Annotated in this window: 105 protein-coding genes, 1 tRNA gene and 2 pseudogenes (2 of these 108 running past the window's edge); 38 read left to right on the top strand and 70 right to left on the bottom strand. The window is 68.2% G+C overall.

Annotation, left to right across the window (positions count from 1 at the left end; all coding sequences use genetic code 11):
• Positions 1–107, bottom strand: the 5' end (the start) of a protein-coding gene (locus AACL56_RS09080; RefSeq protein WP_339089508.1) for a TetR/AcrR family transcriptional regulator. 478 nt of this gene lie to the left of the window's left edge; 107 of the gene's 585 nt are visible here — the first part of the coding sequence; it begins with the start codon at positions 105–107; its stop codon lies off the left edge, out of view.
• Between the two features lie 131 nt (positions 108–238).
• Between AACL56_RS09080 and AACL56_RS09075 the strand changes: the two genes are divergently transcribed.
• Complete coding sequence (locus AACL56_RS09075) at positions 239–1,042, top strand: SDR family NAD(P)-dependent oxidoreductase (protein ID WP_339089507.1); 804 nt, start codon at positions 239–241, stop codon at positions 1,040–1,042.
• Here AACL56_RS09075 and AACL56_RS09070 read toward each other — a convergent pair.
• Together AACL56_RS09070 and paaY are read right to left on the bottom strand one after the other, a co-directional pair.
• The gene (locus tag AACL56_RS09070) at positions 1,024–1,674 is read right to left on the bottom strand and encodes a TetR/AcrR family transcriptional regulator (RefSeq protein WP_339089506.1); all 651 of its coding nucleotides are present in this window, start codon (positions 1,672–1,674) and stop codon (positions 1,024–1,026) included. The two genes, AACL56_RS09075 and AACL56_RS09070, sit on opposite strands and share 19 nt — an antisense overlap.
• A gap of 64 nt (positions 1,675–1,738) precedes the next feature.
• Positions 1,739–2,353: a phenylacetic acid degradation protein PaaY gene (gene paaY, locus AACL56_RS09065; protein WP_339089505.1), complete on the bottom strand. Its 615-nt coding sequence runs from the start codon at positions 2,351–2,353 to the stop codon at positions 1,739–1,741.
• Between the two features lie 159 nt (positions 2,354–2,512).
• Between paaY and AACL56_RS09060 the strand changes: the two genes are divergently transcribed.
• From AACL56_RS09060 to AACL56_RS08990, 15 genes are all read left to right on the top strand, one after another.
• Complete coding sequence (locus AACL56_RS09060; RefSeq protein ID WP_339089504.1) at positions 2,513–3,316, top strand: enoyl-CoA hydratase-related protein; 804 nt, start codon at positions 2,513–2,515, stop codon at positions 3,314–3,316.
• A 3-nt stretch (positions 3,317–3,319) separates the two neighbouring features.
• Positions 3,320–3,757: a hydroxyphenylacetyl-CoA thioesterase PaaI gene (gene paaI, locus AACL56_RS09055; protein WP_339089503.1), complete on the top strand. Its 438-nt coding sequence runs from the start codon at positions 3,320–3,322 to the stop codon at positions 3,755–3,757.
• Between the two features lie 144 nt (positions 3,758–3,901).
• The gene (gene paaK, locus AACL56_RS09050) at positions 3,902–5,212 is read left to right on the top strand and encodes a phenylacetate--CoA ligase PaaK (RefSeq protein ID WP_339089502.1); all 1,311 of its coding nucleotides are present in this window, start codon (positions 3,902–3,904) and stop codon (positions 5,210–5,212) included.
• A 34-nt stretch (positions 5,213–5,246) separates the two neighbouring features.
• The gene (paaA, locus tag AACL56_RS09045) at positions 5,247–6,257 is read left to right on the top strand and encodes a 1,2-phenylacetyl-CoA epoxidase subunit PaaA (RefSeq protein WP_339089501.1); all 1,011 of its coding nucleotides are present in this window, start codon (positions 5,247–5,249) and stop codon (positions 6,255–6,257) included.
• Positions 6,254–6,550 (top strand): 1,2-phenylacetyl-CoA epoxidase subunit PaaB, encoded by a 297-nt coding sequence (paaB, locus tag AACL56_RS09040; RefSeq protein ID WP_093123531.1) that lies wholly within the window; start codon positions 6,254–6,256, stop codon positions 6,548–6,550. Before paaA ends, paaB begins: the two co-directional genes overlap by 4 nt.
• 21 nt (positions 6,551–6,571) lie before the next feature.
• Positions 6,572–7,351 (top strand): 1,2-phenylacetyl-CoA epoxidase subunit PaaC, encoded by a 780-nt coding sequence (gene paaC / locus AACL56_RS09035; RefSeq protein ID WP_339089498.1) that lies wholly within the window; start codon positions 6,572–6,574, stop codon positions 7,349–7,351.
• An 11-nt stretch (positions 7,352–7,362) separates the two neighbouring features.
• Positions 7,363–7,881 carry a 1,2-phenylacetyl-CoA epoxidase subunit PaaD gene (gene paaD / locus AACL56_RS09030; protein ID WP_339092836.1) on the top strand — a complete coding sequence of 173 codons (519 nt, stop codon included), beginning with the start codon at positions 7,363–7,365 and terminating at the stop codon, positions 7,879–7,881.
• 130 nt (positions 7,882–8,011) lie between these two features.
• Positions 8,012–9,097: a 1,2-phenylacetyl-CoA epoxidase subunit PaaE gene (gene paaE / locus AACL56_RS09025; protein ID WP_339089497.1), complete on the top strand. Its 1,086-nt coding sequence runs from the start codon at positions 8,012–8,014 to the stop codon at positions 9,095–9,097.
• A gap of 138 nt (positions 9,098–9,235) precedes the next feature.
• A complete protein-coding gene (locus AACL56_RS09020) occupies positions 9,236–10,381 on the top strand; it encodes an ABC transporter substrate-binding protein (RefSeq protein ID WP_339089496.1) in 1,146 nt (381 codons plus the stop codon).
• 131 nt (positions 10,382–10,512) lie between these two features.
• Positions 10,513–11,541: a branched-chain amino acid ABC transporter permease gene (locus AACL56_RS09015; protein ID WP_339089495.1), complete on the top strand. Its 1,029-nt coding sequence runs from the start codon at positions 10,513–10,515 to the stop codon at positions 11,539–11,541.
• Complete coding sequence (locus AACL56_RS09010; RefSeq protein WP_339089493.1) at positions 11,538–13,451, top strand: branched-chain amino acid ABC transporter ATP-binding protein/permease; 1,914 nt, start codon at positions 11,538–11,540, stop codon at positions 13,449–13,451. Before AACL56_RS09015 ends, AACL56_RS09010 begins: the two co-directional genes overlap by 4 nt.
• Positions 13,448–14,263: an ABC transporter ATP-binding protein gene (locus AACL56_RS09005; protein ID WP_339089492.1), complete on the top strand. Its 816-nt coding sequence runs from the start codon at positions 13,448–13,450 to the stop codon at positions 14,261–14,263. The genes AACL56_RS09010 and AACL56_RS09005 overlap by 4 nt, the downstream gene beginning before the upstream one ends.
• A 157-nt stretch (positions 14,264–14,420) precedes the next feature.
• Positions 14,421–16,481 (top strand): phenylacetic acid degradation bifunctional protein PaaZ, encoded by a 2,061-nt coding sequence (paaZ, locus tag AACL56_RS09000; RefSeq protein WP_339089490.1) that lies wholly within the window; start codon positions 14,421–14,423, stop codon positions 16,479–16,481.
• 42 nt (positions 16,482–16,523) lie between these two features.
• The gene (locus tag AACL56_RS08995) at positions 16,524–17,084 is read left to right on the top strand and encodes a methyltransferase family protein (RefSeq protein ID WP_339089489.1); all 561 of its coding nucleotides are present in this window, start codon (positions 16,524–16,526) and stop codon (positions 17,082–17,084) included.
• Between the two features lie 19 nt (positions 17,085–17,103).
• A complete protein-coding gene (locus AACL56_RS08990) occupies positions 17,104–17,913 on the top strand; it encodes a CPBP family intramembrane glutamic endopeptidase (RefSeq protein WP_339089487.1) in 810 nt (269 codons plus the stop codon).
• Positions 17,914–17,956: 43 nt separating this feature from the next.
• Here the strand turns inward: AACL56_RS08990 and AACL56_RS08985 are convergent, their stop codons facing one another.
• From AACL56_RS08985 to AACL56_RS08970, 4 genes are all read right to left on the bottom strand, one after another.
• Positions 17,957–18,565 (bottom strand): flavin reductase family protein, encoded by a 609-nt coding sequence (locus AACL56_RS08985; RefSeq protein WP_339089486.1) that lies wholly within the window; start codon positions 18,563–18,565, stop codon positions 17,957–17,959.
• Complete coding sequence (locus AACL56_RS08980; RefSeq protein WP_339092835.1) at positions 18,562–20,139, bottom strand: TerC family protein; 1,578 nt, start codon at positions 20,137–20,139, stop codon at positions 18,562–18,564. The genes AACL56_RS08985 and AACL56_RS08980 overlap by 4 nt, the downstream gene beginning before the upstream one ends.
• Positions 20,140–20,387: 248 nt before the next feature.
• Complete coding sequence (locus tag AACL56_RS08975; protein WP_339089485.1) at positions 20,388–20,861, bottom strand: hypothetical protein; 474 nt, start codon at positions 20,859–20,861, stop codon at positions 20,388–20,390.
• A gap of 71 nt (positions 20,862–20,932) precedes the next feature.
• Complete coding sequence (locus AACL56_RS08970) at positions 20,933–21,658, bottom strand: hypothetical protein (protein ID WP_339089484.1); 726 nt, start codon at positions 21,656–21,658, stop codon at positions 20,933–20,935.
• 372 nt (positions 21,659–22,030) lie between these two features.
• On the opposite strand from AACL56_RS08970, the gene AACL56_RS08965 reads away from it, so the two are divergent.
• Both AACL56_RS08965 and AACL56_RS08960 read left to right on the top strand, forming a co-directional pair.
• Entirely contained in the window at positions 22,031–23,671 is a 1,641-nt protein-coding gene (locus tag AACL56_RS08965) for a SulP family inorganic anion transporter (protein ID WP_339089483.1), read from the top strand.
• A gap of 37 nt (positions 23,672–23,708) precedes the next feature.
• The gene (locus AACL56_RS08960; RefSeq protein WP_339089482.1) at positions 23,709–24,071 is read left to right on the top strand and encodes a hypothetical protein; all 363 of its coding nucleotides are present in this window, start codon (positions 23,709–23,711) and stop codon (positions 24,069–24,071) included.
• 38 nt (positions 24,072–24,109) lie between these two features.
• Here the strand turns inward: AACL56_RS08960 and AACL56_RS08955 are convergent, their stop codons facing one another.
• Both AACL56_RS08955 and AACL56_RS08950 read right to left on the bottom strand, forming a co-directional pair.
• Positions 24,110–25,405, bottom strand: a complete 1,296-nt coding sequence (locus AACL56_RS08955; RefSeq protein ID WP_339089481.1) for an aminotransferase class V-fold PLP-dependent enzyme — start codon at positions 25,403–25,405, stop codon at positions 24,110–24,112.
• 3 nt (positions 25,406–25,408) lie between these two features.
• On the bottom strand, positions 25,409–26,317 hold the full coding sequence (locus AACL56_RS08950; protein WP_339089480.1) for an amino acid ABC transporter substrate-binding protein: 909 nt from the start codon (positions 26,315–26,317) through the stop codon (positions 25,409–25,411).
• Between the two features lie 151 nt (positions 26,318–26,468).
• Between AACL56_RS08950 and AACL56_RS08945 the strand changes: the two genes are divergently transcribed.
• The gene (locus AACL56_RS08945; RefSeq protein ID WP_339092834.1) at positions 26,469–27,398 is read left to right on the top strand and encodes a LysR family transcriptional regulator; all 930 of its coding nucleotides are present in this window, start codon (positions 26,469–26,471) and stop codon (positions 27,396–27,398) included.
• A gap of 3 nt (positions 27,399–27,401) precedes the next feature.
• On the opposite strand, the gene AACL56_RS08940 is transcribed toward AACL56_RS08945, so the two are convergent.
• From AACL56_RS08940 to AACL56_RS08890, 11 genes are all read right to left on the bottom strand, one after another.
• Complete coding sequence (locus AACL56_RS08940; RefSeq protein ID WP_339089479.1) at positions 27,402–28,472, bottom strand: serine hydrolase domain-containing protein; 1,071 nt, start codon at positions 28,470–28,472, stop codon at positions 27,402–27,404.
• Positions 28,473–28,837: 365 nt separating this feature from the next.
• Positions 28,838–29,023 (bottom strand): hypothetical protein, encoded by a 186-nt coding sequence (locus AACL56_RS08935; RefSeq protein WP_339089478.1) that lies wholly within the window; start codon positions 29,021–29,023, stop codon positions 28,838–28,840.
• A gap of 144 nt (positions 29,024–29,167) precedes the next feature.
• A complete protein-coding gene (locus AACL56_RS08930) occupies positions 29,168–30,643 on the bottom strand; it encodes an N-acyl-D-amino-acid deacylase family protein (protein WP_339089477.1) in 1,476 nt (491 codons plus the stop codon).
• On the bottom strand, positions 30,640–31,557 hold the full coding sequence (locus AACL56_RS08925) for a MurR/RpiR family transcriptional regulator (protein ID WP_339092833.1): 918 nt from the start codon (positions 31,555–31,557) through the stop codon (positions 30,640–30,642). Before AACL56_RS08925 ends, AACL56_RS08930 begins: the two co-directional genes overlap by 4 nt.
• Positions 31,558–31,729: 172 nt before the next feature.
• Complete coding sequence (locus tag AACL56_RS08920; RefSeq protein ID WP_339089476.1) at positions 31,730–33,037, bottom strand: amino acid deaminase; 1,308 nt, start codon at positions 33,035–33,037, stop codon at positions 31,730–31,732.
• Positions 33,034–34,011, bottom strand: coding sequence for an ABC transporter ATP-binding protein (locus AACL56_RS08915; RefSeq protein WP_339089475.1), 978 nt, complete (start codon positions 34,009–34,011; stop codon positions 33,034–33,036). Before AACL56_RS08915 ends, AACL56_RS08920 begins: the two co-directional genes overlap by 4 nt.
• Positions 34,012–34,165: 154 nt before the next feature.
• Positions 34,166–35,206, bottom strand: coding sequence for an ABC transporter ATP-binding protein (locus AACL56_RS08910; protein ID WP_339089474.1), 1,041 nt, complete (start codon positions 35,204–35,206; stop codon positions 34,166–34,168).
• On the bottom strand, positions 35,206–36,045 hold the full coding sequence (locus tag AACL56_RS08905; protein WP_339089473.1) for an ABC transporter permease: 840 nt from the start codon (positions 36,043–36,045) through the stop codon (positions 35,206–35,208). The genes AACL56_RS08910 and AACL56_RS08905 overlap by 1 nt, the downstream gene beginning before the upstream one ends.
• 5 nt (positions 36,046–36,050) lie before the next feature.
• Positions 36,051–37,004 carry an ABC transporter permease gene (locus AACL56_RS08900; RefSeq protein WP_339089472.1) on the bottom strand — a complete coding sequence of 318 codons (954 nt, stop codon included), beginning with the start codon at positions 37,002–37,004 and terminating at the stop codon, positions 36,051–36,053.
• Positions 37,004–38,272: a lactonase family protein gene (locus tag AACL56_RS08895; protein WP_339089471.1), complete on the bottom strand. Its 1,269-nt coding sequence runs from the start codon at positions 38,270–38,272 to the stop codon at positions 37,004–37,006. Before AACL56_RS08895 ends, AACL56_RS08900 begins: the two co-directional genes overlap by 1 nt.
• A gap of 16 nt (positions 38,273–38,288) precedes the next feature.
• Entirely contained in the window at positions 38,289–39,878 is a 1,590-nt protein-coding gene (locus tag AACL56_RS08890) for an ABC transporter substrate-binding protein (protein WP_339089470.1), read from the bottom strand.
• 204 nt (positions 39,879–40,082) lie between these two features.
• Here AACL56_RS08890 and AACL56_RS34315 point away from each other — a divergent pair, with 204 nt between their 5' ends.
• Both AACL56_RS34315 and AACL56_RS34310 read left to right on the top strand, forming a co-directional pair.
• Positions 40,083–40,247, top strand: a complete 165-nt coding sequence (locus AACL56_RS34315) for a RidA family protein (RefSeq protein ID WP_425337001.1) — start codon at positions 40,083–40,085, stop codon at positions 40,245–40,247.
• A complete protein-coding gene (locus tag AACL56_RS34310) occupies positions 40,247–40,468 on the top strand; it encodes a RidA family protein (protein ID WP_425337000.1) in 222 nt (73 codons plus the stop codon). The genes AACL56_RS34315 and AACL56_RS34310 overlap by 1 nt, the downstream gene beginning before the upstream one ends.
• A 111-nt stretch (positions 40,469–40,579) precedes the next feature.
• On the opposite strand, the pseudogene AACL56_RS08880 reads toward AACL56_RS34310, so the two are convergent.
• Positions 40,580–41,175: pseudogene (locus tag AACL56_RS08880) on the bottom strand (ATP-dependent Clp protease proteolytic subunit).
• Between the two features lie 102 nt (positions 41,176–41,277).
• Here AACL56_RS08880 and AACL56_RS08875 point away from each other — a divergent pair.
• Positions 41,278–41,436 (top strand): annotated as a pseudogene (locus tag AACL56_RS08875) (sigma factor); the annotation flags it as partial.
• Between the two features lie 65 nt (positions 41,437–41,501).
• Complete coding sequence (locus AACL56_RS08870) at positions 41,502–42,041, top strand: sigma factor-like helix-turn-helix DNA-binding protein (protein ID WP_339089469.1); 540 nt, start codon at positions 41,502–41,504, stop codon at positions 42,039–42,041.
• Between the two features lie 280 nt (positions 42,042–42,321).
• Here the strand turns inward: AACL56_RS08870 and lolD are convergent, their stop codons facing one another.
• Together lolD and AACL56_RS08860 are read right to left on the bottom strand one after the other, a co-directional pair.
• A complete protein-coding gene (gene lolD / locus AACL56_RS08865; protein ID WP_339089468.1) occupies positions 42,322–42,999 on the bottom strand; it encodes a lipoprotein-releasing ABC transporter ATP-binding protein LolD in 678 nt (225 codons plus the stop codon).
• Positions 42,992–44,248, bottom strand: coding sequence for a lipoprotein-releasing ABC transporter permease subunit (locus AACL56_RS08860; protein WP_339089467.1), 1,257 nt, complete (start codon positions 44,246–44,248; stop codon positions 42,992–42,994). Before AACL56_RS08860 ends, lolD begins: the two co-directional genes overlap by 8 nt.
• A 55-nt stretch (positions 44,249–44,303) precedes the next feature.
• Between AACL56_RS08860 and AACL56_RS08855 the strand changes: the two genes are divergently transcribed.
• Both AACL56_RS08855 and recJ read left to right on the top strand, forming a co-directional pair.
• Positions 44,304–45,269, top strand: coding sequence for a hypothetical protein (locus AACL56_RS08855; RefSeq protein ID WP_339089466.1), 966 nt, complete (start codon positions 44,304–44,306; stop codon positions 45,267–45,269).
• Entirely contained in the window at positions 45,266–47,083 is a 1,818-nt protein-coding gene (gene recJ, locus AACL56_RS08850; RefSeq protein WP_339089465.1) for a single-stranded-DNA-specific exonuclease RecJ, read from the top strand. Before AACL56_RS08855 ends, recJ begins: the two co-directional genes overlap by 4 nt.
• 17 nt (positions 47,084–47,100) lie before the next feature.
• Here recJ and AACL56_RS08845 read toward each other — a convergent pair whose 3' ends face one another.
• A complete protein-coding gene (locus AACL56_RS08845; RefSeq protein ID WP_339089464.1) occupies positions 47,101–47,649 on the bottom strand; it encodes a DUF1003 domain-containing protein in 549 nt (182 codons plus the stop codon).
• Between the two features lie 312 nt (positions 47,650–47,961).
• On the opposite strand from AACL56_RS08845, the gene AACL56_RS08840 reads away from it, so the two are divergent.
• From AACL56_RS08840 to AACL56_RS08810, 7 genes are all read left to right on the top strand, one after another.
• Positions 47,962–49,128, top strand: coding sequence for a GGDEF domain-containing protein (locus AACL56_RS08840; RefSeq protein ID WP_339089463.1), 1,167 nt, complete (start codon positions 47,962–47,964; stop codon positions 49,126–49,128).
• Positions 49,129–49,435: 307 nt separating this feature from the next.
• Positions 49,436–53,623: a DUF4132 domain-containing protein gene (locus AACL56_RS08835; RefSeq protein WP_339089462.1), complete on the top strand. Its 4,188-nt coding sequence runs from the start codon at positions 49,436–49,438 to the stop codon at positions 53,621–53,623.
• Positions 53,620–54,069 (top strand): hypothetical protein, encoded by a 450-nt coding sequence (locus tag AACL56_RS08830; protein ID WP_339089461.1) that lies wholly within the window; start codon positions 53,620–53,622, stop codon positions 54,067–54,069. The genes AACL56_RS08835 and AACL56_RS08830 overlap by 4 nt, the downstream gene beginning before the upstream one ends.
• A 17-nt stretch (positions 54,070–54,086) precedes the next feature.
• Complete coding sequence (locus AACL56_RS08825) at positions 54,087–55,226, top strand: ATP-binding protein (protein ID WP_339089460.1); 1,140 nt, start codon at positions 54,087–54,089, stop codon at positions 55,224–55,226.
• A 441-nt stretch (positions 55,227–55,667) separates the two neighbouring features.
• Complete coding sequence (locus AACL56_RS08820; RefSeq protein ID WP_339089459.1) at positions 55,668–58,127, top strand: DUF5682 family protein; 2,460 nt, start codon at positions 55,668–55,670, stop codon at positions 58,125–58,127.
• A complete protein-coding gene (locus AACL56_RS08815) occupies positions 58,124–59,248 on the top strand; it encodes a VWA domain-containing protein (RefSeq protein ID WP_339089458.1) in 1,125 nt (374 codons plus the stop codon). Before AACL56_RS08820 ends, AACL56_RS08815 begins: the two co-directional genes overlap by 4 nt.
• Positions 59,245–61,407: an SWIM zinc finger family protein gene (locus tag AACL56_RS08810; RefSeq protein WP_339089457.1), complete on the top strand. Its 2,163-nt coding sequence runs from the start codon at positions 59,245–59,247 to the stop codon at positions 61,405–61,407. The genes AACL56_RS08815 and AACL56_RS08810 overlap by 4 nt, the downstream gene beginning before the upstream one ends.
• Before the next feature lie 56 nt (positions 61,408–61,463).
• Here the strand turns inward: AACL56_RS08810 and AACL56_RS08805 are convergent.
• From AACL56_RS08805 to AACL56_RS08775, 7 genes are all read right to left on the bottom strand, one after another.
• Positions 61,464–61,539 (bottom strand) — tRNA-Thr (locus AACL56_RS08805).
• 70 nt (positions 61,540–61,609) lie between these two features.
• Complete coding sequence (locus tag AACL56_RS08800) at positions 61,610–62,179, bottom strand: ClpXP protease specificity-enhancing factor (RefSeq protein ID WP_339089456.1); 570 nt, start codon at positions 62,177–62,179, stop codon at positions 61,610–61,612.
• 157 nt (positions 62,180–62,336) lie between these two features.
• The gene (locus AACL56_RS08795; protein ID WP_007835362.1) at positions 62,337–62,948 is read right to left on the bottom strand and encodes a glutathione S-transferase N-terminal domain-containing protein; all 612 of its coding nucleotides are present in this window, start codon (positions 62,946–62,948) and stop codon (positions 62,337–62,339) included.
• A gap of 96 nt (positions 62,949–63,044) precedes the next feature.
• Positions 63,045–63,818, bottom strand: coding sequence for a cytochrome c1 (locus AACL56_RS08790; RefSeq protein ID WP_339089453.1), 774 nt, complete (start codon positions 63,816–63,818; stop codon positions 63,045–63,047).
• Positions 63,819–63,853: 35 nt separating this feature from the next.
• On the bottom strand, positions 63,854–65,290 hold the full coding sequence (locus AACL56_RS08785; RefSeq protein WP_339089452.1) for a cytochrome b: 1,437 nt from the start codon (positions 65,288–65,290) through the stop codon (positions 63,854–63,856).
• A 14-nt stretch (positions 65,291–65,304) separates the two neighbouring features.
• On the bottom strand, positions 65,305–65,922 hold the full coding sequence (petA, locus tag AACL56_RS08780) for a ubiquinol-cytochrome c reductase iron-sulfur subunit (protein WP_339089450.1): 618 nt from the start codon (positions 65,920–65,922) through the stop codon (positions 65,305–65,307).
• Between the two features lie 167 nt (positions 65,923–66,089).
• Complete coding sequence (locus AACL56_RS08775) at positions 66,090–66,866, bottom strand: response regulator transcription factor (protein WP_425336999.1); 777 nt, start codon at positions 66,864–66,866, stop codon at positions 66,090–66,092.
• 618 nt (positions 66,867–67,484) lie between these two features.
• On the opposite strand from AACL56_RS08775, the gene AACL56_RS08770 reads away from it, so the two are divergent.
• From AACL56_RS08770 to mscL, 3 genes are all read left to right on the top strand, one after another.
• A complete protein-coding gene (locus AACL56_RS08770; protein ID WP_339089448.1) occupies positions 67,485–68,852 on the top strand; it encodes a YadA family autotransporter adhesin in 1,368 nt (455 codons plus the stop codon).
• Between the two features lie 143 nt (positions 68,853–68,995).
• A complete protein-coding gene (locus AACL56_RS08765; RefSeq protein WP_339089446.1) occupies positions 68,996–71,473 on the top strand; it encodes a tetratricopeptide repeat protein in 2,478 nt (825 codons plus the stop codon).
• 59 nt (positions 71,474–71,532) lie between these two features.
• A complete protein-coding gene (gene mscL, locus AACL56_RS08760; protein ID WP_339089444.1) occupies positions 71,533–71,967 on the top strand; it encodes a large conductance mechanosensitive channel protein MscL in 435 nt (144 codons plus the stop codon).
• Positions 71,968–71,991: 24 nt separating this feature from the next.
• Here mscL and pdxA read toward each other — a convergent pair whose 3' ends face one another.
• The 3 genes from pdxA to AACL56_RS08745 are packed head-to-tail and all read right to left on the bottom strand — an operon-like array spanning position 71,992 to position 75,175.
• Positions 71,992–73,035 (bottom strand): 4-hydroxythreonine-4-phosphate dehydrogenase PdxA, encoded by a 1,044-nt coding sequence (gene pdxA / locus AACL56_RS08755; protein ID WP_339089442.1) that lies wholly within the window; start codon positions 73,033–73,035, stop codon positions 71,992–71,994.
• The gene (locus AACL56_RS08750; protein WP_339089440.1) at positions 73,032–73,805 is read right to left on the bottom strand and encodes a Nif3-like dinuclear metal center hexameric protein; all 774 of its coding nucleotides are present in this window, start codon (positions 73,803–73,805) and stop codon (positions 73,032–73,034) included. The genes pdxA and AACL56_RS08750 overlap by 4 nt, the downstream gene beginning before the upstream one ends.
• A complete protein-coding gene (locus tag AACL56_RS08745) occupies positions 73,802–75,175 on the bottom strand; it encodes an MFS transporter (protein ID WP_339089439.1) in 1,374 nt (457 codons plus the stop codon). The genes AACL56_RS08750 and AACL56_RS08745 overlap by 4 nt, the downstream gene beginning before the upstream one ends.
• A 292-nt stretch (positions 75,176–75,467) precedes the next feature.
• Here AACL56_RS08745 and AACL56_RS08740 point away from each other — a divergent pair, with 292 nt between their 5' ends.
• Entirely contained in the window at positions 75,468–76,628 is a 1,161-nt protein-coding gene (locus AACL56_RS08740; protein ID WP_339089437.1) for a trypsin-like peptidase domain-containing protein, read from the top strand.
• A 237-nt stretch (positions 76,629–76,865) separates the two neighbouring features.
• Here AACL56_RS08740 and tatC read toward each other — a convergent pair whose 3' ends face one another.
• The 9 genes from tatC to AACL56_RS08695 form a co-directional block, all read right to left on the bottom strand.
• On the bottom strand, positions 76,866–77,675 hold the full coding sequence (gene tatC, locus AACL56_RS08735; protein WP_339089435.1) for a twin-arginine translocase subunit TatC: 810 nt from the start codon (positions 77,673–77,675) through the stop codon (positions 76,866–76,868).
• Positions 77,676–77,742: 67 nt separating this feature from the next.
• Positions 77,743–78,213, bottom strand: coding sequence for a Sec-independent protein translocase protein TatB (gene tatB / locus AACL56_RS08730; protein ID WP_237678967.1), 471 nt, complete (start codon positions 78,211–78,213; stop codon positions 77,743–77,745).
• 13 nt (positions 78,214–78,226) lie between these two features.
• Positions 78,227–78,469: a Sec-independent protein translocase subunit TatA gene (gene tatA, locus AACL56_RS08725; RefSeq protein ID WP_339089433.1), complete on the bottom strand. Its 243-nt coding sequence runs from the start codon at positions 78,467–78,469 to the stop codon at positions 78,227–78,229.
• A 65-nt stretch (positions 78,470–78,534) separates the two neighbouring features.
• Positions 78,535–78,894 (bottom strand): histidine triad nucleotide-binding protein, encoded by a 360-nt coding sequence (locus AACL56_RS08720; protein WP_339089432.1) that lies wholly within the window; start codon positions 78,892–78,894, stop codon positions 78,535–78,537.
• Positions 78,884–79,273, bottom strand: a complete 390-nt coding sequence (locus AACL56_RS08715) for a DUF4870 family protein (protein WP_339089430.1) — start codon at positions 79,271–79,273, stop codon at positions 78,884–78,886. The genes AACL56_RS08720 and AACL56_RS08715 overlap by 11 nt, the downstream gene beginning before the upstream one ends.
• Before the next feature lie 32 nt (positions 79,274–79,305).
• A complete protein-coding gene (locus AACL56_RS08710; RefSeq protein ID WP_339089429.1) occupies positions 79,306–79,701 on the bottom strand; it encodes a phosphoribosyl-ATP diphosphatase in 396 nt (131 codons plus the stop codon).
• Positions 79,698–80,087, bottom strand: a complete 390-nt coding sequence (hisI, locus tag AACL56_RS08705) for a phosphoribosyl-AMP cyclohydrolase (protein ID WP_339089428.1) — start codon at positions 80,085–80,087, stop codon at positions 79,698–79,700. Before hisI ends, AACL56_RS08710 begins: the two co-directional genes overlap by 4 nt.
• A gap of 63 nt (positions 80,088–80,150) precedes the next feature.
• Positions 80,151–80,936 carry an imidazole glycerol phosphate synthase subunit HisF gene (gene hisF, locus AACL56_RS08700; protein ID WP_339089426.1) on the bottom strand — a complete coding sequence of 262 codons (786 nt, stop codon included), beginning with the start codon at positions 80,934–80,936 and terminating at the stop codon, positions 80,151–80,153.
• A 28-nt stretch (positions 80,937–80,964) separates the two neighbouring features.
• Entirely contained in the window at positions 80,965–81,798 is an 834-nt protein-coding gene (locus tag AACL56_RS08695) for a D-hexose-6-phosphate mutarotase (protein ID WP_339089424.1), read from the bottom strand.
• A gap of 168 nt (positions 81,799–81,966) precedes the next feature.
• Between AACL56_RS08695 and AACL56_RS08690 the strand changes: the two genes are divergently transcribed.
• Together AACL56_RS08690 and AACL56_RS08685 are read left to right on the top strand one after the other, a co-directional pair.
• Positions 81,967–83,274, top strand: a complete 1,308-nt coding sequence (locus AACL56_RS08690) for a dicarboxylate/amino acid:cation symporter (protein WP_339089423.1) — start codon at positions 81,967–81,969, stop codon at positions 83,272–83,274.
• Positions 83,275–83,285: 11 nt separating this feature from the next.
• On the top strand, positions 83,286–84,185 hold the full coding sequence (locus tag AACL56_RS08685; protein ID WP_339089422.1) for an amino acid ABC transporter substrate-binding protein: 900 nt from the start codon (positions 83,286–83,288) through the stop codon (positions 84,183–84,185).
• A 52-nt stretch (positions 84,186–84,237) separates the two neighbouring features.
• Here AACL56_RS08685 and AACL56_RS08680 read toward each other — a convergent pair whose 3' ends face one another.
• The 27 genes from AACL56_RS08680 to AACL56_RS08550 all read right to left on the bottom strand — a co-directional run.
• Complete coding sequence (locus AACL56_RS08680; protein WP_339089421.1) at positions 84,238–85,410, bottom strand: AAA family ATPase; 1,173 nt, start codon at positions 85,408–85,410, stop codon at positions 84,238–84,240.
• A 19-nt stretch (positions 85,411–85,429) separates the two neighbouring features.
• Entirely contained in the window at positions 85,430–86,170 is a 741-nt protein-coding gene (gene hisA, locus AACL56_RS08675) for a 1-(5-phosphoribosyl)-5-[(5-phosphoribosylamino)methylideneamino]imidazole-4-carboxamide isomerase (RefSeq protein WP_106935539.1), read from the bottom strand.
• A 62-nt stretch (positions 86,171–86,232) separates the two neighbouring features.
• On the bottom strand, positions 86,233–86,892 hold the full coding sequence (gene hisH, locus AACL56_RS08670; RefSeq protein WP_339089420.1) for an imidazole glycerol phosphate synthase subunit HisH: 660 nt from the start codon (positions 86,890–86,892) through the stop codon (positions 86,233–86,235).
• A gap of 19 nt (positions 86,893–86,911) precedes the next feature.
• A complete protein-coding gene (gene hisB / locus AACL56_RS08665) occupies positions 86,912–87,529 on the bottom strand; it encodes an imidazoleglycerol-phosphate dehydratase HisB (protein WP_339089419.1) in 618 nt (205 codons plus the stop codon).
• Positions 87,526–88,608 carry a histidinol-phosphate transaminase gene (gene hisC, locus AACL56_RS08660; RefSeq protein ID WP_339089418.1) on the bottom strand — a complete coding sequence of 361 codons (1,083 nt, stop codon included), beginning with the start codon at positions 88,606–88,608 and terminating at the stop codon, positions 87,526–87,528. Before hisC ends, hisB begins: the two co-directional genes overlap by 4 nt.
• Positions 88,601–89,296 (bottom strand): suppressor of fused domain protein, encoded by a 696-nt coding sequence (locus tag AACL56_RS08655; RefSeq protein ID WP_339089417.1) that lies wholly within the window; start codon positions 89,294–89,296, stop codon positions 88,601–88,603. The genes hisC and AACL56_RS08655 overlap by 8 nt, the downstream gene beginning before the upstream one ends.
• Positions 89,297–89,330: 34 nt before the next feature.
• Positions 89,331–89,708, bottom strand: a complete 378-nt coding sequence (locus AACL56_RS08650) for a hypothetical protein (protein WP_339089416.1) — start codon at positions 89,706–89,708, stop codon at positions 89,331–89,333.
• 5 nt (positions 89,709–89,713) lie between these two features.
• On the bottom strand, positions 89,714–90,547 hold the full coding sequence (locus AACL56_RS08645) for a hypothetical protein (protein WP_339089415.1): 834 nt from the start codon (positions 90,545–90,547) through the stop codon (positions 89,714–89,716).
• Between the two features lie 35 nt (positions 90,548–90,582).
• The gene (gene hisD / locus AACL56_RS08640; RefSeq protein WP_339089414.1) at positions 90,583–91,905 is read right to left on the bottom strand and encodes a histidinol dehydrogenase; all 1,323 of its coding nucleotides are present in this window, start codon (positions 91,903–91,905) and stop codon (positions 90,583–90,585) included.
• Between the two features lie 23 nt (positions 91,906–91,928).
• The gene (gene hisG / locus AACL56_RS08635; RefSeq protein ID WP_339089413.1) at positions 91,929–92,582 is read right to left on the bottom strand and encodes an ATP phosphoribosyltransferase; all 654 of its coding nucleotides are present in this window, start codon (positions 92,580–92,582) and stop codon (positions 91,929–91,931) included.
• Positions 92,579–93,868, bottom strand: coding sequence for a UDP-N-acetylglucosamine 1-carboxyvinyltransferase (murA, locus tag AACL56_RS08630; protein WP_339089412.1), 1,290 nt, complete (start codon positions 93,866–93,868; stop codon positions 92,579–92,581). The genes hisG and murA overlap by 4 nt, the downstream gene beginning before the upstream one ends.
• A 43-nt stretch (positions 93,869–93,911) precedes the next feature.
• Positions 93,912–94,154: a BolA family protein gene (locus AACL56_RS08625; RefSeq protein ID WP_339089411.1), complete on the bottom strand. Its 243-nt coding sequence runs from the start codon at positions 94,152–94,154 to the stop codon at positions 93,912–93,914.
• Between the two features lie 122 nt (positions 94,155–94,276).
• A complete protein-coding gene (locus AACL56_RS08620) occupies positions 94,277–95,032 on the bottom strand; it encodes an ABC transporter permease (protein WP_339092832.1) in 756 nt (251 codons plus the stop codon).
• 91 nt (positions 95,033–95,123) lie between these two features.
• Positions 95,124–96,071 (bottom strand): ABC transporter ATP-binding protein, encoded by a 948-nt coding sequence (locus tag AACL56_RS08615; protein ID WP_339089410.1) that lies wholly within the window; start codon positions 96,069–96,071, stop codon positions 95,124–95,126.
• A 146-nt stretch (positions 96,072–96,217) separates the two neighbouring features.
• Entirely contained in the window at positions 96,218–96,493 is a 276-nt protein-coding gene (locus AACL56_RS08610; protein ID WP_339089409.1) for an STAS domain-containing protein, read from the bottom strand.
• A gap of 3 nt (positions 96,494–96,496) precedes the next feature.
• A complete protein-coding gene (locus AACL56_RS08605) occupies positions 96,497–97,153 on the bottom strand; it encodes an MlaC/ttg2D family ABC transporter substrate-binding protein (protein WP_339089408.1) in 657 nt (218 codons plus the stop codon).
• A 184-nt stretch (positions 97,154–97,337) separates the two neighbouring features.
• Positions 97,338–98,051, bottom strand: a complete 714-nt coding sequence (locus tag AACL56_RS08600) for an MlaA family lipoprotein (protein WP_339089407.1) — start codon at positions 98,049–98,051, stop codon at positions 97,338–97,340.
• 26 nt (positions 98,052–98,077) lie between these two features.
• The gene (gene mlaD / locus AACL56_RS08595) at positions 98,078–98,569 is read right to left on the bottom strand and encodes an outer membrane lipid asymmetry maintenance protein MlaD (RefSeq protein ID WP_339089406.1); all 492 of its coding nucleotides are present in this window, start codon (positions 98,567–98,569) and stop codon (positions 98,078–98,080) included.
• A 138-nt stretch (positions 98,570–98,707) separates the two neighbouring features.
• Entirely contained in the window at positions 98,708–99,490 is a 783-nt protein-coding gene (gene mlaE / locus AACL56_RS08590; protein ID WP_339089405.1) for a lipid asymmetry maintenance ABC transporter permease subunit MlaE, read from the bottom strand.
• Between the two features lie 82 nt (positions 99,491–99,572).
• Positions 99,573–100,403, bottom strand: coding sequence for an ABC transporter ATP-binding protein (locus tag AACL56_RS08585; protein ID WP_339089404.1), 831 nt, complete (start codon positions 100,401–100,403; stop codon positions 99,573–99,575).
• Between the two features lie 100 nt (positions 100,404–100,503).
• The gene (locus tag AACL56_RS08580; RefSeq protein ID WP_339089403.1) at positions 100,504–101,982 is read right to left on the bottom strand and encodes a glutamate synthase subunit beta; all 1,479 of its coding nucleotides are present in this window, start codon (positions 101,980–101,982) and stop codon (positions 100,504–100,506) included.
• Positions 101,983–102,151: 169 nt separating this feature from the next.
• A complete protein-coding gene (locus AACL56_RS08575; protein ID WP_339089402.1) occupies positions 102,152–106,906 on the bottom strand; it encodes a glutamate synthase-related protein in 4,755 nt (1,584 codons plus the stop codon).
• Between the two features lie 184 nt (positions 106,907–107,090).
• Positions 107,091–107,786, bottom strand: coding sequence for a transposase (locus AACL56_RS08570; protein ID WP_339089401.1), 696 nt, complete (start codon positions 107,784–107,786; stop codon positions 107,091–107,093).
• Positions 107,787–107,834: 48 nt separating this feature from the next.
• Positions 107,835–108,722 carry a class I SAM-dependent methyltransferase gene (locus AACL56_RS08565; RefSeq protein ID WP_339089400.1) on the bottom strand — a complete coding sequence of 296 codons (888 nt, stop codon included), beginning with the start codon at positions 108,720–108,722 and terminating at the stop codon, positions 107,835–107,837.
• Positions 108,719–109,294, bottom strand: a complete 576-nt coding sequence (locus tag AACL56_RS08560; RefSeq protein WP_339089399.1) for a DUF1415 domain-containing protein — start codon at positions 109,292–109,294, stop codon at positions 108,719–108,721. Before AACL56_RS08560 ends, AACL56_RS08565 begins: the two co-directional genes overlap by 4 nt.
• Positions 109,291–110,562, bottom strand: coding sequence for a CynX/NimT family MFS transporter (locus tag AACL56_RS08555; protein WP_339089398.1), 1,272 nt, complete (start codon positions 110,560–110,562; stop codon positions 109,291–109,293). Before AACL56_RS08555 ends, AACL56_RS08560 begins: the two co-directional genes overlap by 4 nt.
• Positions 110,559–111,606, bottom strand: the 3' portion of a protein-coding gene (locus AACL56_RS08550; RefSeq protein WP_339089397.1) for a deoxyguanosinetriphosphate triphosphohydrolase. Its footprint extends 83 nt past the window's final position; only the last 1,048 of its 1,131 coding nucleotides appear in the window; the start codon falls outside the window, past its right edge; it ends in the stop codon at positions 110,559–110,561. Before AACL56_RS08550 ends, AACL56_RS08555 begins: the two co-directional genes overlap by 4 nt.

The raw sequence follows: 111,606 nt of genomic DNA, 5'->3' as shown, positions 1-111,606 counted from the left end.
ATGATCTCGCTCACGCTCACGCCGAAGCCGCGCTCCTTGAACAGGCGGGAGGCCTCGTCGAGGATCTTCTGGTGCTTTTCGGCGGTTTCTGCTGCGGGGTATCGCATGTGACCTCTTCCTGTTCCGGGGTACTTCTAAAGCTCACTTGACGCTAAGCATGATAGTCATCATGCTTCGATCCGCCAAGCATGATGGTCATCATGCTTTGAGCACCAACCCACACCTGAACGGATTCGAAATGAGCGAACAAGCAACCCCTGGCACCGCCGTGGTCACAGGCGCCTCCGCCGGTCTCGGCAAGATCTACGCGGACCGCCTGGCGCGGCGCGGCTACGACCTGCTGCTGGTGGCCCGGCGCGGCGACCTGCTGGAAGAAACGGCAAAAGCCTTGCGCAGCGCCTACGGCGTGAAGGTGCGCACACTGACAGCCGACCTGGGCGCCGCCGCGGACCTCGAGCGCGTGGCCGAGGCGGTCGCCACCGACCCGTCGATCACGCTGCTGGTCAACAACGCGGGCACCTCGACGCTGGCACCCGTGGCGCAGACCTCGGCCGCACAGCTGCAGTCGATGCTCGACGTGAACATCCATGCGCTCGCGCGGCTGAGCCATGCGGTGCTGCCGGCCTTCAAGGCGCGCAACCGCGGCACGCTGGTCAACATCGGCTCGGTGCTGGGATTCCACACGCTGCCGATCAGCAGCATCTACAGCGGCACCAAGGCCTTCGTGCTGGCGTTCACGCGCGGGCTGCAGGACGAAGTGGCCGGCACCGCCGTGAAGGTGCAGCTGGTGCTGCCGGCGGCCACGGCCACCGACATCTGGGAGCTGTCGGGCGTGCCGGTGTCGAACCTGGCCGAAGGCACGGTGATGGCGGCCGAACACTGCGTGGATGCCGCGCTCGCCGGGCTCGACCTGGGCGAGCCGATCACGATGCCGTCGATGAACGAGGCCGCCCTGCTCGCCAACTTCACCGATGCGGGCGCCCGGCTCTTCGGCGCGTCGCAGAACGGCAAGCCGGCGGCGCGTTACTCGGTGACGGCCTGAGCGGCCCGGGCGCTGGCCTCGATCGCCGCATAGTCCGGCGATTTCACGGCCGCAATGCCGCCCAGGAACAGGTCGGCCACGATCGGCGCGATGGCCGCGTGGTCGAGCTTTCCGTCGGGCTTCATCCAGGTGAACATCCAGTTGATCATGCCGAACAGCAGCATGGTCAGCGGTTTGGCGAGGTCGTCGCTGGGGGCGCCGGGGCGCAGCGCCGACACCGCGCGCGCAAAGCCGGCGACCACCTCGCGCTCCTTGTCGAGCACGCGTTCGCGGTCGGCCTCCTCGAGAAAGCGCACGTCGTCCGTCAGCACGCGGTGCGCGTCCTGGGCGCCGGCGTACTCCTCGACGATGCGGTAGATGAAGCGGCGCAGGCGCTCCTCGTCGGTCTGGGTCGACGCTTCTTCCTCGGCCACCAGCGCCGCCAGCTTGGACACGTGCGTCTCGGCGATGCTGATGAGCAGGCTGCTCTTGTCCTTGTAGTAGTGGTAGAGCGTGGCCTTCGAGAGGCCGCAGGCCTCGGCCACCTGGTTCATCGAGGTGGCCGGGTAGCCGCTGCGCGCGAACAGCTGGGCGGCCTGCGCGAGGATCAGTTCTCGCTGGTCGTCGTAGGTGGCGGATCTTCCACGCGGCATCGGGTCGGGTTCCTGGGTTGGTCGTTCGAAGGCAACGCGCGATCTTGCACGAAGCGGCAGCGGGTCAGCCGCCCTCGCTTCCCCGCTTGGTGGCGATGAGCGAGCGCACGTCGGTCTGCGGCAGGCGCGGCCGGCCAGCCTCCACCTGCGCGAGCGGCGCCACTTCATGCAGGCTTGCCAGGCTGCGCACCGTGAGCGCCTGGTAGGTCTGCGTGCCTTCGAGCTTCCAGGCGATCTCGTCGTCGCTCAGCTCGCGCTTCACCTTGGCGGGAATGCCCGCCACCAGCGAGCGCGGCGGCACCTTCATGCCGGCCGGAACGAACGCGCAGGCCGCGACGATCGACTTCTCGCCGATCTCGGCCTCGTCCATCACCACCGCGTTCATGCCCACCAGCGCATCGCGCCGCACGATGCAGCTGTGCAGGATCGCGCCGTGGCCGATGTGGCCGTTGACCTCGACCACCGTGTCGTTCTCGGGAAAGCCGTGGATGCAGCAGTGGTCCTGCACGTTGGAGCCCTCCTCCAGCACGATGCGGCCGAAGTCGCCGCGCAGGCTGGCGCAAGGGCCGACGTAGCAGCGCGGGCCGACGATCACGTCGCCGATCAGCACCGCCGTGGGGTGCACGTACGCGCTCGGGTCGACGACGGGAATCACGCCGTCGATGGAATAGCTGGGCATTCGGTCTCCTTGTTATGCATGCTTCTGGCGGGTCCTAGGGTTTGCCCTAAATGGTCCCCGCTTGTGCCGTGGTCGGGGTCGATCCTAAAATCAACCGAACGGTCGGTCAATAGTGTTTGCACGTTGGCCGGCGCCCACGAAGGAAGAAAGAGACATGCAATGACTGAGCCTTTGGTACTCATCAGCAATGCCGGCGCGGTGCGCACGCTGAGCCTCAACCGCCCTGCGGCGCTCAACAGCTTCACCACGGAACTGCATGCCGAGCTGCTGGACGCGCTCGAGTCGGCGGCCGCAGACGAAGGCGTGCGCTGCGTGGTGCTCACCGGCGCCGGCCGTGCCTTCTGCGCCGGCCAGGACCTGGCCGACCCGTCGGTCGCTCCCGATCCGACGCCCGGTGCGGCGCCCAAGGACCTGGGCCATGTCATCTCCACCTACTACGGGCCTCTGGTCGCCCGCCTGCGCTCGATGCCGGTGCCGGTTGTCGCGGCCGTGAACGGCGTGGCCGCGGGCGCGGGCGCCAACCTGGCGCTGTGCTGCGACCTCGTGGTGGCCGGCCGCTCGGCCAGCTTCATCCAGGCCTTCACCAAGATCGGACTCGTGCCCGACACCGGCGGCACCTGGCTGCTGCCGCGCCTGGTGGGTTCGGCGCGCGCGCTGGGCATCGCGATGCTGGGCGACAAGCTGCCCGCCGAGGAAGCCGCACGCATCGGCCTGATCTGGCAGTGCGTGGACGACGCAGCGCTGGCCGACACGGCCGCCGCCCTCGCCTCGAAGCTCGCCGGCATGCCGACCCGCGCGCTCGTCGCCACGCGCCAGGCCATGAACGACGCACAGGGCATGGACCTGCGGACCGCGCTCGACGAGGAAGCCCGCGTGCAGCGCGCCCTGGGCAATGCCGATGACTACCGCGAAGGCGTCGAGGCTTTCCGCGCCAAGCGCGCTCCCGTCTTCAAGGACCGCTGAGCAATGACCGACTCCACCCGCACCCCCCAGCAGACCGCCGAGTACGTGCGCGACGGCATGTTCGCGAACGACAACGCGAGCAAGGGCCTCGGCATGCGCATCGTCGAGGTCGGGCCGGGGCAGGCCACGATCGAGATGCGCGTGCGCCCCGACATGCTCAACGGCCACGCCATCTGCCATGGCGGCTTCATGGCCACGCTGGCCGACTCGACCTTCGCCTTCGCCTGCAACTCGTACAACGAGCTGACCGTGGCCTCGGGCTTCGCCATCGACTTCATCGCGCCGGCGCGCGAGGGCGACGTGCTCACCGCGCGTTGCCAGGAAGTGTCGAAGGCCGGCCGCACCGGCGTGTACGACACCGAAATCACCAACCAGCGCGGCGAGCGCATCGCGATCTTTCGTGGCCGCTCGTACACGGCCAAGGGCCGCCCAGCCGTATGAACACCACAAGGCTTGCCCACTGCGTGTGGCCTCCTACCCCCTTGCAGGGGGCGATACCAGCGGCCCGGCAAAGCCGGTTCCGCGGTATCCCGCAAAGGGAATCTTCTCTTTGATGAAGCTCGCTTCACCACAAGGCTCAACACCATGACCGTGAAACACCCCGCCCCCGGCGACCTGGACCCCATCGAGACCGCGAGCCGCGACGAGATCGCCGCGCTGCAGCTCACGCGTCTGCGCGCCACGCTGCGCAATGCCTACGACAACGTGCCGCACTACCGCAAGGCATTCGATGCCAAGGGCGTGCACCCCGACGACCTGAAGTCGCTCGCCGACCTGTCGAAGTTCCCGTTCACGGTGAAGAGCGACCTGCGCGACAACTATCCCTTCGGCATGTTCGCCGTGCCGCGCGAGAAGGTCGCGCGCATCCACGCTTCGTCGGGCACCACCGGCAAGCCGACGGTGGTGGGCTACACGCTGAAGGACATCGACACCTGGGCCGACCTGGTGGCCCGTTCCATCCGTGCGGCGGGCGGACGGCCCGGCGACATGATCCACGTGTCGTACGGCTACGGCCTGTTCACGGGCGGCCTGGGCGCGCACTACGGCGCCGAGCGCGCGGGCTGCACCGTCATCCCGATGTCGGGCGGCCAGACCGAGAAGCAGGTGCAGCTCATCCAGGACTTCAAGCCGAACATCATCATGGTCACGCCCAGCTACATGCAGGTGATCATCGAGCAGTTCGAGCGCCAGGGCCTCGACGCGAAGCACAGTTCGCTGCAGGTCGGCATCTTCGGCGCGGAGCCGTGGACCGAAGCCATGCGCCGCGACATCGAGGCCAAGGCCGGCCTGGACGCGGTCGACATCTACGGCCTGTCCGAAGTGATGGGCCCGGGCGTGGCCAGCGAATGCGTGGAGAGCAAGGACGGCCCCGTCATCTGGGAAGACCACTTCTACCCCGAGATCATCGACCCCGAAACGGGTGAGCTGAAGGCCGACGGCGAAGAGGGCGAGCTCGTCTTCACCTCGCTGAGCAAGGAGGCCATGCCCATCGTGCGCTACCGCACGCGCGACCTCACGCGCCTGCTGGCGCCCACCTCGCGCTCGTTCCGCCGCATGGGCAAGATCGTCGGGCGCAGCGACGACATGATGATCATCCGCGGCGTCAACGTGTTCCCCACGCAGGTCGAGGAGATCGTGCTCGCGCACCAGGCGCTCTCGGGCCTGTACCAAGTGCATGTGAGCCGCGCGGACAAGCTCGACCAGGTCGAGGTGCACTGCGAGCTCAATGCCTCCGACGCCGCATCGGCCGACCGCGCCGCCATCGGCGACTGGGTGCAGCACCGCGTGAAGACGCTCATCGGCATCTCCACCCGCGTGGTGGTGCATGCGCCCAACGAGATGGAACGCACCCAGACCGGCAAGGCACGCCGCGTGATCGACACGCGCCCGCGCTGAACCGCCCCCACACACCCACCGAAAGGAAACGCACATGTACACCCAGGCAATGGACACCATGGGCAAGGACGCAGGCGACGGCAAGCAGAAAGCCGTTCGCTCGGCCGAGGAAATGCAGCTCGAGGAACGCTTCGATGCCCACATCGACGCGGGCGACTTCATCGAGGCGAAAGACTGGATGCCCGAGCACTACCGCAAGACGCTGGTGCGCCAGATCAGCCAGCACGCGCATTCCGAGATCGTCGGCATGCTGCCCGAGGGCAACTGGATCAGCCGCGCGCCCACGCTCAAGCGCAAGGCCATCCTGCTGGCCAAGGTGCAGGACGAAGGCGGCCACGGCCTCTACCTGTATGCCGCCGCCGAAACGCTCGGCACCTCGCGCGACCAGATGTTCGACGCGCTGCACAGCGGCAAGGCCAAGTACAGCTCGATCTTCAACTACCCCACGCTGACCTGGGCCGACATGGGCACCATCGGCTGGCTGGTCGACGGCGCGGCCATCATGAACCAGGTGCCGATCTGCCGCTGCTCGTACGCGCCGTACGCGCGCGCCATGATCCGCATCTGCCGCGAGGAGAGCTTCCACCAGCGCCAGGGCTACGAAGCCCTGCTGACCATGATGACCCACGGCACCGACGCGCAGAAGGCCATGGTGCAGGACGCGGTCAACCGCTGGTGGTGGCCCTCGATCATGATGTTCGGCCCGCCGGACGACCAGTCACCCAACTCGGCGCAGTCGATGCGCTGGGGCATCAAGCGCTTCAGCAACGACGAGCTGCGCCAGAAGTTCATCGACGCCACTGTCGAGCAGGCGCGCATCCTCGGCGTGACCCTGCCCGACCCCGACCTCAAGTGGAACGAGGAGCGCCAGGCGCACGACTTCGGCACCATCGACTGGAGCGAGTTCTGGCGCGTCATCGGCGGCGACGGCCCCTGCAACCGCGAGCGACTGCAGGCCCGTGTGGACGCCTGGGAAGACGGCGCCTGGGTGCGCGAAGCCGCGCTGGCCCATGCCAACAAACAACCGATGAAGGAAGCAGCATGAGCACCGAAGCAAAACAAGAATGGCCCCTGTGGGAAGTGTTCGTGCGCAGCAAGGCCGGACTGGACCACAAGCATTGCGGCAGCCTGCACGCGGCCGACTCGAAGATGGCCATCCAGATGGCGCGCGACGTGTACACGCGCCGCCAGGAAGGCAGCAGCATCTGGGTCGTGCGTTCCGAGCAGATCGTGGCGAGCGACCCGGGTGACAAGGACATGTTCTTCGATCCGGCCGAGGACAAGGTGTACCGCCACCCCACGTTCTATGCCCTGCCCAAGTCCGTGGACCACATGTGATCGGCCATTGACGGGAACATCATGCAAGCATCGATCGAACTGAACCGCACGTCCGAAGTGCAGTACCTGCTGCGCATCGGCGACACCTGCCTGGTGCTCGCGCAGCGCCTGGGCGAATGGTGCGGGCACGCACCCGTGCTCGAGGAAGACATCGCGATGGCCAACATCGCGCTCGACCTCGTGGGCCAGGCGCGCGCGCTGCTCACGCATGCCGGCAAGCTCGAAGGCGCAGGCCGCGAACACGACGAAGACCAGCTGGCCTTCCTGCGCGAGGAGCGCGACTACTTCAACCTCACCATCGCCGAACTGCCGCGAGGCGACTTCGCCTTCGCCGTGGTGCGCAACACCATGGTGTCGACGCTGCTCAAGCTGCTGTGGCAGCGCCTGTACACATCGAACGACGCCGAGGTGGCGGCCATCGCCGGCAAGGCGCTGAAGGAAGCCCGCTACCACCAGGAGCATTCGGCCGACTGGGTGGTGCGCCTGGGCGACGGCACCGAGGAATCGCGCCGCCGCACCGAGCGCGCGCTGAAGCAGCTGTGGCTGTACGTGCCCGAGCTGTTCCACAGCGACGACGTGGATGCCGACGCCAGCGCCAGCGGCCTCGGCCCGGCATGGAGCGAACTGCGCGAGCCGTGGCTCGCCGAGATGCAGCACGTGCTCGACGCGGCCGGCCTCGCCATGCCCAGGGAAGCCGCCTTCCGCAGCACCGGCAAGCAGGGCGTGCACAGCGAGCACATGGGCTACATCCTGGCCGAGATGCAGCACCTGCAGCGCAGCTTCCCCGGGGGCGTGTGGTGACGTCCGACACCATGACGGCCGCGCGCGTCGACGCCGCCTGGGCCGTGCTGCACACCGTGCCCGACCCCGAGGTGCCGGCCGTGTCGGTCTGCGACCTGGGCATCGTGCGCGAGGTGATCGAGCACGACGACGGCCTGGAGGTGGTGCTCACGCCGACCTACTCCGGCTGCCCCGCGACCGAAGCCATCGAGCACGACGTGCTGGCCGCCATCGAGCAGGCCGGGCTCGGCCGGGCACGCGCCACGCTGCGCCGCGCGCCCGCCTGGAGCAGCGACTGGATCAGCGACGAAGGCCGCGCCAAGCTCAAGGCTTACGGCATCGCGCCGCCGGCGCACCTGAACGCCGAGCAGGCCGCGAACACCGCCATGCCGATCAAGCTGTTCGGCCGCATCGCGGGCGAGCGCATCGCCTGCCCGCGTTGCGCGAGCGAGCGCACCGAGCGCCTGTCGGCCTTCGGATCGACCGCCTGCAAGGCCCTCTATCGATGCATGGCCTGCCGCGAACCCTTCGAGCATTTCAAGCCCATATGAAGAACCACCCCCAGGCTTCGCGCACTGCGTGCCGCTTCTCCTTGCCCCTCGAGGGGGCGCTGCCCGTGGCCCGGCAAGGCCGATTCCACGGCAGCACTGGACAGACGCCTGGCAACCCCGAGCATTCAGCATGAGCACCCTTTTCCATCCTCTGCGCGTGAAGGCCATCGAGCCCGACACGTCCGAGGCCGTCATCGTCTCCTTCGACGTGCCCGGCAGCCTGCGGGAAGTCTTCGGCTTCACGCAGGGCCAGTACCTCACGCTGCGCAAGGACATCGACGGCCAGGACCTGCGCCGCTCCTATTCGATCTGCGCCGGCATCGACGACAACGAGCTGCGCGTCGGCGTGCGCAAGGTGCGCGGCGGCGTCTTCTCCAACTGGATCAACGCGCACCTGCAGCCCGGCGACGAGGTGCAGGTGATGGCGCCGCAGGGCCGCTTCTTCGTGCCGATCGAGCCGCAGTCCGCGCGCCACCATGTCGGCATCGCGGGCGGCAGCGGCATCACGCCCATCCTGTCGATCATGAAGACCGTGCTGGCGCGCGAGCCGCAAAGCCGCTTCACGCTCATCTACGGCAACCGGCAGCTGCAGTCCACGATGTTCAAGGAAGAGATCGAGGACCTGAAGAACCGCTACATGACGCGCCTGGTGCTGCAGCACGTGTTCTCCGACGAGCACACCGACTCGCCGCTGGGCTTCGGCGTGATGAACCGCGAGAAGATCGGCGAGTTCCTCAAGAGCGTGGTGCCCGCCGCACAGATCGACCACGTGTACGTGTGCGGCCCGTTCCAGATGAACGACGAGGCAGAGGCTGCGCTGCTCGCGGCCGGCGTGCCCGAGGAGCGCATCCACATCGAGCGCTTCGGCGTCGCGCTGCCCTCGGCCACGCAGGTGGGCGCGGTGGTGCACGAGCCCCAGCCGGGCGACGCCAAGCAGGCGCGCATCACCATCGTGCGCGACGGCCTGCAGCGCGACATCACCTACACCGAAGGCCAGCCGAGCATCCTCGACGCGGCATCGGCCGCCGGACTCGAAGTGCCGTTCTCGTGCACGTCAGGCGTGTGCGGAACCTGCCGCGCGAAATGCGTGGACGGGGAAGTCCGCATGGAAAGAAACTTCGCGCTCGACAAGAATGAAGTGGCCGCCGGTTTCGTACTGACCTGCCAGGCACACCCCCTCACGGAGCGCGTCACGCTCTCTTTCGACGAGCGCTGAAAAAAATGAGCATTCCCCAGGCCTGCCCGCGTTTTTCGCAGGCAACGCCATCGGCCCGGCAGCGCCGGACCCGCGGCATTTCTGGATAAGCTTCAGAGCTTTGCAACAACTGTTAACCAACCCGGAGACAAGCCAACCATGAAATTCTTCAAGCCCCTGCTGATTGCCGCCCTGTGCGCCACGGCCCTCTCGGCCTGGGCCGACGTCAACGTCGGCGTGACCATCTCGGCCACGGGCCCGGCAGCCTCGCTGGGCATCCCCGAGAAGAACACCATCTCGCTGATGCCCAAGACGATCGGCGGGCAGAAGATCAACTACATCGTGCTGGACGACGCGTCCGACACGACGGCCGCCGTCAACAACACGCGCAAGCTCATCGCCGAGAACAAGGTCGACGTGATCCTGGGCTCGACCACCACGCCGGCCTCGCTCGCCATGATCGACGTGGCCAGCGAAGCGCAGACGCCGATGATCTCGGTGGCCGCCTCGGCCCGCATCATCGAGCCGATGGACGCCAAGAAGAAGTGGGTCTTCAAGACGCCGCAGAACGACATCATGATGTCGCTCGCCATCGCCGAGCACATGGCCAGCAACGGCGTGAAGACCGTCGCCTTCATCGGCTTCTCCGACGCCTACGGCGAAGGCTGGTCGCAGGAGTTCGCCAAGGCGGCCGAGCTGAAGAAGATCAAGATCGTGGCCAACGAGCGCTATGCGCGCACCGACACCTCGGTGACCGGCCAGGCGCTGAAGATCATGTCCGCCAAGCCCGATGCGGTGCTGATCGCCGGTTCCGGCACGCCGGCCGCGCTGCCGCAGAAGACGCTGAAGGAACGCGGCTTCACCGGCAAGATGTACCAGACCCACGGCGTGGCCAACGCCGACTTCCTGCGCGTGGGCGGCAAGGACGTGGAAGGCACCTTCCTGCCCGCCGGCCCCGTGCTGGTGGCCGACCAGCTGCCCGCCGCCAACCCGGTGAAGAAGTCCGCGCTCGCCTATGTGGCTGCCTATGAAGCCGCCTACGGCAAGGGCTCGACCTCGACCTTCGGCGGCCACGCCTGGGACGCCGGCCTGCTGATGACCGCGGCCGTGCCCGTGGCGCTGAAGAAGGCCCAGCCGGGCACACCCGAGTTCCGTGCCGCGCTGCGCGACGCGCTCGAGCAGACCAAGGAAGTGGCCGGCGCGCACGGCGTGTTCAACATGACCGCGACCGACCACCTGGGCCTCGACCAGCGCGCACGCGTGATGGTGAAGATCGAAAACGGCGCCTGGAAATACCAACCATAAGCCCGCCCCCAGGCTTCGCGCACTTCGTGTCGCTTCGCCACCCCCCTGCCGGGGGCAACACCTGAGGGCCGGCAAAGCCGGTTCCTCGGTGTTCCTGAACTGAGTCACGGGCGACGCCCGAAGGTTGTTTTATGGATTTGCAGATCGCCCTGCTGCTCGGGCAGGACGGCATCGTGAACGGCGCGGTCTACGGACTGATGGCGCTCGCGCTGGTGCTGGTTTTTTCGGTCACACGCGTGATCTTCATCCCGCAGGGCGAGTTCGTCGCCTTCGGGGCGCTCTCGATGGCCGCACTGCAGGGCGGGCATGCGCCCTCCACGCTGTGGCTGCTGCTGGCCCTGGCGGTGGCGGTGCTGGTGGTCGAGGCCTGGCGCTGGAAGCGCGGCGCCACGGTCGACTGGCGCTCCGCGCTGACCTGGTGCGTGGCCTTCCCCGCTGTGGCCGCGGCACTGGTGCTGGTGCTCAAGCCCACCTCGCTGGCCGCGCAGTCGCTCACCGTGCTGGTGCTGATCGCGCCGCTCGGACCGTTGCTGTATCGCCTGGCCTACCGCCCGCTGGCCGACGCCAGTGTGCTGATGCTGCTGATCGTGTCGGTCGCGCTGCACGGCGTGCTGGTCGGCCTGGGACTGTTCTTCTTCGGCGCCGAGGGCTCGCGCACCAGCGCCTTCTCGGAGGCGCGCTTCGACCTCGGCGGCATTCCCGTCAACGGCCAGTCGCTGGTCGTGGTGGGCGTCACGCTGGTGCTGGTGATCGCGATGTTCTGGTTCTTCGGCCGCTCCATGATCGGCAAGGCGCTGCGCGCCACCGCCATCAACCGCGTCGGCGCACGGCTGTCGGGCATTCCCACCGAGCTGTCGGGCGACCTGAGCTTCGCGCTGGCCGCCCTGATCGGCGCGGTGTCGGGCCTGCTGATCGCACCGATCACCACCGTCTACTACGACACCGGCTTCCTGATCGGCCTGAAGGGCTTCGTGGCCGCCATCGTCGGCGGTCTCGCGAGCTATCCGCTGGCGCTCGCGGGCGCACTGCTGGTGGGCCTGCTCGAGGCCTTCTCCTCCTTCTGGGCCAGCGCATACAAGGAAGTGCTGGTCTTCACTTTGATCATCCCGGTGCTGTGGTGGCGTTCGCTGCGCAGCCATCACGTGGAGGACGAGGAATGAACCCGTCTTCATCGACCACTGCTTCGTCTTCCGCCGCCAACGCCGTGCCCGAGGGCCGTCCGCTGGTCACGCCGCGCGTGCTCACGCTGGTGTGCATCGTCGCGCTCGCGCTGGCCTGGGGCTGGCTGCCCCCGTTCACCGTCACCGTGCTCAGCAACATCGGCCTGTACGCGCTGGTGGCGGTGGGCCTGGTGCTGCTCACCGGCGTCGGCGGCATGACCTCCTTCGGCCAGGCCGCGTTCGTCGGCATGGGCGCCTATGCCACGGCCTGGATCTGCACCTCGCCCACCGCGGCCGGCTGGCTCGGCGGCCTCGCGGGTTCCGCGCTGGTGCCGTGGCTCGGACTGCTGCTGGGCCTGGTGCTGACCTTCGCGCTGGCCTGGGCGCTCGGCGCGGTCACGCTCAAGCTCTCTGGCCACTACCTGCCGCTGTGCACCATCGCATGGGGCCTGAGCCTGTACTTCCTGCTGGGCAACATGGAGTTCCTCGGCGGCCAGACCGGCATCACCGGCATTCCGCCGCTGGTGGTGGCGGGCTTCTCGTTCGCCACGCCGCGCATGCTGGGCGTGGTGATCTGGGCGGTGCTGCTGCTGGCGCTGTGGGCCATGCACAACCTGCTCGACTCGCGCGAAGGCCGCGCCATCCGCGCGCTGAAGGGCGGCCGGCTCATGGCCGAGTCGATGGGTGTCGACACCGCGCGCCACCGCATCAAGCTGTTCGTGCTGGCCGCGCTGCTGGCGGCCATCTCGGGCTGGCTCTACGCGCACATGCAGCGCTTCGTGAACCCCACGCCCTTCAACCTGAACATCGGCATCGAGATGCTGTTCATGGCGGTGGTCGGCGGCGCGGGCCACCTGTGGGGCGCGGTGCTCGGCGCTACGCTGATCACGCTGCTCAAGGAAAAGCTGCAGGACGTGCTGCCCGCGCTGCTGGGCACCAGCGGCAACTTCGAGGTGATCGTGTTCGGCCTGCTGATGCTGTTCGTGCTGCAGCGCTTCGCGGACGGCCTGTGGCCCACGCTGGCACGGCTCACGCGCCGATGGGTGCGCGAAATGCCGCGCGCCGCCACGGCCGGCCCGGCCGTCTCGAGCACCGAGCAGCTCGCGCAGCATGCGCTGCCGGCCACCGGCACGCTGCTGCTGCAGGCCGACGGCGTGACCAAGCGCTTCGGCGGCCTGGTCGCCAACAACGACATCTCGATGAGCCTGAAGGCCGGCGAGGTGCATGCGCTGATCGGCCCCAACGGCGCCGGCAAGAGCACCTTCTTCAACATGATCTCGGGCGTGGACGACCCCACCACCGGCGAGGTGCGGCTGGCCGGCCAGCCCATGACGGGCAAGCCTTCGCGCGCCTTCGCTTCGCTGGGCCTGGGCCGCACCTTCCAGCACGTGCGCCTGCTCGGCCAGCGCAGCGTGATCGAGAACGTGGCGCTCGGCGCCCACCTGCGCGCCAGGCGCGGCTGGCTCGCCGCGATGCTGCGGCTGGACCGCGCGGAAGAAGCCGCGCTGATGGCCGAGGCACGCAGGCAGATCGAGCGTTGCGGCCTCGGCGCGCATGCCGACACGCCGGCCGCGTCGCTCTCGCTGGGCCAGCAGCGCGTGGTCGAGATCGCGCGCGCGCTGGCGGGCCAGCCCTCGGTGCTGCTGCTCGACGAACCGGCCGCCGGCCTGCGCCACCTGGAGAAGCGCGCGCTGTCGGAACTGCTCGCGCAACTGCGCGCCGAAGGCCTGGGCATCCTCGTGGTGGAACATGACATGGAATTCGTGATGAACCTCGCCGACCGCATCACCGTGCTGGAGTTCGGCACCGTCATCGCCACCGGCACGCCCGCCGAAGTGCAGGCCAACCCGCGTGTGCTCGAGGCCTACCTCGGCGGCGCGGACGACGAGCTGCTGGAGGACGCGCAATGAGCATTGCAGGACCGCTCCAAGACGCGAAGGCCCCCTCGGGGCGCAGCGCATTGCACGAAGCGACAAGCGGGGGGACACATTCCGGCCATCCGCTGCTTCAGCTCGACGAATTCTGCGTCGCCTACCGCACCGTGGAAGCGGTGCACAGCGTGCACCTGCAGGTGAACGAGGGCGAGATCGTCACCGTCATCGGCCCCAACGGCGCCGGCAAGACCACGCTGCTGTGCGCGGCCATGGGCCTGCTGCCGTCCACCGGCCGGCTGTCGCTGGACGGCGAGCGCATCGCACGCCCCGGCGTGGAAGCCATGGTCGCGCGCGGCGTGGCCCTGGTGCCCGAGCGGCGCGAGCTGTTCGGCGAGATGTCGGTCGAGGACAACCTGCTGCTCGGCGGCTTCTACCAGTGGCGCAAGGGCAAGCGCGACCAGCGCGCACGCATGGACGAGGTCTTCGAGATCTTCCCGCGCCTGAAGGAGCGCCGCCCGCAGATGGCCTCCACGCTGTCGGGCGGCGAGCGCCAGATGCTGGCCATCGGCCGTGCGCTCATGGCACGCCCGCGCCTGCTGATGCTCGACGAACCCTCGCTGGGCCTGGCCCCGCTGGTGGTGCGCGAGGTGCTGCGCGTGGTGTCGCAGTTGCGCAGGCACGGCGTGTCGGTGCTGCTGGTCGAGCAGAACGCCCGCGCCGCGCTGCAGGTGGCCGACCGTGCCTACGTGCTCGAGATGGGCGCCGTGGCGCTGGAAGGCCAGGCGCGCGACCTGCTGCACGACCGGCGGATCATCGACACGTACCTGGGCATCGGCAAGAAAGAGTGATCCGGTTTTTCTCCCTCCCCTTCCGGGGGAGGGTTGGGGTGGGGGCACGCGGCGTCCGACAGAGCACCGCGCCGAACCAGCGCCGCTTGCCCCCATCCCCGCCTTCCCTCTGAGGGGGAAGTAGCAAGGCAACTCACAGTCGAAGGACACACGCACCATGACCACCACCCTCCAAAGCTACATCGCCGGCCGCTGGATCGGCCAGAAGGCTTCGCAGCAGCTGCACAGCGCCGTCAACGGCAAGCCCGTCGCCGCGACGCACGCCGAGGCCATCGACTTCGCCGAGGCGCTGCAGTACGCGCGCCGCACCGGCATTCCAGCGCTCATGAAGCTCGACTTCCAGCAGCGCGCCGAACGGCTGAAGGCGCTGGCCAAATACCTGGCGGCGAACAAGGAAACGCTCTACGCCATCTCGGCCCATACCGGCGCCACGCGCGCGGACAGCTGGATCGACATCGAGGGCGGCGCCGGCACGCTGAGCGCCTACGCCGGCATCGGCACCAACGAGCTGCCATCGGGCAACCTTGTGCATGAAGGCCCCGCCTTCCCGCTGGGCAAGAAGGGCGGCTTCGCGGGCACGCACATCCTGGTGCCGCGCGGCGGCGTGGCGGTGCACATCGACGCGTTCAACTTCCCGGTGTGGGGCCTGCTCGAGAAGTTCGCGCCCAGCTTCCTCGCGGGCATGCCCTGCATCGGCAAGCCGGCCACGGCCACCAGCTACCTCACCGAGGCCGCGGTGCGGCTCATCGTGCAGTCGGGCATCCTGCCCGAGGGCGCGCTGCAGCTGGTCATCGGCAGCACGGGCGACCTGCTCGACCGGCTCGAAGGCCCCGACGTGGTCACCTTCACCGGCTCGGCCGACACCGCCGCGAAGCTGCGCGTGCACCCGAACATCGTGCACCAGTCGATCCCGTTCAACGCCGAGGCCGACTCGCTCAACTGCGCGATCCTCGCGCCCGACGTCACGCCCGACGACGAGGAGTTCGACCTCTTCGTGAAGGAAGTGGCGCGCGAGATGACCACCAAGGCCGGCCAGAAGTGCACGGCCATCCGCCGCGCGATCGTGCCGCGCCAGCACCTCGACGCGGTGGCCGAGCGCCTGCGCGCGCGGCTGGCCAAGACCGTGGTGGGCGACCCCTCGCTCGAGAACGTGCGCATGGGCGCCCTCGCCTCGCGCGACCAGCAGGCCGACGTGGCCGAGCGCGTGGCCACGCTGCTGCAGGGCGCGGAGCTGGTGTACGGCGAGCGCGACGGCTTCTCGCCCGTGGGCGACGGCGTGGCCGAGGGCGCCTTCTTCGCGCCCACGCTGCTGCTGAGCCGCAAGCCGCTCGAGCACGACGCGGCGCACGACGTCGAAGCCTTCGGCCCCGTCAGCACGCTGATGCCCTACGACGGCATCGACGAAGCGCTCGCGCTGGCCGCGCGCGGCCGCGGCAGCCTCGTGGGAACGCTGGTCACGCGCGACCCGGCCATCGCGGCCAAGGCCATTCCGGTGGCTGCCGCCTGGCACGGCCGCCTGCTGGTGCTCGACCGCGAAGCCGCCACCGAATCGACCGGCCACGGTTCACCGCTGCCGCAGCTCAAGCATGGCGGCCCGGGACGCGCCGGCGGCGGCGAGGAACTCGGCGGCCTGCGCGCGGTGAAACACTATCTGCAGCGCACCGCGGTGCAGGGCTCGCCCACCATGCTGGCCGCCATCACCGGCGAGCATGTGCGCGGCGCGGCCGTTCGCGAGAGCGAGGTGCACCCCTTCCGCCGCTACTTCGAGGACCTGCGCGTGGGCGATTCGCTGCTCACGCACCGCCGCACGGTGGGCGAGGCCGACATCGTCGCCTTCGGCGGCCTGTCGGGCGACTATTTCTACATGCACTTCGACGAGATCGCCGCGAAGGAATCGCCCTTCGGCAAGCGCATCGCGCACGGCTATTTCGTGCTGTCGGCGGCCGCCGGCCTGTTCGTCTCGCCCGCGCCCGGCCCGGTGCTGGCCAACTACGGCCTGGACACGCTGCGCTTCACCAAGCCGGTGGGCATCGGCGACACCATCCGCGCGCGCCTGACCTGCAAGCGCAAGATCGACCGCAACAAGAAGGATGCCACGGGCCAGGGCCAGGGCGTGGTGGCCTGGGACGTCGAGGTGACCAACCAGGACGGCGAGCTGGTGGCCAGCTACGACATCCTGACGCTGGTCTCCAAGAAACCCGAGGCCAGCGCAGCCTGATATGCGCCCGGGCATGGGCCGGGCCGTGTAAATTCGGCCGCCATGCTCTTCTGGTTCCAGATCGTCCTTCTCGCCGCCGGCACCGCCGCCTTGCTGTACGTGTCGCGCGGGCCGCTCAGCCGGCCCGGCTCGCACGGCTTCTACCGCTTCTTCGCGTGGGAATGCATGCTGGTGCTGATCGTGCTGAACCTGCCGATGTGGCATGACGATCCGTTCTCGCCGAAGCAGGTCGTCTCCACGCTGTTCTTCGCGCTGTCGATCTGGTTGCCGATCCATGCGGTGCGGCTGCTCAAGGCACAGGGCAAGCCCACCGACGCGCGTGATGACGACCCCGCGCTGTACGGCTTCGAGAAGACCTCCTCGATCGTGCGCAGCGGCGCCTTCCGCTACATCCGCCACCCGATGTACACGGCGCTCATGCTGCTCGCATGGGGCGCCTTCCTCAAGCAGTTCACCTGGCTCACGCTGGCGCTGGTGCTCGCGGCCACCGTGCTGCTGTTCCTGACGGCGCTGCGCGACGAGCAGGAATGCATCGCGCACTTCGGCAACGACTACCGCGACTACATGCGCGGCACGCGGCGCTTCATTCCCTTCGTGCTGTAGCGCGCCGCCGCCGTTCCCGATGCACTCGCCCAAAGGCGCGGCCTTCCCCTCAGCCGCACAGGCTGCCCTGCTCTTCGTGGCGCTGTTCCTCTGCGAGTTCGTCGTGGGTGCGGCGCTGCGCGACGCCAATGGCTGGCTTGGCCTCAACACCATGCAGATCGGCGTGCTCTCGGCCGTGCTGGGCAACGGGCTGATCTTCGCGGTCGTGATGCATTTCCAGCAGCTCACCTACCGCGAACTCTTCCATCACGCGCCATCTTCCGTGCGCGCCACGCTGATGCTGGTGGTGCCCCCGGTGCTGCTGCTCGTGCCCGCCCTGCTTCTGACGCTCACCTCGGCACTGCAGTTGCTCACGCTGCTGGTGCCGCCTTCGGCTTGGGAGCAGTCGTACTTCAGCCGGATGGCCGACGGCAGCGTGGCCGCGGTGCTCGCGGTGTGCGTGATGGCGCCGATGCTGGAGGAGATGCTGTTCCGCGGCATCGTGCTGCGCGGCTTCCTGCGGCGCTACCCGCGCTGGCAGGCCATCTTCATGTCGGCGCTGCTGTTCGGCGCGGCGCACATGAACATCTACCAGTTCGTGGTCGGCTTCGTGATGGGCACGGTGCTCGCATGGCTCTACGAACGCACCCGCTCGCTCATTCCGTGCATCGCGCTGCATGCGGCCTACAACACCACCACCCTGCTGCTGGCCGAACGGCTCGACGACATCACGCCGTCGCGCCTGGTGTGGGCCGTGGTGGTCGCTCTTGTCGCCGCCGTGTGCGGCGTGCTGGTGCTGCGCGCGATGCTGCTGCCCCGCAAGGCGCAGGGCGCTGCGCCGCGGGGCTGAACCAGGGCGTTTCCGGCGTTGCCGGAAATAGTGTGGACACGCCCTAGGCGCGGGGCGCCAGGGGCTTCGCGTCGACCGCGTCGCCGTCGACGATGAAGTGCCCGCCCGCCACATGGTGCAGCGTGCGCAGTTCGTCGTGCCCGGTGAAGTCCCAGCGCCCGTTGGCGAACACGCGCGCGTCGGCCTGCGCGGCGATCACCTCGCCCAGGAACAGGTCGTAGCGCTCCTGGATGTGCGCCTCGGGCAGCAGCCGGCATTCGAGCCAGGCCGCGCAGCCCTCGAGCAGCGGCGCGTCGGTGGCGGTGCCGGCGAATGTCTCGAGCCCGTAGGCGGCGAACTTGTCGCGGCCCGACTGCTCGACGATCTCCCGGCCCGAGCTGCTGCCCAGCGCTTCGGTCAGGTCGAGCTGCGCGCGCACGGGCACCTGCAGCGCGAAGCTGCCGGCACCCTCGAGCAGCACGCGGGTCCAGGTGCTCTTGTCGAGCACCACGGCCACCTTCGGGGGGGCGAAGTCCAGCGGCATGGCCCAGGCGGCCGCCATGATGTTGCGCTGCCCGCCGTGCGCGGCACTCACGAGCACGGTGGGCCCGTGGTTCATCAGGCGGTAGGCCTTCTCGAGCGGGACGGGTCGGCGGTGCGCGGCGTTGTTCATGGTGCGGTGCTCAGGTGGTCGGAGGGCTCGTCCGCGGACAGCCGGCGGACTTCGACGGTGCGGATGCGCTGCGCATCGACATCGGTCACGACGAAATCGTACCCGTCGTGCACCCAGTTCGCATGCGCCGGCGGGAGGCCGCCGAAGCGCGCCAGCAGGAAGCCCGCCACCGAGGTGTAGCTGTCGTCGTCGCCGACCAGACCGTGCGTCTGCAGCGCCTGCTCCAGCAGGTGGAGGTCGGCGCTGCCCGACACGGTCCAGGCATCGGGTGCGGTCTGCTGGATCTCCAGCGTCTCGTCCTCGTCGGGGAACTCGCCGGCAATGGCTTCCAGCACGTCGATGGGCGTCACCACGCCGGTGAGCGTGCCGTGCTCGTCGTTCACCAGCGCGAGCTGCCCGCGCGCGCCGCGCAGCGTGTCGATCAGGCGGATCGCGGTGGTCGACTCCGGCACGTAGACCGGCGCGCGCAGGCCGCCGCTCTCGTCGATGCGTCCATGCCGCAGCAACTGGCCCAGCAGGTCCTTGGCGCGCGCCACGCCGACGACCTCGTCGAGCGAGCCGCGGCACACGGGAAAGATGCCGTGCGGCGTGTCGAGCAGCTGCTCGCGCACCGCCTCCGGGTCGTCGTTCAGGTCCACCCACGAGATGTCGGCGCGCGGCGTCATCACCGAGCGCACGGTGCGCTCGGCCAGCGACAGCACGCCGCTCACCATGTTGCGTTCTTCCACTGCGAAGGCGGGCTCCGGGGCCGAGCCGGCATCGGGCGCGGCCCCGGCCAGCGCGGGCTCGCCGCGCGCGCGGCCGCCCAGCAGGCGGATGATCGATTCCGCGGTGCGGTCGCGCAGCGGCCGGCGTGCCTCGTGCTTCATCGCGTTGCGCCTGGCCCACTGGTTCAGCGCCTCGATCATCACGGAGAAGCCGATGGCGCCGTACAGGTAGCCCTTAGGGATGTGGAAGCCCAGGCCCTCGGCCACGAGGCTCAGGCCGATCATCAGCAGGAAGCTCAGGCACAGCACCACCACGGTCGGGTGCGCGTTGACGAAACGGGTGAGCGGCTTCGATGCCCACAGCATGATGACGATCGAGATGACCACCGCGGCCATCATCACCGGCAGGTGCTCGACCATGCCCACGGCGGTGATCACCGCGTCGAGCGAGAACACCGCGTCGAGCACCACGATCTGCGTGACCACCAGCGTGAAGCTGGCGTACGCCGCCGAGCTCGTGGCCGTGTGCGTCACGCCCTCGAGCCGCTCGTGCAGTTCGGAAGTGGCCTTGAACAGCAGGAACAGGCCGCCCACCAGCAGGATCAGGTCGCGCCCCGAGAAGCCCTGCCCGAACACGGTGAAGAGCGGCGTGGTCAGCGTGACCAGCCACGAGACCACCGACAGCAGCGCCAGGCGCATGAACAGCGCCAGGCTCAGGCCGATGAGGCGCGCCTTGTCGCGCTGGTGCGGCGGCAGCTTCTCGGCCAGGATGGCGATGAAGATCAGGTTGTCGATGCCCAGCACGATCTCCAGGACGACCAGCGTCAGGAGACCGATCCAGGCGGCCGGGTCGGTGAGCAGTTCGATCATGGCGTGTCGGGCGCAATGCACGCAGAGTGCAAGCGGGTGCGGCCCGGCATGGCGCGGGCCATGTCGGGCGACGGGATGGGGAAGGCGTGGGGGAAGCGTTGCGGCGCAACGCGGCAGGCGGAAGCTGGCGGCGCCAGCGGCCTACTGGGAGGCTCGGAAGAGGATTTCACGCGGCCAGTTTATCGAACGGCCCCTTGAACAGCCCCGCGGCCCGAGGGCCCTTTCCGCCTCGCGGCATCAGCGCATCAGCGATAGGCGTCGCACAGCGCGAGGTATTCGTCGCCCGAGATCTCGAGCGCCATCGCGCGGCGCAGGACGCGTGCCTGCGGCTTGGGCAGGTCGGTCCTGATCTGGATCTGCTTGCCGATCGGGATGCCCATGTAGCTCTGGTTGACCCAGATGTTCTCCACGATGTTGTGCCACGGGATCACCATGCCGTTCTCGAAGGCCAGGCCCTGGTGGCCGACCACGAACGCCGGCTGCGCGATGTTGCGCAGCGTGTTGAAGCACTTGAAGGTCAGCCACGCCGTGAGCAGCGCGAAGCATGCCGCGATGAGGATGCCGACGTTCTTGTCCTTCGCGCGGATGCACACCACCGCCAGCAGCACGGTCACCACCGCCCACAGCACGATTCCCGCGATCAGGCGCGAGCGCGAATAGAACACCGGGCGGTCCTGGCGGGTCTTCTCTTGTTGGGCGGCGGAGCTGTAGATTTCCATTTTCTTGAATTCGCTTTGCGTCTGTTGGAGTGGTTGAAAAAAGGAAGGAGCGGAAAAGAGAGGAAGAGGATTCACTCGGCCGGCAGCCGCTGCAGAAGGCAGGCCAGCAGCACCGGCTCGTTGTCGATCTTCGAACGGTCGATCTTTCGGGTCTTGCCGCCCGCGACGATCACGAGGTGTTCGTCCACCTCCATGCCATCCTCGTCGGACTGCGTGCGGATGGTGTCGATGCTCGACCACGCAATGAGCTGGCCCTTGTGCACCAGCCCTTCGGCGTGCAGCGACAACGCGCCGAACGGCACCGTCTCGCCCGCGTGCACGCGCCGCTCGATGTCGTTCTTCATCGCCTCTCCGATGGCCTCTTCGACCTCGGCGAGCAGCACCGGTGCGCGGTCCCAGAGTTCGAGGCGCAGGCGCAGCGTGCGGCCGTCGGAGGCCATCAGCAGCAGGTGGTTGCGGTTGTGCCGGTGGCGAAAACGCACGACTTCGTTGAAGGCCATCTGCCGCTCGCCGACCTGCAGGCCGCGCGAGCCCACCGTCATTTCCTGCGGCGTGCCCCACCATGCGAAGAAGTCGCTGCCCTTCCAGCAGATCAGGTAGATCGCCGCAGGAATCGCGAGCACGAGGATGAAGAACGCGCCCTTGTAGTGGATGAAGTCCGGCGTGACCAGGTACGGGAGGATGTAGACCTTGGCCGGCACCAGCATCATGGCGCAGAAGACATAGATCGCAGCGAGCCCGCCGAGTACGCAATAGAACGACTGGCGCGGAAAGATTCGAGCGTGACGAAGGGGCATGTGGAAGGCCCTGGGCGTCGACTGCTGACGGGGCGTGCGAGAGAGAGATCGGGGTGAAAAAACTACGGGCACACCTTACCAGTGCAACGTGGCGTCCACGAGGCCCGGCATGTCGTCCGACGCCTCTTTTTGCAACTATCTCGGCACCGGTTTCAGAGGTGCTAGGTCGGAAGATTTAAATTTTTTCGCGCAACCGGGCAACTCCTTCTTAAGCATTCACGCGCGGCCACGCGTCGTGCGGACGCCATGCAATGCGCAGCCGGCGCCGGCGCGATCCACCGGCAATCCGCAACTGCGGCTCGCGGGGCGCACGCCGTCAGCTTCCCGTCTGCAGCACACTGGTAGCTTGCAGCACGAAGCACACGTCCCGCCATGACCGCAGTCCTCTCGCCCCCGCCCGCAGGCTCGCGCCGCCCCGGTCGCCCAGGTCTGGTCGACCTCGTGGCGGGCGTCTCCATCGCGGGCTTGCTGCTGCCGGAGGCGGTCGCCTATTCGGGCATCGCGGGGCTGCCACCGCAGGCCGGCGTGATCGCGCTGTTCGCGGGCCTGCTGGTGTACGGCCTCTTCGGCAGCAGCCGTTTCGCGATCGTCTCGGCCACTTCGTCGTCGGCAGCCGTGCTGTTCGCGGCAACGATGTCGGTGACGGGCGCCGACGCCGCCACACGGCTTGCGATGGGCGCGGGCATCGTGCTGCTGGCCGGCGTGTTCTTCGTGATCGCGGGTGTCGCGAAGCTCGGCGCGGTGTCGAGCCTGATCGCCAAGCCGGTGCTGCGCGGCTTCGCGCTCGGGCTCGCATTGACCATCGTCGTCAAGCAGTTGCCCAAGGTGCTGGCGGTGCAGCCTGCGCACAGCGACTTCTTCCGGCTTCTTGCGGGCCTGGTCGGCGAATGGCGCCATTGGAACCTCGCTGGCGCGGCGATGGCGCTGGTGGCGCTCGTGCTGCTGCGCGGGCTCGCGCGCTGGCGCGCGGTACCGGCCGCGCTGCTGGTGATCGTGGCCGGCATCGTGCTCGACGTGCAGGGCCTGTGCCAGGCATGGGGCGTCGCGGCGGTGGGACCGATCTCGCTCGACTTCTCGCACCCGGGCGTGCCGCAGATGGACCGCGCGCAATGGCAGAACCTGGGCGGGCTGGCGTTCGCGATGGCGCTCATCCTCTACGCCGAGTCGTACGGCTCCATCCGCACGTTCGCGCTGCGCCACGGCGACAACGTGTCGGCCAACCGCGACCTGCTGGCGCTCGGCGGCGCGAACCTGCTGTCGGCCCTGTTCCAGGGCATGCCGGTGGGCGCGGGCTACTCGGCGACCTCGGCCAACGAATCGGCCGGCGCGCGCAGCCGCGCGGCGGGCATCGTCGCGGGCCTCGTGGTGCTGGTGGCGGTGCTTACGCTGCTGCCGTGGATCGCGCACACGCCCGAGCCGCTGCTCGCGGCCATCGTGATCCACGCGGTGAGCCATACGCTGAACCCCGCTGCGCTGCGGCCCTACTTCCAGTGGCGGCGCGACCGGCTCGTGGCCGTCGTGGCGGTGGCCGCGGTGCTGGTGCTCGGCGTGCTCGACGGCCTGCTGGCGTCCATCGGCGTGAGCCTGCTGTTGCTGCTGCGCGGCTTCTCGCGCACCACGGTCAGCTGGCTCGGGCGCCTGGGCCAGAGCCACGACTACGTCGACACCGCACGCCATCCCGAGGCCGTAGTGCCGCCGCGCACCCTGATCGCGCGACCCGAGGTGCCGCTGTTCTTCGGCAACGCCGATGCGGTGTTCGCATCGATCCGCGCGCGCGTCGACACGATGCCGGGCCTGGAGCGCATGGTGCTGAGCCTCGAGGAATCACCCGACCTCGATGCCACCAGCATCGAGGCGCTGTGCGACTTCGCGGCCTACGTGCGCGCACGCGGCGCGCGGCTGTCGCTGGCGCGCGTGAAGGACGGCGTGCGCGACCTGCTCGCGAAGGTGAACTCGCCGGACCTGCGCGCGGAGGTGTATGCGCCGTGGAGCGTGGACGATGCCGTGCAGTGAGTGCGAACCCAGTCTGACCTCTACCAGATCTTCCACCATGCCTTCGGCTTGGCTCCGCTCCTGCAAAAGCCTCGAGCCGCACGCGCGCCTGCGTCAGATTGCGCACTGCTTTCTCGACACGAACGCACGGCAACAGGACCTCCTGCTGCACGGCACGGCCGTGCAGCCTGAAGCTGAAGACCGCAGGAATCAAGTCTTCCTTGCTGAAGCAGAAAAACCAGATCGCGGGAACCTGGTCGACGCCCTGAGCCACCTCTACATAGGACGATCCATCGCGGACCGAAACCTCATCGAGCTGGGCGCGATTGCAAACAGGGACGGATGTATTGAACAGGTATGCGCGGTTGGGCATGGCCAAGAGTGCCACATCCCGAACCGGAAACTGCGCTCGCAGCCCTGAGCGCGGCACCGGATATGACAGCTTGCGACAGCCCGATGTCAGGCCTGGAGCGCGGCAATCTCCTGAGTGATGCGCAGGAACTTCTCCATGTCCGCGACCGAGTTGCAATGCAGCGGCGACACGCGCACGGTGCCTGCCAGCCCGAAGGACTCGAGCATGCGCTTCGAGTAGATGCTGGTGGCCACGCGCTCGTACACGGTGACGCCGCGCTTCGCGTACTCCACCACCGCCTGCGTGCAGTCGATGCGCTCGAAGCCGATGCCCAGGATCAGGTCGCGCCGGCTCAGGTCCTCGTGGTCGAGAAACACCTCGACGCCGCGCATCTCGCGCATGCCGGTGGCGTTGGCGTTGCCGTCCAGCAGCACAGCGAGCAGCGCCCGCTCATGCAGTTCGATGTGGGTGATGCCCGCGACGAACAGGGCGCGGCGCTCTGTGGCATCGGTGAAATGCCCGCCCAGCCAGCACACGTAGTCGACGATCTCGGTGAGCACCGCGAACTGCCACGGCGCCGAGCTGCCGAGGTCCCAGTAGCCGGGCTTCTTGCCGGCGAGCTTGTGGTGCGGCAGCACGGCCGCGCGATCGGACAGCCACGACAGCCCCGAACCCCGGCAGCCGAAGAACTTGTAGGGCGCGAGGTTGATGCCGTCCACCGGCGTCTTCTGCAGGTCGATGAGGCCGTGCGGCGCATGCTGCACCGCGTCCACGAGGATGTACAGGTCGGGCTTGATCTCGCGCGCGCGGCGCACGATGGCCTCCATGTCGAGCTTGGCGCCCGAGATGTTCGACGCGTAGATCACGTTGAGCAGGCAGGTGTCCTTGTCGACCAGCCGCACGATCTCCTCCACGTCGATGCCGCCGGTGACCGGGTTGCTCGCCGCCACGCGCAGCTCGCGGCCCAGGCGCTCGGCATAGAGGCTCATCGCATCGAAGGCCGAGGGATGCTCGAGCACGGTGGTGACCATGTTCGTGCCTGGCACGTTCTCGGCGATGGCGCGCACCATGTCGAACATGGCGCCCGAGGCGGAGAACGAGGCGTACACGCTGCCACCCTGCGCGTTGAGGATGGTGCGCAGGTCGTCGCTGCCCCTGGCCTGGATGTCCTGCAGCTCGACGGCCGTGGCATGGATGCGCTCGGCGTTGTCGGGAATGGCGTCGACCTCGGCGAAGCGCTCGACCGCCGCCTTCAGGCGGAACGAGCCGCCGGCGTTGTCGAAGTAGAGGCGTTCGCGGCCATGGTGGTCCCGGTCCAGTCCGAGGAAGCGCTGCTGCACCTCGCGCATCAGCGCATCGGGAAGCACGAGGCCCTGCGGGTACTGCTTGTTGTCGGAAGCCATCGGTCAGACGCCCTTGTTGTTCGGGTTCTTGTAGATCTCGCGCACCGCGTCCGACATCGGGAAGTTCAGGTTCGCGTTCTTCGGCGGAATCGGCGACATGAACCACTTGGTGTAGAGCTGCTCGATGGCGCCGGACTTCATGAGGCCCGTGACGGTCTCGTCCACCAGCGCCTTGAACTGCGGGTCGTCCTTGCGCAGCATGATCCCGTAGGGCTCCTGGCGCAGCGACTCCTTCAGCAGCTTGTAGTCGCCCGGGTTGCTGGCGCTGGCGACCATGCCGGCGAGCTGCACGTCGTCGAGCACATAGGCATCGGCACGGCCCGTGGACAGCAGCAGGAAGCCGTCGGAGGTGTCCTTGCCCGCGATCTCGTTGACCTCGATGGTGCCGCTCTTGCGTGCGCCGCGCAGCAGCTGGATCGAGGTGCTGCCCGAGACCGTGGCCACGTTCTTGCCGTTGAGGTCGGCCAGCGAATTGATGCCCGAGTTCTTGCGCACCGCGGCGGTGATGTTGGTGACGAAGTGGCTCGGCGCGAAGTCGACCTGCGCCTGGCGCTGCGTGGTGTTGGTGGTGGTGGCGCAGTCGAGGTCGACGGTGCCGTTCTGCAGCAGCGGAATGCGGTTGGTCGAGTTCAGCATGGTGTAGCGCACCTCGATCTTCGCGAGGCCCAGCTTGGCCTTCACGGCGTCGACGATCTTCAGGCAGATGTCGTTGGTGAAGCCGATGGGCGCGCTGTCCGCGCTGAGCTTGTACGAGAACGGGATCTGGCTGTCGCGCGCGCCGATCTGGATCGTGCCGCTCTCCTTGATCTTCTGCAGCGTGCCGCCGTCCTGTGCACTGGCGACGCCGCTGGCAAGAGCGAGGGTGAGGCCGAGGGCGAGCACGCTGGCGATGGGCAGTTTCCTGGAGTTCATTGGCATTCCTTGAAGAGTCATGAAGGGTCGGTGAGGCTGTCTCGGGCGCATCTTCTGCCTCTCGATGAATTTCTAAAAGCGATTTTTTGTGATCGAATTGCATGAGAAAAAGCGATATTTAGCCCACCTAGCACCCCAGGCCCGCTCCATGATGACCTTCAAGCAGCTCGAAGCCCTGTACTGGATCGGCCGGCTCGGCGGCTTCGCCCAGGCGGCCAGCCAGCTCAACACCTCGCAGTCGGCCATCTCCAAGCGCGTGCACGAGCTGGAGCTGCTGTTCGAGACCGCGCTGTTCGACCGCAGCCAGCGCACCGCGCGCCTCACCGAGAAGGGCGAGGAGATGTTCGTGCTCGCGCAGAAGCTGCTGGCACAGCGCGATGCGGCGGTGGAGCAGTTCGGCAAGCCCGGCGTGGTGGAGCGGCGCATCCGCATCGGCGTGACCGAGCTCACCGCCATGACCTGGCTGCCGCGGCTGGTGGGACTGATCCAGCAGCACTATCCCAAGGTGATCCTGGAGCCCGACGTGGACGACAGCCTGCAGCTGCGCGACAAGCTGATGGCCGACGAGCTCGACCTGGCCATCGTGCCCGACACCTTCGCCGACTCGCGCCTGCCCCACAAGGTGATCGGCCAGGTCCGCAGCGCCTGGATGTGCAAGCCCGGCGTGGTGCCCGCCGGCGGCACCGTGCGGCTGCACGAACTGGCGCGCCATCGCATGCTGGTGCAGGGCAACAACTCGGGCACCGGCCGCGCCTACGACACGTGGATGAAGGAGCAAGGCGTGCAGCCCGCCAACGTGATCGTGGTGAGCAACCTGGTGGCGCTGACCGGCCTCACCGTGTCGGGCCTGGGCGTGAGCTACCTGCCGCGCCAGTGCCTGGAACCGCTGGTGGCCGCGGGCATGCTCGCGGTGATCGACGTGACGCCGGCCCTGCCCGTGGTGCGCTACGTGGCCATGCACAAGGGCGAGCATCGCAGTGCACTCACCTCGTCGATCATGATGCTGGCGCAGGAATGCTGCGACTTCACGCGCATGTTCCAGGCGCAGGGCGAAGCGGAGCAGGATGCCGGCGGCGGCTGAACGCTAGGCCGAAGAAGCCGCCAGTGCGACCACCTGCTGCACCAGCCGCGCCACGGTCGCGGTCTGGATGCTCACGTCCTTCGGCGCCGGTGCGGTGGCGGCGGTGGCCAACACCAGTTGCAGCGACGGCACGAGCAGCGCGAACTGGCCGCCGTAGCCCCAGCCCCAGGCGACATCGCGGCCGTCGAGCGTGCCGGTGAACCACAGGTAGCCATAGCCGGTGCCGGCGATCGGCGGATTGCGCCATTGCGCGGGGCCGTGCCGGCGCGTGCTGTCCGCCACCCAGTCGGCAGGCACTACCTGCGTGCCATTCCACCGGCCGCCGTCGGCCATCGTCCAGGCGAGCTTGGCGAGATCGCGCGTGCGCAACGCCAGCCCCATGTAGGCCGTTGCGTGGCCGGACTTGTCGCGGCGCCACGTGAAGCGGCCGATGCCCAGGGGCGTGAACAGGTCCCGCATGGCCACCTGGGCAATCGGCATGCCGTGCGCCCGCTCGAGGATGGGCGTGAGCAGCGACACCGCGGCGTCGTTGTAAGACCATGAGCCCGGCGCCTCGCCGTCGCGCGGCAGGTCCAGCGCGAACGCGGCCGTGTCGGCTGCGTCGAACAGTGCCTGCGTCTGTGTGCGCCAGTCGTAGGCCAGGCCGGTGGTGCCCGTGAGGATCTGGCGCAGGGTGACGCGCGCGGCCGGTGCATCCGGCGCCTTGCGCGAAGCCTCGGGCAGCAGGTCGGCCACGGTGTCCGACAGGCTGCGGATCTTCCCCTGCTGCAGCGCCTGCCCGACCAGCATCGAGCAGACGCTCTTGGTGGCCGAGTTGATGGGCAGCAGGTCGTTCGCGGAGGCCCCTGCGTAGTAGCGTTCGCCGGCCAACAAGCCGTCGCGCACGACGACGATGCCGCGCAGCGCGGGCGCGCTGCGGCCTGCATCCAGCAGCACCTTGTCGAGGGCGTCTGCCGGCATGCGCCGGCCGGGGCCGGCAACGGACCAATCGGAGGACGCGGATGCACAGCCGGCCGTGGCCGCACCCAGCAGCGCACCGCCGCCGGCGAAAACAATGCTTCTTCGGGAATTCATAGGCTCCTCCTCGTTCATCGACCGGAACGGATCGCGCGGGGAACACGGGCGCGATCGCGCGCGAATGAGGCCATCGGGCAGGCGGCCTGGTCGGGTGCGCCATTGTTGAGGAAGCGCGGGCATTTCGGAGCCATGCAGCCGAGCCGCACCTCAAGCACGCGTTCGACGACGGTCTTGCCGGCGCCGGCGCGACCGGGGAGTCGCACGAGGCGAAGGCCGGGCCGGAGGGTGTCGCGCGGGTGCACCCGAACCCCGGAAGGCAGCCCGGCCGGGCTGCCGAGCGCAAGGCCGGACAACCGGCGAGCCGGATTTCCGGGCGACGACCATCCGGCGCGGGCGCCGAAGGCGCCCCGGATTGCCCAGGCTCAGCCTAGGCCGCCCACCTGGACCGGCTCCCGGTCCATGCGCCGCAACGCACTGGCGAGCAGGACAACCCGTTCACGGGCACCCGGTTCTCCCCTGGCAAGATCGCCCAGCGCGACTTCGTAGTCGTCCGTGAGTTTTTGCCAAAGCTCGAAGTCGGCGCCAAGGCTCTCTGCGTCCTTGTCCATCATTTCTCCTTGGGATTTCGACCGCACTGACCCTGAAACGTATTTACCCTCGAGGCGGCAGTTTGACCGATTTTTACCAAGAACGTTAGAACTTTAGGAGTCGAAGGGATATAGCCATGCCGATACAGCGCCGCCGAGCCACGGTCAGGCGCCCCGCGTGAGCATCCGCCCCGCACGCGCCAACACCCGCGCAGGTCCTTCGCCCCCGCGGTACGCCAGCACGCCGTTCACGAACACCCGCTCCACGCCCTGGCTCACGCCAAGGGGCTGGTCGTAGGTGGCGGTGTCGGCGATGGTGTCCGGGTCGAACACCACCACGTCGGCCATGGCACCGGCGCGCAACACGCCGCGGTCGGCAATCCGCAGGTTGCGCGCGGTCATGCCGGTCATCTTGTGCACGGCCTGCTCGAGCGTGAAGAGCCGGCGTTGGCGCCAGTAGCGTGCAAAAACGCGCGGAAAAGCACCCCAGAGCCGGGGATGCGGGTGGCGGTCGTGCGGCAGACCGTCGCTGCCGATCATGGTCAACGGGTGCGCAATCACGCGTTCCACGTCTTCTTCCTGCATCTGGAAGTAGCAGGCGCCGCCCGGTTTCAGGCGCAGGCAGGCTTCCTGTTCGGTGGTGCCCCACTCCCGCGCGATGTCCGAAATGAGCCGGCCCGTCATTTCGGGATGCGGATCGGACCAGGTCAGCAGCACGTCGATCACGCCGTCGACCAGATCCTCGCGCAGCACGGTGGAACCGGCCACGTAGGGGTAAACATCCATCGCGATCTTCTGGCGCTCAGCCAGCGATTCGATCAGCGGCAGGGTTTCCTTGGTACGGCCCCAGTTGGCCGGGCCGGCGCACTTGTGATGGGAAATGACCAGCGGTACGCCCGCCGCGAAGGCCGAATCGCCCGCCTCGTGCAGCGCCTCGATGATCTGCTGCATCTCGCTGCGCAGGTGCGTGGCGTAGATGCCGCCGTGGCGCGCCACCACGCGGGCCAGCGCCGTGACCTCCTCGGCCGGCGCGGCAAACGCTTCCTCGTAGAACAGGCCCGAGGACATGCCGTGCGCGCCGTCGGCCATGCAGCTGTCGAGCAGCGCCTCCATGCGCGCCAGTTCGTCGGCGCTGGCCGGGCGGTCGAGCGCCTCCATGGCGGCGAAGCGCAGGGTGGTGTGGCCGATGAGCGCCGCCACGTTGAGCGCGGGCTGCGTGGCGTCGACCGCCGCGCGGTACTCGGCCATGGTCGCGTGCCTGAACGAGTCGGCGCCCAGCAGCGTGAGCGGCGGCTTCGACTGCGGCGTGCGGTAGGGCGCCAGCGAGATGCCGCAGTTGCCCGTCACCACCGTGGTGATGCCTTGCGACACCTTCGGCAGGCACAGCGGGTCGCGCAGCACGATGGCGTCGTCGTGCGTGTGCGCGTCGATGAAACCGGGCGCGATGACCTTGCCGCGGCAGTCGACCACCTCGACGTCCGCCAGCGCGAGGCCTTCGGGCAGTCGCTCGCGCAGGCCCTCGCCGAGCGCGACGATGCGGTCGCCCTGCAGCAGCACGTCGCCGGGCCACGAAGGACCGCCCGAACCGTCGACCACGAGGCCGGCTTCGAGCAGGATGGGTTGGCTTGCGGTCGCGCTCACGATGCGCCTTTCTTGCTGCTGTTGTTGATGCCGCCGCCGTCCCAGCTCTGCAGCGGGTGGGTGGTGGCGTCGATGCCGTGGCGCTGGAACGCCTCGCGCGCGCGCTGCAGGCGCTGCACCGCGGGCTCGCCGCGGCGCTGGGCCACCAGCACGGTCAATATCTCGATGGCGGTCAGGTGCGTCAGGTAGGCGTCGATGCCCACGTGCATCACCGCGTCGTCGGGCACCGACAGGCCGAGAAGAAAGTCGGCCTTGGCCGCCAGCGCCGTGCCCGGCCGCGTGATCGCGACCACCTTGGCGCCCTGTCCGCGCGCGATGTCCACCGCGTCGAGCAGCGAGGGCATGCCGCCCACGTGCGAGATGGCGATCACCACGCCGCCCGGGCGCTGCGCCGCGCCGGCCACCTGCTGCAGGTGGTAGTCGGCCCAGGCGTTGGCCGACAGGCCGAGGCGGAAGAGCCGAGCCTGCAGGTCGTTGGCCATGAACCACGAAGTGGCGCCCGCGCCGTACAGGTCCACGTGCGGCGCCGCCGCGATGGCCGCCACGGCGCCGTCGAGCACCTGCATGTCGAGCTGCCCGCGCACGCCCGACACCGACGCCGCCGCGCTGCGCGCGATCTTGCCGACCACCTCGTCGGCCGCGTCCTCGATGTTCACCCGGCGGTGCAGCGGCGAGCCGCCCAGCGCCAGTTCCTGCGCGAGCGCGAGCTTGAACTCGCGCAGCCCGGCAAAGCCCAGGTCGCGGCAGGTGCGCATGATGGTGGGCACCGAACTGCGCGAGCGCTCGGCCAGCTGCTCGAAGCTTTCCTCGAGCACGCGGTCGGGGTCTTCGAGGATCAGGTCCAGGATCGCGCGCCGCGTCGCCGGGGCGTCGCTGCGGATGTCCGCGATCCTCTGGAGCAGGGAGGAAGTGATCATTCAATTGCTCCGCCGGGCATGGGAAACCCGCCGCATGGAAAGTCGCGGCACCTTCCGGACTTCGTCGGCGAACACCGCGGAACCGGCTTCGCCGGGCCGCCGGTGTTGCCCCCGGCAGGGGGTTGGCGAAGCGACACGAAGTGCGCGAAGACTGGGGGCGAGATCATGACTAGAAGTGCATGGCGACGGCGTCGCTCACGCGGTAGTCCTGCTCGACCACCGGCATCCAGTGCCATTTGTCGAAGGTGGTGCACGGGTGCGAGATGCCCAGGCCGACGCGGTCGCCGACCTTCGGCGCCTCGGCCTCTTCGCTCGCGTCCCAGCGCAGGTACGCGTGCTGGTCGTTCAGCGCGGTGATCTTCCAGCCGGCGGGCACGTCCTGCGGCGCGAGCGCGCCGCGCGCCGCGCGCCCGATGGGCACGGGCAGCGACAGGTCGAAGGAGATGTCGCGCTTGCCCACCGCGAGGATCGCCAGGCCCGGCTCGGGGCGCGACTGCACGGTCGCCCACACTTCCATCGCCGGCACCAGGCTCTCGCCGCAGCCGCAGCCCAGGCGCTCGTCCACCGCGCTCACCATGCGCTTGTAGAAGCCGTGGTCGTGCGTGACATAGCAGCCCGAGCGCAGCAGGCCGCGCACCGGCGCGCCCAGCACGGGCTTCAGGCGACCGGCCACCAGGTCGAAGATGGCCGAGCCGCCGGCGGACACCAGCACCTCGTCGGTCTCGAACAGCTTCTGCGTGTCGCAATGGCGCGCCACGGCTTCCACGCGGTCCATCAGCGTCTTCGCGTAGGCCGCGTCGGGCCCGCTGGCGCCGGTGGCGCCCTGCCCTTCGTAGGTCTCGATGCCGACCAGCTTCACCGCACCGCTGGCGCGCAGCCGCGTGGCCAGCGCGACGGCCTCCTCGTGGGTGCGGCAGCCGGTGCGCGCGCCTTCGACGCCGATCTCCAGCATCACTTCGAAAGGCACGCTGCCGGCGTGGCGCGCGGCCCAGTCCTCGATGAGCGAGAGCTGCGCCAGCGAATCGACCAGGAACACGATGCGCAGACCCGCGTTCGCCTTCAGCAGCATCTGGATCCCGCCCAGGTCCTCGTCGCTCACCACCTGGTTGGCGATAAGCGTGCGGCGCGCGCCGGCTGCCACGCCCACGGCCAGCTGCGTCACGGTCGCGAAGGTCAGGCCCCAGGCGCCGGCGTCGAGCTGGCGCTGGAAGAGCTGCGGCGACATCGTCGTCTTGCCGTGCGGCGCGAGGTCGATGCCCCACTCGCGCACGCGCGCCTGCATCCACGCGAGGTTGTGCTCCAGCGCCTCGCGCTTAAGCACGGCCAGCGGCAGCGGCAGATCGCCGGCCAGCACGTTCCAGCCGGCGGCGCCGACTTCGCTGCGGCGGCGCGGGGCCTGAGTGCGCGGGTAGCCCTTGAAATTGCTGCCCAGCAGCGGGTCGTTGAAGTCGTTGGCGGCGGTCATGGTCTTGGTCATGCGGCGATGTTGGAGAGCAGTTCCTTGCGTATGCAGGCGCTGTAGTGTCCGGTGGAAATTTCGTCGAGTGCGGGCACGGTCTGCGCGCAGGCCTCGATGGCGTGCGGGCAGCGCGTGCGGAACACGCAGCCCGAGGGCGGCGAGATGGGGCTGGGAATGTCGCCCTTCAGCGCGATGCGTTCGGTCGCCACTTCGGGGTCGGGCTTCGGACTCGCGGCCAGCAGCGCCTGCGTGTACGGGTGCGAGGGGCGCGCGAACAGCTCGTCGGTGCTGGCCACTTCCATCACCTTGCCGAGGTACAGCACCACCACGCGGTCGCACAGGTATTCGACCACGTCGAGGTCGTGCGAAATGAAGAGCATCGTCAGGCCCAGCCGCTCGCGCAGGTCGGCCAGCAGGTTGATGACCTGCGATTGAATGGACACGTCGAGCGCGGACAGCGGCTCGTCGGCCACGATGAACTCGGGCTCCACGGCCAGCGCGCGCGCCACGCCGATGCGCTGGCGCTGGCCGCCCGAGAACTCGTGCGGAAAGCGGCTCGCATGCTCGGCCCGCAGGCCGACCGTCTCGAGGAGCTCGGCGATGCGCCTGTCGCGCGCGGCCGCGCCCTTGTGCAGGCCGTGCGTCGACAGCGCCTCGCCGAGGATCGCGCTGATGCGCATCTTCGGATTCAGGCTGGCGTACGGGTCCTGGAAGATGATCTGCAGCTTGCTGCGCAGCTTGCGCATGCGCTCGCCGGACAGCGCGCCGATGTCGTCGCCGCGGTAGAGCACCTGGCCGCTCGTGCGCTCGAGCAGGCGCAGCACGGTGCGCCCGATGGTGCTCTTGCCAGAGCCCGATTCGCCGACCAGGCCCAGCGTCTCGCCGGGCTGGATCGCGAAGGACACGTCGTCGACCGCGCGCACCGGCCGGTCGTTGCTGCCGAAGTATTTCTTGAGTCCGCGGACTTCGATGAGGGGGGCGGCGGTGGTCATCGTGGTTGTTGGGTATTGGCTCCTTCCCTCTCTGGGGGAAGGCTGGGATGGGGGCATGCCTTCGACAAGGCGCTGCGTTGGCATGAAGGCCGTCGTGCCCCCACCCCCGCCCTCCCCCAGTGGGGGAGGGAGCAAGACGGGAACACGGCGCGGGTCATGCGGCCCTCACCAGCGGTTGCGCCGCCTGCACGCGCACGCAGCGCGCCTCGCGGCCATGGTGCGTCTCGACCAGCGGCGGCATGGCGGCGCTGCACTCGGGCAGCGCCTGGTCGCAGCGCGGCTCGAAGGCACAGCCCGGCGGCGGCGCCAGCGGGCTCGACACCTGCCCGCGGATCGCGAAAAGCCGCCTGGGCTTGGGCTGGCCCGGCAGGCGCGCCTTGCCCGGCAGGCAGGCCAGCAGGCCCTGCGTGTACGGATGCTCGGGCTGGGCGAACAATGGCCGCACCGGCGCGCTCTCGACCACGCGGCCCGCATACAGCACCACCACGTCGTCGGCATGGTGCGCGACCACGCCGAGGTTGTGCGTGATGAACAGGATGCTCATGCCCGTCTCGGCCTGCAGCCGCCGCATGAGCTCCAGGATCTGCGCCTGGATCGTCACGTCGAGCGCGGTGGTCGGCTCGTCGGCGATCAGCAGCGTCGGGTCGCAGGCCATGGCCAGCGCGATCATCACGCGCTGGCGCATGCCGCCCGAGAGCTGGTGCGGGTACTCGTGGATGCGCTGCGCGGCCGCCGGAATCTCCACCAGTTCGAGCATCCGCATCGCATGCGCCATGGCTGCCTTGCGGTCCAGCCCCTTGTGCAGGCGCACGCTTTCCGCGATCTGCTCGCCGATGGTGAACACCGGGTTCAGGCTGGTCATCGGCTCTTGGAAGATCATCGACAGCTGGTTGCCGCGCAGCGAGCGCATCTCGCGCTCGCCGATCTGCAGCAGGTCGAGCGAGGTGCCTTCGCGCGTCACGAACGTGGCGCTGCCGCTGACCTGCGCGTTGGCGGTCTTCGGCAGCAGGCGCATCAGCGTGAGGCTGGTGACCGACTTGCCCGAGCCCGACTCGCCGACCAGCGCGGTGGTCTTGCCGGGCTGGATCGAGAAGCTCACGTCGGCCACCGAGCGCACGAGGCCGTCCTCGGTCGGGAAGCTGGTGCTCAGGTTGCTGACCGCGAGACGTGGGGTGTCGTTGGTGTTCGTCGTCATCACGATGTCTTCTTCAGCTTGGGGTCGAGCAGGTCGCGCACGCCGTCGCCCAGCAGTTGCAGCGACAGCGCCGTGAAGATGATCGCGAGGCCGGGGAACAGCACCACCCAGAAGGCCTGGTGCGCGTACTGCTGGCTGCCAGCGACCATCGTGCCCCAAGTCGGGATCTCGGGCGGCACGCCCACGCCGAGGAACGACAGCCCGGCCTCGGCCAGGATGGCGTAGGCGAAGATGAAAGACACCTGCACCAGGATCGGCGACATCAGGTTCGGCAATATGTGCCGCCACAGGATGCGCGAAGTGCGCACGCCCAGCGCGCGCACCGCTTCCACGAACAGCAGCTCGCGCACGACCAGCGTCGACGCGCGCACCACCCGCGCCACGCGCGGCGTGTAGACCAGCACCAGCGCCAGCACGGTGTTCATCAGCGAGGGCCCGAGGATCGCCACCAGCGCGATGGCCAGGAGGATGTCGGGGAAGGACATCATCGCGTCGACCACGCGCATCAGCGGTGCGTCGAGCCGGCGGAAGAAACCGGCCATCAGGCCGAGCACCGTGCCGGCCACGACCGCGCCCAGCGCGGTGAGCGCCGCGATCGCGAGCGAGTAGCGCGCGCCGTGCACGATGCGCGAATACATGTCGCGGCCCAGTTCGTCGGTGCCCAGCAGGTGCTCGGCGCTCGGCGCCTTCAGGCGTTCGAGCACGGCCGTGTCGTTGGGGTCGATCGAAGCGAACAGCGGTGCGCCGATCGCGAGCACCGCGATCACCAGCAGCACCAGCGCGGACACCAACACGATGCGTCTGTGCATCAGCTGGCGGAGCATTCGGGGCATTTGCATTTTTCTCAGACCTTCACGCGCGGGTCGACCACCGCGTACAGCAGGTCGATGGAGAAATTGATGAGAACGTAGATCGCGGCGATCACGAGCAGCGCGCCCTGGATCACCGGGTAGTCGCGCCGCAGCACCGCGCTGACCACGAGGTTGCCCACGCCCGGCAGGCCGAACACCGTCTCGGTGATGACGGCCCCGCCGATCATGAGAGCCACCGTGAGGCCAATCACCGTGACGATCGGCACCAGCGCATTGCGCAGCGCATGCTTGAGCACCACGGTGCTTTCGCTGAGGCCCTTGGAGCGCGCGGTGCGCACGTAATCCTCGCCGAGCACGTCGAGCATCGAGGCCCGCGTGAAGCGGATGATGAGCGCCGAGTTCAGCAGGCCCAGCACCGTGGCCGGCAGCACCAGCGCGTGCAGCCGCTCGGCAAAGGGCGCATCGGGCGCGCCATAGCCCGACACCGGGAACCAGCCGAACGAAACCGCGAAGATCTGGATCAGCACGATGCCCAGCCAGAAGCTCGGAATGCTCGCACCCAGCATCGCGACGCCGGTGAAGAGCTGGTCGACCACGCGCCCCCTGAACACAGCAGAGACGATGCCGCAGGGCACGCCGATCAGCGCAGCGATGGCCACGGCCATCAGCGCGAGCAGCGTGGTGGGTTCGGAGCGCTCCCACAGCGCCTGTGTGACGGGACGCTGCAGGAAGATCGACTGGCCGAGGTTGCCCTGCAGCACCTCGCGCAGCCAGTAGCCGAACTGCACGGGCAGCGGCTTGTCGAGGCCGTATTCCTTCTGCACGCGGGCGATGTCGGCGGCGGTTGCCTGGTCGCCCAGCAGCACCGAGACCGGGTCGCCCGAGGCGGCGCGCGTGAGCACGAAGACGAGCACCGCCACGATGGCGAGCACGACCAGCATGCCCGCGGCGCGGGAAGCGATGTAACGGAAAAGCGATTTCTTCATCACGCGGAGAACTCGATGGCTGCCGCGCTGCCCACCGCGACGTACTGGCCGGTGAACTGGATGTCGCCACCCTTCACGCGGAACACCGTCACGTTGTCGCCCTGCTTGTTGTGGCAGACGTAGAGGAATCGCCCGCTCGGGTCGAGCGTGCAGCTGCGCGGGTAGTTGCCGCGCGACCATTCCTCTCGCACCAGCGTGGGTGCGCCGGTGCGGGCATCGACCTTGAAGATCGAGATCGAGTCGTGCAGGCGGTTGAGCGACACGAAGTGCCGGCCGTCCGGCAGCATGCGGATGCCCGATGCGTAGCTGGTGCCCTTGAAGCCCTCGGGCAGCGCCGAGGTCTCGCTCACCGGCGTGAGCACGCCGGTGGCGTTGTCGTAGCGCATGAAGGCGATGGTCGATGCCTCTTCGTTCACCAGGTACAGCCACCTGCCGTTCGGGTGAAAGACGAAGTGGCGCGCGCCCGAGCTCTCGGACACGGCCACCGTGCTCGGCTGGCTCAGCACGCCGGTGATGCGGTCGAAGCGGTAGGAGATGACGCGGTCGAGCCCCAGGTCGGCCACCAGCACGAAGTTGCCCTTCGGGTCGGCATGCACCATGTGCGCGTGCGGGCCGTCGTGGTCGCTGGTGGCGAAGCCTTCGTGCGAGCGTGCGGCCGCAGGCACCACGTCGGCACCGGGCTTGCACGGCGTGCCCGCGCCGCAGGCCTCGATGTCCTTGTAGACGACGGCGGCCGTGCCGGCGTCGGGCGTGCCGTCGGCGCGCAGCGCGATCACGCTGACGTCGCCGCTCGCGTAGTTGGCGGTGAAGAGAAAGCGGCCGTCGGGATGCACGCTGATGTAGGCCGGGTCCTTGCCGCCGCAAGGCACTTCGGCCACGAACGACAGCGCGCCGTCGGCGCCGATGCGGAAGGCCGAGACCGAGCCGGCCTCGAACTCGTTGGCCGCATACAGCATCGGCAGCTTCGGGTGGCGCGCCAGCGACGCCGGGTTGCGCAGCTTCGCGCCCTCGCCCGTGCTCGCCACGGCCGGCGGTGCGCCGGCGATGGGTTTCAGCGCACCGGTGGTGCCGTCGAGCACGAACTGGTGCACGCCCAGGCCGCGCCCGCCGCGCCACGGCTTGCCGCCGTCGCTGTAGGTGCCGACGTAGGCGTACACGGGGCCGCTCGCGGTGTTGCGGGCGGCCTGTGCGGAAGAGGCCGTGAGACCGAGGGCTCCGAGGCCGGAGGCCAGTGCGCTGGCTTGCAGGAGTTGGCGACGCGATGGCATGGCGGCTGTTCCCGGCTTACTTGATCTTCGCGTTCCAGAAGAACGGCCAGGTCGCGGGCACGTAGTTGTCCAGTGCCGGGCTCTTCGCAGACAGGCCGTTGAACTTGCCGACGTTGATGTACGGCACCTCGTCGTAGACCACCTGCTGCACCTTGCCCCAGAGCGCGCCGCGCTTGGCCGGGTCGCTCTCGACGTTGAAGGCCTGCAGCGCGGCCTTCTTGGCGGGCGTTTCCCACCAGCCGGGCGCGCCGTCGCCGAGCTGCGGCGGCGAGAGCATGGGTTCGGGGAACTGGCCCGAGTGGGTGACGTAGATGTCCCACAGCTTGGCGTCGTTGCGGCGCTGCACCAGCGTGGCCCAGTCGACCACGTTGAGGTCGACCTTGAAGCCGGCGCGCTTGAGTTGCTCGGCCATCAGCAGCGCCATGTTGTAGTGGAAGTCGTACTGGCGGCTGGTGAGCACGCGGATGGGTTCGCCCTTGTAGCCGGCCTTGGCCGCGGCTTCCTTGGCCTTGGCGGCATTGCGCTGGTTGTACTGGTCGGCACCTGCCGCGGAATAGAACGGCGAACCCTTGGGGAAGTGGTTGGCCTCGGCCACGAAGAAGCGCGTGTCGCCGAAGCCGGCCGCGAGCATCTCGCCTTCGCCGAGCGCCATCTGGATCGCCTGGCGCACCGGCTGGCTGGCGGCCACGCCCTCCTTGGTGTTGAGCACGAGGTACGGGAAGCCGAACGACGGCGTCATGATCGGCACGGTCTTGCCGCCCGACTTCTCCAGCCGCGGCAGCGCTTCCACCGGCAGCAGGTCGGCGAAGTCGTACTGGCCGGCCAGCGCGCCTTCGACGCGGGTGCTGGCGTTGGGCACCGGCACGAAGCGCAGTTCCTCGATGGCTGCTTCGCGCTTGCCGCCGTAGCCGCTCGCGGGCTCCTTGCGCGCCGCGTATTTGTCGAAGCGCGTGAGCAGAACGAACTGGTCGGGGCGGCGTTCCTTGAACTTGTAGGGACCCGTGCCCACGAAGTCCTTCAGTGGCGAGGCGATGGAGTCCTTGGCCATGATGGCGGCCATGCCGCTGGGCAGCGCGAACTGCGAGAGCAGCGGTGCATAGGGTTCCTTCAGCACCACCTCGACGGCCAGCGGCCCCTTGGCCTTGAGGCTGTCGATTTCCTTGCCGACGGCCTTGCCGCGCGGCGACTGGTCCATCCAGCGCTGCAGGCTGGCCACCACGTCGTCGGCGGTGAGTTCGCGCCCGTTGTGCAGCATCACGCCCTTGCGCAGGGTGATGGCGTAGGTCTTGCCGTCGGCCGAGATCTTCGGCATGCCCTCGGCCAGCATCGGCACCACGTTCCACTTGGCGTCGAAGGTGTAGAGCGTCTCGTACACGTGCTGCATGATGGTTCCGACCAGGTCGGCGGTCGACGCCATCGGGTCGAGCGTCTGCGGCTCGGCCACCATGGCCAGCGTGGCGAAATTGCGCGGGCCCTGGGCGTGAGCCTGCTGCTGCGGCAGCGCCGCACACAACATCGCGAGCAGGGACGCGCCCAGCAGGGTGCGCCTGGACAGCAGGGGCAGGCGGGGCAGGGCAAGGTGCGGGGAGGAACCGACGTGGGGCATGGAGAACTCCTTCTTGGGGCGGGCGCTCGAGGCGGAGCGAGTTATGAAAGAAATTTTCTTTCTGGCCCGGACTTTGAAGCACTATCCATGCCAAATCATCCGTGTTAACCCTTGATCGCAAGCAAATTTGAAATAGATTTTCAGATTGGATGGATACTTGCGGCTCGCTTCTCCCGACCCTTCTCTTCTTCACAAGGAGTTCCCATGCCCCTCGAATACCTCGGCGCCCTCCCTCGCCTCCGACCGCCAGGTGCGTCCCTTCTCCCGGCCGTGCGCGCCGGCGACTTCATCTATGTGTCGGGCCAGGTGCCGGCGGACAAGAACGGCGAGATCGTGGTGGGCGGCATCGAGCGCAGACGCGCCAGGTGATGGAAAACCTGAAGACCGTGCTCGCGCTGGCCGGCGCCACCCTCGACGACGTGTGCAAGAGCACCGTGTGGCTGCAGGACGCGCGCGACTTCGGTGCGTTCAACCGCATCTACATGAGCTACTTCGGCGAGAACAAGCCCGCGCGCTCGACCACCGAGGCCCGCCTGATGGTCGACGCCAAGGTCGAGGTCGACGTGGTCGCCTACAAACCGAAGGCCTGATTCGGGGCGTCGCGCACTTCGTGTCGCCCCTGCCGGGGAACACCTGCGGTCCAGGCAAAGCCGGTTCCGCAGTATTTCCGGGTCGATTGCAGCAATACCTTGCCGCGACAGCTAGCCCTTCAGCTCGGTCTTGCGCTGGATGATGCGCGAGACCAGTCCGTACTCGACGGCCTCCTCCGCCGACAGCCAGCGGTCGCGCTCGATGTCGGCCATCACCACGTCCAGCGGCTTGCCGGTTTCGCGCGCGATCTCGTGCGCGATGCGCAGCCGGGCTTTGATGATTTCCTGCGCCTGGATGGCGATGTCGGTCGCCTGGCCGCCCGCGCCGCCGCTGGGCTGGTGGATCAGGAAGCGCGTATTGGGAAGGCATACGCGGCGCTCGCGCGGCGCGGCCAGGAACAGGTGCGTGGCCGCGCTCCCACCCAGCCGGTGCCGATCATGTTCACCGGCGCACTGATGAAGCGCACGATGTCGTGGATCGCATCGCCCGACTCCAGGTGCCCTCCGGGCGAGCTCACGAGGATGTCGATGGGCTTGTCGGCGCTGTCGGCGTCGAGTGCGATGAGCCGGCGCGTCACGTCGGCGGCCACCGAGTCGCTGATGCTGCCGAAGATCAGCAGCGTGCGCGACTTGAACGCCTTTTCCTCCAGGTAGGAATTGCGCGGCTCGCCGGTGGCAGCGGGCTTGGTGTCGTCTTCCGATTCCATTGAGAACATGGTGGGCTGCATGAAGAAAGCTCCTGTGGTTGAACTGTCTTGACGAACAAGCCCGCAGTTTCGTGACATTGCTGGCTATGGCAAGCTGCGCCGATGCTCGATGAACACTATCTCTCGCAATTCCCGGCACTGCGAGGCCGGCTGGTTCGCGCGGCGGCGCGCATGCTGGGCGGCCCGGCGGATGCCGAGGACGTGGTGCAGGACAGCTACCTGCGTGCATTGGAGGCCGGGGACCGCGCGGCACCCGACGCTGCGCAGGCCTGGCTCACAACGGTGATGCGGAACATCGCCATCGACCGGCTGCGCGCGCGCACCGGATGCAGCTCTGGCTGCAGGACGCCGCAGTGCAGGCCGCGTCCGACGCGTCGCCCTCCGCGCAGGACGACGCGGCGACAGCGCAGTCGGCCCACGGCGCACTGCGCCTGCTGGCGGCGCGGCTGTCGCCCGCCGATGGCGCGGCCGTGCTGCTGCGCGAGGTGTTCGAAGCCAGCTTCAAGGAAATGGCCGAGGCCAGCGGCAGGACCGAAGCGGCGTGCCGGCAGCAACTGCATCGCGCGTTGCTGCGGTTGCGGCAGGACACGGACGACAACGACGGCGCACCGGAAGCGGTCTTTCACGTGTACCGGCAGGCGCTGGCCGAGTGCGACGCGAGCGTGCTGTTCGCGATGCTGCGGCAGCCGCCGACGCGGGCTGCTGCAGTGCCGGCCGCGATCGCCAAGGATGCAGCGCCGCGCGCGGTCTGCCAGATCATGCAGATGGGCGGACGCCTCGGGCTGGTGCTGACGCTCGGCGGGAAAGTGCTGTGCGTGCTGCCGCTGGACGTGCGGCAGATGGAAGAAGCTGTGCCGCTGAACTAGGCATCCGGCTACTTGCCCCTTTGAGGAAAGGCTGGGACGAGGGCTCCCGGCCTTCGACATCTCGCGGTCTTCGAGGCCGCTTGCCCCCACCCCGCCCTCCCCAGAGGAGGGAGTCACTCAGGGTCCGGCGGTACTGCCGGTGGAACGCCTCCGGATCTCTTGCTCCTTCCCCTCTGGGGAAGGTTGGGATGGGGGCGCGCGGCCCTCGACATCGCGCGGTCTTCGAGGCCGCTTCCCCCACCCCGGCCCTCCCCGGAAGGAGAGGGAGAAAGACAGAAACTCAGCCGGCCAACCGCCCGGCCACCAGCTGCAGCACCCGGTCGCACCGCTTCGCCAGATCCTGGTCATGCGTGACCATCACGAACGCCGTGCCGTGGCGGTGCGCCAGGTCGAGCATCAGCGCGAACACGTTGTCCGCCGTGCTGCGGTCGAGGTTGCCCGTGGGTTCGTCGGCCAGCACGCAGGCCGGCTGCGTGACCAGCGCGCGCGCGATCGCCACGCGCTGGCGCTCGCCGCCCGAGAGCTCGGCCGGGCGGTGGTGCAGGCGCTGGCCCAGGCCCACGCTCTCGAGGATCTTCGCGGCCGACTGCGCCGCCGTGGCCGGCTCCACGCGGCGGATCTTCAGCGGCATCGCGACGTTGTCCAGCGCGCTGAACTCGGGCAGCAGGTGATGGAACTGGTAGACGAAGCCGAGGTGCTGGTTGCGCAGCCGCCCTTGCTCGGCCGGGTCGGCATGGGCGATGTCCTTGCCCAGCAGCTCGACCTTGCCGCCGGTGGGCGCATCGAGGCCACCCATCAGGTGCAGCAGCGTGCTCTTGCCCGAGCCCGAGGCGCCGACGATGGCCAGCGTCTCGCCGGCGTGCACATCGAGGTCCACGCCATGCAGCACGGTCAGGTCGAGGCGCCCCTCGTGGAACCGCTTCGTGAGTCCACGGGCCTTCAAGACAACATCACTCATAGCGCAAGGCCTCGGCCGGGTTCACGCGGCTGGCGCGCCAGCTCGGATACAGCGTGGCGACGAAGGCCAGCACCAGGGAAATGATCGCGATCGGCAAGATGTCGCTTCGCTGCGGATCGCTCGGCATCTTGCTGATCAGGTAGATGTCCTTCGGCAGGAAGCTCGCATGGAACAGCTGCTCGAGGAAGGGCACGATCACGTCGATGTTGTAGGCGATGCCCAGGCCCAGCAGCAGGCCGGCCACGGTGCCGATCACGCCCACCATCGCGCCCTGCACCACGAAGATGCCCATGATGCTGCGCGGCGAACTGCCGAGCGTGCGCAGGATGGCGATGTCGGCGCGCTTGTCGGTCACGGTCATCACCAGCGTGGAGACCAGGTTGAAGGCGGCCACGGCCACGATCAGCGTGAGGATGATGAACATCATGCGTTTCTCGACCTGCACGGCCGCGAACCAGGTCTTGTTCTGGCGCGTCCAGTCGCGGATGAGGAACGAGCCCGGCAGGCTCACGGCGAGCTGGTCGGCCACGTCGCGCGCCTCGTTGAGGTCCTTGAGCTTCAGGCGGATGCCGGTGGGGCCTTCGAGGCGGAACACCTTGGCGGCGTCCTGCTCGTGCACCATGGCCAGCGCGGAGTCGTATTCGTAGTGGCCCGAGTCGAAGGTGCCCACCACGGTGAACTGCTTCAGCCGAGGCACCACGCCGGCCGGCGTCACCTGCCCGCCCGGCGCCACCAGCGTGACCTGGTCGCCCGGCTGCACGAAGAGCGAGCGCGCCAGCTCGGCGCCGAGCACGATGCCGAATTCGCCCGGCACCAGCTTGTCGAAGGTGCCCCTGGATGCAATGCCGTTGATGTCGGTGACCTCGGGTTCGAGCTTGGGCTCGATGCCGCGCACCAGCGTGCCCTTCATGTCCTCGCCGCGCGCGATGAGCGCCTGCGTGTTGATGAACGGCGCCGCACCGACCACCTCGGGATGCTTGCGCGCCGCGGCCATGATCTCGTCGAGCTGCGGCAGCGCCTGGCCGTCGCGCGAGAAGATCTCGATGTGCGACACCACGCCGAGCATGCGGTCGCGCACTTCCTTCTGGAAGCCGTTCATCACACTGAGCACAATGATCAGCGCCGCCACGCCCAGGGCGATGCCGAGCATCGAGACACCGGAGATGAAGGAGATGAAGCCGTTGCGCCGCGTCGCCCGGCCTGCGCGCGTGTAGCGCCAGCCGAGCTGCAGTTCATAGGGGAGTCGCATAGGGGCGGAATTGTGGCATCACGGACAACCTGGGGGCTTCCGGGACAATAGGGGCATGGCCGAAACCTCCCCACGTCACCTGTTGATCCCTTTCGCCGGCCGCGGTTCCCCTGCCTGCCGTGCGGCACTGCCGGCACTGAAGCTGCCGAACCTCGAATCCCTGCTGTCCCGACTCAGCCTTGCCGACACCGACACGCAGGACGAAAGCACGCGCTCACCTCCTCACGAACGTGCGCTTGCGCGGGCGCTGGGCATCGCCGCGCCCGACGGCTGCATCCCCTGGGCCGCGCTGGAAGCCCGGCGCATCTCTCTGGCCCTTCCCGGCGACACCGAGGCCTGGGGCCTCGTCACGCTGTGCAACTGGCAGGTCGGCATCGACGACGTGGCGCTGGGCGACCCGTCCGCCATCGAGATCGACGCCGCCGAATCGATGGCCCTGCTGGCCGTCGCCGCGCCGTTCTTCGAGGAAGACGGCATCGCACTGCATCCCTCCGACACCCCGGGCCGCTGGCTCGCGCTTGCGCCCATCTTCGAGGGCCTCGCCACGGCCTCCATCGACCGCGCGGTGGGCTGCCCGATCTCGCAGTGGTCGCCGCTGGGCGACTCGGCACGCTCGCTGCGCCGCCTGCAGAACGAGATGCAGATGCTGCTGTACACGCAGCGCGTGAACGACGACCGCACCGCGCGCGGTGTGCCGCCGATCAATTCTTTCTGGCTCAGCGGCACGGGTTCGCTGCCTGCAGACGCCAGGCCACCGGTCACGGACCCCGAGGTCGACGACGCGCTGCGCATCGCCGCGCTGCGTGACGACGGCGCGGCCTGGGCCGCCGCCTGGCAGGCGCTGGACGCCGGCGCCCTCGCCTCGCTGCTGGCGGACTACACGCGCGGCGCCGACGTCACGCTCACGCTGTGCGGCGATCGCGCGGCGCAGCGCTACACCGTGCAGCAGCGCGGCCTGGCCCGCTGGGCCAGGAGCCTGTTCGACCGCACGCGCGCCGCCGGGGTGCTGGAGTCGCTGTGAAGATCATCGCCCGCGACATCCCCCCCCGCACCGTCTGGGCCCTCGAACAGGCGGGCGTGCACCCGCTGCTCGCGCGCCTGTTCGCCGCACGGGGCGTGCAGGCCAAGGAAGAACTCGACGACGGCCTCGCGCGCCTGCTCGCGCCCGACACGCTGCGCGGCACGCGCGAGGCGGCCGTGCTGCTGGCCGATGCGATCGCGCAGAACAGGCGCCTGTGCATCGTGGCCGACTACGACTGCGACGGCGCCACCGCCTGCGCGGTCGGCGTGCGCGGCCTGCGCCTGCTGGGCGCGAAGAACGTGAGCTACCTCGTGCCCGACCGCGTGGTCGACGGCTACGGCCTCACGCCGCCCATTGCCGAACGCGTGGCCGCGAGCGGCGCGGACATGCTCATCACAGTGGACAACGGCATCGCCAGCGTCGAGGGCGTGGCCGCCGCCAAGGCGCGCGGCCTGCAGGTGCTGGTGACCGACCACCACCTGCCCGGCCCCGAACTCCCGGCGGCCGATGTGCTGGTCAACCCGAACCAGCCCGGCTGCGGGTTCGAGAGCAAGAGCATCGCCGGTGTCGGCGTGATGTTCTATGTGCTGCTGGCGCTGCGCTCCGAGCTGCGCGCGCGCGGCGTGTTCGACGCGCCGTCGCCTGCCGCCGTGCGGCCCCAAGGCGAGCGAGCCTCCTCCCCGGGGGGTGGCGAAGCACACGAAGCGGCAAGCCGGGGGGTGGGCAATCCGCAGCCCAAGCTCGATGCGCTGCTGCCGCTCGTGGCGCTGGGCACCGTGGCCGACGTGGTGAAGCTCGACGCCAACAACCGCCGCCTGGTGGCGCAGGGCCTGCGCCGCATCCGCGCCGGCTTCATGCCTGCGGGCGTGGCCGCGCTGTTCAAGGCCGCGGGCCGTCAGGCCGCGGCAGCCACCACCTTCGACTTCGGCTTCGCGCTCGGCCCGCGCATCAACGCGGCCGGCCGGCTGGCCGACATGACGCTGGGCATCGAATGCCTGCTGACCGACGACGCCGGCCGCGCCGACGAGCTCGCGCGCATGCTCGACGGCATCAACCGCGAGCGGCGCGACATCGAGGGCGGCATGCGCGACCAGGCGCTGCTGCTGGCCGAGTCGCTGTTCTCCGCCGACGACACGGTCGAGGGCATCGCCGCGCCGCCGCCGGCCATCAGCGTGTTCGACGCGGGCTTCCACGAAGGCGTGGTGGGCATCGTGGCCTCGCGCATCAAGGACCGCTTCCACCGCCCTACCTTCGTCTTCGCCGCAAGCGGCGCACCGGGCAAGGAGCAGGAGCTCAAGGGCTCGGGCCGTTCGATCCCGGGCTTCCATCTCCGCGACGCGCTCGACCTCGTGGCCAAGCGCCACCCGGGCGTGCTGCTGCGCTTCGGCGGCCACGCGATGGCCGCCGGCTGCACCGTGGCGCGCGAGCACTTCGAGACCTTCGAGAAGGGCTTTGCGCAGGTGGCGCGCGAGTGGCTGGCCGAGGCCGCGCTCACGCGCCAGATCGAGACCGACGGGCCGATCTCGCGCGAGTACATGCGCATCGACCTGGTCGACACGCTGCACAAGGAGGTGTGGGGCCAGGGCTTCGCGCCGCCCACGTTCAGCGAAGAGGTCGAGGTGGTGTCGCAGCGGCTGGTCGGCGAGAAGCACCTGTCGCTCAAGCTGCGCCACCAGGGGCAGCCGATCGACGCGATGTGGTTCAGCCACACCGAGCCGCTGCCGCCGAAGGTCAAGCTCGCGTTCCGGCTCGACGCCGACGAGTGGCAGGGCGTGCGGCGCCTGCGCTTCCTGGTCGAGGGCGCGGAGTTCTAGGCCGGCAAGGCCGGCGCTCAGCCGTCCTTGCCGTGCGCGGCTTCGGCCGCGACGATCTGGTGCAGCACCTTGCCGGGGTCGGTACGCTCGGCCAGGGCCTTCACCTCGTCGTGCGAATCGGGCGGCAGCTCCATCTTCTCGGCCATGCGGGTCACGAGGCGCAGCAGGGCCGTCATCTCGCGCTCGTTGAGCAGGTTGATCTGCAGGTCCAGGTGATGCCGCCGCTCGTTCTCCTCGTCGGACATGTTCTGGCTGATGAGGATCATGATCGCCAGCACGATCGCCTCGATCGACACCAGGAACAACAGGAATGTGAAGGGATACGGGTCGAGCTGCCACACCCACTGGTTGAGCACGATCCACAGCGCGAAGAAACCCAGGTTCCACCACAGGAAGGCAACCGTGCCGCAGAAGCGCGACATGCGCGCCACCACGCGGTAGAGCACCGGCTTCGAGCGACGGTTGCTTTCTTCGAGGCAAAGGATCGCCTCGATGTTGCGGTGGGTCAGCTCCTCGATGGACGGATGCTTCCCGTGCGGCTTCGTGCGAGACGTCTGCGTGGACATTTCCATGGTTGTCGCCCGGCACGACGCTGCCGCGCGTAGGCAGGGGGCGTGATGCGGTGCAAGAAAACCTTGGGGCCCGGGGCGCAGGGCGGGCGGTGCGCGCATGCGTTTTCCTGTCCGCCTCCAGCTTTCGGATGAGGCGTTAATGAGACGCAGCGCATGGTCGGGCACGGCTTCGGAGATACGATCAGTTACCCCATCGTTTCACTGCGCCTTGCCTCGAATCGCCCGGATGCCGTTCCGCTCTCGTCATTTCTCTCGCCGCTGCACCGGCGCCCTGCCCTTTTGCCCCTTCTTCGAGGGCCGCCTGCAATGACCGCCGCCTGGGGCCATGGCGTGCTCGGCGGACTGATGGTCTGCGGGCTCGTGTTCCTGCTGGTGTTCGGCACGCTGGTGCACGTCTGGTACGTGCTGGCCTGCGGCTTCGCCCTGGCCGCATTCGCCGGGCTGGACAACCTGTCGCCCGACGATCCCCTCGCCCACTGGGCCGCGGTGGCGCTGGTGCTGTGGGCCGCGTGCCGGCTGCAGTTCGCACGGCAGCTGCTGCGCATGCGGCACTTCGCACCGCGGCTCGACAAGGTCGCGCTGCTGCTGATCGCGGCGCTGGCCGCCACCGCGCTCTATGCCGCGTTCGACACGCGGCTCGCCTGGACGCTGCGCACCTTGCAGGCCCTGGTCGTCGCCTCGACCGTGGTGCTCGCGGTGGGCGCCCTGCTCGCGTGGCGGCGCATGCCGTGGCCGGTGGGGTTCTTCTGCGCGGGCGCGGTGCTGCTGCTGGCGGGGCTGTCGGTCACGCACCTGCCGGCCTGGAGCGAACTCCCGCCGGCCATCGGGCCGGTGAACTTCGCGGAGCTCGGTGCGATCGCCGAACTCGCGCTGCTGGCCGCGGCCGTCGGCGCGCGCATGCGGCTGGTGCTGCACACCGAAAAGGCGCTGGAGGCGCGCACCAAGGAACTGATGGGCGCCATGGGCACCGACGCCCTCACCGGCGCCACCAGCCGCGCCGGTTTCGAGAGCCGCGGCGAAGAGTGGGTACGCGACGGCCGGCCGTTCTCGCTGATGCTGGTCGACCTCAACGGCTTCAAGCGGGTGAACGAACGCCACGGCCGCACCGGCGGCGACGCGGTGCTGGCCGCCATCGCGCTGCGCCTGCGCCAGCAGGTGCGCGCGGACGACATGGTCGCGCGGCTGGGCGACGACGAATTCGCGATCCTGCTGGCCGGCAATCCGGCGCGGCAGAAGCTCGCGGAGATGGCCATCCGCATCGAGACCGCAGGCGCCACGCCCGTGGCCTACGAAGGCCGGCTGCTCGCCGGTGGCGAGCTCAGCATGGGCATCGCGTGCCATCCGGCCGACGGCCACACGCTGGCCGGCCTGCTCGAATCGGCCGACCGCGCGCTGCACCATTGCAAGCGCCAGCGCATGGGTCCGTCGTACGCGTTCGCCGGCGAGCAGTCGGGCGGCGCGGCGCACGGCTGAGCGGCGCCGCCGCCGCGCACCGGCCCCGCGAGGACCGTCTCGCGCAGCGCTTTCGAACCTTCTTCTTAACTCGGTCTTGCGAGCGACAGTGCATGATCGACGCATGAGATTTCATGCAGTCGCACCGCCTGTTTTTTCAGCACCACCGAGGCCCGGCGCTTCGCGTGGCTGAGCGATACGGCTTTCACATCGGGTCTTTATCCTCGGCGGCGGCCGCGTTGCGACACGCATTCATTCGCCCCTTTTTTTCCAGCGCCCGTTCGTCATGCGCGGGCGTGTCATCGATTCACAGGAGGACGTTTTTTCCATGCGCCGTTTTGAACTGATCGAAGGAACCGCCAGCAAATTCTGGGAAATCGAGCAGGTGGACACCGAGCTCAACATCCGCTGGGGTCGCATCGGCACTGCGGGCCAAAGCCAGACCAAGTCGTTCGCCGATGCCGCCAAGGCCACCACGGCGCTCGGCAAGCTGGTGACCGAGAAGACCGGCAAGGGCTACAGCGAGACGGGCGTGGCGGCCGGCGCAGTCATCGGCAAGACCGAGGCGAAGCCGAAGGCCGAGGCAGCGGAAAAGACAACGGCTGCGCCTGCAGCAAAAGCGGCGCCGGCATCGGCCGCCGTACCGGCCGCAACCGCCGCAGCCACCGCAACAGCCGATGCAGACGCTCCCTCCGAAGGCATCGACAGCCAGGCCGACCGCGTCTTCGAGGCCGTGCGCTCGCAGATCGAAGCCGGCGCGCTGACGCAGAAGGATTCGCTCTCCACCGCCAGCCTGAAGCGCCAGCACGGCGTGAGCGAGCAAGGCGCGGCACTGGCGTTCAAGCGGCTGAAGGCCGCAGGCCTGCTGTACGGCTGGGGCGCCAGCTGCACGCCTGCGAAGGAGGCCCAGGCCATTGCGAAGGAACTGGGCACTTCGGCATCGACCACGCCGACGTCCGTCTCGGCAGTGCCCGCGGCGGACCTGCCCGTGAGCGCCGACACACCGCCCTGGCTCGCGGCCGGCGTGCCCGTGCGCATGTCGCCCGACATGGTGCGCGAGGCCTTGCCCTCGCGCCGCTTTCCGCCGGCGCCGTTCACCGAGCCGGTGAGCGTGGCCGCGGCCTGGCTGCCAGTCCGCCGCAAGCTCGACCTGAACATCGACATGGCCGCCACCGACGCGGGGCTGCGCGATGCCACGCAGCGCATGCTCGACCGCGGCGCGCAGCCCATTCCCGCGCCGGATGCCGAGGCCGACACCGTGCTGCTGGCGCTCGCACTGAGCACCGGCAGCCACTACGGCAGCAGCGAGATGAGCGCCGTGCTGGTGCAGTACCTGGTGGCGCAGTACGGGCTGCCGGGCGCCATCGATCTGCTGCTGGCCGCGCAGCAGATCCAGATGCATTCGTCCTACGACCGCAAGGCGAGCAAGCACCTCTACAGCTTCAGCGCGGGCGTGACGGGCCCCATGGGAAGCACCTACTACGGCCCGATCGGCGACGGTGAGAAGGCGCTGCGTGCGCACCTGGCACTGGCTGCGCCCGAGGTCTGGCAGGACTGCCGCGACCGCATCGAGGCCGGCCTGCCCAAGGTGCACGCCAGCCGCCAGCCGGCGCTGGCGATGCTGCTGCCCGATGCGCCCGAGGTCTCCAACGCGCTGGTGCATGCGCTGGCCGCCGACAAGAACGCGCCGGAAATGATGCACTGGCTGCAGCTCACGGCCACCGACCCCGATGCGATTGCACTGGCCGCGAAGGTGCGGTTGAGCTATTCGAGCGGCTTCTGGGGCAGCGGCCCCATGACCAGCACGCTGGTGCAGGAACGCGGTGTCGATGCCGTGGCGGTGCTGGAGCGCGGCGCCGCCACCGACGACGCAGGCGACGCGCTGGCCTGCATCGGCACGCCCGACGCGGTGCTCGCGCTGGCGCGCGTGGCGAGCACGTCGAAAAGCGCGCTCGCACGGCTGGCGCTGGCTGTCGACCGCTGGCCGATGGCCGCCATCCCGGCGCTGTCGCGGCTGGTGGCCTCGGGCGGCAAGGACGCCAACATGGTCACGCCCAGCCTCACGCGCCTGCTGCGCGCGCACGGCGCCCTGCTGCCGGCGCTGCGCCCCTGGCTCGATGCGGGCGCGCAGGCGGTGATCGACCGGCAACTGGCGCTGCTCGCCGGCCCCGCCGAGACCGCCGAAGCGGGCGAGCTGCCCGGCGTGCTCGCCGCGCCGCCCTGGCTCGCCAAGGTGCAGAAGAAGGCCGCCGCCGCGCTGGTGCTGGAACCGCTGGCGCTGGCGCCGGTGGAGCAATGGGGCGAAGGAGAGCGCGAGAGCGCGCGGCGCCTGAACTCGTGGCAGACCGGCCGCTACGACGCCGCGCGCAAGAACATCGACGTGCTGCTCGACGAACTCGGCTTCGACAAGGGCAAGAAGAATCTGGCGCCGTTCGTCAAGACCGCCGCAGCCGCCGTCGCGGCCGGCGATGCCGGCGCGCTCGTGACCGAGTGGCGCGCGATGGTGGCAGAGCGCAAGAAGGAGCGCTACTACTGGTTCAGCTTCCGCGCGAGCTTCGCCGCGCTGCTGCCGGCCGCGGTCGGCGTGCCGTTCTGGAACGCCGTCGCGGGCGAGGCCGAGAGCGACGACATCGGTCTGATCCTGGCCACCCACGGCCTGGCCGTGCTGCCGGGCCTGGCGGCGATGGTGCGCTCCAAGCCCACCGAGAACCTCTCGTACGCACTGAACTTCGGCGCGCCCGAACTGGCGATGCCCGCCGCGCGCGCCTTCGCCAAGCTCAAGACGCTGCGCGCGGAAGGCCGCGCCTGGCTGCTGAAATACCCCGAGCACACCGCCTGCGGCCTGATTGCGCCCGCGCTCGGCAAGGCCGGCGAGGCACGCGACTGCGCGGGCTCGGCGTTGCGCCTGCTGCAGGCCAACGGCCACGAGGCGCTGCTGCTCGAGGTGGCCGGCCGCTACGGGCGGCCCGAGGTCATCGAGGCCTTGCGCGCCGTGCTCGACGAGAGCCCGCTCGACCGCTTTCCCACCAAGCGCGCGAAGCTGCCCGAATTCTGGCAACCGCGCGGCTGGCGACGTCCGACGCTGAAGAACGGCAAGGCGCTGCCCGACGACGCGCTCGACAACCTCGGCCAGATGCTGACCTTCCCGACCAACGAGGAAATCTACGGTGGCATCGCGGTGATCAAGGAGGTGTGCGACGCCGGCTCGCTGGCCGAGTTCGCCTGGGACGCGTTCACCGCGTGGCTCGAGGCCGGCGGCCCGAGCAAGGAAGGCTGGGCGCTGACCATGCTCGGCTTCTTCGGCAACGACGACACGGCGCGCAAGCTCACGCCCTTCATCCGCGCCTGGCCCGGCGAGTCGGCGCACGCGCGCGCGGTGACCGGTCTCGACGTGCTGGCCGCCATCGGCAGCGACGTGGCGCTGATGCTGCTCAACGGCATCGCGCAGAAGGTCAAGTTCAAGGGTCTGCAGGACAAGGCGCGCGAGAAGATCGACGCCATCGCCGAGGCGCGCGGCCTGAGCACCGAGGAGCTCGAGGACCGGCTCGCGCCCGACCTCGGCCTCGACGAGCAGGGCACGATGCGGCTCGACTTCGGCCCTCGCGCCTTCAAGGTCGGCTTCGACGAGACGCTCAAGCCGTACGTGCGCGAGACCACCGAGGGCGTGGACGGCGCACGCCTGCCCGACCTGCCCAAGCCCAAGAAGACCGACGACGCCGAACTGAGCAAGGAAGCGGTCGAACGCTTCAAGCTGCTCAAGAAGGACGCGCGCACCATCGCGAGCCAGCAGCTGCTGCGCCTCGAGGTGGCGATGTGCGCGCGCCGGCGCTGGACGCCCGAGGTGTTCCGCACCTTCCTGGTGGAGCATCCGCTGGTGCGCCACATCGTGCAGCGGCTGATCTGGGGCGTGTACGAGGTCGAGGGCGCCACCGAGGGCAGCAGCTACGGCGGCGCGCTGAAGGCCTGCTTCCGCGTGGCGGAGGACGGCAGCTACACCACCGCGGAAGACGATCCCTTCGAATTGCCCGAGGGCGCGAACATCCGCATCGGCGTGCCGCACGCTCTCGAGCTGCCCGCCGCCGACGCGGCGGCCTTCGGTCAGGTGTTCGCCGACTACGAACTGCTGCAGCCCTTCGCGCAGATCGGCCGCGACGTCTACACGCTGACCGACGCCGAACTCAAGAGCCTCAAGCTGGAGCGCTGGAAGGACGCCAAGGTGCCCACCGGCCGCGTGCTCGGCCTGGCCAACAAGGGCTGGCGCCGCGGGCAGGCGCAGGACGGCGGCTGCATCTGGTACTTCAGCAAGCCGCTGGGCACCCAGCGCGTGATCGAGCTGAGCCTGGACCCCGGCATCATCGTCGGCATGGTCGACGAGTACCCCGAGCAGACGCTGGGCCAGGTGCAGGTCGGCAAGCCTTCGGGCTGGGGCGACATGCGCGATGCCGAGACGCTGAACCTGCTCGACCCGATCTCGGCGAGCGAGCTCATCCGCGACATGGAAGGCCTGCGCGCGTGAGGCTGCCCATCCGGGCGATGGCCGCGACCGCCGCCTTTGCAGCGGCCTTCACAGCGGTCTTCGCAGCGGCCGGGCCCGCTGCCGCTGCCGCGCGTGCGGCGCCCGAGGTGCCGGCGCAGGTCAGCGCGGTGGCCACCGGCGGCGAATGGACCTCGCCGAAGGGCAGCGGCGTGCTGCGCGTGGTGATCGCCGACGAAGGCTTCGAGCATGTGCATTCGCGGCTCTGGATCGAATGGCTGGCCACGAGCGAGCGCGGCGCGCCGCGGCGGGTGGCGCGGGTGTTCGTGAAGGAGCTGTCGAACGGCATGGCCGTGCTCCGGCCCGGCGATCCGCGCGAGGTGTTCCAGCGCGACCGGATCCGGCTGCGCGCCACCCACACCTATTCGCAGGACATTTCGGACATCACGATCGAGGCCGGCACGCCCGGCCACTACAGGCTTCCCTAGCTTCACCCCCCCAGAACATGGCCACTTCCAGCAAGTCCCCCAAAGACACCGGCGCACCGACCCTGCAACGCCCGCCGGCCGAGATCCTCCATGCCGCGCAGATCGCGCGGCTGCGCGCCCAAGATACCGATCCGCGCCCGCCCGGCTGGGTGCTGGGCCTGAAGGCGGCGCGCTCGTTCATCCTCGGCGACGCGGCGCTCGACATCGCACCCAAGATCGTGGCGCCCGTGGCCAGCATCGAACGCATGCTCGTCACGCTGGCCACCGGCCGCGGCCTGATGCTGGTGGGCGAGCCGGGCACGGCCAAGTCGATGCTGTCGGAGCTGCTGGCCACGGCCATCTCGGGCATCTCCACGCTGACCATCCAGGGCGGCGCATCGATCACGGAAGACCAGATCAAGTACGGCTGGAACTACGCGCTGCTCATCAACGAAGGCCCGAGCCCGCGCGCGATGGTGCCCGCGCCGCTGTACCTGGGCATGCAGCGCGGCCAGGTGGTGCGCTTCGAGGAAATCACGCGCGCGCCGCTCGAGGTGCAGGACTGCCTGCTCGGCATGCTGTCGGACCGCGTGATGGCCGTGCCCGAGCTGTCGGGCGAGCACGGCATGCTCTATGCGCGCGAGGGCTTCAACATCATCGCCACCGCCAACACGCGCGACCGCGGCGTGAACGAGATGAGCGCGGCGCTGAAGCGGCGCTTCGACTTCGAGACGGTGTTCCCCATCCTCGACTTCGACCGCGAACTGGCGCTGGTGCAGGAGTCGTCCACGCGGCTGCTGGCCCAGAGCGGCATTCCGAAGACCGTGCCCGCGCCGGTGCTGGAACTGCTGGTGTCCACCTTCCGCGACCTGCGCGGCGCGCCGGCCAAGGCCGAGAAGGGCAACGGCAACGCGAACGACGCGGCCATGGACAAGCTCACGGCCGTGATGTCCACCGCCGAGGCCGTGAACGTGGCGCACGCCGTGGGCGTGCGCGCCTGGTTCCTCGAACAGCGCGAGGGCTCGCCGGCCGACCTGGTCGACTGCATCGCCGGCACGGTGGTGAAGGACAACGCGGACGACCGCGCGAAGCTGCGGCGCTACTTCGAGCAGAAGGCCGCCAAGCGCAGCGGGTCGCACTGGCGCGCCTACTACGAAGCTCGCCACCGGCTGCCGTAGCATGAGCAAACCCCCAGGCTTCGCGCACTTCGTGTCGCTTCTCCTACCCCCTTGCAGGGGGCAACACCTGCGGCCCGGCAAAGCCGGTTCCGCGGTGGTCCTTGGCTCACCCCCAGGCTTCGCGCACTCCGTTTCGCTTCTCCTTCCCCCTTTCAGGGGGCAACACCCGCAGTCCGGCAGAGCCGGTTCCGCGGTGGTCCTTGGCTCACCCCCAGGATTCGCGCACTTCGTGTCGCTGCTCCTTCCCCCTTTCAGGGGGCAACACCTGCAGCCCGGCAGAGCCGGTTCCGCGGTGGTCCTTGGCTCACCCCCAGGCTTCGCGCACTCCGTGTCGCTTCTCCTTCCCCCTTTCAGGGGGCAACACCCGCAGCCCGGCAGAGCCGGTTCCGCGGTGTTTCGCGACGGGCCCTTGCTTCGCTTGGCGTGGGGCGGAGGACTGCAATGAGCGATTCGGTCCCCGCGCCGCACATCATCGGCGTGCGCCACCACAGCCCGGCCTGTGCGCGGCTGGTGGCCGAGCGCATCCGCACGCTGCGGCCGGCCTACGTGCTGATCGAAGGGCCGGCCGACTTCAACGAACGGCTCGACGAGCTCTACCTGCCGCACCAGCTGCCGGTGGCGATCTACAGCTACCTGTCGGGCGGCGAGCGGCACCACGGCTCGTGGTCGCCCTTTGCCGAACATTCGCCCGAATGGCAGGCGCTGGTGGTGGCACGCGAGGTCGGCGCCGCAGTGCGCTTCATCGACCTGCCCGCGTGGCACGATGCCTTCTCGCGCATGGAAAACCGCTATGCCGACGTGGCCGACCACGAGCACGAGGAGCGCGCCGAAGCCTACGAGCGCGCACTCACCGCGAAGCTCTCGGTGCAGGGCCGCGACGCGCTGTGGGACCACCTGTTCGAGGACGGCTGCAGTGCGGCCGAACTGGCGCAGCGCCTGTCGACCTACTTCGATCACCTGCGCGGCGAAGATCCCGGCTCCGAAGGCAACCGGGCACGCGAAGAGACGATGGCGCGCTGGATCGCCTGGGCCATGGCACAGCCCGCTGCAGCCGGCCGTGCGCAGGCGCTGGTCGTGTGCGGCGGCTACCACGCGCCGGCGCTGGCGCGGCTGTGGGCCGGCATGCCGGCGGAACTGCCCGCGACGCCGCAGCCATCGCTCGAAGCATCGCAGAACGATGAAGACGCAGCCGCACGCACGGGCGCGCCCGACGCCGCCCTGCGCTTCGGCTCGTACCTCGTGCCCTACACCTTCAAGCGCCTCGACGCCTTCGCCGGCTATGCCTCGGGCATGCCGTCACCGGCCTACTACCAGTGGGTGTGGGAACTCGGCCCCGAAGGCGCGGCGCACCGCGCGCTGCAGCAGGTGATGCAGCGCCTGCGCGAAAAGAAGCTGCCCGCCTCCACCGCCGACCTGATGGCGGTGCACCTGCGCGCCCAGGGACTCGCATTGCTGCGCGGGCACGAGAAGCCGCTGCGCTCCGACTGGCTCGACGCGCTGGCCGGCGCGCTCGTGAAGGACGCGCTCGATGCACCTCTGCCCTGGACCTACCGGGGCGCGATGCGGCCGGGCACCGACCCGGTGCTGGTGCAGGCCATGGACGTGCTGGCCGGCGACACCCTCGGGCGGCTGGCGCCCGGCACGCCGCAGCCGCCGCTGGTGGCCGCCGTGCAGGCCGAGCTGGCGGCACACGGCATCGTGCTGCGCGGCACGCTCAAGCTCGACCTGCTGGCCGAGACCGACCGCGCCCGCAGCCGCGTGCTGCACCGGCTGTCGATTCTTCGACTGCCCGGCGTGCGCCGCACGCAGGGACCGAAGCTCGCGATGTCGGGCGAACGCACCGAACTCTGGACACTGGGCGAGCCGCTGGAGCAGCAGGCCGCGCTGATCGAGGCCGGCGCCTGGGGCGCGAGCCTGCACGACGCGGCGCGCGCCCGGCTGGAGGACGACCTGCGGCAGGCGCACGGCCAGATCGGCCCGCTCGCCGAGGGCATCAACCAGGCCGCCTGGGCGGGACTTTCCGCGCTCAGCGATTCGCTGCTGCGCGAGCTGCAGGGTGCCATCGCGAGCGAGCCGCGTTTCGAGGCGCTGGGCCCTGCGCTGTCGGTGCTGCACACGCTGCTGCGGCACGGCCACACGCTCGGCATGGCCGGCGCGCCGGTGCTGCGCGTGGTGATCTCGGCGGGCTTCGACCGCGCGCTGTGGCTGCTGGAGCCGGCCGCCGACGTCGCGCCGGCCGACATGCAGCCGCACATCGAGGGCCACCGGGCGCTGCGGCAGATCGTGGCCGACGTGCTGGCCCACGCGCAGGACCACGGCCACGATGCGGCGGCACCTTCGCTGCTCGACGTGGAACCCGCCCGCGCATTGGCCGTCTGGCAGCGCAAGGCGAGCGACGCCAGCGCGGCACCCGTGAGCCGCGGTGCCGCACTCGGCGCCGTGCTGAGCCTGGCCGGCCGCATGGCCGGCGCACAGCCGCAAGAGGACGGTGTGAGCGAAGCGATGCAGCTGCTGCACTCGCTGCCCGCGCCGGTGCTCGGCGACGCGCTGACCGGCCTGCTGGCGCTGGCGCGCGAAGTGCTCGCGTCCGAGCCGGCCTTCATCGCCGGCATGGACCGAACGGTGCAGGCGCTGGACAACGCCGACTTCGTGCGGGCCATGCCCAGCCTGCGCGGCGCCTTCTCGTGGCTGCCGCCGCAGGAACGCGGCCTGCTCGCCGACCAGGTGCTGGCGCTGCACGATGCCACGCACCTCTCGCGCCGCGCGCTCACCGCCCACCGCACCGGCGAGGCCGCACCCGGGCAGCTGGCCGAGGCCCGCCGCGCGGAAGACGCTGTGCTGGCGCGCCTCGCGGGCTGGGGCGTGACGCTGGACCACACACAGGAAGCCCCAAGCCCATGAGCCTCGACATTCCCGATCCGCTGCAGCGCTGGCGCCTGCTGCTGGGCGATCCGGCCGAGGCCGCCTGCGGCAGCCTGAGCGCGGACGCGCAGGCCGCCGATGCCGCGCTCGACTGGCTCTACGGCCGCGACAGCGACCGCGCGAGCCGCGGCGAACGCAGCGCCGGGCTGGGCCCGTCCGCCCTCAGCACGCCCGACTGGATCAACACCATCCACACGCTCTTTCCGAAGGAAGTGATCGAGCGGCTCGAGCAGGACGCCGTGGAACGCTACGGCATCGACGAGGTCGTGACCAACCTCGAGGTGCTGGAGCGCATCGAGCCCTCGGAGTCGCTGCTGCGCGCCGTGCTGCACACCAAGCACCTGATGAACCCCGAGGTGCTGGCGGCCGCGCGCAAGCTGGTGGCCGAGGTGGTGCGCCGCATCATGGAGAAACTGGCGACCGAGGTGCGGCAGGCCTTCAGCGGCAGCCGGGACCGGCGGCGCCGCTCGCGCATGAAGGTCGCGCGCAACTTCGACTTCAAGCAGACGCTCGCCGCCAACCTGCACCGCTACGACCCCGAGCGCCGCAAGCTCTATGTGGAGCGGCCGGTGTTCATCAGCCGCACCCGGCGGCATGCCGAGCCGTGGGACATCGTGCTGCTGATCGACCAGAGCGGCTCGATGGTCGACTCGGTGATCCACAGCGCGGTGATGGCCGCCTGCCTCTGGCAGTTGCCCGGCATGCGCACGCGGCTGGTGGCCTTCGACACCGCGGTGGTCGACCTGACGGCCGACGTGTCGGACCCGGTCGAGCTGCTCATGAAGGTGCAGCTGGGCGGCGGCACCGACATCGCGAAGGCGGTGGGCTACGCGCAGTCGCTCATCGCCAATCCGGCCAGGAGCATCGTGGTGCTGGTGAGCGACTTCTACGAAGGCGGCAGTCCGCACGAGCTGGTGCGGCGCGTGAAGGCGCTGGTGGAGTCGGGCGCCAAGGTGCTCGGCCTGGCCGCGCTGGATTCGAAGGCCGAGCCCAACTACGACCGCGAAATGGCCGCGCGGCTGGTGCGCGAAGGTGCGCAGATCGGCGCGATGACGCCGGGGCAGCTGGCGGGCTGGCTGGCCGAGAAGGTGCAGGCATGAGCGGCGCCGTCGCAGTGCGTGCCGACCTGCTCGAACTCACGCCCGAGGCACTGACGGCGCTCGCCAACGCGGGTTTCGTGAAGCGCGCGCAAAAGGACGTGGCGGCCGGCGTGCTGCCGAAACTGGAAAGCGGCGCGGACGGCACCGTGACCGCGAGCTTCGACGACGGCGTGCGCACCACCCTGCCGCCGGGGCGCACGCTGCGCGACGCGCAATGTAGTTGCCCCGCGAGCGGCATGTGCCGGCACCGGGTGATGCTGGTGCTGGCGTACCAGGCGCAGGCTGCTTCTGCGCCAGCACCGTCCACATCCATGGCCACGGCGGGAGGCGCCCCGGCCGAAGCGGACGGCGCCTGGAGCCCCGCCCAGTTCGACGATGCCGCGCTGGCCGCGAGCCTCGCACCCTCCGTGATCGAGCAGGCCGGCAGGCTCGCCGCCGCGCGGCCCGTGGTCGGCGTGCAGGCCTGGCGCAGCGCCAGCGCGCCGCCGGTGGCCCGGCTGCCGATGTGCAGCGTGCGCTTCTTCTCGCGCAGCTCGCTCGTGCATGCACGCTGCGATTGCAAGCAGGGCAGCGGCTGCGCGCACGTGGCGATCGCGGTGTGGGCGTTCCGGCAGGCCGGCCCGCTGGCGCCCGGTTCGGCGGAAGCGATGGTCGAGGTCGTGCCGCCGGGACCGGACGGCACCGAAGCCGCACCGGCCGCGCAACAGCGCCTGATGCAAGGCGAGCCGGCACGCGCGCTGCGCACCGATATCGACGCCCTGCTGCTGTCGCTCTGGCTCGACGGCTCGAGCCAGCCGCTGATGGCGCTGGCTGCGCGTTTCGAAGCCGTGCGCGAGCAGTCGCGCGCGCTCGGCTGGAACTGGATCGACGACGCGCTCGACGAACTGCGGCAGCTGCTGCAGGCGCAGCAGGCGCGCAGCAGCCGTTTCGAGCCGCTGCGGCTGGTGCGCGTGCTGGCCGAGCTGTGGGCGCGGCTGCAGGCGGCCGAACACGCCGAGCAGCCCCGGCCCTCCGAGCGACCCGCGCTGCTGGCAAGCCAGATCCTCGGCGTGGGCGTGAAGGGCGAGGTGGCGCTCGACCACCTGCGGCTGGTGTCGCTCGGTGCGGCGCTGTGGTCGGACGACGCGGCCGAAGGCGCGAGCGTTCTCTTTGCCGACCCCGACACGCAGAACGTGACGGTGCTCGAACGCCAGTGGTCGCGCGCGGCCGATGCGGCGGCAGGCGGCGCGGCACAGGCGCTGATGAACCGGCGCGTCGCGGGCTTTCCGCTGCGCCAGGTCGCAAGCGGGCAGGTCATCACCAAGACCGCGACGCGGCGCGCCAACGGGCTGGTCGACATCACGGCCGGCGCGCGGCAGACCGGCGTCCTGCCGCTGTCGCCCACCTCGTGGAACGACTTGGTCGCGCCGCTGCGGCAGGCCAGCGTGGCCGCGCTGGCCGACCATCTGCGCGACGCGCCGCCGGATTTCGTGCGGCCGCGCCAGGCGGCGGCCGGCGCGTCCGACGGGGCTTCGGGGCAACTGCACGTCGTGGCATTCGATCGCATGGAGGTGGTGGCCAGCCACTGGGACGCGGCAGCGCAGGTGCTGCATGCGGAGCTGGTCCAGGCGCCGCCGGATGACGCGGCAGACAACGCGACCGACATGGCCGACGCGCAGCGGCTGCGCCTCGCACTGCCGCACCGTGCGGTGGCGCCGGGCGCGGTCGACGCACTGGCACGCACCTTGGCCGGCGACTATGGCGCGCTGCGCGCCGTCGCGGGCATGGTCCATCTGCAAGGCGGCCAACCCGTGATGCAGCCGCTGAGCCTGTTGACGGCACAGCGGGCGGTGGTCCTCCAGGTGGAGGCGCCGGCGGCGCAGCCGCTCGGCCTGCACTCCGAGATCGACGACACGCCGCCGCTGCATGCACTGGCCGCCGACACGCTCGAACTGCTGGCCATGTGGCTGCGCCAGGGCCTGCGGCATCAGGGCGGCGGCGCGCTGTCGCGGGCGGAAGCGCAGGTGCTGCGACTGAAGCAGTCCGGGCTGGTGCGGGGCGCCGCGCTGCTGGGTGAGGTGCTGGAGAACCTGCGTTCGGCCCGGCGGCCCGCGCTGGTGGCGCAGCTGGCGATGCTCGGCTTGCTGATGCAGGGCGTGGCGCAGTCGGCCGCTGCCTGAAGCTTGGCCACCAAAGAAAAACCCCCTGTGTCGGTGAAAACACAGGGGGTTCTGCTTGGTGCCGCTTGTCGGAATCGAACTGACGACCTTCCGCTTACAAGGCGGGTGCTCTACCAATTGAGCTAAAGCGGCTGAAGAAAATCCAGGGCGTGATTCTAGTGGCACCGGCCGGTGGACCGGCCGAGCGGCCCCGACCCGCTCACTACTTGATGCGCTTGAGCGAAGGCCGTGCGCCCCCGCCGGCTGGCGGACGCGGTGGCTCGTCGACAGGGTCCGCAGGCGAACCCGCGCCGACGGTTTCGTCGCCCTCCTCGCCCGTGACCAGATGCACGATCTTGCTGGCATCGCCTTCGGTGCCGCGCGAAGCGTCGCGCAACGGCATGCGGGCCGGACCCTGGGTCGACGCAGCCGCAGCCGGCGCATCGCCGTGCTCCGCGGGAACCGAAGGAGCCGGCGCCGGAAACGCCATGCCCTGGCCGTTCTCGCGTGCGTAGATCGCGATCACGCGACCCACCGGCACGCTGATTTCGCGTGCAGTGCCCGCGAAACGGGCCTTGAACTCGATGAAGTCGTTGCCGAGCTTGAGCGAACTCGTCGCGTCGAAGCTGATGTTGAGCACTATCTCGCCGTTCTTCACGTACTCGCGCGGCACCTGGACGGTGTCGTCGACCTGCACCGCCACATAGGGCGTGAACCCGTTGTCGGTGCACCATTCGTACAACGCCCGGATGAGATAAGGGCGGGTGGATGACGACTCGAGCGCGTTGATCATGAAATTAGTACCCTGCAATCGCGAAATCGCAGCCTCGAAGTGGCCACTGTCTTTTCGCGGAACACCGCGGAACCGGTTTTGCCGGTCCGCAGGTGCTGCCCCCGAAGGGGGGTCGGCGAAGCGACACGAAGTGCGCGAAGCCTGCGGGCGATCTTAATTACTTTCGCATAACCTTTTCGGACGGCGTCAGTGCTTCGATGTAAGCCGGGCGCGAGAAGATGCGCTCGGCGTACTTCAGCAGCGGGGCCGCGTTCTTGCTGAGGTCGATGCCGTAGTAGTCCAGGCGCCACAACAGCGGTGCGATGGCCACGTCGAGCATCGAGAAGTTGTCGCCCAGCATGTACTTGTTCTTGAGGAACACGGGTGCCAGCTGCGTGAGGCGGTCGCGGATGTGCGAGCGGGCCTTTTCCAGTGCCTTCTCGTTACCCTTGGTGGTGCGGTTCTCGAGCGTCGAGACATGCACGAACAGTTCCTTCTCGAAGTTGAGCAGGAACAGGCGCACGCGGGCGCGGTCGACCGGGTCGCCGGGCATCAGCTGCGGATGCGGGAAGCGCTCGTCGATGTACTCGTTGATGATGTTCGATTCGTACAGGATCAGGTCGCGCTCGACCAGGATCGGCACCTGGCCGTACGGATTCATCACGCTGATGTCTTCGGGCTTGTTGTAGAGATCGACGTCGCGGATCTCGAAGTCCATGCCCTTTTCGAACAACACGAAGCGGCAGCGGTGGGAAAAGGGGCAGGTCGTTCCTGAATACAAGACCATCATGGCAAGAGACTCCTAAAAATCAAAAAGAGTGGGTCGCGTTGGCAACCCACTCTGTGGGACCGGATGCCCGGGGGCGTCCGGTCGGCGTGGACGGAATTACTTGACGTCTTTCCAGTACGAGGCGTTCAGCCGCCACACGAATACCACCGACATGGCCAGGAACAGCAGCACCCAGACGCCGATGCGAATGCGGGTGTTCTGTGCCGGTTCGGCCATCCATTGCAGGTAACTGACCAGGTCGCCGACCGCATTGTCGTACTGCACGGGCGTCAGGGTGCCGGGGGTGACTTGCTCCCAGCCCTTGAACACCTCGGCTTCATGACCGTGCTGCTCGACCTTGGTGTAGACCGGCCGGCGTTCGCCCTGCAGTTCCCACAGGGGATTCGGCATGGCGACGCTCGGGAACGCGAGGTTGTTCCAGCCGGTGGCCTTGGTGTCGTCGCGGTAGTAGGTGCGCAGGTAAGTGTAGAGGTAGTCGGCGCCGGTGCCGCCGTGGCCGGCCCGCGAGCGGGCGACCAGCGTCAGGTCGGGGGGTGTGGTTCCGAACCACTCCTTGGCCTGGCGCGCGTCGATGTTGGCCTTCATGGTCTCGCCGACCTTGTCGGTCGTGAACAGAAGGTTGTCCTTGATCTGCTGCTCGGTGATGCCGATGTCCTGCAGGCGGTTGTAGCGCATGAAGGCTGCCGAATGGCAGTTGAGGCAGTAGTTGACGAACAGCTTGGCGCCGTTCTGCAGCGCGGCCACGTCGGTGGTCTTGTTGGGAGCTTTGTCCCAGGCAATGCCCTCGGACTCGGCCGATGCCGCCGCGGAGAAGGTCAGGCCCAGTGCCAGACCCAGGACAGCGAGCCAGCCGGAAATGCTTTTCTTCATCGTGTGTCTCTCAGCTCTCTTGGCGCTTCTGGTTCTCAATGGGCGGCGAAGACCACGCGCTCGGGCACGGGTTTGAACTCGCCCTTGCGGCTCCACCACGGCATCAGCAGGAAGAAGCCGAAGTAGAAGAGCGTGCCGATCTGCGAGATGGTCTGCGCGATGTCGAGGGCGAACGAGCCGATGACCAGGTTGCCCCAGACGCCCGGCGGCTGGATGCCCAGGTAGCCGAGGATCAGGAAGAAGAACACGAAGAAGCCGTACACGTACTTGTGCCAGCTCGGGCGGTAGCGGATCGACTTGACTTCGCTGTGGTCGAGCCACGGCAGGAAGAACAGGATGATGACCGAGCCGCCCATCACGACCACGCCCCAGAACTTGGCGTCGAAGGTCTTGAGCAGGAAGATGGCCACGGCCGCCACGACGACGGCCGCGATCTTCAGGCCCATGCCCGACTTGCCCTTGACGAAGTTCCAGATGACGGCGGCCGCGATGATCAGCGAGAACACGTTAACCATGTCGTCGGTGGTCGCGCGCAGCATCGAATAGAACGGCGTGAAGTACCAGACCGGTGCGATGTGGTTCGGCGTCTTCAGCGAATCGGCCGGGATGAAGTTGTTGTACTCGAGGAAGTAGCCGCCGGCTTCGGGGGCGAAGAAGATCACCGCCGAGAAGATGGTGAGGAACACCACCACGCCGAAGATGTCGTGCACCGTGTAGTACGGGTGCGACGGAATGCCGTCGAGCGGATGGCCGTCGGGGCCGCGGTTGGCCTTGATCTCGATGCCGTCGGGGTTGTTCGAGCCGACCTCGTGCAGCGCGATCAGGTGGGCGACCACCAGGCCGAGCAGCACCAGCGGCACGGCGATCACATGGAAGCTGAAGAAGCGGTTCAGCGTGGCGTCGCTCACCACGTAGTCGCCGCGGATCAGCAGTGCCAGGTCCGGGCCGATGAACGGAATGGCGGCGAACAGGTTCACGATCACCTGGGCGCCCCAGTACGACATCTGGCCCCAGGGCAGCAGGTAGCCCATGAAGGCTTCGGCCATCAGGCACAGGAAGATCGCGCAGCCGAACACCCAGATCAGTTCGCGCGGCTTGCGGTAGCTGCCGTACATGAGGCCGCGGAACATGTGCAGGTACACGACCACGAAGAACGCCGACGCGCCGGTCGAATGGATGTAGCGGATGAGCCAGCCCCACGGCACGTCGCGCATGATGTACTCGACCGATGCGAACGCCTGGTTCGCATCAGGCTTGTAGTGCATGACGAGGAAGATGCCGGTGACGATCTGGATCACCAGCACCAGCATGGCCAGCGAGCCGAAGATGTACCAGAAGTTGAAGTTCTTGGGCGCGTAGTACTTGCCCCACTGGTCGTTCCACAGCTTGCTCAGCGGGAAGCGGTTGTCGACCCAGTTCAGCAGCTTCTCGCCGGCCGGTGCGTTGGGGGAAATCTCGTGGAATTCAGCCATGTTCTTCTTCCGCCTCAGGCCTTCTTGGAGTCTTCACCGATCAGGAGCTTGGTGTCCGACAGGTACATGTGCGGCGGCACCGGCAGGTTGTCGGGCGCGGGCTTGTTCTTGAAGACTCGGCCGGCCAGGTCGAAAGTGGAACCGTGGCAAGGGCAGAGGAAGCCGCCTTCCCAGTCGTTCGGCAGCGAAGGCTGCGGCCCGGCTGCGAAGCGGTCGGTCGGCGAGCAGCCCAGGTGAGTGCAGATGCCGACCACGACCAGCACTTCGGGCTTGATCGAACGGTGCTCGTTCTGCGCGTACTTGGGGGTGAATTCGTCGGGGTGACGCTTGGAGAGGGGGTCGGCCAGTTGGCCGTCCAGCTTGGGAAGTTCGGCAATCTGCTCGGGCGTGCGCTTGAGAATCCAGACCGGCTTTCCCCGCCATTCGACCGTGATCTTCTCGCCGACCTTGAGGCCACCGATGTCGACCTCGACTGCGGCACCCGCAGCCTTGGCCTTCTCGGAAGGCTGGAAAGTGCTCACAAAGGGGATGGCGGTGGCCACGCCGCCCGCCACGCCAGCGCAGCTGGATGCAATCAACCACGTGCGCTTGCTGGTGTCGATCCGGGGCGAGCCGGAGGTCATGTCACTCATGGGGATCCTCTTGTCTTCTTCGCTGGAGCAGGAGTCAACCGGCGATTGTAGCGGGGCGCTACAAGGATATTCAATGGCTGCCACGCGCGTGGCGGGCGAGCGACGGCAAGGCGCGCCGCGTTCCGCGGGCGCCCGCCAGGGCGGCAGGGGCTGTCGCCAGGGGGACTTCAGTTCAGAAGGCCATGCTGCATCGCCTCGTGGACCGCCTGGGTCCTCGACTTGACGGCGAGCTTGCGATAGATGCTCTTGGCGTGAAACTCGATGGTGTTGACCGAAAGGTAGACCGCTTCCGCGATCTGCCGGTTGCTCCAGCCCTGTGCGATCAGGCGCAGCACCTTGAGTTCCCGCGGCGAGAGCAATCCGCGCGGCACCTTGTTGTCCGCCTCCGGCACGGGCACGAGCACGGGCGCCGGCGGCTGCTGCACGCGGATCGGCTCGATGGCACGCGCCTTGGCCGATGCAGCGATCGAGCCGACGATGCGCCGCGCAATGCGCGAGTCCATCGGCGAGCCCCCGCGCTCGATCGAGCGCAGCAGATACGACAGCTCGAAGTCGTCGGCCTCGGTCAGCAGGTAGCCGATGGCACCGGCGCCGATCGCTGCGCTCACCAGTTCGTGGTCGTCCTTGCCCGACATGCCGATGCTTTCGATGCGCACGTGATGCTGGCGCACGTGCTGCAGCAGCGCGACGCCGTCCCTGCCCGGCAGTTGCATGTCGACGAGCAGCAGGTCGTACGGAAGTGCCGCGAGCAGGTTGAGCGCCTCGGCGCGACCCGACGCGATCACCACGCGGCGATGTGGCGCGAGATCGGACAGGATTCGCCGCATGCGGTCCGCCACCAGTGCATCGTCGGCAACGACGAGCGCGGCATGGAACACGCCGCCATACAACTGCGCAACCGACGGCACCGGCCGCGTGGTGGCGTACTGGAAACTCATTTCCATGATGCTTCCCCCTGGCTCGTGCAGCGGAACGCGTCCGTGCTTCCTTCGGTGGAAATGCTCGAGAAAAAATGGATCACGCGATGCCCCTCCGGCTCTGCGGCCACCTTGCAGGCAGCCTCGAAATGTTGACTTTCGTTTCAGATACCGCAGGAACGATGCCCACGCGTGGCGGCACGGCGCCGCCGATGCCGCGAACGCGTGTAGTACTTTGATTTCATTGGGAAATTTGCTTTCGCGCCTGTGAAATGCAGGCCGCATGAAGGCCTCGAAACAACCGATTTCGTGTGCTTGTTACGTGCCGGTTACCGCGCTTGTTACGTAGCACCGCGACACACCAGACCCGCTGCGCGCCGGCCCGCGGCAACGCCGCATCGCGACTTCCTCATCGGCCGGAAAGCCGCATGGGCGTTGGCTTCCAGGGCCTCTGCCCGGCCTGCGCCAGCGTCAGGCATGCACGCGCGCGCTGTCAAAACTACGGTTCCCGGTGATGTTCACCAAAGGACCCGATTTCTAGCATCGGTTGCATTGGGTAACGCAATGAAACCCACGCTTGTGTTCACGCGATGAGGACGCTGAAGACAAGGCAACTGCAACTGCTCTTCAAAGGAACGACGTCCAATGACCACATCGAAATGCGCCTTCTACAGCCTGACCTTTGCAGCACGCAATGCGCATGTCGGCCGCCTGCTCGCATCGGTGCTCGTGGGTGCTGGCTACGTGATGACGTTGCCGCTGGCGCATGCGGACGTCACCATCGGCGGGTCGTCGATCCTGGTCAATCCGCCGGGCATCATTCCCATCGCCGAGAACAACAGCGGCACGCTGGTCGCCACCAGCGGCGGCATCAGCACGAATTCGCTGACCACCACCGCGCTCAATGCGACCACTGCCAACATCAGCACGGTCAACGCCAGCACCATCACTGCATCCGCAGGCACCGTCAGCACGCTTGACGCAACCACTGCCAACATCAGCACCGTCAATGCCACCACCATCACCGCATCCGCAGGCACCGTCAGCACGCTCGACGCGACCACCGCCAACATCAGCACCGTCAACGCCAACACCATCACTGCATCTGCAGGCACCATCAGCACGCTCGACGCGACCACTGCCAACATCAGCACCGTCAACGCCAGCACTATCACCGCATCCGCAGGCACCGTCAGCACGCTCGACGCGACCACCGCCAACATCAGCACGGTCAACGCCAGCACGATCACGGCCAACACGGGCACCATCAACTCGCTCAATGCCACGAACATCGCGGCCGGCACGGTGGGCGGGGGCGTCGTGAACGCCGGGACGGTGAACGCAGGCACGCTGACGGCCAACACCGGCACGGTCAATACCTTGAGCGCGACCAACGTGAGCACCACCAATCTGTCGGCGGCGAGCGCCACGATCAATGCGCTCAGCGCCAGCACCGTCAGCGCAACGACGGTGAACGCGAACACGGTCAATGCCGGTGCCGGCAACTTCCAGACATTCACCGCGGCCAACGGCACGATCGCGGTGCTCAACATGCAGACGGGCAACATCACCACGATCAACGCGGTGACCGGCAACGTCACGACGCTGAACGCAGGCACGGTCAACGTCACGGGCGACGTGACCGCTGGCGGCACGGTGACGGCGGGCAACGGGATGGTCGCGAACGGCCGCGTGCAGAACGTGGCGCCCGGCGTGCTGCCTTCGGACGCGGCCAACATGCAGCAGCTGAACCAGGTTCGCAACGAAGCGCAGGACGCGCGCAGGAGCGGCAGCACGGGCGCTTCGATCGCGCTGGCGGCGGCGTCCGTCCCGGCGCTCGAATCGGGCAAGCGCTTCGGCGTGGGCGTGGGCGTTGGCTCCTACGACGGCCGCTCCGCCATCGCGGCGGCCGTGAGCTTCCGCATCGGCGAAGCAGCGCAGATCAAGGTGAACGTCGGCACTGGCCAGAGCGGCAAGGTCGGCGGCGGGGTCGGCGCGTCCTGGTCCTGGTGAGCGCAAACGGCGCCGGGCGCTGCATACCCGCACGCCTCGACGCCGCAAGGGCGGCTCCTATACTGCGGGGCCGGTCCTGCAGCAGCTGCACGAAGTCCGGCGCGACCGGCTGACCTCCTGACCCGCTGCACCCTCACGGCCTCATGAACTCACCTGCTTCCGCACTGTCCGCCGAAGATGCGGGCCGCTTGCTGCAACAAGGGCTGGCGCTGCACCGTGAGGGGCGTTTTGCGGAAGCGCTGCAGGTCTACGCCACGCTGCTCGCCCACGTCCCCGGGCATGCGGACGCGCTGCACCTCACCGGCGAGGCGCTCTACAGGCAAGGCAGGCCGAAGCTGGCGCTGAACTACGTGAACGGCGCCATCGCCAGGTCGCCGCACCACTTCTACTTCAACACCCGTGCGACGATCTTCATGCAGCTGGGCCTGCCCGCCGAGGCGCAGCAGGACCTTCGCCGCGCGATCAAGGCTCAGCCGGGCTACGCCGAAGCCCATGTGAACCTGTCGGCGGTCTACCGCCAGCAGAAGAAATTCCGCCAGGCCAGCGAGGCAGCGGCCGAAGCCACGCGGCTCGCGCCGCAGGTGCCCGCCGCATGGAACAACGCCGGCGCGATCGACATGGAGCAGGACCGCTTCGACGAAGCGATTGCGCAGTTCCAGCGTGCGCTCGCGCTCGACCCGAACTACGCCGCGGCCCACAAGAACATCGGCAAGATTCGAGCGCACCAGAAGGACTGGCCTGCAGCCGTCGACGCCATGGCGCGTGCCGCCGCTGACCCGCGCGACCTGGAGGCCTCGTTCCTTCTGTCGAAGGCCCTGCAGGGCAGCGGGCGCGTCGAGGAAGCCATCGCTCCGATGCAGCACGCCATGCGCAACTGGCCGGCCGAGGAACGCCACAAGGCACTGGCCGACCCCGACGGCGTGGCGGCGCTCTACGGCATCTGCGGTGCGCTCGAGGGCGTCTCAATGCGCTTCGCGGAATCGGCGGAGCTCTATCGGCTCGCACTCGAAAGCCTGCCCGAGCACGAGCTGCTGCTCAACAACCTGGGCACGGCGAACTTCCGCCTGGGCCAGTACGGCAGCGCCATCGAAGCGCTGAAGAAGGCACTGCAGGCGCATCCCCGCCAGGTGCTTGCACGCTGCAACCTCGGCGTGACCTATGTGATGTCGGGCCGCTCCGAAGCCGCCATCGCCGAGTTCGAGCAATGCCTGCGCGACGACCCGCAGTTCATGCCGGCCATGGTCTGGCTGCTGGGCGAGAAGGCGCACATCGCCGACTGGCAAGGCGTGCCTGCGCTGCGCGCCAGCATCGCGTCGCTGCTCGACAGGCCGGACAACGACCAGACGGTGTCGTCTTTCATCCTGATGTCGCACTACGACGACGCACGCCGATTGATGGAATGGACCCGGCGAGGCGCCGCGCTGGCCGATGCGGGCACGGGCATCCAGCCCTTTGCGGACCGCAGCGCCCGACGCAACTCGCCACGCATCCGCGTCGGCTATTACTCCTTCGACTTCCGCAACCACCCGGTGGCCCACCTGACGGCGGAACTCTTCAGCCGTCACGACCGCAAGGACTTCGAGGTGTTCGTCTATTCCTACGGACCCGACGACGGCCACCCGGCGCGCGCACGCATCGCCGCGGCGGCCGAACACTTCGTCGACATGCATGGGCAGTCGATCCGGCAGATGGCGCAGCGCATCCGCGAGGACGAACTCGACATCCTGGTCGACCTGTCGGGCGACACGCGCGGCGCCAAGCCGCAGGTGATGGCCTATCACGCAGCGCCCGCGCAGCTCATGTGGCTGGGCTACATGGGCACCAGCGGCACGCCGAACTACGACTATCTGGTGTCCGACAACTTCCTGTCGCCCCCGGGCACCGAAGGGGCCTACACCGAGAAGCTGCTGCGCATGCCCGAGACCTTCCAGGTGATCGACACGCAGCGCCCGGTCAATCCGCACAAGGCGACGCGTGCCGCGCACGGCCTGCCCGAAGACGCCTTCGTGCTGTGCAACTTCTCCCAGTCGTTCAAGATCCAGCCCGAGACCTTCGATGCGTGGGTGCGCATCGTGCGCGAGATTCCGAACGCGGTGCTGTGGCTGGCGCAAGGACCCGAGGGCTTCGAGCGCAACCTGCGCAACCAGTGGGAAGCGGCTGGGCTGGGCTCCGAACGGCTGATCGTGTCGCCGCGCATGCCGGTCGACCAGCACCTGGCACGCATCGGCCTGGCCGACCTGTTCATCGACACCTTTCCGTACAGCAGCGGCGCAACAGCGAACGACGTGCTGTGGTCGGGCGTGCCGCTGCTGGCGCTCACGGGCACGACGATGGTGTCGCGCATGGCGGGCAGCCTGATGGGCGCCATCGGCCTGCCGGAACTGGTGGCCGCGAACCATGACGAGTACGTGCAGAAGGCCGTGCACTGCGCCACGCACCCTCAGGAGCTGGCCGCACTGCGCGCGCGCCTCGCGGCGGCGAGGGACGCGCGCCGCGGCTACTTCGACACGCCGCGCTTCGTGCGGCACCTGGAAGACGGCTTCAGGCAGATCGCCGCGCGCAGCCGCCAGGGATTGCCCGCGGCACACGTCGACGTCGCCGCGCGCCCACAGGACAAGTGAGCAATCTTGGGCATACTCGGCTCTCCTTCAACAGCAGAGCTCCAGCAGCCTTTTGAATCATGAGCATCCTCAGTGAATTCAAGGAATTTGCCGTCAAGGGCAACGTGATCGACCTCGCGGTCGGCGTGATCATCGGCGCCGCGTTCGGCAAGATCGTCGACTCCCTGGTGGGCGACATCATCATGCCGGTGGTCGGGCTGGTGTTCGGCAGGCTCGACTTCTCGAACCTCTACGTGGTGCTGGGCACCGTGCCGCCGGGCGTGGCGAACACGCTCGCAGACCTCAAGAAGGCAGGCGTGCCGGTGCTGGCGTACGGCAACTTCATCACCATCGCGGTCAACTTCGTGATCCTGGCCTTCATCATCTTCATGATGGTCAAGCAGATCAACCGCCTGAAGCGCCGCGACGAGCCCGCGCCGGCCGCGGCGCCCGCCACGCCCGAAGACGTGGTGCTGCTGCGCGAGATCCGCGACAGCCTCAGGCAACGTCCCTGAAAGAACGCGCCGGGCTTCGGTTGCTCAGGCGCCGCTGAGCGTCCGGGCCATGCGCAGCGCCTCGACGAGGCTCGAGGCGTCGGCCACCCCTGTGCCCGCGATGTCGAACGCGGTGCCGTGATCGGGGCTGGTGCGAACCAGCGGCAGCCCCAGCGTCACGTTGACGCCCTTCTCCACACCCAGGTACTTGACCGGGATCAGACCCTGGTCGTGGTACATCGCCACCACCACGTCAAACTCGCCGCTGGACGGCACGCCGTTGCGGGCGCGCGCGCGCATGAAGACGGTGTCGGGCGCATAGGGGCCGCTGGCATCGATGCCTTCGGCGTGCGCCGCCTCGATGGCCGGCGCGATGAACTGCTGCTCCTCCGAACCGAACAGCCCGCCCTCGCCCGCGTGCGGGTTCAGCCCGGCCACGCCCACGCGCGGCACGCGGCCGAGCGCCTGGGTCAGCGCGCGATGGGTGATGCGCAGCGTCTCGAGCACGCCCTCGAAGCGCACCGCCTCGATGGCATGGCGCAGCGACATGTGGATGCTGACGAGCACGGTGCGCAGCTCGTCGTTGGCCAGCATCATGCGCACCGGCACGTCGGCCACGGTGCGCCCCAGATGGGCCGCGGCCTCGGCCTGCAGCAGCTCGGTGTGGCCAGGGTACGGGAAGCCCGCGGCCGACAACGCCTCCTTGTGCAGCGGCGCCGTGACGATGGCGGAGATCTCGCCGCGCAACGCGGCGCGCGCTGCCCACACCACGCATTCGCCCGCCACACGCCCGGCCTCCGCGCTGACCTGGCCGATCTCGATGTGCGAAGGCGGCGCGATCACCTGCAGCACGGGGATGCAGCCCGGCGGCGCGGTCGCGGCCTCGGCGACCGACTCGATCTCCAGCACGGGCCAGCCCGGTCTTCCCGGTGCGGCCAATGCCTGCGAAGCCCTGCGCAGGGTGCCCACGTCACCCGCGACGAACGCGCCGTGCGTGGCGTCGGGCGCATCGCGGAACGCCTTCGCGATGATCTCCGGGCCGATGCCCGCGGGATCGCCCAGCGTGATGCCGATCGGTGCGTTGCTCATGCCGGGTTATCGATGTCGATGAACTGGTGCTCGAGGCCGAGCTGCGCCGCCACGTGGCCCGCCACTGCGGGCGCCCCGTAGCGTTCGGTGGCGTGGTGCCCGCAGGCGAGGAAGGCCACGCCCATCTCCCGGGCGTAATGCGCCTGCGGCTCGGAGATCTCGCCGGTGATGAAGGCGTCGGCACCGGCTGCGATGGCGGCCTCGAAGTAGCCCTGCGCGCCGCCCGTGCACCACGCTATGTTCTTGATAGCGCGATGCGCCGTATCGACAAGAGTGACAGGCCTTTTCAGCACGTTTTCGGCGTGCATGGCGAGCGCCTTGGCGTCGGTGAATGCTTCGCCGCTTCCGGCCGTGCCGAGAAAACCCAGCTCCTGCTCGCCGAAGCGCCCGGTCGAGCCCGGGTGCGCCACGAGCCCCAGCTGCAGGCCGAGCTGGGCGTTGTTGCCGAGCTCGGGATGCGCATCCAGCGGCAGGTGGTAGGCGAACAGGTTGACGTCATGGCCCAGCAGCAGGCCCAGGCGCTGCTTCATCCAGCCGGTGACGCGGCCGTCCTGGCCGCGCCAGAACAGGCCGTGGTGAACGAAGATGGCGTCCGCCCCGGCGTCGATCGCCGCCTCGATCAGCGCGCGGCTCGCGGTGACGCCCGAGACGATCTTGCGGACCGTGGTTCGGCCTTCGACCTGCAGGCCGTTGGGTCCGTAGTCCTTGAAGCGGCCGGGGGCCAGCAGCAGGTCGAATGCGTGCAGCAGTTCGTGGCGGTTGGTGCTCATCGCGACATTGTCGCGCCGTCGTCTTCCGCTCCGGCGGCCGCGCTGGAGCGCATCGCATGGCCGCGTGCCGCGAGCGGCAGGAACGCGAGCAGGAAGCCCAGCACGGCCAGCACGGCCACGTAGTGCGCCGGCGCCATGGTGTCGCGTTGCAGCCAGAGCGTGAGGATCACCGGCGTCAGGCCGCCGAACACCGCGTACGACATGTTGTAGGCGAACGAAAGGCCGCTGAAGCGCACGGGCGCAGGAAACGCACGTACGCCCGCGATCGGCACCGTGGCGATGGTGCCCACGAACAGGCCCACGAGCGCGTAGTGCGTGTACAAGGTCGACGGCGTGCCGGGCAGCCCGGTGTAGAACAGGTAGGCCGTGACGAACAGGCCACCCCAGCCGATCAGCATCACCGCCCGCGTGCCGATGCGGTCACTGGCCCAGCCGGCGAGCATGCAGCCCAGCGTGAGCGTCAGCGTGGCGAGCGCATTGGCCTCGAGCGCCAGCGCGGCCGGGAGGTGGTGCACCTTCTGCAGATAGGTGGGCGTGTAGAGCACGACCACCACGATGGCGGCCGACAGCACCCAGGTCAGCAATGCGACGTACACGCAGGCCAGCCGGTGCTCGCGCAGCACGGTGCGCAGCGGCAGTTCGCGCGCCACGCTGCGGCGGCCCGCCAGTTCCTTGAACACCGGCGTCTCGTGCAGGAAGCGGCGCAGGTACACCGACACCAGGCCGAAGACGCCACCCAGCACGAACGGAATGCGCCATGCGAAGTCGCTCACCTGCTCCGGCGCGTAGTGGCGGTTGATGCCCACCGCGACCAGCGAGCCCAGCAGGATGCCGCCGGTGATGCCCGAGGTCAGCATGCCGATGCCGAAGCCATAGCGCCGCGCGGGCACGTGTTCGCCCACGAACACCCACGCGCCGGGCATCTCGCCGCCGATGGCAGCGCCCTGCAACACGCGCATCGCCAGCAGCAGCAGCGGCGCCGCGACGCCGATGCTGGCGTACGTCGGCAGCAGGCCGATGACGAGCGTGGGCGCGGCCATCAGGAAGATCGACAGCGTGAACATGCGCTTGCGCCCGAAGACGTCGCCGAAATGCGCGATCACGATGCCGCCCACCGGCCGCGCCAGGTAGCCGGCCGCGAAGATGCCGAAGGTCTGGAGCTGCCGCAGCCAGTCGGGCATGTCGGCCGGAAAGAACAGCGCCCCGACCACGGTGGCGAAGAAGACGTAGATGACGAAGTCGTAGAACTCGAGCGTGCCGCCGAGGGCGGACAGGGCGAGGGTTTTGTAGTCGCTCACGTCGAGCGTGCGGGTGGGCGTGCCGGAGGCGGCCGGCTGCGCGCCTCCTCGAAAGGTGGCTTCTGGGGTCATGGCTGGCAGGAAGTCGAAACTGCGCGCCAGCCCGCAGGACCGGGTGACAAGACGGAAAGATGGCGCGCCGACGGTGCCTGGCCGCTTCCGCCGGATGGGCGGCACGGGAGGCCTGAAAGATACGGCCCGGGTGGGACCGCTTTGCGATGCTAGGGGTTTACCCGCATTCACGCCGGCGCCGGCCGCCAAACTCGACCGGGCGGCGCGGTTTCTGGCTCTCGCGGTTGAGGGACAATTGACAACATTGCTGCGCCTCCCGGCAGCGTTCCCACGTCTTTTTCTCCGATTTTTCATGAAACGCACCTGGCTGCTCTTTGCCCAAGCCGTGACTGTCCTGCTCGCGGCCTACTTTGTCGTCGCGACGCTCAAGCCCGAATGGCTCAACCGGCGCGCGACCTCGCTGGGCGGCGTGGTGTCGATCGTCGAAGCGCCGGCCGGCGTGCCTGCCGTCGCGGCGGCGGGCAGCCTGAGCGTGCCGGCAAAGAAGGCGTCGCCGGCGGTCGTGAGCATCAACACCAGCAAGGCGGCGCAGCGCCATCCACGCAGCAACGACCCGTGGTTCCGCTTCTTCTTCGGCGACCAGGACGACCAGCCCCAGGTCGGCCTGGGCAGCGGCGTGATCGTGAGCACCGACGGCTACATCCTGACCAACAACCATGTGGTCGAAGGCGCCGACGAGATCGAGGTGACTCTCAACGACAGCCGCCATGCGCGCGGCAAGGTGATCGGCACCGACCCCGACACCGACCTGGCGGTCCTCAAGATCGAACTCGACAAGCTGCCCGTGATCGTGCTGGGCGACTCCGACGCGCTGGCCGTGGGCGACCAGGTGCTGGCCATCGGCAACCCGTTCGGTGTGGGCCAGACGGTGACCAGCGGCATCGTCTCGGCGCTGGGACGCAACCAGCTGGGCATCAACAACTTCGAGAACTTCATCCAGACCGATGCGGCCATCAATCCCGGCAACTCGGGCGGCGCGCTGATCGACGTCAACGGCAACCTGCAGGGCATCAACACCGCCATCTACTCGCGTTCGGGCGGCAGCATGGGCATCGGCTTCGCCATTCCGGTGTCGATGGCCAAGATCGTGCTGGAAGGCATCGTCAAGGAAGGCCAGGTGCGCCGCGGCTGGATCGGCGTGGAGCCGAACGAACTGTCGCCCGAGCTGGCCGAGACCTTCGGCGTGAAGGCGGATGCGGGCGTCATCATCACCGGCGTGCTGCAGAACGGCCCGGCGGCCAAGGCCGGCATCCGGCCGGGCGACGTGATCACCTCGGTCGGCGAGAAGAAGACCGACAACGTGCAGGCGCTGCTTACAGCGGTGGCCGGCCTCAAGCCCGGCAGCACATCGCGCTTTGCGCTGCAGCGCGGCAGCGACAAGATGGAACTTGACGTGACGCCGGGACTGCGGCCGAAGAGCCCGGTGCGGCAGCTGCCGAATCAGAACGAATAAGGCTCGCTGCGGGCTGCGGGCTGCGGGCTGCAGGCACTTCGTGTGCGCTGCGCCTGTTCCAGCCAAGGGTTGGATGGAGGGTTCGGCAGCGCCAGAGCCCTGTGTCCCCAGTTCGCTTTCCGGCTTTGCGCACTTCCTTCGCGCGCCGGTCTTGCCCCTCTGCCGGGGCACCGCCGGAAATATGGTGGTGCCGCTTCCCGGCGTTTCCGAGCTCGGGCTGCCTCGTGCGAATCTGCCCTAGCTGGAGGCCGAGTCGGCGCTTTCCTCGTCTTCGGGCTTGCGGCCCGAACTGGCGAAGTACTTGGCGCCGATGATGCCCACCTCGTACAGCAGGCACATGGGCACGGCGAGCGCCAGCTGGGACACGACGTCGGGTGGCGTGAGCACGGCGGCGACGACGAAGGCGACGACGATGAAGTAGCCGCGGAAGGAGCGCAGCTTCTCGATGGTCACCATTTCAAAACGCACCAGCAGCATGACGACGATCGGCACCTGGAAAGCCACGCCGAAGGCGATGTAAAGCGACAGGATGGCCTCGACGTACGAGGAGATGTCGGGCGTTGCCTGCACCGCCGCAGGAGCGAAGCGCTGGATGAAGCTGAACATCTTGTCCAGCACGAAGAGCTGCACGAAGGCAATGCCTGCATAGGCCAGCAGGCTGCCGAAGAAGATCAGCGGCAGCGCGAACTTCTTCTCATGGCTGTAGAGGCCGGGCGCGATGAACATCCACGCCTGGTACATGAGCCAGGGCAGCGCCAGCAGCACGGCGGCCATCATCAGCACCTTGAGTGGCACGAAGAACGGCGAGAACACGCCGATGGCGATCAGCTTCGCGTCGTGCGGCATGTGGGCCTTGATCGGCATGGCGATCAGGTCGATCAGGCCACCGGGGCCGGGCCAGATCGCCAGCAGCACGCCCGCGATCACCAGACCGTAAACGCAATAGAGCAGGCGGTCGCGAAGCTCCACCAGGTGAGCCACGAACGGCTGTTCGGTGCCCGCCAGCTCGTCTTCTTTGTCGTTGTTCTTGTTGTCGGAATCGGCCATTGGAAAAGAAGAAAGCGTGACGTCGGCCGGCGTGCGGCGCTCGGGGAACGCGGTGGTGGTGGGTGCGCTAGTTGATCTTGTTGATCGTGTGGGGGCGGAACCGCGCAACGCGCGCTGCGCCCGACAGCGCCTTGGTGCGCACGCCGTTGCGCGCCTTGTACCACTGCGGCGTGGCGCCCTGCTTCAGGCGCCAGTTCTTGCGCGGATGCTTGTATTCGGGCGGTGGTGGCGGCTCGGGCTCGGCGAGCGCCGAGAGCGTTTCGCCGGAACCGGAGAACTGCTTCTCGAACTCGCTCGCGCCGGTGTGGATGCTGTGCTCGACATCGCGGGCCGCATCCTCCACCGTGGTCTTCATCTTGCGGAGCTCGTCGAGCTCCATCGATCGGTTGACTTCGGCCTTGACGTCGTTCACGTACCGCTGCGCCTTGCCCAGCAGGGTGCCGACGGTGCGGGCCACGCGCGGCAGCTTTTCCGGGCCGATGACGATCAGCGCCACGACGCCGATCAGCGCCAGCTTCTCAATGCCGAGGTCGAGCACGTGCGGTCTGTGCTCAGGACTTCTGGCGCGCTTCGACGTCGATCGTCGACTTGTCGCTGTTGGCCGGCTGGCCAGTCACCTGTTGCGTGGCACCGGGGGCGGCCGGCGCGTCGGCCGAGCCGTCCTTCATGCCGTCCTTGAAACCCTTGACGGCGCCGCCGAGGTCAGAACCCATGTTGCGCAGCTTTTTGGTGCCGAAGATCATGACCACGACGAGCAGCACGATCAGCCAGTGCCAGATGGAAAAAGAACCCATGGAGAACTCCTAAGAATGTGTCCGATTTTAGTCGGGTGGAATGTGACAGTTTGGCTTAACGCCGCTCAGCCGCGAAGCCAGGGCCGGGGACCGCCCATGACATGGACATGGAGATGATGAACCTCCTGCCCACCCTCGGCGCCCGTGTTGACGACGACCCGGAAGCCGCCCTCCGGGTAGGGCCTGCAGCCCTGCTCGAGCGCCAGCTTGGGCGCCAGCGTCATGATCTTGCCCATCAGGGCCGAGTCGTCGGGCGTGAGTTGCGCCATCGAGGCGATGTGCTTCTTGGGCACCATCATGAAGTGCACCGGCGCCCACGGCGCGATGTCGTGGAAGGCGAACAGGTCGTCGTCTTCGTAGACCTTTCGGGAAGGGATCTTGCCTTCGATGATCTTGCAGAAGACGCAGTTCGGGTCAGATGACATCTTTGGGTTCCATGGGACGGCTGTCGTTCATGCGGATCATGCCTTTCACGATCCGGTACAGGAACCACAGCGAGATGAGGCTCCAGGCGATCCAGCCTGGAACGAAGAGCAGCAGCCAGAGCCAGGAAGTGACGACGTACAGCAGGCCCGCCCAGAGCACCGAGCGGATGCGCCAGCTGAAGTGCGAGGCCTGCCAGGTGCCGGCCGCGTCGTCGCGCTTCACGAAATCGATCACCAGCGCCAGCAGGAGCAGCAGCACGGAGGCCTGCGCCCCCGGCACGACGGCGCCGATGGCCACGATCAGGTGCAGGACGTAGCTGACCCAGCCCCACGTCTTGAGCGAGTCGTCGGGTTCGACGTTCACGATGTCGTTGGCCATGGTCGATGTCCTTTCGGTCGTTGGAAGATCAGTCAGCCTTCGCCGGCTTCGCGCGCCTGCACCTTACGCAGCGCCTTTTCCTCGATGCCGCTGGTGCCTTCGCGGCGCTCGAGCTCCGCGGTGACGTCGGCGGGCGAAAAGCCGTAGTGCGCCAGCGCCACCATGGTGTGGAACCACAGGTCGGCCACTTCGTTCACTATTTTCGAGCGGTCGCCGCCGTGGTCGGCGTCCTTGGCGGCCATGACGACCTCGGTGGCTTCCTCGCCGATCTTCTTCAGGAAAGCGTCGGGGCCCTTGTGCAGCAGGCGTGCGACGTAGCTCTTGTCCGGGTCGCCGCCGCGCGCGGGCAGGCGGCTTTCGATGACGGCCGCCAGCCGGGCGAGGGAATCGGAGGTGCTGGCGCTGTCGTTGTTCACTGTGGCCGTCATTTGTAGATGGATTCCGGGTCTTTCAAGACGGGTTCGACCACCGTCCACTGGCCTTTTTCGTACTTGCTGAAGAAGCAGCTGTGGCGGCCGGTGTGGCAGGCAATGCCGGGCTCGTGACCGAGCTGGGTGACCTTGAGCAGCACCACGTCGTTGTCGCAATCGAGGCGGATCTCGTGCACGGTCTGCACATGGCCCGATTCCTCGCCCTTGAACCACAGCTTGCCGCGCGAGCGGCTGAAATACACCGCACGGCCCAGCTCGGCGGTCTTCTCGAGCGCCTCGCGGTTCATCCAGGCGAACATCAGCACGTCGTTGCTGCCTTGTTCCTGCGCGATGACCGGCACCAGGCCGTTCGCGTCCCACTTCACTTCATCGAGCCAATTCATCGGGCTATTGTCGAGGATGGAAAAAGACCCTTGAGAAGCGTTCGGGACAGCGATCCGAACGGCTCAACCGTCGATGCGCACAGGAATGCCCCGCGCGGCCATGCGGGCCTTGGCCTCGCCCACGGTGTGCTCGCCGTAGTGGAAGATGCTGGCCGCCAGCACCGCGTCGGCACCGCCGGTCTGGATGCCGTCCGCCAGGTCGTCCAGGCTGCCGACGCCACCCGAGGCGATCACCGGCACGTTGACGGCGTTGCTCACGGCGCGGGTCAGCTCCAGGTCGAAGCCGCTCTTGGTGCCGTCGCGGTCCATGCTGGTCAGCAGGATCTCGCCAGCGCCGCGGCGCGCCATCTCGGTTGCCCATTCGACGGCATCCAGGCCGGTGTTCTTTCGCCCGCCGTGGCTGTACACGTCCCAACCGGCGCCGCGCGTGGCGGCCTCTTCGGGACTGCGGCGCTTGGCGTCGATGGCGACCACGATGCACTGCGAGCCGTATTTCTGCGAGGCGTCGCTGATCACCTGCGGGTCGGCGATGGCGGCCGAATTGAAGCTGGTCTTGTCGGCGCCCGCATTGAGCAGCCGGCGCACGTCGGCCACGGTGCGCACGCCGCCGCCCACGGTCAGCGGAATGAACACCTGCGAAGCCACGGCCTCGATGATCGGCAGGATCAGGTCGCGGCCGTCGCTGGTGGCGGTGATGTCGAGGAAGGTCAGTTCGTCGGCGCCCTGCGCGTTGTAGCGAGCGGCGATCTCGACCGGGTCGCCGGCGTCGCGCAGTTCGACGAAGTTGACACCCTTGACCACGCGGCCGCCGGTGACGTCGAGGCAGGGAATGATTCGTTTGGCAAGCATGGGGAAAGCGGAGAGTGAGCGGGGGAAATCAGAGGACGCGGAGCTGTTGCCAGCCCTGCCATTGGGCGCCGGGCTCGAGCAGCACGGGCTCGTCGATGCGGGCGGCTTCGACGCACAGCATGTGCCTGAAGCCATCCGCGGGCATGTCGGCGAGTTTCGCACCGAGCAGCGCACCCGGGTTCCAGACCACGGTTTCGCTGCAGCTCGCGCTTTGCGAGATCTCGAGCCTGCCGTCGGGCTGTACCAGCTGCAGCGGCCGGGCGGGCGATGCGTAAACGCTGTCGAACTCTGCATCGAAATGCAACGCAGCCGAGGTTTCCACATGGCGGTCGTCGCGCAGCGAATCCCAGCGGTTGGCCCCCTGCAGGCCTTCGAGCCGCACGTCGGCGATGTCGTCGACGCGCAGGTAGGTGTGGAGTGCAGCGGCGAAAGTCCAGGGCGCGTGGTCGATGTTGACCAGCGTGAGTGCAATGCGCAGCTGGCCGCGCGACAGGGTCGCTTCGAGCCGTGCCTCGAAAGCGTGCGGCCACAGCACGCGGGTGGCGTCGCCATCGCGCAGCGACAGCCGCAGCGTCTCGGGTGCCTCGGAGGGCTCGTGCTTCCAAGGCAGATTGCGCATGAATCCATGCTTGGGCAACATGCCGCGCTGGTTGAACTGGGGGCAGCAGACGGGCACGCCGCCGCGGATGGCGGTCTTGCCGTCGAACACCGCCGAAGGGCTCAGGTAGAGCCTTTCCACCCCGTCGGCTGCGGTCCACGACAGCACCTGCGCACCGTGCAGGGCCACCGTGAGGGTGCTTCCGTCGGCGCCGACGGCACGCAATGCGGGCTGTCCGCGAAACTCGATCGAGCTGATTTCCATGCCGGGAATTGTAGGCAGCGCCCGTGCGCTGGCACGGAATCGGCATCGGGGGCCCATTGCGCCCCCGGGGCCTTCTTGGATACCCTGTGACCGCTTGCAGCGGGGCGCACGTGCAAGTCGGTCCCGTGCACTCGAAAAACCACTCTCACACGACACAAGGGGATACGCATGAAGAAGAAGCTGCCGATGGCCGCCTGGATCCTGATCGCCATGGTGCTGGGCATCATCGTGGGCTACATGATCTTCACGAGCTTTCCCGACAAGAAGGCCGCCAAGGAGATCGCGGACTACGTCTCCATCGTTTCCGACGTGTTCCTGCGCCTCATCAAGATGCTGATCGGCCCGCTCGTGTTCTCCACGCTGGTGGTGGGCATCGCGCACATGGGCGACGCCAAGTCGGTGGGCCGGGTGTTCGGCAAGGCGATCGGCTGGTTCCTGACCGCCTCGCTGATCTCGCTGGTCATCGGCCTGATCATGGCCAACCTGCTCAAGCCCGGCGAGAACCTGGGCCTGCCGCTGCCCGACATCGGCGCATCGGCCAACCTCGCCACCTCCAAGTTCACGCTCAAGGACTTCGTGAGCCACACGGTGCCCAAGTCGTTCGTGGAGGCCATGGCCAACAACGAAATCCTGCAGATCGTGGTGTTCTCGATGTTCTTCGGCGTAGCGCTGGCTTCGCTGGGCGACAAGGCGAAGACGCTGGTGGCGGCCATCGAGGAGCTCTCGCACGCCATGCTCAAGATCACCGGCTACGTCATGAAGCTGGCGCCGCTCGCGGTGCTGGCGGCCATGGCAGCCACGGTGGCCGTGAACGGGCTGGGCATTCTGCTGAAGTTCGCGGTGTTCATGGGCGACTTCTACCTGGGCCTGTTCGTGCTGTGGAGCGTGCTGGTGCTGGCGGGCTTCCTGTTCCTGGGCCCGCGCGTGTTCAAGCTGCTGGTGCTCATCAAGGAGGCCTTCCTGCTGTCCTTTGCCACGGCCAGCTCGGAGGCCGCATACCCGAAGATCCTGCAGGCGCTCGACCGCTTCGGCGTGAAGCGCAAGATCTCCAGCTTCGTGATGCCCATGGGTTACTCGTTCAACCTCGACGGCTCGATGATGTATTGCACCTTCGCCGTGCTCTTCATCGCGCAGGCCTACAACATCCACATGCCGATCAGCACGCAGGTCACGATGCTGCTGATCCTGATGCTCACCTCCAAGGGCATGGCCGGCGTGCCGCGCGCCTCGCTGGTGGTCATTGCCGCCACGCTGAACCATTTCGACATTCCCGAGGCCGGCCTGCTGCTGATCCTGGGCGTGGACACCTTCCTCGACATGGGCCGCTCGGCCACCAACGCGGTCGGCAACTCCATCGCCACCGCGGTGGTCGCGAAGTGGGAAGGCGAACTGCTCTCAGAGAGCGATGCGGAGGTCAACGCACGGGCGCTCGACGAGGAAGCCGACGCCACCCTCGCCCACCCGGCGCACGCGTGAGCGGCAACGCCATGAAACGCATCGGCATGCTGCGACTCGCCCTTGCGGCCGGGCTGACCGCCCTGGCGCTGGCGGTTCCGGCACACGCGCAGGAGCTCACCGGCACGCTGGCCAAGGCGCGCGAGACGGGCGCCATCACCATCGGCTACCGCGAGTCGTCGGTGCCGTTCTCGTTCCTCAATGCGCGCAAGGAGCCCATCGGTTATTCGATCGAGCTCTGCCGCGCGCTGGTGACGTCCATCGAGGACGCAGTGAACAGGAGCCTCACGATCAAGTGGGTGCCCGTGACGTCCGATTCGCGCATCGACGCGGTCGCCAGCGGCAAGGTCGACCTGGAATGCGGCTCCACCACCAGCAACCTGGAACGCCAGAAGCGCGTGGCCTTCTCGCCGACGATGTTCGTCTCGGGCACGAAGGTGCTGGTGAAGAAGGGCTCGCCGATCAAGTCGTTCCGCGACCTGGCCGGCAAAAAGGTGGCGGTCACGGCCGGCACCACGAACGAGAAGACGCTGCGCGAGCTGTCGGACAAATTCAAGCTCGGCATCAACCTGCTGGTGACGCCCGACCACGCGGAGTCGTTCGGGCTGGTGAAGAGCGGCCAGGCCGACGCCTTCGCCACCGACGACGTGCTGCTCTACGGCCTGATCGCGCAGGACGCCGCCAAGGCCAACTACGAGGTGGTCGGCGACTTCCTCTCCTACGACCCCTACGGGATCATGTACCGCAAGGGGGACGCCCAGCTCAACAAGGTGGTGGTCGACACGTTCCAGGTGCTGGCGGAAGACGGCGAGATCGAGCGCCAGTACAAGCGCTGGTTCCTGCGCAAGCTGCCCACCGGCGAAAGCATCAACCTGCCGATGAGCGCGCAGCTGGAGACGATCATCCAGACGATGTCGGTGAAGGCCGAGTAAGCCGGGTCCCGGCCGGCGCCGCCGTGCGAAGCGGACCGCGGCGCCGGCAAGTTCAGCGCGCCGGCCACTCCCAGCGCGGTATCTCGCTCATGTCGAGATTGGCGATGCGCGTCTCGCCGAACTGCTTCTCGAGCACCACCGGCTGCAGGCCGCCGCTGTCTTCCAGCGCTGCGATCAGCCTTGCGGCGTGCGACACCACGATCACCTGCGATTCCTTCGCCCCCTGCGCTATCAGGCGCCCGAGCGCGGGCAGCAGGTCGGGATGCAGGCTGGTCTCGGGTTCGTTGAGCACCAGCAGCGCGGGCGGCCGCGGCGTCAGCAGCGCCGCGATCCACAACAGGTACCGCAGGGTGCCGTCGGACAGTTCGGCTGCCGTCAGCGGCCGCAGCAGGCCGTGCTGGTGCATCAGCGTCTCGAAGCGGTCGCCGCCGGCCTGCACCTCGACACGCGCGCCCGGAAAGGCGTCGTCCACGGCCCGGTCGAGCGCCGCGCTGTCGCCGATTTCGCGGATGGTCTGCAGCGCCGCGGCCAGGTCGGCACCGTCGTTGGCCAGCACCGGCGTGTAGGTGCCCAGTTGCGGCTGCCGCGCGGGCGCGTCGGCGTCCGAGCGGAAATGGTCGTAGAAGCGCCAGGAGCGCATCTGCTCGCGCAGCGTGAGCATCTCCGGCGCGTCGCGCGGATCGGCATGCTCGGTCATCATGCTGGCGAACGCCGGGATCGGCCGCCCGACGGCCTGCCAGCCCTTGCCGTCGCGCAGGCGCAGTGCGCCGCCCTTGCGGTCGACCAGCTGCGTCGAAGGGCGCAGCAGCGGGCCGCTCCAGATGGCCTCGTGCTTGATCTGCGGGTCGCGCGAGAACGCCGTGGAGGGAATCGGCGGCGGCAGACCGATGTCGATGGCGTAGCCGAAATCCTCGGCCGACACGCCCGCAAAGCCGAGTTTCAGCGCCACCGGCCCGCTGCGCACGGTGCCCTGCACCGGCACCTCTGCGCGCAGCATGGCCGCCGAGAAGCGCTCGGGCCCGGCCCACAGGGTCGATGAAAGCCCGCCTTCGCGCACCAGCGAGCGGACCACCCCGCCGTTGGCGATGTCGGCCAGCAGGCGCATTGCCCGGTACACGCTCGACTTGCCGCTGCCGTTGGCGCCGGTCACGAGCGTGAGCCGGCCCAGTGGCACCGTCAGCTGGCGCAGCGAGCGGTAGTTGGCGATGGCGAGCGCGGAAAGCACGCGCTGCGCAAAGGAGGCGTCAGGCGGCCAGTTCGTCCGCGCGGGCCTGCGCGGCGGCGAAATCGAGGTCGCCCGAGTAGATGGCGCGGCCGCAGATCACGCCCTCGACGCCGTCGGACTCGACCGCGCAGAGCTTGTCGATGTCGGCCATGTTCGACAGGCCGCCCGAGGCGATCACCGGGATGGTCAGCGCCTGCGCCAGCTTGACGGTGGCCTCGATGTTGATGCCGGAGAGCATGCCGTCGCGGCCGATGTCGGTGTAGATGATCGACTCGACGCCGTAGTCCTCGAACTTCTTGCCCAGGTCGGCCACCTCGTGGCCCGTGAGCTTGCTCCAGCCATCGGTGGCGACCTTGCCGTCCTTGGCGTCCAGGCCCACGATGATGTGGCCGCCGAAGGCGCTGCAGGCGTCCTTCAGGAAGCCGGGGTTCTTGACCGCGGCGGTGCCGATGATCACGTAGCGCAGGCCGTCGTCGATGTAGCGCTCGATGGTGTCGAGGTCGCGGATGCCGCCCCCGAGCTGCACCGGGATGTCGTCGCCGACCTCCTTCAGGATCGCCTTGATGGCTGCGTGGTTCTGCGGCTTGCCGGCGAAGGCGCCATTCAGATCGACCAGGTGCAGTCGACGCGCGCCGGCCTCGACCCACTTGCGGGCCATGGCAGCGGGGTCTTCGCTGAAGATGGTGGACTGGTCCATGTCGCCCTGCTTGAGGCGAACGCAGTGGCCGTCTTTGAGATCAATGGCGGGAATGAGGAGCATGGAAGTGACGCGAGTAGGCAGGGTCCGGGCTGTGGAGGGTTCGGCCCGGGCGGGAAAAGGGTTCAGGGGTTCCAGTGAAGGAAGTTGCGGTACAGCTGCAGCCCGTGGTCCGCGCTCTTTTCTGGGTGGAACTGGGTTGCAAAAATGTTATCGCGTGCGATGGCCGCGGTAAAGCTCGCGCCATATTCCGCCTCGCCCACACTGTGCCTGGGGTCGACCGGACGGGCGAAGAAGCTGTGCACGAAATAGAAATAGCTCTGGTCGGGCACGCCCGCCCAGACCGCGTGAGGCTGGGCCTGGTGCACCTGGTTCCAGCCCATCTGCGGCACCTTGAAGCGGCTGCCGTCGGGCTGCAGGCGACCGGCCAGGTCGAACTTGACGACCTCGCCCGGAATCAGGCCCAGGCCGTCGGTCGGGCCTTCATCGCTGCGCGACAGCATCATCTGCATGCCAACGCAAACCCCGAACAGCGGCTTGGTGGCTGCGGCCTCGAGCACCGACTCCTGGAGGCCGGAATCGCGCAGCTCGCGCATGCAGTCGGGCATGGCGCCCTGCCCCGGCAGCACCACGCGGGTGGCCTTGCGGACCACGTCGGGGTCGGAGGTGACGAACACTTCCACGCCGACCTGGTCGGCCGCGTGGCGCACGGCCTGCGACACCGAGTGCAGGTTGCCCATGCCGTAGTCGACGACCGCGACGGTATTTGCTGCTACAGATTTCATAGCTGTTCGCCGGCGAGTTTCAGAGCGAACCCTTGGTCGATGGAATCACCCCGACGGAACGGGGGTCGAGTTCGAGCGCGCCGCGCATCGCGCGCGCGAAGGCCTTGAACACCGTCTCGCACTGGTGGTGCGCATTGACGCCCTTGAGGTTGTCGATGTGCAGCGTGACGAAGGCGTGGTTCACGAAGCCCTGGAAGAACTCGTAGGTGAGCTGGCTGTCGAAGGTGCCGATCATCCCGCTGGTGAAGGGCACGTGCATCACCAGGCCCGGACGGCCCGAGAAGTCGATGACCACGCGGCTCAGGGCCTCGTCGAGCGGCACGTAGGCATGGCCGTAGCGGCGGATGCCCTTCTTGTCGCCGATGGCCTTGGCCACGGCCTGGCCGAGCGTGATGCCGACGTCTTCCACCGTGTGGTGGCCGTCGATGTGCAGGTCGCCCTGGCAGTCGATGTCGAGGTCGATCAGCCCGTGGCGGGCGATCTGGTCGAGCATGTGGTCGAAGAAACCGATGCCGGTGGCGAGCTTGGCCTTGCCGGTGCCGTCGAGGTTGACGCTGACGGTGATCTTGGTTTCCGCGGTGTTGCGGGTGACGGACGCGATACGGTCGCCGCTGTCCTGGCTGGTGGGGGTGGTCATAGTGAGGCTTCGAGTGCCGCGAGCATCCGCGCATTCTCGTCGGCCGTTCCGACGGTGAGGCGCAGGCAGTTTGCGAGCAGTTCGTGCATTTTAGAAACGTTCTTCACCAATACCCCGCGAGCCTTCATGCCCTCGAAGGTTCTGGTGGCATCGGGCACGCGCAGCAGGATCATGTTGGCGTCGCTGGGCCAGGTCTTGACGCCGGGCAGCCGGCCGAGCCCCGTCATCAGCCGCTCGCGCTCCTCGCGGATCTGGCGGGCCTGCGCCTCGAACACGTCGGCGTGCTCCAGCGCGAACAGCGCGCACTCGCAGTTGAGCACGCTGATGTTGTAGGGCGGGCGCACCTTGTCGATCTCGGCGACCAGCGCCGCAGGACCCATCAGGTAGCCCAGGCGGATGCCGGCCAGGCCGAACTTGCTCAGCGTGCGCATCAGCAGCACATGCTGGTGCGTGGCCAGCCGGTCGATGTAGCTCCTGGCGGCGAAGGGCTGGTAGGCCTCGTCGATCACCACCAGGCCGCCCTGCGCGCCCTGGGCCTCGACGATCTTCTCGATGACTGCGTCGTCCCAGAGGTTGGCGGTCGGGTTGTTCGGGTACGCCAGGTAGACGATGGCCGGCTTCTCGCGCGCGATGGCGGCCAGCATGGCGGCCTCGTCGAGCTCGAAGTCGGCCGTGAGCGGCACGCCCACGAAGCGCAGTCCCTGCAGCTGGGCGCTCATGGCGTACATCACGAAGCCGGGCAACGGCGCGAGCACGGTCGCGCCGGGCTGGTCGCAGGCGATGTCGAGCAGCGAGATGAGCTCGTCGGAGCCGTTGCCCAGCATCAATGCGAAGCCTTCGGGCATCTGCGCATGGACCGCCAGCGCGCGCTGCAGCTCGGCGCCACGCGCGCCGGGGTAGCGGTTGAGCGCCACCGCGCCCAGGCGGGCACCCAGCTCGGCCTGCAGCGCGGGCGGCAGGCCGAAAGGGTTTTCCATGGCGTCGAGCTTGATGAAGCCGCTGGCGTCCTGCACCGCGTAGGCATGCATGGCCCGCACGTCGCTGCGGATGCGCTGGAGCGCGGGTAGAGAGTCAGACATAGGAGGATCGCTGGGGGTCGAAGACCATCGGATGGTCGTTGGCGTCGAACAGGTCGAGCAGTTCGCCGAAACCGTTCTCGCGCTTGACCAGCGCGTATTCGGCTTCGGAGATGAGATTGACGGTGAGCGTGGCAACGGCCTCGCCCTCGTCCACCGTCACGCCCGACAGCATGCGCTCGTCGGGGCGGTAGATCGGCGACAGGAAAAAGAAGGTCTGGAACGCGCAGAACGACAACGGCGGCTCGGGCATCGGCACGCGGTGCCCCGAACCCAGGAAGAAGCCGTCGAAGGCCGGCAGCTTCGCGAGCCAGCGCAGGTTGGCGATGTACTCGGGGTTCAGGTCGCGCACGTACCAGACCAGCTCGATCGCGCGCGAAGCGCCTTCGGGGACGCCGCCGGCAGGTACCGGCATGAGGCGATCGCTCATGCCGTTGGTGACCAGGACGTAGCCTTCGTCGTCGGCGCCTGCATCCGCCACGTCGTCATCGTCGCCCTCGCAGTCCTCGACAAAGTTCCGGCCGAAGGCATGGATGTCGACCCGGTGTTCCGCGTCGGCGCTGTCCAGGAAGGTCTGCTCGGGCTCGTCCTCGAGTTCGTCGAGCATGGCCTGCAGGCGAAGCTGCGCGCGGGTGGGTTCGGCCGCAGTCGGGGCCGCGCCCGCGAGGATCTTCTTCAACTTGTCGAACATGGGGCGGAACGCTCCGGAAAACGCTTCGGAAAATTCAGGACGAGCACCGGAAACTGTTCTGCAGCGCGGACGACAGCACCAGCTGCACGGGCATGTCGGCTTCGTAGAGTTCGGCGTTGCGCTTGAGCTCCGACTCGAAGAGCGAGCGCGCCATCGAGGGCTCGAGCCGGCGGCCCTCCACGCAGAACAGCGGCTTCTGGCCCGAGCGGCGCGCGGCATCGCCGGCTTCGCGCAGGCCTTCGAGCACGCCCACCAGGTAGTAGCTGGCGTAGGCCTTGCCCTCCTTCTTCTCCTTGACCTCGAGCGTGTGGAACTCGCGGATGCTCATGGCCTGCGCACCCGCGACACCGGCCAGCGCGAACAGCACCACGGACAGGCGCGGCAGCAGCCTCAGGAAGAAAAAGGGGTTCATGCGCTTCATTTCCGGTAGCGGGGCTCCGGCGCATAGGCGCCGTCGGCCGGGAAGGCGCTGGGCTGCGAGACAGCCGGTCCGCGGCGCTGGCGGCGCGGCGTGTCGCGCTCCTCGAGCTCGAACAGCGCGGCACCCAGCACGCCGATGTTGCGCACATCACCAGCCTCGGTATTGGCGGCATACGCGCGGCCCGGTGCGGAGAAGCGGAAGGCGGCCACCTCGCTCTGGCTCTTGCGGAAGCCCTCGATGACGAGCGACTGCAGCGGACGCAGCACATAGCCGCCGTTGCGCAGGCTGCCGGGCTTGCCGTTGAGCACGTCGAGGCCGTCGACCGTGGCGATCACCTCGTAGCTGCGCTCGCTCAGGTTGCGAAAGCGCAGCGTGTAGCGCGAACCCTGTATGCCGGCGAGCCGGAACAGGTCGTCGTCACTGCCGCTGCCGCGGCGGGCGCGCTGCAGCGGCAGCGCACGGCCCTCCTCGTCGAGCACCGACCATTCCACGTCGCCGTCGGCCAGCAGCAGGCTCAGCCGGCGTTCCGGATTGGCCCCGACGGCGCGGCGGACGGCAGCGTCCTCGTTGTAGCCCAGCGAGGCCACGTCGTCAGGCCGGTCGGACAGCCGCTTGGTGATGACGGTGCGGGTCTTGGACTCGAGTCCCTCGCCCCATTGCGTGCCGAGTTGCGGCGCGGGCGCGGCAGGGGCCGCGCTGGAGGTGAGGCCCACGGTGGACAGGTCGCGCGGCGCCTGCGGCATCTGGCTGCAGGCGGACAGCAACGCGACGCCCGCGGCAACGCCGGCAGCCCATCTGAAAAGACGAGAACGGAACGGACGATCGGACATCTTGCTTGCTCCCCCCGGAGGCTGGTTGCGGAAGCTCAGATCTTACGCAGCCGCATCCGGGCGGCCTCGGCGTGCGCCTGCAGGCCCTCGCCCTCGGCCAGCGTGACGGCCACGGGGCCCAGCACCTGGGCACCGGCTTCGCTCACCTCGATCAGGCTCGATCGCTTCTGGAAGTCGTAGACGCCCAGCGGGCTGGAGAAACGCGCGGTGCCGCTGGTGGGCAGCACGTGGTTCGGGCCGGCGCAGTAGTCGCCCAGGCTTTCGCTGGTGAAGGCGCCCAGGAAGATGGCACCGGCGTGGCGCAGCAGCGGCTCCCAGCGGTTCGGTTCGCTGCTGCTGACTTCCAGGTGCTCGGGCGCGATGCGGTTGCTGATCTCGCAGGCCTCTTCCATGCTCTTCGTGTGGATCAGCGCACCGCGGCCGTTGAGCGAGGCGGCGATGATCTCCGCGCGCGGCATGGTGGGCAGCAGGCGATCGATCTCGGCCTGCACGCGATCGATGTAGGCCGCGTCGGGGCACAGCAGGATGCTCTGCGCCAGCTCGTCGTGCTCGGCTTGGCTGAACAGGTCCATCGCCACCCACTCGGGCGGCGTGGTGCCGTCGGCCAGCACCAGGATCTCGCTCGGGCCGGCGATCATGTCGATGCCCACGGTGCCGAACACGCGGCGCTTGGCGGCGGCCACGTAGGCATTGCCGGGGCCGGTGATCTTGTCGACGGCGGGAACGGTGGCGGTACCGTAGGCTAGCGCGGCCACGGCCTGCGCGCCGCCGATGGTGAACCCGCGCGTGACGCCGGCCACGTAGGCGGCGGCAAGCACCAGCTGGTTCTTCTCGCCCCTCGGTGTCGGCACGACCATGATGATCTCGCCCACGCCCGCCACGTGCGCCGGAATGGCGTTCATCAGCACGCTCGACGGATAGGCCGCCTTGCCGCCGGGCACGTAGATGCCGACGCGGTCCAGCGGCGTGACCTTCTGGCCCAGCAGCGTGCCGTCGGCGTCGCGGTAGCTCCAGCTTTCGCCGCTGGCCTTCTTCTGGGCCTCGTGATAGCTGCGCACGCGGCGCGCAGCGGACTCCAGCGCCTCGCGCTGTACGGCCGGCAGCGCGTCGAACGCGGCCTTCAGCTCGGTCTGCGTCAACTCCAGCGCGTGCAGCGTCTTCGCGTCGAGCCTGTCGAAGCGGTTGGTGTACTCCAGCACCGCCTCGTCGCCCCGCTTCTGCACGTCGGCCAGGATGTCCGCCACCACCTTCTCGATGGCCGCGTCGTCGTCAGCGGACCAATGCAGCCGCGCCTTGAATTCAGCGTCGAAGCTGGCTGAAGTCGTGGAGAGTCGGGCGGGAGCTGCGTTCAAGGTCATGGGCGTGCGGGGTTGTTCGGGTTTCAGGCGGAAGGACTGGGCGAGGGAATGGCCGACGCGAAGGCGTCGATGATGCGGCGGATGGGCTCGCGCTTGAGCTTCAGCGCGGCCTGGTTGACCACCAGGCGGGCGCTGATGTCCATGATGCGCTCCACCTCGACGAGGTGGTTGGCCCTGAGCGTGTTGCCGGTCGAGACCAGGTCGACGATGGCGTCGGCCAGGCCCGTCAGCGGCGCGAGTTCCATGCTGCCGTAGAGCTTGATCAGGTCGACGTGCACGCCCTTGCTGGCGAAGAAGTCGCGCGCAAGGCCGACGTACTTGGTGGCCACGCGCAGGCGCGAGCCCTGCTTCACCGCGGAGGCGTAGTCGTAGTCGTTGCGCACCGCCACGCTCAGGCGGCAGGCCGCGATGCGCAGGTCCAGCGGCTGGTACAGGCCCTGGTTGCCGTGCTCGAGCAGCACGTCGAGCCCGGTCACGCCGAGGTCGGCGCCGCCGTACTGCACGTAGGTGGGCACGTCGGAAGCGCGCACCAGCACCACGCGCACGTCGGGCCGGGTGGTCTCGAGGATCAGCTTGCGCGACTTCTCGGGGTCCTCGGTGACCTCGATGCCGGCGGCGGCCAGCAGGGGCATCGTCTCTTCGAAGATGCGGCCCTTTGAAAGCGCCAGGGTGATCATGCGGAGGCTCCCGTCATTCTTTCGATGTCGGCACCGAGGCCGCGCAGTTTCGATTCCATCCGGTCGTAACCCCGGTCCAGGTGATAGATGCGGTCGACCAGCGTCTCGCCCTCGGCCACCAGGCCGGCGATGACGAGGCTGGCGGACGCGCGCAGGTCGGTGGCCATCACGGTGGCGCCCGAGAGCTGCTGCACGCCCTCGACCATCGCCACCTTGCCTTCGACGTGGATGTGCGCACCCAGGCGCACCATCTCGTTCACGTGCATGAAGCGGTTCTCGAAGATGGTCTCGGTGACCATCGAGGCGCCGCGCGCGATCACGTTCAGGGCCATGAACTGGGCCTGCATGTCAGTCGGGAAACCGGGATATTCGGTGGTGCTGAAGCTCTGCGCCTTCAGGTGTTCGTGGGCCGGGCCCTTCGAGCTGATGCGCACGCCATCCTTTTCTGACGTGACCTTGCAGCCGGCGTCGCGCAGCTTGTCGATCACCGCGTCGAGGTGGTCGCCGCGCGCGTGGCGCAGGAAGGCTTCGCCGCCGGTGGCCGCCACGGCACACAGGAAGGTGCCAGCCTCGATGCGGTCGGCCACCACGGCATGTTCGCAGCCATGCAGCTTCTCCACGCCCTGGATGCGGATGTGGCTGGTGCCGTGGCCTTCGATCTTCGCGCCCATGCGGATCAGCATCTCGGCCAGGTCGACGATTTCGGGCTCCTGCGCGGCGTTCTCGAGCAGCGTCTCGCCTTCGGCCAGCGCGGCGGCCATCAGGAAGTTCTCGGTGCCGGTGACGGTGACCATGTCGGTCAGGATGCGCGCGCCCTTCAGGCGGGTGCGGCCCTCGGGCAGGCGCGCGACCATGTAGCCATGCTCGACCACGATCTCGGCACCCATGGCCTGCAGGCCCTTGATGTGCTGGTCGACAGGCCGCGAGCCGATGGCGCAGCCGCCCGGCAGCGACACCTTGGCATGCCCGAAGCGTGCCAGCAGCGGGCCCAGGGCCAGCACCGAGGCGCGCATGGTCTTCACCAGCTCGTAGGGGGCTTCAGGGTTGGTCAGGTCAGCCGCATCGAGCCGCACGGTGCCGCTGTCGTCGCGCTCGGCCGAAACGCCCATGTTGCGCACCAGCTTGAGCATGGTCGACACGTCCTGCAGGCGAGGCACGTTGTGCAGCGTCACCGGCTGGTCGGTCAGCAGCGCCGCGCACAGCTCGGGCAGCGCGGCGTTCTTGGCGCCGGAAATGAGTACTTCGCCGCGGAGCTCTCGCCCGCCGCGAATCAGAAGTTTGTCCATCGAAGTTCCAGCGAAATCAAAGGCCCCTGCAAGGGCCGGAACGTTATTTTTCCACTGCGGCCCATTCGGCCGGCGTGTAGGTCTTCATCGAAAGCGCATGCACCTCGTCGGTGTGCATTTTCGCACCGAGGGTGGCGTAGACCCGCTGGTGCCGCTGGATCGAGCGCTTGCCCTCGAATTCGGCCGAGACGATGGTCGCGTACCAATGTCGGCCGTCGCCCTCCAGCGAGATGTGCTCGCACGGCAGGTGGGCAGCGATGATGGCTTGGAGTTCTTCAGCGGTCATGAGATACAGGTATTCGATCGGGGGACACTGCGGAACCGGCGCTGCCGGGCCGCAGGTGTCGCCTCCGGAAGGGGGTTGGCGAAGCGACACGAAGTGCGCGCAGCCTGGGGAAGAGCCATTCTCTAGCCCCGGATCTTGTAGCCGATGCGCAGCAGATGGACGGCGATCGCGCTCACCACCAGCCAGGCGGTCCCGACGATGCCGAAGCTCAGCCACGGCGACGCGTCGCTGACGCCGAAGAAGCCATAGCGGAAGCCGTCGATCATGTAGAAGAACGGGTTCAGGTGGCTCACGTTCTGCCAGAACGGCGGCAGCGAGCCGATCGAATAGAACACGCCGGACAGGAAGGTCATGGGCATGATCAGGAAGTTCTGGAACACCGCCATCTGGTCGAACTTCTCGGCCCACAGCCCGGCGATGAGCCCCAGCGTGCCGAGCATGGCCGCGCCCAGCAGCGCGAACACGACGATCCACACCGGCGCCACGAAGTTCGGCATTGCGAAGAACATGGTCACCAGGAACACGCCGAGTCCCACGGCCAGGCCGCGGATGATCGACGAGCCGACGTACGCCAGGAACCAGCCCCAGTGCGACAGCGGCGTGAGCAGCACGAAGACCAGGTTGCCCATGATCTTGCTCTGGATGATCGACGACGAGCTGTTGGCGAAGGCGTTCTGCAGCACGCTCATCATCACCAGGCCCGGCACGAGGAAGGCGGTGTAGCCGACGGTGCCGTAGACCTTCACGTGGTCCTCCAGCACATGGCCGAACACCATGAGGTACAGCAGCGCGGTGAGCACCGGCGCGCCCACGGTCTGGAAGCCGACCTTCCAGAAGCGCAGCGTTTCCTTGTAGAGCAGCGCGCGCCAGCCCGTCACCGCGATCATATGCCCCCCTTGCTCGACACTGCGTGTCCGCGCTTCCCCCGGGAGGGGAGCTTCGCTTGCCTGGGGCGGCCCGGCGCGGCGATCATCGCGCCACCTCCAGCGGGGTCTGCTCGCCGGCCATCAGGTCGATGAACACGTCTTCCAGGTCGGCCTTGCGCATTTCCACGTCTTCCACCGCGACGCCGGCTTCGCGGATCGCGGCCAGCAGTTGTTCGACTTCATGGGCGTTCTGCGCAGGCAGCTGCACGATGCGCCCGGTGATGCGCGCATGCTGGGCAATGGCCCATGGCAGCATGGCGTCGGTCTTGAAGCGCAGCACGTTGCTCGCAGCCGACTTCAGCAGTTCGCTGGTACGGTCGAGCGCGATCACCTTGCCCAGCTTGAGCATCGCGATGCGGCTGCATAGCGCCTCGGCCTCCTCGAGGTAATGGGTGGTGAGCAGCACGGTGCTGCCCTGCTTGTTGAGCCGGGCGACGAACTGCCAGAGCGTCTGGCGCAGTTCGACGTCGACACCGGCAGTGGGCTCGTCGAGCACGATCACCGGCGGCTTGTGCACGAGCGCCTGCGCCACCAGCACGCGGCGCTTCATGCCGCCCGAGAGCTGTCGCATGTTGGCGGTGGCCTTGTCGGCCAGCCCCAGGCTTTGCAGCAGCTCGTCGATCCAGGCTTCGTTGTTCCTGATTCCGAAGTAGCCCGACTGGATGCGCAGGGACTCGCGCACATTGAAAAAGGGGTCGAACACCAGCTCCTGGGGCACGATGCCGAGCTGGCGGCGTGCCTGCGCATAGTCGCGCTGCACGTCGAAGCCATGGACCGCGATCGCGCCTGACGTGGGCTTCGAGAGGCCCGCAAGCATGCTGATGAGGGTGGTCTTGCCCGCGCCGTTCGGGCCGAGCAGGCCGAAGAACTCGCCCGGCTCGATCTGGAAGGAAACCTCGTCGACGGCCTTGAGCCCCGGCTTGCCTTGGGCTTTCTGCTGTCTGGAGGGGGGATAGGTCTTGGAGACCGATTGGAATGAGATCGCGGGCATGGGAGCCGGCGATTTTACGGGCCGAGCCGCAAGCGCGCCGCGCAGCGCCCCGATGCCCTCATGCGGCCGCCGCCGGGCCGGGCCTCACTCGTCGGAGGGCGAGGGATCACACGCGGCAAAGCGAAGTGAATGGCCGGAGCCGACGGTCAGGGCGCCGCAGGCAAGAGACCCGCGATGCCGTACAGGGCGGCCAGCTCACGCAAACGCGGCGACAGGCCCTTGACGGCAAAACCACGGCCCAGCGCACTGGACTCGCGGCGGCACTCGAGCAGCACCGCCAGCGCCGACGAATCGAACTGGGCCAGGGCGGTGGCGTCGACCACTGTGGAGGACGAGTCGGCCTGCCCCTTCAGCCCCTGCTGCAGCATGCGCATGCAGGCGGGGGCCTCGTCGTGGGTCAGGCGCGTGGGCAGGACCAGCATCGGTCAGCCCTTCGTGTTGCCCTTGTTGCGGGCGGCGAGTGCGGAAATCAGGCCGTCGATGCCATTCTTGTTGATTTCCTGCGAGAACTGGGTGCGGTAGGTGTCGACCAGCCAGACACCCAGCACATTCAGGTTGTAGACCTTCCAGCCGGCGCCCTGGCCAGGCGTCTTCTCGAGGCGGTAGTCGAGCTGGACCGGATCGCCGCGGCCCGTGACCTCGGTGCGCACGAGCACTTCCTTGTCGTCGGGCGAACCGCGGAACGGACGCACGGTGACGGTCTGGTCGGTCACCTGATCGAGCGCGCCGGCATAGGTGCGCACCAGCAGGGCCTTGAATTCGTCCTGCAGCCGCTTCTGCTGCTCGGGCGTGGCCTGGCGCCAGGCCGGGCCGACGGCCGACGCCGTCATGCGCTGGAAGTTGACGTTCGGCATGATCTTGCTGTCGACGAGCAGCATGATCTTGTTGACGTCACCGGCCTTGATCGACGAGTCGGCCTTGATGGTCTCGAGCACGTCCGTCGACAGGCGCTTGACGAGCGCATCAGGCGCCTCGTCGGCTGCGCGGGCGGGCTGCACGAAAGCCACTGCGGCGCCGAACAGGAGAGCGCCGGCCAGCACCAGGCGGCCGAAATCGCGACGTTGCAAGGTCTTGTTGTTCATAGGATCCCTCAAATCAGGTTTTTGAAAATCAGCAGGCACTGGAAAACGCGGCGTACCTGAACATGAACGGATTCGAGCAGCCTGGGGCCGACGGGGTTCCTGTCCCGCAGGTGAAGCCTTGCAACCGGATGCAAGCGCCACCCCGCGTGTGCGTACGATGCGCAACGCGTACGCCGCTGTTCCGTTACTGGCCGCCGTCGTCCGGCGGGTTGCCGTCGTAGACCTGGCTGCGGCGGCGCTGCAGGAAAGCGTCGCGCGTGAACGAATACTTGTCGAGTGCGGCGTCACCCAGCAGGCGGCTCGCGCGCAGGTACTGAGACCGCGTGTCGACCACGCGCAGCACCGTCAGCGAGTTGCGCCACGGGATGTCGTCCACGTGGCTCAGCGGGTCGCCATAGAAATCGAGCGGCTTGGCCACGGTGTCGCGCAGCGTGGAAGAGCCGAGCAGCGGCAGCACGACGTACGGGCCGGCGCCCACGCCCCAGCGTCCCAGCGTCTGGCCGAAGTCTTCTTCGTGGCGGGGAATGCCCGCCTCGGTCGCGACGTCCAGCAGGCCGCCCAGGCCGAAGAAGGTGTTGACGTTCAGCCGCATGAAGGTCTCTGCGCTGTTCTGCAGCTTGAGCTGGGCCACGTTGTTGGCCAGGCTCCAGACATCGCCTATGTTGCTGAAGAAGTTGTTCACGCCGGTGCGCACCATCGACGGGAGCACCTTCTGGTAGGCGGTCGCGGCCGGAACCAGCACGGCATCGTCGACGGTGTCGTTGAAACGCGAGACGCCGCGGTTGAACGGTTCGAACGGATCGGCCGGATTGGCATTGGGGCCGGTCGCGCAACCGGAAATCGTGGCGAAGGCCGCCACGGCACCCACCCAGCGCGCGTGACTTGCTATGTTATTCATAGCATTTGACAGATTGAATCGTGTTTTCATTTTTTATTGGAGTTTCCTGACGGCGTGTTGTTACCCTCCGCCGCCTTGCTGTACAGGAACTGACTGATCAGGTTTTCCAGCACCACGGCCGACTGGGTCGCGGTGATGGTGTCGCCTGCCTGCAGGTTCTTGTCTTCGGCGCCTGCCTCGATCCCGATGTACTGCTCGCCGAGCAGGCCACTGGTCAGGATCTTGAGCGAACTGTCCTTGGGAAAACTGTACCGGTTTTGCAAAGCCAGCGTGACGTCGGCCTGAAAGGTCTTGTCGTTGAAGGAGATCGACTCCACGCGCCCGACCACGACGCCCGCGCTCTTCACCGCGGTCTGCGGCTTCAGCCCGCCGATGTTGTCGAAGCGCGCGGTGACCGAGTAGGTCTTCTGGAAGTTCAGGCTCAGCAGGTTGGCCGACTGCAGCGCGAGAAACAGCAGCGCCGCTGCGCCGATCAGGACGAACAGGCCGACCCAGATGTCGTTGTTGGAACGTTGCATATCGACTCTTCCTAGATTCTTCCTACGGATTGGCTCGTTCGGGGGGACACCGCGGAACCGGCTTTGCCGGGGTCCTGGTGTTGCCCTGAAAAGGGGTGGGCGACCACACGAAGTGGGCGGGCCTGCAGATGTGCCCGTTCATATGCTGAACATCATGGCGGTGAGCAGGAAGTCCAGCCCCAGCACCGCCAGCGATGCCGAGACGACGGTGCGCGTGGTGGCGCGCGACACGCCCTCGGGCGTGGGCTGCGCCTCGAAGCCCTGCAGCAGCGCGATGAAAGTTACCGTGAAGCCGAACACGATGCTCTTGATGACGCCGTTGCCGACGTCGCGCCACACATCGACGCCGCCCTGCATCTGGCCCCAGAACGCGCCGGGGTCCACGCCCAGCATCAGCACGCCCACAACGTAGCCGCCCATGATGCCGACGGCGCTGAACACGGCGGCCAGCAGCGGCATCGTGATCACACCGGCCCAGAAGCGCGGCGCGAGGATGCGTTGCACCGGGTCGACCGCCATCATTTCCATGGCGCTCAGTTGCTCGTCGGCCTTCATGAGGCCGATCTCGGCGGTGAGCGACGTGCCAGCGCGGCCGGTGAACAGCAACGCTGCCACCACCGGCCCGAGTTCGCGCACCAGGCTCAGGGTGACCAGCAGGCCGAGCGCCTCGGAGGAGCCGTAACGCTGCAGCGCGTAATACATCTGCAGCCCCAGCACGAAGCCCACGAACAGGCCCGACACGCCGATGATCGCCAGCGAGTAGTTGCCCAGGAAGTGGATCTGGTCGCGCACGAGGCTGAAGCGCCGCATGATCTGCGCGCCCGGCCCGACCAGCCGCATGAAGAGCTTCGCGCCGTGGCCCAGGTTGGCCAGATGGCTGCGTACTGAGAAGCCGACGTCGGCAGGCTTGAACCAGCTCATGGTTGCCCCCACGCTCGGCACTTCGTGCCGTCTCTGCCGCCCGAGAAGAGCTTCGCCCGCTCGGGGCGGCCCGGCGCTGCGCTCATGACCGCCCTCCTTCGACATTGCCGAAGTCGTCCTCGATGCTGACGCCCGGGTAGTGGAAGCGCACCGGCCCGTCGGGCAAGGCATTGACGAACTGATGAACCAGCGGGTCGTCGCTGTGGCGCACATCGTCGGGCGTGCCCTGTGCAGCGATGCCGCCGTTGGCCAGGATGATCACGTGGTCGGCGATGCGGAAGGTTTCCTCGAGGTCGTGCGACACGATGATGCTGGTGAGCCCGAGCGTGTCGTTGAGCTGGCGGATGAGCCGCGCGGCGGTGCCCAGCGAGATGGGGTCGAGGCCGGCGAAGGGTTCGTCGTACATCACGAGGTCGGGGTCGAGCGCGATGGCACGCGCCAGCGCCACGCGCCGCGCCATGCCGCCCGAGACCTCGCTCGGCATCAGGTCGCGCGCGCCGCGCAGGCCCACGGCATCGAGCTTCATGAGCACGATGTCGCGCACCAGCGCTTCGGAAAGTTGGGTGTGCTCGCGCAGCGGAAACGCCACGTTGTCGAACACGCTCATGTCGGTGAACAGCGCCCCGAACTGGAACAGCATGCCCATGCGCCGCCGCGCCGCGTAGAGCGCCGCGGAGTCGTACCTGCCGACATCGTGGCCGTCGAAGAGCACCTCGCCGCGCTGCGCCTTCTGTTGCCCGCCGATCAGCCGCAGCACGGTGGTCTTGCCGCCGCCCGACGCACCCATGAGGGCCGTCACCTTGCCACGCGGAACGCTGAATGACACCCCGTCGAGGATGGCGCGCGCGCCGTAGCCGAACGTGACGTCGCGGAACTCTACGAAGGGGTGTGGCGGGGGTGCGTCTGGGTCCATCTCAATAAAAAAGCCGGGGCGCTTCGACAAGCATCCCGGCATGCGGTTTCACGCGGATGATACCGGGGCCGTGACCGGCCCCGCCAAATTGAAACAAAATTCAACGCGGCAAGTCGCTGAATCCCATCAGGAACTCATCCACCGAACGCGCGGCTTGACGGCCTTCGCGAATTGCCCACACCACCAGCGACTGGCCGCGGCGGATGTCGCCCGCGGCAAAGACCTTCGGAACGTTGGTGGCATAGCCGCCAATGAAGTCGACCGTGGCCTTGGCGTTGCCGCGTGCGTCCTTTTCCACGCCGAAGGCGTCGAGCACGGTGGCCACGGGGCTGACGAAGCCCATCGCGAGCAGCACCAGGTCGGCTTTGAGCACCTGCTCGCTGCCGGCCACTTCCTGCATCCGGCCGTCCTTCCACTCGACGCGAACGGTCTTCAGGCCGGTGACCTTGCCCTTCTCGCCGATGAATTCCTTGGTGGAGATCGCAAACTCGCGCTCGCAGCCTTCTTCATGGCTGGAGCTGGTGCGCAGCTTGATCGGCCAGTACGGCCAGGTCAGCGGGCGGTTCTCTTCCTCGGGCGGCTGCGGCATCAGCTCGAACTGCGTGACGCTCGCGGCACCGTGGCGATTGCTCGTGCCCACGCAGTCGGAGCCGGTGTCGCCGCCGCCGATGACGATCACGTTCTTGCCGTCTGCGCGCAGCTGGCCCTTGACCTTGTCGCCCGCATTGACGCGGTTCTGCTGCGGCAGGAATTCCATCGCGAAGTGGATGCCGTCGAGGTCGCGGCCGGGCACCGGCAGGTCGCGCGACTGCTCGGCACCGCCGGTCAGCAGCACGGCGTCGAACTCCTTCTGCAGCTGCTCGGGCGTGACGGTTTCCTTGGCCAGGTTGGTGACCTTGGAGCCCTTGCCCAGCGGATCCTTCGCGGCGCCGACCATCACGCCGGTGCGGAACACCACGCCTTCGGCCTTCATCTGCTCGACGCGGCGATCGATGTGCGACTTCTCCATCTTGAAGTCGGGAATGCCGTAGCGCAGCAGGCCGCCGATGCGGTCGTTCTTCTCGAACAGCGTCACGTCGTGACCGGCTCGCGCGAGCTGCTGGGCGGCAGCCATGCCGGCCGGGCCCGCGCCCACCACGGCGACCTTCTTGCCGGTCTTGTGCTTGGCGACGCGTGGCGTCACCCAGCCTTCGTCCCAGGCGCGGTCGATGATCGCGTGCTCCAGCGACTTGATGCCGACCGGGTCGTCGTTCACGTTGAGCACGCAGGCAGCCTCGCAGGGCGCGGGGCAGATGCGGCCGGTGAACTCGGGGAAGTTGTTGGTCGAGTCGAGCACCGCAAAGGCGTTCTGCCAGTCGTTGCGGTACACGAGGTCGTTGAAGTCCGGAATGATGTTGTTGACCGGGCAGCCGCTGTTGCAGAACGGCGTGCCGCAGTCCATGCAGCGCGCGCCCTGCACCTTGGCCTGCGCGGTATCGAGGCCGACGACGAATTCCTTGTAGTGCTTGAGGCGTTCCTCGACGGGCTTGTAGCCCTCTTCGACGCGCTCATGCTCCATGAAGCCGGTGATCTTTCCCATCGTGATTTCCTTTACACCCCCGTTGCTTGCTCACTGCGTGTAGCCGCCTCCCCCCTCAAGGGGGCAACACCAGCGGCCCGGCAAAGCCGGCTCCGCGGTGTTCCCCGAAGGGGCTGTGAAGACTTCATGCGCTGCATGCGATACGAGGGCTAGTCTTTTTGGTTGATCTTCAAACTGCGGCCGGAGCCGATTGCGGTGCGGGAGCCAATGCGTGCGGCTCCAGGCCCACGTGCGCGTTGTTGCCGGTGCTGGTGAGCTCAACCTTGCGATCGTGCAGCTCGGCGAGCGCGCGCTTGTATTCGTTCGGGAACACCTTCACGAACTTCGTGCGCGACACGGCCCAGTTGTCGAGCAGCTCGCGGGCGCGCTTGCTGCCGGTCCAGCGGTGGTGGTCCTCGAGCAGCTTCTTCAGCTGCGCTTCGTCGGTCATGCCGCCGTGCCAGATCTTGCGGTGCACGCTCGCCGTCTGCTCGGCCGAGGTCAGCACCTTGTCGAGCGACACCATCGAGAGGTTGCAGCGCGACGCGAACTGGCCGTCCTCGTCGTACACGAAGGCCACGCCGCCGCTCATGCCGGCAGCGAAGTTGCGGCCGGTCTTGCCGAGCACCGCCACCGTGCCGCCGGTCATGTATTCGCAACCGTGGTCGCCGGTGCCTTCGATGACCGCGGTGGCGCCGGAAAGGCGCACCGCGAAACGCTCGCCGGCCACGCCGCACAGGTAGGCCTCGCCGGTGGTCGCGCCGTACAGCGCGGTATTGCCCACGATGGTGTTGCGCACCGCTTCGCCGCGGAAGTCGAGGCTGGGGCGAACCACCACGCGGCCGCCCGAGAGGCCCTTGCCGGTGTAGTCGTTGGCATCGCCGATCAGGTACAGCGTGATGCCGCGTGCCAGGAAGGCGCCGAACGACTGGCCGCCCGTGCCCTCGAGCTGGATGCGGATCGAATCGTCGGGCAGGCCCTGCGGATGCACCTTGGTCAGCGCGCCCGACAGCATGGCGCCCACCGAGCGGTTGACGTTGCGCGCCACCTCGATGAACTGCACTTTCTCGCCCTTGTCGATGGCGGGACGCGACTTCTCGATGAGCTTCACGTCCAGCGCCTTGTCGAGGCCGTGGTCCTGGTTCTCGACGTGGAAGCGCGCCACGTCGGCCGGCACGTTCGGCAGCGCGAACAGGCGGCTGAAGTCGAGGCCGGAGGCCTTCCAGTGCTCGATGCCCTTGCGCATGTCGAGCAGGTCGGCGCGGCCGATCAGGTCGTCGAACTTGCGGATGCCCAGCTGGGCCATGATCTGGCGCACTTCTTCCGCGACGAAGAAGAAGTAGTTGACAACGTGCTCGGGCTTGCCGGAGAACTTCTTGCGCAGGATCGGGTCTTGCGTGGCCACGCCCACCGGGCAGGTGTTCAGGTGGCACTTGCGCATCATGATGCAACCCTCGACCACCAGCGGCGCGGTGGCGAAGCCGAACTCGTCGGCACCCAGCAGCGCGCCGATGGCGACGTCGCGGCCGGTCTTCATCTGGCCGTCGGCCTGCACGCGGATGCGGCTGCGCAGGCGGTTGAGCACCAGCGTCTGCTGCGTCTCGGCCAGGCCGATTTCCCACGGGCTGCCCGCGTGCTTGATCGACGACCAGGGCGAGGCGCCCGTGCCGCCGTCATGGCCGGCGATCACGACGTGGTCGCTCTTGCACTTGGCCACGCCTGCGGCGATGGTGCCCACACCGATCTCGCTCACCAGCTTCACGCTGATGCTGGCGTGCGGCGCGGTGTTCTTCAGGTCGTGGATGAGCTGCGCGAGGTCTTCGATCGAGTAGATGTCATGGTGCGGCGGCGGGCTGATGAGGCCCACGCCCGGCACCGCATAACGCTGCTTGCCGATGTACTCGGTGACCTTGCCGCCCGGCAGCTGGCCGCCCTCGCCCGGCTTGGCGCCCTGCGCCATCTTGATCTGGATCTGGTCGGCCGAGTGCAGGTACTCGGCCGTGACGCCGAAGCGGCCCGACGCGACCTGCTTGATGCGCGAACGCAGCGAGTCGCCGTCGTTCAGCGGCATGTCGACCTCGACGTTCTCGGCGCCGATCACGCTCTTGAGCGTATCGCCCTGCTTGATCGGGATGCCCTTGAGTTCGTTGCGGTAGCGCGCGGGGTCTTCACCGCCTTCGCCGGTGTTGCTCTTGCCGCCGATGCGGTTCATGGCCACCGCGAGCACCGAGTGCGCCTCGGTGCTGATCGAGCCCAGCGACATCGCGCCGGTGGCGAAGCGCTTGACGATCTCGGCGGCCGCTTCCACTTCGTCCACCGGGATGGCCTTGGCCGGGTCGATGCGGAACTCGAACAGGCCGCGCAGCGTGAGGTGGCGACGGTTCTGGTCGTTGATGAGCTGCGCGTATTCCTTGTACGTGTTCCAGTTGTTGGCGCGCGTGCTGTGCTGCAGCTTGGCGATGGCGTCTGGCGTCCACATGTGCTCTTCGCCGCGCGTGCGCCAGGCGTATTCGCCGCCGGCGTCCAGCATGCTGGCGAGCACCGGGTCGTCGCCGAACGCTGCCTTGTGCATGCGGATGGCTTCCTCGGCGATCTCGAAGACGCCGATGCCTTCCACGCGGCTGGCGGTGCCGGTGAAGTACTTGCTCACGGTCTCGCTGTTCAGGCCGATGGCCTCGAACAGCTGCGCGCCGCAGTAGCTCATGTAGGTGCTGACACCCATCTTCGACATGATCTTCGACAGGCCCTTGCCGATGGCCTTGACGTAGTTGTAGACCGCCTTGTCGGCGCTCAGCTCGCCCGGCAGGTCGGCGTGCATCGCCACCAGCGTTTCCATGGCGAGGTAGGGGTGCACCGCTTCGGCGCCGTAGCCTGCGAGCACGCCGAAGTGATGCACTTCGCGCGCCGAACCGGTCTCGACCACCAGGCCGGCGGTGGTGCGCAGGCCTTCGCGCACCAGGTACTGGTGCACGGCCGACAGCGCCAGCACGGCGGGAATGGCCACCTGCGTGGGGCTCACGCCGCGGTCGCTCACGATCAGGATGTTGTGGCCGCCCTTGATGGCGTCCACGGCTTCGGCGCACAGCGATGCCAGCTTGGCTTCGACGCCTTCGTCGCCCCAGGCGAGCGGGTAGGTGATGTCGAGCACATAGCTCTTGAACTTGCCCTGCGTGTACTTGCCGATGTCGCGCAGCTTCGCCATGTCGGCGAAGTCGAGGATCGGCTGGCTCACTTCGAGCCGCATCGGCGGGTTGACCTGGTTGATGTCGAGCAGGTTCGGCTTGGGGCCGATGAACGACACCAGCGACATCACGATGGCTTCGCGGATCGGGTCGATCGGCGGGTTCGTGACCTGCGCGAACAGCTGCTTGAAGTAGTTGTAAAGCGGCTTGTTCTTGCTGGAGAGCACGGCCAGCGGGCTGTCGTTGCCCATGGAGCCGATGCCTTCCTCGCCGGCCTGCGCCATCGGGCTCATCAGGAACTTGATGTCTTCCTGGGTGTAGCCGAAGGCCTGCTGGCGGTCGAGCAATGCAACCTGCGACAGCGGCGCGGAGACCGGCTCGGCGTTGACGCTGTCGAGCTTGATGCGCAGGTTCTCGATCCACTGCTTGTAGGGCTTGCTGTTCGCGAGGTTGGACTTGACCTCCTCGTCGTCGATCATGCGGCCCTGCTCGAGGTCGATCAGGAACATCTTGCCGGGCTGCAGGCGCCACTTGCGCACGATCTTCTGCTCGGGCACGGGCAGCACGCCCGACTCGGACGCCATGATGACCAGGTCGTCGTCGGTCACGCAGTAGCGCGAGGGGCGCAGGCCGTTGCGGTCGAGCGTGGCGCCGATCTGGCGGCCGTCGGTGAACACGATGGAGGCCGGGCCGTCCCACGGCTCGAGCATGGCGGCGTGGTATTCGTAGAACGCGCGGCGGCGCGGGTCCATGGTGGCGTGCTGTTCCCAGGGCTCGGGAATCATCATCATCACGGCCTGGCTGATGGGGTAGCCGGCCATCGTCAGCAGCTCGAGGCAGTTGTCGAAGGTGGCGGTGTCGGACTGGCCGGCGAAGCTGATCGGATAGAGCTTCTGCAGGTCGGGGCCGAGCACCGGCGAGGACATCACGCCTTCGCGCGCCTTCATCCAGTTGTAGTTGCCCTTGACGGTGTTGATTTCACCGTTGTGCGCGACGTAGCGGTACGGGTGGGCCAGCGGCCATTCGGGGAAGGTGTTGGTCGAGAAGCGCTGGTGCACGAGGCCCAGGGCCGAGACGCAGCGCTTGTCCTGCAGGTCGAGGTAGTAGGTGCCGACCTGGTCGGCGAGCAGCAGGCCCTTGTAGACCACGGTGCGGCTCGACATGCTCGGAACGTAGTATTCCTTGCTGTGCTTGAGCTTCAGGCGCTGGATGTTGGCGCTGGCGGTCTTGCGGATCACGTAGAGCTTGCGTTCCAGCGCGTCCTGCACGATCACGTCGTTGCCGCGGCCGATGAAGACTTGGCGCAGCAGCGGTTCCTTTTCGCGCACGGTGGGCGACATGGGCATGTCGCGGTTGACCGGCACGTCGCGCCAGCCGAGCAGCACCTGGCCTTCGGCCTTGACCGCGCGTTCCATTTCCTGCTCGCAGGCCTGGCGCGAGGCATGCTCCTTCGGCAGGAAGATCATGCCGACGCCGTATTCGCCGGGCGGCGGCAGCGTGACGCCCTGCTTGGCCATCTCTTCGCGGTACAGGTGGTCGGGCAGCTGGATCAGGATGCCCGCGCCGTCGCCCATCAGCTTGTCGGCGCCCACGGCGCCGCGATGGTCGAGGTTCTCGAGGATCTTCAAGCCCTGCAGCACGATGGCATGGCTTTTCTCGCCCTTGATATGGGCAACGAAGCCGACGCCGCAGGCATCGTGCTCGTCGGCACCGGAATACAGACCGTGTTCTTGGAGATGTTGGATCTCGGCAGCCGTCGTCATGGGCGCGCTCCTTCAGTTTTCGCAGGGAAATGAAGCATATTGCGATGCACAAAGAATGCCAAACACTTTAATAGGGGTCAGATTCCAATTAAATCCCGAGTTTTCTTGTCAGAAATAAATTGGGGACACATTAAAAACAGGAGCAGAAAGCCCAATCCAGTTAAAGGAATTGGGGGCCTTTCTGTCAGGAATTGGAACTCGAAGGCGGCCGGCCCGCCTTGGCCTTGACGACACGGCGCTCCGTGGACTTCTGCAACAGCCCCAGAAAATCGTCGTCGCCGGCAGCCCAGCCCCGCAACGTGGCTTCGGTCAGCGCCTTCTGGTCGGCCGTCCGAATCCCTCCTCGCACCAGTTCGACATAGGCAGCCTCACGCGCGAACGGCGTATTGCCCAGTTCCCAGTACAGCGGATGCGGCGTCAGCAGACGGTCGTGCCGCAGCCCGGCATAGTGGCCGTGGCTGGACCACGGGAAGTCGCGCGCGTCGTTCACCAGGCCCGCCCGCACGGGGTTGAGGTCGATGTAGGCCATGCAGGTCAGCAGGTAGCGATCGGTCTGGATCAGCGTCGAGCGGTAGCGCCCTTCCCACAGCGTTCCGGTGCGGCCATGCCGGTCGTTGAAGTAGCGCACGTAGCTGCGTCCCACCGCCTGCATGAACTGCGGCAAGCCGGTGGTGCTGTCGGGCGTGGCCAGCAGATGGAAGTGGTTGTCCATGAGCACGTAGGCGTGCAGCGCGACGCCAAAGCGCGTCGCGTTCTCGGCCAGCAGCGCGAGCAGCTTCTCATGGTCGGCCCGGTCGACGAAGACCGGCTGGCGGTTGTTGCCGCGCTGGATCACATGGTGCGGCATGCCGGCCAGCGTGAGACGAGGAAGGCGGGCCACGGTCGGAAACGGAAAGGTGGAAGAGCCGGCCTGCGGGTGCGCAGACGTTCAGGCCAGGCGAAAGCGCGTGTCGCCGAGCGAATCGAGCCCGAACTGCGCCAGCAGCTCGCGCAGCCGCGCTGCGGCGCTGGCCTTGCGCTGGCCGGTATGGCGCGCAAGGATCAGCTCGTTCTTCATGCTGTGCTCCCACCCCACCAGCTCGGTGACGGTGACGCTGTAGCCGTTGGCCTCCAGATACAGGCAGCGCAGCACGTTGGTGAGCTGGCTGCCGATCTCGCGCGTGTGCAGCGGATGGCGCCACAGCTCGGCCAGCGGCGTGCGCGAAAGCGCCAGGGCCTTGGTCTCGCGCAGGCAGGCAGCCACCTCCGCCTGGCAGCAGGGCACCAGCACCATGCAGCGCGCCTTCTTGGCGAGGCCGAAGGCAATGGCGTCGTCGGTGGCGGTGTCGCAGGCGTGCAGCGCGGTAACCACATCGATCTGCTCAGGCAACTCGCTCGCCCGGGCCGATTCGGCCACGGTGAGATTCAGGAACGACATGCGCTCGAAGCCCAGGCGCTGCGCGAGCGCGCGGGAAAGTTCGACCAGTTCGCTGCGCGTCTCGATGCCATACACATGCCCGCCGCCCTGCCGCGCCCGGAAGAAGAGGTCGTAGATGATGAAGCCCAGGTACGACTTGCCCGCCCCGTGGTCGGCCAGCGTGGCACCGGCGCCCTGTTCCGGCAGCTCGCGCAACAGCTGCTCGATGAACTGGAACAGGTGGTAGACCTGCTTGAGCTTGCGCCGCGAGTCCTGGTTGAGCCGGCCTTCGCGGGTGAGGATGTGCAGCTCCTTCAGCAACTCGACCGACTGGCCCGGCTTCAGGACCTCGGCGAGTTCCGCATCGGCCTTGGCGGCCTTGTTCGTCTTCACGGGCTTGTTTTCGAGCTTGGTGTTCATGGCTTGGCGCTCCCGGGGCCGACGTCGAGCGCGGCCCAGCCGTCCGGGCCCAGCGCTTCGAGGGTGTCGATGTTGCGCTCGAAGATCGCTTCGGCGTCGGGGAAGGCGTCGACGGCGCGGTCGACGCTGTCTTCGCGCAGCAGATGCAGCGTGGGATACGGCGCGCGGTTGGTGGCGTTGCCGATGTCATCGGCTTCGGTGCCGGCGAACTGGAATTGCGGATGGAAACTGGCCAGCTGGAACACGCCGTCGAAACCGGCGCGCGCAAGTTGCTGCTCGGCTCTCGCGGTGAAATCGTTGAAGTCCAGGAAATCGGCCAAGGTGTTCGGTGCAATCAGCAGGGTGGTGTCGCGCTCGGCGGCATCGAGCGCGGCGAGGTCGCGGGCTTCGCGCAGCAGCGCGTCGATCAGGTCGGCTTCGTCGGCGGGCTCGTACACGGCGTAATGGATCTGCGCCTTGACATGGACGGCTTTCGCGAAGGGGCACAGGTTCAGGCCGATGACCGCGCGCTCGAGCCAGCGCCGCGTGTCGGCTTCGGCCTGAAGCGGCCCGATTGTCGCCGCGCCGCTCATGCCATCTCCGCCGCAGGGCGAATCCGCCCGAGGCGCCGCGCGATCGCGATGCCGACCAGCGAACAGCCCAGCGTGGCTGTCCAGGTCCAGTGCCAGCCGCCGACGCGGTGTGCCACCCACGCCACGGCCGGCGGCGCGAGGAACTGGCCGAGCGACGAAGCCTGCTGCATCAGGCCGATCGTGGTCGACACGGTGGACGGGCCAGGCGCCAGCCTCACGCCCAGCAGGAACAGCGTCGCCGGAACCATGCCGCCGCCCAGCGAGAAAGCGCAGACCGCGAGGTAGCGCAGCAGGGGCGGCAGGCTCCAGGCATCGGCCCCCTGCCCCCATTGCGCAAAGGCAGCCAAGCCGCCGAAGGCCATCGTCAGGAAGCCGAGCTGAAGCAGCCGCTCTGGCGCCACGCCGCGCTGCAGCCAGCGGCCGCCCGCGATGTTGCCGACGATGTTCATGGCGGCCGCCAGGGCGGTGAGCACCGCGTTCCAGGTGCCTGGAACGCCGGCGCCCGCATAGATCGCCGGCAGGAAGCCGATCACCGCCATCCACTGCGCCGAATACACCGCAAAAGTCACCCCGACGAGCCATGGCGCGCGCGCGCCGACGGTGGCCTGCAGGCGCGACGACCATCCGGCGGATGCCTGCCCGGCTGCGACCGGCGCGGCGCGCAGCCGGTCGGCCGGCACGGCCAGCCAGATCCAGAGCGCAGCCAGCGCCGAGACCACGGACAGCGCCCACCACCAGTCGGCCCAGCCACCCCATGCGATCAATGCCGGCCCGAGCAGCAGCGCCATCGCGACGCCGAGCGGCATGTAGGCGCCCCACAGGCCGAGGGCCGCCTTGTCGGCGCCCGGCGGGGTCAGGGAGCGGATCAGGCCCGGGCCGGGCATCACCGTCAGCAAGAAGCCGATGCCCTCGACCGCGCGCAAAGCCAGAAGCCACGGCACCGGGTGGGCATCGCCGATCGCACCGCTGCCGACTCCGCCGCCCAGGACGCTGGCAACCGTCAGCACCGCAAGCCCCGTCAGCATGCTGCGCCGGAGGCCGATGGTGTCGGCCGCCAGCCCGGCGAACAGGCCTAGCGCCATGCTCGCCACCTGCACCAGCGACAGCAGGAAACCGGCCTCGACCAGCCCGATTCCGAGCGAGGCCTGCAGCGCCGGAACCGCTGGCGGCAGCTTGCCCAGGTGCAAGGCCCCGCTCACGCCGCCCAGCAGCACGGCGAAGGCGGCGGCCGGTATGCGCGGCGGCCCGGAACGGGCCAGGGTGTTCATGCGATGCCCCGGCGGCCGGTGAGCCGCTCGTGTTCGCGCACGGCGAAGCGGTCGGTCATTCCCGCGATGTAGTCGGCCACCGCGCGGTGCCTGTCATTGCGCTGGCCATACGAATCGGGCATCTCGGCGCTGCGCTCGAGGTAGGCCTCGAACAGTTCCCGCACGACCGCCTGGGCCTGGTCGGTCGTCTGCGTGACCTGCGGGTGGCGGTAGAGGTTGCGGAAGAGAAAGCGCTTGAGGTCCTCGGACTGCGCCTGCATGCCCGGGCTGAAAGCGACGACCGGCGCAGCCTTGCGCACGGCGTCGGCATCGGCCGGCGCAAGAACTTCCAGCGCGGCGCGCGTCGCGTCGATCACGTCGTAGACCTGTGCACTGAGCATGCGCCGGATGGTCTCGTAGAGCACGCGGCGACCCGCCAGCTGCGGATGCTCCGCGAGCGCCTCGCGGCGGTAGCGCTCGAACAGTTCGACTTCCGACAGCTGGTCGACCGTGATGAGTCCCGAGCGCACGCCGTCGTCGATATCGTGCGCGTTGTAGGCGATGGCGTCGGCCAGGTTGCACAATTGCGCCTCGAGGCCCGGCTGCGTGCGGTCCAGGAAGCGGCGGGCCACGCCGTTCGGCTCCGCCGCCTCGATGCGCTCGGCGTTGGCGCGGGAGCAGTGCTTGAGGATGCCCTCCCGCGTCTCGAAGCTCAGGTTCAGGCCGTCGTACTGGGGATAGCGGTGTTCCAGCGCATCGACCACGCGAAGGCTCTGCAAGTTGTGCTCGAAGCCGCCGTGCCCGGCCATGCAATCGTTGAGCGCATCCTGCCCGGCATGGCCGAAAGGCGTGTGGCCGAGGTCGTGCGCCAGGGCGATCGCCTCGACCAGGTCTTCGTTGATGCGCAGCGCGCGCGCGATGGAACGCCCCAGTTGGGCGACCTCCAGCGAGTGCGTGAGCCGCGTGCGGAACAGGTCGCCCTCGTGGTTCAGGAAGACCTGGGTCTTGTAGACCAACCGCCGAAAGGCGGTGGAGTGCACGATCCGGTCGCGGTCGCGCTGGAAG

It is taken from the genome of Variovorax paradoxus (assembly GCF_902712855.1).
In the GTDB taxonomy this organism is placed as follows: domain Bacteria; phylum Pseudomonadota; class Gammaproteobacteria; order Burkholderiales; family Burkholderiaceae_C; genus Variovorax; species Variovorax paradoxus_Q.
The sequence above is the reverse complement of the archived record's forward strand: the minus strand, read 5'-3'. Positions and strand labels throughout refer to the sequence as shown.

Bases quoted from the DNA above. Each gene is read 5' to 3' on its own strand.
- tatC (WP_339089435.1), bottom strand. From the start codon at position 77,675: ATGGCCGATTCCGACAACAAGAACAACGACAAAGAAGACGAGCTGGCG.
- AACL56_RS08800 (WP_339089456.1), bottom strand. From the start codon at position 62,179: ATGATCAACGCGCTCGAGTCGTCATCCACCCGCCCTTATCTCATCCGG.
- AACL56_RS08950 (WP_339089480.1), bottom strand. From the start codon at position 26,317: ATGAACTCCAGGAAACTGCCCATCGCCAGCGTGCTCGCCCTCGGCCTC.
- hisF (WP_339089426.1), bottom strand. From the start codon at position 80,936: ATGCTTGCCAAACGAATCATTCCCTGCCTCGACGTCACCGGCGGCCGC.
- AACL56_RS08685 (WP_339089422.1), top strand. From the start codon at position 83,286: ATGAAACGCATCGGCATGCTGCGACTCGCCCTTGCGGCCGGGCTGACC.
- AACL56_RS08695 (WP_339089424.1), bottom strand. From the start codon at position 81,798: ATGGAAATCAGCTCGATCGAGTTTCGCGGACAGCCCGCATTGCGTGCC.
- AACL56_RS08935 (WP_339089478.1), bottom strand. From the start codon at position 29,023: ATGGACAAGGACGCAGAGAGCCTTGGCGCCGACTTCGAGCTTTGGCAA.
- murA (WP_339089412.1), bottom strand. From the start codon at position 93,868: ATGGACAAACTTCTGATTCGCGGCGGGCGAGAGCTCCGCGGCGAAGTA.
- paaI (WP_339089503.1), top strand. From the start codon at position 3,320: ATGACCGACTCCACCCGCACCCCCCAGCAGACCGCCGAGTACGTGCGC.
- AACL56_RS08690 (WP_339089423.1), top strand. From the start codon at position 81,967: ATGAAGAAGAAGCTGCCGATGGCCGCCTGGATCCTGATCGCCATGGTG.
- AACL56_RS08965 (WP_339089483.1), top strand. From the start codon at position 22,031: ATGACCGCAGTCCTCTCGCCCCCGCCCGCAGGCTCGCGCCGCCCCGGT.
- AACL56_RS08655 (WP_339089417.1), bottom strand. From the start codon at position 89,296: ATGTTCGACAAGTTGAAGAAGATCCTCGCGGGCGCGGCCCCGACTGCG.
- AACL56_RS08740 (WP_339089437.1), top strand. From the start codon at position 75,468: ATGAAACGCACCTGGCTGCTCTTTGCCCAAGCCGTGACTGTCCTGCTC.
- AACL56_RS08845 (WP_339089464.1), bottom strand. From the start codon at position 47,649: ATGTCCACGCAGACGTCTCGCACGAAGCCGCACGGGAAGCATCCGTCC.
- AACL56_RS08765 (WP_339089446.1), top strand. From the start codon at position 68,996: ATGAACTCACCTGCTTCCGCACTGTCCGCCGAAGATGCGGGCCGCTTG.
- AACL56_RS08855 (WP_339089466.1), top strand. From the start codon at position 44,304: ATGGCCGAAACCTCCCCACGTCACCTGTTGATCCCTTTCGCCGGCCGC.
- AACL56_RS08785 (WP_339089452.1), bottom strand. From the start codon at position 65,290: ATGGCTGAATTCCACGAGATTTCCCCCAACGCACCGGCCGGCGAGAAG.
- mscL (WP_339089444.1), top strand. From the start codon at position 71,533: ATGAGCATCCTCAGTGAATTCAAGGAATTTGCCGTCAAGGGCAACGTG.
- paaB (WP_093123531.1), top strand. From the start codon at position 6,254: ATGAGCACCGAAGCAAAACAAGAATGGCCCCTGTGGGAAGTGTTCGTG.
- AACL56_RS08905 (WP_339089473.1), bottom strand. From the start codon at position 36,045: ATGCAAATGCCCCGAATGCTCCGCCAGCTGATGCACAGACGCATCGTG.
- AACL56_RS08720 (WP_339089432.1), bottom strand. From the start codon at position 78,894: ATGTCATCTGACCCGAACTGCGTCTTCTGCAAGATCATCGAAGGCAAG.
- AACL56_RS08835 (WP_339089462.1), top strand. From the start codon at position 49,436: ATGCGCCGTTTTGAACTGATCGAAGGAACCGCCAGCAAATTCTGGGAA.
- AACL56_RS08920 (WP_339089476.1), bottom strand. From the start codon at position 33,037: ATGACCAAGACCATGACCGCCGCCAACGACTTCAACGACCCGCTGCTG.
- AACL56_RS08890 (WP_339089470.1), bottom strand. From the start codon at position 39,878: ATGCCCCACGTCGGTTCCTCCCCGCACCTTGCCCTGCCCCGCCTGCCC.
- AACL56_RS08770 (WP_339089448.1), top strand. From the start codon at position 67,485: ATGACCACATCGAAATGCGCCTTCTACAGCCTGACCTTTGCAGCACGC.
- hisG (WP_339089413.1), bottom strand. From the start codon at position 92,582: ATGATCACCCTGGCGCTTTCAAAGGGCCGCATCTTCGAAGAGACGATG.
- AACL56_RS08750 (WP_339089440.1), bottom strand. From the start codon at position 73,805: ATGAGCACCAACCGCCACGAACTGCTGCACGCATTCGACCTGCTGCTG.
- mlaE (WP_339089405.1), bottom strand. From the start codon at position 99,490: ATGAGCTGGTTCAAGCCTGCCGACGTCGGCTTCTCAGTACGCAGCCAT.
- AACL56_RS08825 (WP_339089460.1), top strand. From the start codon at position 54,087: ATGGCCACTTCCAGCAAGTCCCCCAAAGACACCGGCGCACCGACCCTG.
- lolD (WP_339089468.1), bottom strand. From the start codon at position 42,999: ATGAGTGATGTTGTCTTGAAGGCCCGTGGACTCACGAAGCGGTTCCAC.
- hisH (WP_339089420.1), bottom strand. From the start codon at position 86,892: ATGAAATCTGTAGCAGCAAATACCGTCGCGGTCGTCGACTACGGCATG.
- AACL56_RS08945 (WP_339092834.1), top strand. From the start codon at position 26,469: ATGACCTTCAAGCAGCTCGAAGCCCTGTACTGGATCGGCCGGCTCGGC.
- AACL56_RS08860 (WP_339089467.1), bottom strand. From the start codon at position 44,248: ATGCGACTCCCCTATGAACTGCAGCTCGGCTGGCGCTACACGCGCGCA.
- AACL56_RS09070 (WP_339089506.1), bottom strand. From the start codon at position 1,674: ATGCCGCGTGGAAGATCCGCCACCTACGACGACCAGCGAGAACTGATC.
- AACL56_RS08960 (WP_339089482.1), top strand. From the start codon at position 23,709: ATGCCTTCGGCTTGGCTCCGCTCCTGCAAAAGCCTCGAGCCGCACGCG.
- AACL56_RS08955 (WP_339089481.1), bottom strand. From the start codon at position 25,405: ATGGCTTCCGACAACAAGCAGTACCCGCAGGGCCTCGTGCTTCCCGAT.
- AACL56_RS08610 (WP_339089409.1), bottom strand. From the start codon at position 96,493: ATGCTGGTCCTGCCCACGCGCCTGACCCACGACGAGGCCCCCGCCTGC.
- AACL56_RS08795 (WP_007835362.1), bottom strand. From the start codon at position 62,948: ATGATGGTCTTGTATTCAGGAACGACCTGCCCCTTTTCCCACCGCTGC.
- AACL56_RS08625 (WP_339089411.1), bottom strand. From the start codon at position 94,154: ATGACCGCTGAAGAACTCCAAGCCATCATCGCTGCCCACCTGCCGTGC.
- AACL56_RS08970 (WP_339089484.1), bottom strand. From the start codon at position 21,658: ATGCCCCTTCGTCACGCTCGAATCTTTCCGCGCCAGTCGTTCTATTGC.
- AACL56_RS08565 (WP_339089400.1), bottom strand. From the start codon at position 108,722: ATGAACACCAAGCTCGAAAACAAGCCCGTGAAGACGAACAAGGCCGCC.
- AACL56_RS08895 (WP_339089471.1), bottom strand. From the start codon at position 38,272: ATGCCATCGCGTCGCCAACTCCTGCAAGCCAGCGCACTGGCCTCCGGC.
- AACL56_RS08815 (WP_339089458.1), top strand. From the start codon at position 58,124: ATGAGCCTCGACATTCCCGATCCGCTGCAGCGCTGGCGCCTGCTGCTG.
- AACL56_RS08645 (WP_339089415.1), bottom strand. From the start codon at position 90,547: ATGTCCGATCGTCCGTTCCGTTCTCGTCTTTTCAGATGGGCTGCCGGC.
- AACL56_RS08900 (WP_339089472.1), bottom strand. From the start codon at position 37,004: ATGAAGAAATCGCTTTTCCGTTACATCGCTTCCCGCGCCGCGGGCATG.
- AACL56_RS09015 (WP_339089495.1), top strand. From the start codon at position 10,513: ATGGATTTGCAGATCGCCCTGCTGCTCGGGCAGGACGGCATCGTGAAC.
- paaC (WP_339089498.1), top strand. From the start codon at position 6,572: ATGCAAGCATCGATCGAACTGAACCGCACGTCCGAAGTGCAGTACCTG.
- hisC (WP_339089418.1), bottom strand. From the start codon at position 88,608: ATGTCTGACTCTCTACCCGCGCTCCAGCGCATCCGCAGCGACGTGCGG.
- AACL56_RS08575 (WP_339089402.1), bottom strand. From the start codon at position 106,906: ATGACGACGGCTGCCGAGATCCAACATCTCCAAGAACACGGTCTGTAT.
- tatA (WP_339089433.1), bottom strand. From the start codon at position 78,469: ATGGGTTCTTTTTCCATCTGGCACTGGCTGATCGTGCTGCTCGTCGTG.
- paaZ (WP_339089490.1), top strand. From the start codon at position 14,421: ATGACCACCACCCTCCAAAGCTACATCGCCGGCCGCTGGATCGGCCAG.
- AACL56_RS08790 (WP_339089453.1), bottom strand. From the start codon at position 63,818: ATGAAGAAAAGCATTTCCGGCTGGCTCGCTGTCCTGGGTCTGGCACTG.
- hisI (WP_339089428.1), bottom strand. From the start codon at position 80,087: ATGAATTGGCTCGATGAAGTGAAGTGGGACGCGAACGGCCTGGTGCCG.
- mlaD (WP_339089406.1), bottom strand. From the start codon at position 98,569: ATGCAACGTTCCAACAACGACATCTGGGTCGGCCTGTTCGTCCTGATC.
- AACL56_RS08600 (WP_339089407.1), bottom strand. From the start codon at position 98,051: ATGAATAACATAGCAAGTCACGCGCGCTGGGTGGGTGCCGTGGCGGCC.
- pdxA (WP_339089442.1), bottom strand. From the start codon at position 73,035: ATGAGCAACGCACCGATCGGCATCACGCTGGGCGATCCCGCGGGCATC.
- AACL56_RS08840 (WP_339089463.1), top strand. From the start codon at position 47,962: ATGACCGCCGCCTGGGGCCATGGCGTGCTCGGCGGACTGATGGTCTGC.
- hisB (WP_339089419.1), bottom strand. From the start codon at position 87,529: ATGACCACCCCCACCAGCCAGGACAGCGGCGACCGTATCGCGTCCGTC.
- AACL56_RS09075 (WP_339089507.1), top strand. From the start codon at position 239: ATGAGCGAACAAGCAACCCCTGGCACCGCCGTGGTCACAGGCGCCTCC.
- AACL56_RS08745 (WP_339089439.1), bottom strand. From the start codon at position 75,175: ATGACCCCAGAAGCCACCTTTCGAGGAGGCGCGCAGCCGGCCGCCTCC.
- AACL56_RS08975 (WP_339089485.1), bottom strand. From the start codon at position 20,861: ATGGAAATCTACAGCTCCGCCGCCCAACAAGAGAAGACCCGCCAGGAC.
- AACL56_RS08560 (WP_339089399.1), bottom strand. From the start codon at position 109,294: ATGAGCGGCGCGGCGACAATCGGGCCGCTTCAGGCCGAAGCCGACACG.
- paaY (WP_339089505.1), bottom strand. From the start codon at position 2,353: ATGCCCAGCTATTCCATCGACGGCGTGATTCCCGTCGTCGACCCGAGC.
- AACL56_RS08615 (WP_339089410.1), bottom strand. From the start codon at position 96,071: ATGCCCGCGATCTCATTCCAATCGGTCTCCAAGACCTATCCCCCCTCC.
- AACL56_RS08710 (WP_339089429.1), bottom strand. From the start codon at position 79,701: ATGACGGCCACAGTGAACAACGACAGCGCCAGCACCTCCGATTCCCTC.
- AACL56_RS08715 (WP_339089430.1), bottom strand. From the start codon at position 79,273: ATGGCCAACGACATCGTGAACGTCGAACCCGACGACTCGCTCAAGACG.
- AACL56_RS08820 (WP_339089459.1), top strand. From the start codon at position 55,668: ATGAGCGATTCGGTCCCCGCGCCGCACATCATCGGCGTGCGCCACCAC.
- AACL56_RS08910 (WP_339089474.1), bottom strand. From the start codon at position 35,206: ATGACGACGAACACCAACGACACCCCACGTCTCGCGGTCAGCAACCTG.
- hisA (WP_106935539.1), bottom strand. From the start codon at position 86,170: ATGCTCCTCATTCCCGCCATTGATCTCAAAGACGGCCACTGCGTTCGC.
- AACL56_RS34315 (WP_425337001.1), top strand. From the start codon at position 40,083: ATGCCCCTCGAATACCTCGGCGCCCTCCCTCGCCTCCGACCGCCAGGT.
- AACL56_RS08775 (WP_425336999.1), bottom strand. From the start codon at position 66,866: ATGGAAATGAGTTTCCAGTACGCCACCACGCGGCCGGTGCCGTCGGTT.
- AACL56_RS08940 (WP_339089479.1), bottom strand. From the start codon at position 28,472: ATGAATTCCCGAAGAAGCATTGTTTTCGCCGGCGGCGGTGCGCTGCTG.
- AACL56_RS34310 (WP_425337000.1), top strand. From the start codon at position 40,247: ATGGAAAACCTGAAGACCGTGCTCGCGCTGGCCGGCGCCACCCTCGAC.
- paaK (WP_339089502.1), top strand. From the start codon at position 3,902: ATGACCGTGAAACACCCCGCCCCCGGCGACCTGGACCCCATCGAGACC.
- AACL56_RS09060 (WP_339089504.1), top strand. From the start codon at position 2,513: ATGACTGAGCCTTTGGTACTCATCAGCAATGCCGGCGCGGTGCGCACG.
- AACL56_RS08585 (WP_339089404.1), bottom strand. From the start codon at position 100,403: ATGGACCCAGACGCACCCCCGCCACACCCCTTCGTAGAGTTCCGCGAC.
- hisD (WP_339089414.1), bottom strand. From the start codon at position 91,905: ATGACCTTGAACGCAGCTCCCGCCCGACTCTCCACGACTTCAGCCAGC.
- AACL56_RS08990 (WP_339089487.1), top strand. From the start codon at position 17,104: ATGCACTCGCCCAAAGGCGCGGCCTTCCCCTCAGCCGCACAGGCTGCC.
- AACL56_RS08915 (WP_339089475.1), bottom strand. From the start codon at position 34,011: ATGACCACCGCCGCCCCCCTCATCGAAGTCCGCGGACTCAAGAAATAC.
- AACL56_RS09005 (WP_339089492.1), top strand. From the start codon at position 13,448: ATGAGCATTGCAGGACCGCTCCAAGACGCGAAGGCCCCCTCGGGGCGC.
- AACL56_RS09020 (WP_339089496.1), top strand. From the start codon at position 9,236: ATGAAATTCTTCAAGCCCCTGCTGATTGCCGCCCTGTGCGCCACGGCC.
- paaE (WP_339089497.1), top strand. From the start codon at position 8,012: ATGAGCACCCTTTTCCATCCTCTGCGCGTGAAGGCCATCGAGCCCGAC.
- AACL56_RS08580 (WP_339089403.1), bottom strand. From the start codon at position 101,982: ATGGGAAAGATCACCGGCTTCATGGAGCATGAGCGCGTCGAAGAGGGC.
- AACL56_RS08605 (WP_339089408.1), bottom strand. From the start codon at position 97,153: ATGAACAACAAGACCTTGCAACGTCGCGATTTCGGCCGCCTGGTGCTG.
- AACL56_RS08810 (WP_339089457.1), top strand. From the start codon at position 59,245: ATGAGCGGCGCCGTCGCAGTGCGTGCCGACCTGCTCGAACTCACGCCC.
- AACL56_RS08650 (WP_339089416.1), bottom strand. From the start codon at position 89,708: ATGAACCCCTTTTTCTTCCTGAGGCTGCTGCCGCGCCTGTCCGTGGTG.
- AACL56_RS08555 (WP_339089398.1), bottom strand. From the start codon at position 110,562: ATGAACACCCTGGCCCGTTCCGGGCCGCCGCGCATACCGGCCGCCGCC.
- paaA (WP_339089501.1), top strand. From the start codon at position 5,247: ATGTACACCCAGGCAATGGACACCATGGGCAAGGACGCAGGCGACGGC.
- AACL56_RS08985 (WP_339089486.1), bottom strand. From the start codon at position 18,565: ATGAACAACGCCGCGCACCGCCGACCCGTCCCGCTCGAGAAGGCCTAC.
- paaD (WP_339092836.1), top strand. From the start codon at position 7,363: ATGACGGCCGCGCGCGTCGACGCCGCCTGGGCCGTGCTGCACACCGTG.
- AACL56_RS08995 (WP_339089489.1), top strand. From the start codon at position 16,524: ATGCTCTTCTGGTTCCAGATCGTCCTTCTCGCCGCCGGCACCGCCGCC.
- AACL56_RS09010 (WP_339089493.1), top strand. From the start codon at position 11,538: ATGAACCCGTCTTCATCGACCACTGCTTCGTCTTCCGCCGCCAACGCC.
- AACL56_RS08870 (WP_339089469.1), top strand. From the start codon at position 41,502: ATGCAGCTCTGGCTGCAGGACGCCGCAGTGCAGGCCGCGTCCGACGCG.
- petA (WP_339089450.1), bottom strand. From the start codon at position 65,922: ATGAGTGACATGACCTCCGGCTCGCCCCGGATCGACACCAGCAAGCGC.